This is a genomic window from Microbacterium sp. PI-1 (assembly GCF_004337555.1).
GTDB classification, from domain to species: Bacteria; Actinomycetota; Actinomycetes; order Actinomycetales; family Microbacteriaceae; genus Microbacterium; species Microbacterium aurugineum.
Genome location: NZ_SJYZ01000009.1, coordinates 1 through 112,298 on the forward strand (window position 1 = coordinate 1; position 112,298 = coordinate 112,298).

Annotated in this window: 103 protein-coding genes and 1 tRNA gene (1 of these 104 running past the window's edge); 49 read left to right on the forward strand and 55 right to left on the reverse strand. The window is 67.1% G+C overall.

Annotated features, from left to right (window positions below; all coding sequences use genetic code 11):
* Window positions 1-256 precede the first annotated feature (256 nt).
* The 5 genes from E0W80_RS09300 to E0W80_RS09320 all read left to right on the forward strand — a co-directional run bounded on the left by E0W80_RS09300 (window position 257) and on the right by E0W80_RS09320 (window position 5,848).
* The gene (locus E0W80_RS09300) at window positions 257-1,420 is read left to right on the forward strand and encodes a Gfo/Idh/MocA family oxidoreductase (protein WP_131492225.1); all 1,164 of its coding nucleotides are present in this window, start codon (window positions 257-259) and stop codon (window positions 1,418-1,420) included.
* A gap of 8 nt (window positions 1,421-1,428) precedes the next feature.
* A complete protein-coding gene (locus E0W80_RS09305) occupies window positions 1,429-2,610 on the forward strand; it encodes a dihydrodipicolinate synthase family protein (RefSeq protein ID WP_131492226.1) in 1,182 nt (393 codons plus the stop codon).
* Complete coding sequence (locus E0W80_RS09310; RefSeq protein WP_131492227.1) at window positions 2,607-3,485, forward strand: sugar phosphate isomerase/epimerase family protein; 879 nt, start codon at window positions 2,607-2,609, stop codon at window positions 3,483-3,485. Before E0W80_RS09305 ends, E0W80_RS09310 begins: the two co-directional genes overlap by 4 nt.
* 186 nt (window positions 3,486-3,671) lie before the next feature.
* Window positions 3,672-4,742, forward strand: coding sequence for a LacI family DNA-binding transcriptional regulator (locus tag E0W80_RS09315; RefSeq protein WP_081996904.1), 1,071 nt, complete (start codon window positions 3,672-3,674; stop codon window positions 4,740-4,742).
* Entirely contained in the window at window positions 4,739-5,848 is a 1,110-nt protein-coding gene (locus E0W80_RS09320; RefSeq protein ID WP_131492228.1) for a glycerate kinase, read from the forward strand. The genes E0W80_RS09315 and E0W80_RS09320 overlap by 4 nt, the downstream gene beginning before the upstream one ends.
* Before the next feature lie 17 nt (window positions 5,849-5,865).
* Here the strand turns inward: E0W80_RS09320 and pgm are convergent, their stop codons facing one another.
* A complete protein-coding gene (gene pgm, locus E0W80_RS09325) occupies window positions 5,866-7,509 on the reverse strand; it encodes a phosphoglucomutase (alpha-D-glucose-1,6-bisphosphate-dependent) (RefSeq protein ID WP_131492229.1) in 1,644 nt (547 codons plus the stop codon).
* 45 nt (window positions 7,510-7,554) lie between these two features.
* On the opposite strand from pgm, the gene pheA reads away from it, so the two are divergent.
* Window positions 7,555-8,538, forward strand: a complete 984-nt coding sequence (pheA, locus tag E0W80_RS09330; protein WP_052193296.1) for a prephenate dehydratase — start codon at window positions 7,555-7,557, stop codon at window positions 8,536-8,538.
* 113 nt (window positions 8,539-8,651) lie between these two features.
* Here the strand turns inward: pheA and E0W80_RS09335 are convergent, their stop codons facing one another.
* The 3 genes from E0W80_RS09335 to E0W80_RS09345 all read right to left on the reverse strand — a co-directional run bounded on the left by E0W80_RS09335 (window position 8,652) and on the right by E0W80_RS09345 (window position 11,177).
* Window positions 8,652-8,861 (reverse strand): hypothetical protein, encoded by a 210-nt coding sequence (locus E0W80_RS09335; RefSeq protein WP_047520283.1) that lies wholly within the window; start codon window positions 8,859-8,861, stop codon window positions 8,652-8,654.
* Window positions 8,862-9,012: 151 nt separating this feature from the next.
* A complete protein-coding gene (locus E0W80_RS09340; RefSeq protein ID WP_131492230.1) occupies window positions 9,013-9,933 on the reverse strand; it encodes a hypothetical protein in 921 nt (306 codons plus the stop codon).
* Between the two features lie 203 nt (window positions 9,934-10,136).
* Window positions 10,137-11,177 carry an LLM class flavin-dependent oxidoreductase gene (locus tag E0W80_RS09345; RefSeq protein WP_131492231.1) on the reverse strand — a complete coding sequence of 347 codons (1,041 nt, stop codon included), beginning with the start codon at window positions 11,175-11,177 and terminating at the stop codon, window positions 10,137-10,139.
* A gap of 54 nt (window positions 11,178-11,231) precedes the next feature.
* On the opposite strand from E0W80_RS09345, the gene E0W80_RS09350 reads away from it, so the two are divergent.
* Window positions 11,232-12,962 carry a sodium:proton antiporter gene (locus E0W80_RS09350; RefSeq protein ID WP_131492232.1) on the forward strand — a complete coding sequence of 577 codons (1,731 nt, stop codon included), beginning with the start codon at window positions 11,232-11,234 and terminating at the stop codon, window positions 12,960-12,962.
* A gap of 65 nt (window positions 12,963-13,027) precedes the next feature.
* On the opposite strand, the gene E0W80_RS09355 is transcribed toward E0W80_RS09350, so the two are convergent.
* The 4 genes from E0W80_RS09355 to E0W80_RS09370 form a co-directional block, all read right to left on the reverse strand.
* Window positions 13,028-14,455, reverse strand: a complete 1,428-nt coding sequence (locus E0W80_RS09355) for a dicarboxylate/amino acid:cation symporter (RefSeq protein WP_205802328.1) — start codon at window positions 14,453-14,455, stop codon at window positions 13,028-13,030.
* Between the two features lie 126 nt (window positions 14,456-14,581).
* Window positions 14,582-14,818, reverse strand: coding sequence for a helix-turn-helix transcriptional regulator (locus E0W80_RS09360; protein ID WP_131492233.1), 237 nt, complete (start codon window positions 14,816-14,818; stop codon window positions 14,582-14,584).
* Window positions 14,815-15,588, reverse strand: a complete 774-nt coding sequence (locus tag E0W80_RS09365; RefSeq protein ID WP_131492234.1) for a hypothetical protein — start codon at window positions 15,586-15,588, stop codon at window positions 14,815-14,817. Before E0W80_RS09365 ends, E0W80_RS09360 begins: the two co-directional genes overlap by 4 nt.
* Entirely contained in the window at window positions 15,588-16,211 is a 624-nt protein-coding gene (locus E0W80_RS09370) for a hypothetical protein (RefSeq protein WP_131492235.1), read from the reverse strand. The genes E0W80_RS09365 and E0W80_RS09370 overlap by 1 nt, the downstream gene beginning before the upstream one ends.
* 176 nt (window positions 16,212-16,387) lie before the next feature.
* Here E0W80_RS09370 and E0W80_RS09375 point away from each other — a divergent pair, with 176 nt between their 5' ends.
* From E0W80_RS09375 to E0W80_RS09390, 4 genes are all read left to right on the forward strand, one after another.
* Complete coding sequence (locus tag E0W80_RS09375) at window positions 16,388-18,919, forward strand: ATP-dependent Clp protease ATP-binding subunit (RefSeq protein WP_047520266.1); 2,532 nt, start codon at window positions 16,388-16,390, stop codon at window positions 18,917-18,919.
* Between the two features lie 174 nt (window positions 18,920-19,093).
* On the forward strand, window positions 19,094-19,594 hold the full coding sequence (locus E0W80_RS09380; protein ID WP_047520264.1) for an amino-acid N-acetyltransferase: 501 nt from the start codon (window positions 19,094-19,096) through the stop codon (window positions 19,592-19,594).
* 70 nt (window positions 19,595-19,664) lie between these two features.
* A complete protein-coding gene (locus E0W80_RS09385) occupies window positions 19,665-20,309 on the forward strand; it encodes a hypothetical protein (RefSeq protein ID WP_131492236.1) in 645 nt (214 codons plus the stop codon).
* A gap of 338 nt (window positions 20,310-20,647) precedes the next feature.
* A complete protein-coding gene (locus tag E0W80_RS09390) occupies window positions 20,648-21,058 on the forward strand; it encodes a hypothetical protein (RefSeq protein ID WP_047520260.1) in 411 nt (136 codons plus the stop codon).
* Window positions 21,059-21,115: 57 nt separating this feature from the next.
* Here E0W80_RS09390 and radA read toward each other — a convergent pair whose 3' ends face one another.
* Window positions 21,116-22,483 (reverse strand): DNA repair protein RadA, encoded by a 1,368-nt coding sequence (gene radA / locus E0W80_RS09395; RefSeq protein ID WP_131492237.1) that lies wholly within the window; start codon window positions 22,481-22,483, stop codon window positions 21,116-21,118.
* 101 nt (window positions 22,484-22,584) lie between these two features.
* Here radA and E0W80_RS09400 point away from each other — a divergent pair, with 101 nt between their 5' ends.
* The 5 genes from E0W80_RS09400 to cydC are packed head-to-tail and all read left to right on the forward strand — an operon-like array spanning window position 22,585 to window position 29,023.
* On the forward strand, window positions 22,585-23,259 hold the full coding sequence (locus tag E0W80_RS09400; RefSeq protein ID WP_047520253.1) for a helix-turn-helix domain-containing protein: 675 nt from the start codon (window positions 22,585-22,587) through the stop codon (window positions 23,257-23,259).
* Window positions 23,246-24,661: a cytochrome ubiquinol oxidase subunit I gene (locus tag E0W80_RS09405; RefSeq protein ID WP_131492238.1), complete on the forward strand. Its 1,416-nt coding sequence runs from the start codon at window positions 23,246-23,248 to the stop codon at window positions 24,659-24,661. Before E0W80_RS09400 ends, E0W80_RS09405 begins: the two co-directional genes overlap by 14 nt.
* Window positions 24,662-24,675: 14 nt before the next feature.
* A complete protein-coding gene (gene cydB / locus E0W80_RS09410; protein ID WP_131492239.1) occupies window positions 24,676-25,704 on the forward strand; it encodes a cytochrome d ubiquinol oxidase subunit II in 1,029 nt (342 codons plus the stop codon).
* A complete protein-coding gene (cydD, locus tag E0W80_RS09415; protein ID WP_131492240.1) occupies window positions 25,701-27,359 on the forward strand; it encodes a thiol reductant ABC exporter subunit CydD in 1,659 nt (552 codons plus the stop codon). Before cydB ends, cydD begins: the two co-directional genes overlap by 4 nt.
* On the forward strand, window positions 27,356-29,023 hold the full coding sequence (gene cydC, locus E0W80_RS09420; protein ID WP_131492241.1) for a thiol reductant ABC exporter subunit CydC: 1,668 nt from the start codon (window positions 27,356-27,358) through the stop codon (window positions 29,021-29,023). The genes cydD and cydC overlap by 4 nt, the downstream gene beginning before the upstream one ends.
* 18 nt (window positions 29,024-29,041) lie before the next feature.
* On the opposite strand, the gene E0W80_RS09425 is transcribed toward cydC, so the two are convergent.
* On the reverse strand, window positions 29,042-29,818 hold the full coding sequence (locus E0W80_RS09425; RefSeq protein WP_131492242.1) for a hypothetical protein: 777 nt from the start codon (window positions 29,816-29,818) through the stop codon (window positions 29,042-29,044).
* Window positions 29,819-29,948: 130 nt separating this feature from the next.
* Between E0W80_RS09425 and E0W80_RS09430 the strand changes: the two genes are divergently transcribed.
* From E0W80_RS09430 to E0W80_RS09445, 4 genes are all read left to right on the forward strand, one after another.
* Window positions 29,949-30,995 carry a hypothetical protein gene (locus E0W80_RS09430; protein ID WP_131492243.1) on the forward strand — a complete coding sequence of 349 codons (1,047 nt, stop codon included), beginning with the start codon at window positions 29,949-29,951 and terminating at the stop codon, window positions 30,993-30,995.
* Window positions 30,996-31,049: 54 nt separating this feature from the next.
* Window positions 31,050-31,140, forward strand: a tRNA-Ser gene (locus tag E0W80_RS09435).
* A 116-nt stretch (window positions 31,141-31,256) separates the two neighbouring features.
* Window positions 31,257-32,666 (forward strand): site-specific integrase, encoded by a 1,410-nt coding sequence (locus E0W80_RS09440; protein ID WP_131492244.1) that lies wholly within the window; start codon window positions 31,257-31,259, stop codon window positions 32,664-32,666.
* 165 nt (window positions 32,667-32,831) lie between these two features.
* Complete coding sequence (locus E0W80_RS09445) at window positions 32,832-34,634, forward strand: AIPR family protein (RefSeq protein ID WP_131492245.1); 1,803 nt, start codon at window positions 32,832-32,834, stop codon at window positions 34,632-34,634.
* A 66-nt stretch (window positions 34,635-34,700) separates the two neighbouring features.
* On the opposite strand, the gene E0W80_RS09450 is transcribed toward E0W80_RS09445, so the two are convergent.
* The 5 genes from E0W80_RS09450 to E0W80_RS09470 form a co-directional block, all read right to left on the reverse strand.
* On the reverse strand, window positions 34,701-35,489 hold the full coding sequence (locus E0W80_RS09450; protein WP_131492246.1) for a recombinase family protein: 789 nt from the start codon (window positions 35,487-35,489) through the stop codon (window positions 34,701-34,703).
* Window positions 35,490-35,775: 286 nt separating this feature from the next.
* Window positions 35,776-36,261: a hypothetical protein gene (locus tag E0W80_RS09455; protein ID WP_131492247.1), complete on the reverse strand. Its 486-nt coding sequence runs from the start codon at window positions 36,259-36,261 to the stop codon at window positions 35,776-35,778.
* A gap of 718 nt (window positions 36,262-36,979) precedes the next feature.
* Window positions 36,980-37,657: a hypothetical protein gene (locus tag E0W80_RS09460; protein ID WP_131492248.1), complete on the reverse strand. Its 678-nt coding sequence runs from the start codon at window positions 37,655-37,657 to the stop codon at window positions 36,980-36,982.
* Window positions 37,658-37,828: 171 nt separating this feature from the next.
* Window positions 37,829-38,869 (reverse strand): hypothetical protein, encoded by a 1,041-nt coding sequence (locus E0W80_RS09465; protein WP_131492249.1) that lies wholly within the window; start codon window positions 38,867-38,869, stop codon window positions 37,829-37,831.
* Between the two features lie 12 nt (window positions 38,870-38,881).
* Window positions 38,882-39,100 carry a hypothetical protein gene (locus E0W80_RS09470; RefSeq protein WP_131492250.1) on the reverse strand — a complete coding sequence of 73 codons (219 nt, stop codon included), beginning with the start codon at window positions 39,098-39,100 and terminating at the stop codon, window positions 38,882-38,884.
* Window positions 39,101-40,362: 1,262 nt separating this feature from the next.
* Between E0W80_RS09470 and E0W80_RS09475 the strand changes: the two genes are divergently transcribed.
* The 3 genes from E0W80_RS09475 (at window position 40,363) to E0W80_RS09485 (ending at window position 42,331) form a co-directional block, all read left to right on the forward strand.
* A complete protein-coding gene (locus tag E0W80_RS09475) occupies window positions 40,363-41,544 on the forward strand; it encodes a hypothetical protein (RefSeq protein WP_131492251.1) in 1,182 nt (393 codons plus the stop codon).
* Between the two features lie 365 nt (window positions 41,545-41,909).
* A complete protein-coding gene (locus E0W80_RS09480; protein WP_131492252.1) occupies window positions 41,910-42,149 on the forward strand; it encodes a hypothetical protein in 240 nt (79 codons plus the stop codon).
* The gene (locus E0W80_RS09485; RefSeq protein ID WP_131492253.1) at window positions 42,149-42,331 is read left to right on the forward strand and encodes a DUF4314 domain-containing protein; all 183 of its coding nucleotides are present in this window, start codon (window positions 42,149-42,151) and stop codon (window positions 42,329-42,331) included. The genes E0W80_RS09480 and E0W80_RS09485 overlap by 1 nt, the downstream gene beginning before the upstream one ends.
* A 145-nt stretch (window positions 42,332-42,476) precedes the next feature.
* Here the strand turns inward: E0W80_RS09485 and E0W80_RS09490 are convergent, their stop codons facing one another.
* Both E0W80_RS09490 and E0W80_RS09495 read right to left on the reverse strand, forming a co-directional pair.
* The gene (locus tag E0W80_RS09490) at window positions 42,477-42,839 is read right to left on the reverse strand and encodes a hypothetical protein (protein WP_131492254.1); all 363 of its coding nucleotides are present in this window, start codon (window positions 42,837-42,839) and stop codon (window positions 42,477-42,479) included.
* 543 nt (window positions 42,840-43,382) lie between these two features.
* Window positions 43,383-43,847, reverse strand: coding sequence for a hypothetical protein (locus E0W80_RS09495; RefSeq protein ID WP_131492255.1), 465 nt, complete (start codon window positions 43,845-43,847; stop codon window positions 43,383-43,385).
* Between the two features lie 843 nt (window positions 43,848-44,690).
* Here E0W80_RS09495 and E0W80_RS09500 point away from each other — a divergent pair.
* Window positions 44,691-46,019 carry a hypothetical protein gene (locus E0W80_RS09500; RefSeq protein WP_131492256.1) on the forward strand — a complete coding sequence of 443 codons (1,329 nt, stop codon included), beginning with the start codon at window positions 44,691-44,693 and terminating at the stop codon, window positions 46,017-46,019.
* Between the two features lie 523 nt (window positions 46,020-46,542).
* Window positions 46,543-47,448 carry a hypothetical protein gene (locus tag E0W80_RS09505; RefSeq protein ID WP_131492257.1) on the forward strand — a complete coding sequence of 302 codons (906 nt, stop codon included), beginning with the start codon at window positions 46,543-46,545 and terminating at the stop codon, window positions 47,446-47,448.
* Window positions 47,449-47,535: 87 nt separating this feature from the next.
* Here E0W80_RS09505 and E0W80_RS09510 read toward each other — a convergent pair whose 3' ends face one another.
* The 3 genes from E0W80_RS09510 to E0W80_RS09520 form a co-directional block, all read right to left on the reverse strand.
* A complete protein-coding gene (locus E0W80_RS09510; RefSeq protein WP_131492258.1) occupies window positions 47,536-47,910 on the reverse strand; it encodes a hypothetical protein in 375 nt (124 codons plus the stop codon).
* Window positions 47,911-48,035: 125 nt separating this feature from the next.
* Window positions 48,036-48,848: a GIY-YIG nuclease family protein gene (locus E0W80_RS09515; protein WP_131492259.1), complete on the reverse strand. Its 813-nt coding sequence runs from the start codon at window positions 48,846-48,848 to the stop codon at window positions 48,036-48,038.
* Between the two features lie 128 nt (window positions 48,849-48,976).
* The gene (locus tag E0W80_RS09520) at window positions 48,977-49,513 is read right to left on the reverse strand and encodes a DUF5067 domain-containing protein (RefSeq protein WP_131492260.1); all 537 of its coding nucleotides are present in this window, start codon (window positions 49,511-49,513) and stop codon (window positions 48,977-48,979) included.
* Between the two features lie 354 nt (window positions 49,514-49,867).
* On the opposite strand from E0W80_RS09520, the gene E0W80_RS19130 reads away from it, so the two are divergent.
* Window positions 49,868-50,029 (forward strand): hypothetical protein, encoded by a 162-nt coding sequence (locus E0W80_RS19130; protein WP_165875433.1) that lies wholly within the window; start codon window positions 49,868-49,870, stop codon window positions 50,027-50,029.
* Window positions 50,030-50,272: 243 nt separating this feature from the next.
* On the opposite strand, the gene E0W80_RS09525 is transcribed toward E0W80_RS19130, so the two are convergent.
* The gene (locus E0W80_RS09525; RefSeq protein ID WP_240740501.1) at window positions 50,273-51,058 is read right to left on the reverse strand and encodes a CPBP family intramembrane glutamic endopeptidase; all 786 of its coding nucleotides are present in this window, start codon (window positions 51,056-51,058) and stop codon (window positions 50,273-50,275) included.
* Between the two features lie 241 nt (window positions 51,059-51,299).
* Between E0W80_RS09525 and E0W80_RS09530 the strand changes: the two genes are divergently transcribed.
* Together E0W80_RS09530 and E0W80_RS09535 are read left to right on the forward strand one after the other, a co-directional pair.
* On the forward strand, window positions 51,300-51,785 hold the full coding sequence (locus E0W80_RS09530; protein WP_205802329.1) for a hypothetical protein: 486 nt from the start codon (window positions 51,300-51,302) through the stop codon (window positions 51,783-51,785).
* Window positions 51,786-51,921: 136 nt separating this feature from the next.
* Window positions 51,922-52,386 carry a hypothetical protein gene (locus E0W80_RS09535; protein ID WP_205802330.1) on the forward strand — a complete coding sequence of 155 codons (465 nt, stop codon included), beginning with the start codon at window positions 51,922-51,924 and terminating at the stop codon, window positions 52,384-52,386.
* Between the two features lie 195 nt (window positions 52,387-52,581).
* On the opposite strand, the gene E0W80_RS09540 is transcribed toward E0W80_RS09535, so the two are convergent.
* The 10 genes from E0W80_RS09540 to E0W80_RS09585 all read right to left on the reverse strand — a co-directional run bounded on the left by E0W80_RS09540 (window position 52,582) and on the right by E0W80_RS09585 (window position 59,437).
* Window positions 52,582-53,700 (reverse strand): hypothetical protein, encoded by a 1,119-nt coding sequence (locus E0W80_RS09540; protein WP_131492262.1) that lies wholly within the window; start codon window positions 53,698-53,700, stop codon window positions 52,582-52,584.
* A complete protein-coding gene (locus tag E0W80_RS09545; RefSeq protein ID WP_131492263.1) occupies window positions 53,682-54,287 on the reverse strand; it encodes a GIY-YIG nuclease family protein in 606 nt (201 codons plus the stop codon). The genes E0W80_RS09540 and E0W80_RS09545 overlap by 19 nt, the downstream gene beginning before the upstream one ends.
* Window positions 54,284-54,481 carry a hypothetical protein gene (locus E0W80_RS09550; RefSeq protein WP_131492264.1) on the reverse strand — a complete coding sequence of 66 codons (198 nt, stop codon included), beginning with the start codon at window positions 54,479-54,481 and terminating at the stop codon, window positions 54,284-54,286. Before E0W80_RS09550 ends, E0W80_RS09545 begins: the two co-directional genes overlap by 4 nt.
* 121 nt (window positions 54,482-54,602) lie before the next feature.
* Complete coding sequence (locus E0W80_RS09555; RefSeq protein ID WP_131492265.1) at window positions 54,603-56,033, reverse strand: type II toxin-antitoxin system HipA family toxin; 1,431 nt, start codon at window positions 56,031-56,033, stop codon at window positions 54,603-54,605.
* A complete protein-coding gene (locus E0W80_RS09560; RefSeq protein WP_240740502.1) occupies window positions 56,033-56,287 on the reverse strand; it encodes a helix-turn-helix transcriptional regulator in 255 nt (84 codons plus the stop codon). The genes E0W80_RS09555 and E0W80_RS09560 overlap by 1 nt, the downstream gene beginning before the upstream one ends.
* A 575-nt stretch (window positions 56,288-56,862) precedes the next feature.
* The gene (locus E0W80_RS09565; RefSeq protein ID WP_131492267.1) at window positions 56,863-57,312 is read right to left on the reverse strand and encodes a hypothetical protein; all 450 of its coding nucleotides are present in this window, start codon (window positions 57,310-57,312) and stop codon (window positions 56,863-56,865) included.
* Window positions 57,309-57,608 (reverse strand): hypothetical protein, encoded by a 300-nt coding sequence (locus tag E0W80_RS09570; RefSeq protein WP_131492268.1) that lies wholly within the window; start codon window positions 57,606-57,608, stop codon window positions 57,309-57,311. The genes E0W80_RS09565 and E0W80_RS09570 overlap by 4 nt, the downstream gene beginning before the upstream one ends.
* Before the next feature lie 21 nt (window positions 57,609-57,629).
* Window positions 57,630-58,331 (reverse strand): hypothetical protein, encoded by a 702-nt coding sequence (locus E0W80_RS09575; RefSeq protein WP_131492269.1) that lies wholly within the window; start codon window positions 58,329-58,331, stop codon window positions 57,630-57,632.
* Window positions 58,328-59,038, reverse strand: coding sequence for a hypothetical protein (locus tag E0W80_RS09580; RefSeq protein WP_131492270.1), 711 nt, complete (start codon window positions 59,036-59,038; stop codon window positions 58,328-58,330). The genes E0W80_RS09575 and E0W80_RS09580 overlap by 4 nt, the downstream gene beginning before the upstream one ends.
* 90 nt (window positions 59,039-59,128) lie before the next feature.
* Window positions 59,129-59,437: a helix-turn-helix transcriptional regulator gene (locus E0W80_RS09585; protein WP_131492271.1), complete on the reverse strand. Its 309-nt coding sequence runs from the start codon at window positions 59,435-59,437 to the stop codon at window positions 59,129-59,131.
* 1,080 nt (window positions 59,438-60,517) lie between these two features.
* On the opposite strand from E0W80_RS09585, the gene E0W80_RS09590 reads away from it, so the two are divergent.
* The gene (locus E0W80_RS09590; protein WP_131492272.1) at window positions 60,518-61,438 is read left to right on the forward strand and encodes a HipA domain-containing protein; all 921 of its coding nucleotides are present in this window, start codon (window positions 60,518-60,520) and stop codon (window positions 61,436-61,438) included.
* A 71-nt stretch (window positions 61,439-61,509) separates the two neighbouring features.
* Here E0W80_RS09590 and aztD read toward each other — a convergent pair whose 3' ends face one another.
* From aztD to aztB, 4 genes are read right to left on the reverse strand one after another with little or no spacing between them, the layout of a single operon-like run.
* The gene (gene aztD, locus E0W80_RS09595) at window positions 61,510-62,706 is read right to left on the reverse strand and encodes a zinc metallochaperone AztD (protein ID WP_131492273.1); all 1,197 of its coding nucleotides are present in this window, start codon (window positions 62,704-62,706) and stop codon (window positions 61,510-61,512) included.
* A gap of 50 nt (window positions 62,707-62,756) precedes the next feature.
* Complete coding sequence (aztC, locus tag E0W80_RS09600; protein ID WP_131492274.1) at window positions 62,757-63,677, reverse strand: zinc ABC transporter substrate-binding protein AztC; 921 nt, start codon at window positions 63,675-63,677, stop codon at window positions 62,757-62,759.
* Entirely contained in the window at window positions 63,674-64,873 is a 1,200-nt protein-coding gene (locus E0W80_RS09605) for an ABC transporter (protein ID WP_131492275.1), read from the reverse strand. The genes aztC and E0W80_RS09605 overlap by 4 nt, the downstream gene beginning before the upstream one ends.
* The gene (gene aztB, locus E0W80_RS09610) at window positions 64,870-65,784 is read right to left on the reverse strand and encodes a zinc ABC transporter permease AztB (protein WP_131492276.1); all 915 of its coding nucleotides are present in this window, start codon (window positions 65,782-65,784) and stop codon (window positions 64,870-64,872) included. Before aztB ends, E0W80_RS09605 begins: the two co-directional genes overlap by 4 nt.
* Before the next feature lie 54 nt (window positions 65,785-65,838).
* Between aztB and E0W80_RS09615 the strand changes: the two genes are divergently transcribed.
* Window positions 65,839-66,462, forward strand: coding sequence for a metal ABC transporter ATP-binding protein (locus E0W80_RS09615; protein WP_131492277.1), 624 nt, complete (start codon window positions 65,839-65,841; stop codon window positions 66,460-66,462).
* Window positions 66,463-66,467: 5 nt separating this feature from the next.
* Here the strand turns inward: E0W80_RS09615 and E0W80_RS09620 are convergent, their stop codons facing one another.
* The gene (locus E0W80_RS09620; protein ID WP_131492278.1) at window positions 66,468-67,175 is read right to left on the reverse strand and encodes an HAD-IA family hydrolase; all 708 of its coding nucleotides are present in this window, start codon (window positions 67,173-67,175) and stop codon (window positions 66,468-66,470) included.
* Here E0W80_RS09620 and E0W80_RS09625 point away from each other — a divergent pair.
* Entirely contained in the window at window positions 67,174-67,467 is a 294-nt protein-coding gene (locus E0W80_RS09625; RefSeq protein ID WP_131492279.1) for a hypothetical protein, read from the forward strand. The genes E0W80_RS09620 and E0W80_RS09625 overlap by 2 nt on opposite strands.
* Before the next feature lie 84 nt (window positions 67,468-67,551).
* Here the strand turns inward: E0W80_RS09625 and E0W80_RS09630 are convergent, their stop codons facing one another.
* The 3 genes from E0W80_RS09630 to E0W80_RS09640 all read right to left on the reverse strand — a co-directional run bounded on the left by E0W80_RS09630 (window position 67,552) and on the right by E0W80_RS09640 (window position 72,269).
* Window positions 67,552-69,675, reverse strand: a complete 2,124-nt coding sequence (locus E0W80_RS09630; protein ID WP_131492280.1) for a heavy metal translocating P-type ATPase — start codon at window positions 69,673-69,675, stop codon at window positions 67,552-67,554.
* Complete coding sequence (locus E0W80_RS09635; RefSeq protein WP_131492281.1) at window positions 69,672-71,990, reverse strand: heavy metal translocating P-type ATPase; 2,319 nt, start codon at window positions 71,988-71,990, stop codon at window positions 69,672-69,674. Before E0W80_RS09635 ends, E0W80_RS09630 begins: the two co-directional genes overlap by 4 nt.
* 66 nt (window positions 71,991-72,056) lie before the next feature.
* A complete protein-coding gene (locus E0W80_RS09640) occupies window positions 72,057-72,269 on the reverse strand; it encodes a heavy-metal-associated domain-containing protein (RefSeq protein WP_047522544.1) in 213 nt (70 codons plus the stop codon).
* Between the two features lie 221 nt (window positions 72,270-72,490).
* Between E0W80_RS09640 and E0W80_RS09645 the strand changes: the two genes are divergently transcribed.
* The 3 genes from E0W80_RS09645 to E0W80_RS09655 are packed head-to-tail and all read left to right on the forward strand — an operon-like array spanning window position 72,491 to window position 76,093.
* A complete protein-coding gene (locus E0W80_RS09645) occupies window positions 72,491-73,318 on the forward strand; it encodes a pyruvate, water dikinase regulatory protein (protein WP_131492328.1) in 828 nt (275 codons plus the stop codon).
* Between the two features lie 48 nt (window positions 73,319-73,366).
* On the forward strand, window positions 73,367-75,751 hold the full coding sequence (gene ppsA / locus E0W80_RS09650) for a phosphoenolpyruvate synthase (protein ID WP_131492282.1): 2,385 nt from the start codon (window positions 73,367-73,369) through the stop codon (window positions 75,749-75,751).
* A gap of 45 nt (window positions 75,752-75,796) precedes the next feature.
* A complete protein-coding gene (locus E0W80_RS09655) occupies window positions 75,797-76,093 on the forward strand; it encodes a hypothetical protein (RefSeq protein WP_047524272.1) in 297 nt (98 codons plus the stop codon).
* On the opposite strand, the gene E0W80_RS09660 is transcribed toward E0W80_RS09655, so the two are convergent.
* Complete coding sequence (locus tag E0W80_RS09660) at window positions 76,090-76,791, reverse strand: winged helix-turn-helix domain-containing protein (protein WP_131492283.1); 702 nt, start codon at window positions 76,789-76,791, stop codon at window positions 76,090-76,092. The two genes, E0W80_RS09655 and E0W80_RS09660, sit on opposite strands and share 4 nt — an antisense overlap.
* Window positions 76,792-76,857: 66 nt before the next feature.
* Between E0W80_RS09660 and E0W80_RS09665 the strand changes: the two genes are divergently transcribed.
* Window positions 76,858-77,463 carry a flavin reductase family protein gene (locus E0W80_RS09665; protein ID WP_131492284.1) on the forward strand — a complete coding sequence of 202 codons (606 nt, stop codon included), beginning with the start codon at window positions 76,858-76,860 and terminating at the stop codon, window positions 77,461-77,463.
* A 33-nt stretch (window positions 77,464-77,496) separates the two neighbouring features.
* On the opposite strand, the gene E0W80_RS09670 is transcribed toward E0W80_RS09665, so the two are convergent.
* The 5 genes from E0W80_RS09670 to E0W80_RS09690 form a co-directional block, all read right to left on the reverse strand.
* Entirely contained in the window at window positions 77,497-78,897 is a 1,401-nt protein-coding gene (locus tag E0W80_RS09670; RefSeq protein WP_131492285.1) for a threonine/serine exporter family protein, read from the reverse strand.
* Window positions 78,898-78,961: 64 nt separating this feature from the next.
* Window positions 78,962-81,289 carry a glycoside hydrolase family 3 N-terminal domain-containing protein gene (locus E0W80_RS09675; protein WP_131492329.1) on the reverse strand — a complete coding sequence of 776 codons (2,328 nt, stop codon included), beginning with the start codon at window positions 81,287-81,289 and terminating at the stop codon, window positions 78,962-78,964.
* Window positions 81,290-81,318: 29 nt separating this feature from the next.
* Window positions 81,319-82,191, reverse strand: a complete 873-nt coding sequence (locus tag E0W80_RS09680; RefSeq protein ID WP_047524276.1) for a carbohydrate ABC transporter permease — start codon at window positions 82,189-82,191, stop codon at window positions 81,319-81,321.
* The gene (locus tag E0W80_RS09685; protein WP_052193815.1) at window positions 82,188-83,126 is read right to left on the reverse strand and encodes a sugar ABC transporter permease; all 939 of its coding nucleotides are present in this window, start codon (window positions 83,124-83,126) and stop codon (window positions 82,188-82,190) included. Before E0W80_RS09685 ends, E0W80_RS09680 begins: the two co-directional genes overlap by 4 nt.
* Window positions 83,107-84,396, reverse strand: a complete 1,290-nt coding sequence (locus tag E0W80_RS09690) for an extracellular solute-binding protein (RefSeq protein WP_047524294.1) — start codon at window positions 84,394-84,396, stop codon at window positions 83,107-83,109. The genes E0W80_RS09685 and E0W80_RS09690 overlap by 20 nt, the downstream gene beginning before the upstream one ends.
* 166 nt (window positions 84,397-84,562) lie before the next feature.
* Here E0W80_RS09690 and E0W80_RS09695 point away from each other — a divergent pair, with 166 nt between their 5' ends.
* The gene (locus tag E0W80_RS09695; protein WP_047524277.1) at window positions 84,563-85,567 is read left to right on the forward strand and encodes a LacI family DNA-binding transcriptional regulator; all 1,005 of its coding nucleotides are present in this window, start codon (window positions 84,563-84,565) and stop codon (window positions 85,565-85,567) included.
* A 7-nt stretch (window positions 85,568-85,574) separates the two neighbouring features.
* On the opposite strand, the gene E0W80_RS09700 is transcribed toward E0W80_RS09695, so the two are convergent.
* The 5 genes from E0W80_RS09700 to E0W80_RS09720 form a co-directional block, all read right to left on the reverse strand.
* A complete protein-coding gene (locus E0W80_RS09700; RefSeq protein WP_131492286.1) occupies window positions 85,575-87,110 on the reverse strand; it encodes an alpha-N-arabinofuranosidase in 1,536 nt (511 codons plus the stop codon).
* A 51-nt stretch (window positions 87,111-87,161) separates the two neighbouring features.
* Window positions 87,162-88,088 carry a carbohydrate ABC transporter permease gene (locus E0W80_RS09705; RefSeq protein ID WP_131492287.1) on the reverse strand — a complete coding sequence of 309 codons (927 nt, stop codon included), beginning with the start codon at window positions 88,086-88,088 and terminating at the stop codon, window positions 87,162-87,164.
* The gene (locus E0W80_RS09710; RefSeq protein WP_047524280.1) at window positions 88,088-89,035 is read right to left on the reverse strand and encodes a sugar ABC transporter permease; all 948 of its coding nucleotides are present in this window, start codon (window positions 89,033-89,035) and stop codon (window positions 88,088-88,090) included. Before E0W80_RS09710 ends, E0W80_RS09705 begins: the two co-directional genes overlap by 1 nt.
* On the reverse strand, window positions 89,032-90,369 hold the full coding sequence (locus tag E0W80_RS09715; protein WP_131492288.1) for an extracellular solute-binding protein: 1,338 nt from the start codon (window positions 90,367-90,369) through the stop codon (window positions 89,032-89,034). The genes E0W80_RS09710 and E0W80_RS09715 overlap by 4 nt, the downstream gene beginning before the upstream one ends.
* 95 nt (window positions 90,370-90,464) lie before the next feature.
* Window positions 90,465-91,511: a LacI family DNA-binding transcriptional regulator gene (locus E0W80_RS09720; protein ID WP_047524282.1), complete on the reverse strand. Its 1,047-nt coding sequence runs from the start codon at window positions 91,509-91,511 to the stop codon at window positions 90,465-90,467.
* A 77-nt stretch (window positions 91,512-91,588) separates the two neighbouring features.
* On the opposite strand from E0W80_RS09720, the gene E0W80_RS09725 reads away from it, so the two are divergent.
* Window positions 91,589-92,848: an FAD-binding protein gene (locus E0W80_RS09725; RefSeq protein ID WP_131492289.1), complete on the forward strand. Its 1,260-nt coding sequence runs from the start codon at window positions 91,589-91,591 to the stop codon at window positions 92,846-92,848.
* Window positions 92,849-93,033: 185 nt separating this feature from the next.
* Here E0W80_RS09725 and E0W80_RS09730 read toward each other — a convergent pair whose 3' ends face one another.
* Window positions 93,034-93,879 (reverse strand): NAD(P)-dependent oxidoreductase, encoded by an 846-nt coding sequence (locus tag E0W80_RS09730; RefSeq protein WP_131492290.1) that lies wholly within the window; start codon window positions 93,877-93,879, stop codon window positions 93,034-93,036.
* Between the two features lie 57 nt (window positions 93,880-93,936).
* Between E0W80_RS09730 and E0W80_RS09735 the strand changes: the two genes are divergently transcribed.
* The 5 genes from E0W80_RS09735 to E0W80_RS09755 all read left to right on the forward strand — a co-directional run bounded on the left by E0W80_RS09735 (window position 93,937) and on the right by E0W80_RS09755 (window position 99,921).
* On the forward strand, window positions 93,937-94,947 hold the full coding sequence (locus tag E0W80_RS09735; RefSeq protein WP_131492291.1) for a LacI family DNA-binding transcriptional regulator: 1,011 nt from the start codon (window positions 93,937-93,939) through the stop codon (window positions 94,945-94,947).
* Between the two features lie 99 nt (window positions 94,948-95,046).
* Window positions 95,047-95,766: an L-ribulose-5-phosphate 4-epimerase gene (locus tag E0W80_RS09740; RefSeq protein WP_131492292.1), complete on the forward strand. Its 720-nt coding sequence runs from the start codon at window positions 95,047-95,049 to the stop codon at window positions 95,764-95,766.
* Window positions 95,763-97,346: an FGGY-family carbohydrate kinase gene (locus tag E0W80_RS09745; RefSeq protein WP_131492293.1), complete on the forward strand. Its 1,584-nt coding sequence runs from the start codon at window positions 95,763-95,765 to the stop codon at window positions 97,344-97,346. Before E0W80_RS09740 ends, E0W80_RS09745 begins: the two co-directional genes overlap by 4 nt.
* A 32-nt stretch (window positions 97,347-97,378) precedes the next feature.
* On the forward strand, window positions 97,379-98,893 hold the full coding sequence (araA, locus tag E0W80_RS09750) for an L-arabinose isomerase (RefSeq protein WP_047524425.1): 1,515 nt from the start codon (window positions 97,379-97,381) through the stop codon (window positions 98,891-98,893).
* A complete protein-coding gene (locus E0W80_RS09755; protein WP_131492294.1) occupies window positions 98,893-99,921 on the forward strand; it encodes an aldose 1-epimerase family protein in 1,029 nt (342 codons plus the stop codon). The genes araA and E0W80_RS09755 overlap by 1 nt, the downstream gene beginning before the upstream one ends.
* Here the strand turns inward: E0W80_RS09755 and E0W80_RS09760 are convergent.
* From E0W80_RS09760 to xylA, 3 genes are all read right to left on the reverse strand, one after another.
* Complete coding sequence (locus tag E0W80_RS09760) at window positions 99,852-100,844, reverse strand: DUF559 domain-containing protein (protein ID WP_131492295.1); 993 nt, start codon at window positions 100,842-100,844, stop codon at window positions 99,852-99,854. The genes E0W80_RS09755 and E0W80_RS09760 overlap by 70 nt on opposite strands.
* A 231-nt stretch (window positions 100,845-101,075) precedes the next feature.
* A complete protein-coding gene (gene xylB, locus E0W80_RS09765) occupies window positions 101,076-102,380 on the reverse strand; it encodes a xylulokinase (RefSeq protein WP_131492296.1) in 1,305 nt (434 codons plus the stop codon).
* 7 nt (window positions 102,381-102,387) lie between these two features.
* On the reverse strand, window positions 102,388-103,578 hold the full coding sequence (gene xylA, locus E0W80_RS09770) for a xylose isomerase (protein ID WP_131492297.1): 1,191 nt from the start codon (window positions 103,576-103,578) through the stop codon (window positions 102,388-102,390).
* Between the two features lie 123 nt (window positions 103,579-103,701).
* Here xylA and E0W80_RS09775 point away from each other — a divergent pair, with 123 nt between their 5' ends.
* The 3 genes from E0W80_RS09775 (at window position 103,702) to E0W80_RS09785 (ending at window position 107,415) form a co-directional block, all read left to right on the forward strand.
* The gene (locus E0W80_RS09775) at window positions 103,702-104,856 is read left to right on the forward strand and encodes an ROK family transcriptional regulator (RefSeq protein ID WP_131492298.1); all 1,155 of its coding nucleotides are present in this window, start codon (window positions 103,702-103,704) and stop codon (window positions 104,854-104,856) included.
* A 75-nt stretch (window positions 104,857-104,931) separates the two neighbouring features.
* Entirely contained in the window at window positions 104,932-105,825 is an 894-nt protein-coding gene (locus E0W80_RS09780; protein WP_131492330.1) for a formylglycine-generating enzyme family protein, read from the forward strand.
* An 87-nt stretch (window positions 105,826-105,912) separates the two neighbouring features.
* The gene (locus E0W80_RS09785) at window positions 105,913-107,415 is read left to right on the forward strand and encodes an arylsulfatase (protein WP_047524431.1); all 1,503 of its coding nucleotides are present in this window, start codon (window positions 105,913-105,915) and stop codon (window positions 107,413-107,415) included.
* A gap of 100 nt (window positions 107,416-107,515) precedes the next feature.
* On the opposite strand, the gene E0W80_RS09790 is transcribed toward E0W80_RS09785, so the two are convergent.
* Window positions 107,516-108,529 carry a LacI family DNA-binding transcriptional regulator gene (locus E0W80_RS09790; protein WP_131492299.1) on the reverse strand — a complete coding sequence of 338 codons (1,014 nt, stop codon included), beginning with the start codon at window positions 108,527-108,529 and terminating at the stop codon, window positions 107,516-107,518.
* A gap of 127 nt (window positions 108,530-108,656) precedes the next feature.
* Here E0W80_RS09790 and E0W80_RS09795 point away from each other — a divergent pair, with 127 nt between their 5' ends.
* The 4 genes in view from E0W80_RS09795 to E0W80_RS09810 are tightly spaced (at most 10 nt apart) and all read left to right on the forward strand, a layout consistent with a single transcriptional unit that may run on beyond the window.
* Complete coding sequence (locus tag E0W80_RS09795; RefSeq protein WP_197055682.1) at window positions 108,657-109,892, forward strand: amino acid ABC transporter substrate-binding protein; 1,236 nt, start codon at window positions 108,657-108,659, stop codon at window positions 109,890-109,892.
* Between the two features lie 10 nt (window positions 109,893-109,902).
* A complete protein-coding gene (locus tag E0W80_RS09800; protein WP_047524433.1) occupies window positions 109,903-110,787 on the forward strand; it encodes a branched-chain amino acid ABC transporter permease in 885 nt (294 codons plus the stop codon).
* Window positions 110,771-111,886, forward strand: a complete 1,116-nt coding sequence (locus E0W80_RS09805; protein WP_231555088.1) for a branched-chain amino acid ABC transporter permease — start codon at window positions 110,771-110,773, stop codon at window positions 111,884-111,886. The genes E0W80_RS09800 and E0W80_RS09805 overlap by 17 nt, the downstream gene beginning before the upstream one ends.
* On the forward strand, window positions 111,883-112,298 hold the 5' portion of the coding sequence (locus E0W80_RS09810; RefSeq protein WP_194239288.1) for an ABC transporter ATP-binding protein. The gene runs 349 nt beyond the window's last position; 416 of the gene's 765 nt are visible here — the first part of the coding sequence; its start codon is at window positions 111,883-111,885; the stop codon falls past the right edge of the window. The genes E0W80_RS09805 and E0W80_RS09810 overlap by 4 nt, the downstream gene beginning before the upstream one ends.

Below are 112,298 nucleotides of genomic sequence, written 5' to 3' on the forward strand. Positions count from 1 at the left end.
CCCCCTCCTGTCGTCGACGCCCCCTCCTGACGTCGTGCGCGCGAGGGGGTCTCGGCGCGCACGGGGGCGTCGACGGAAGTGGTGAGGCTGGATCGGGATCCTGGACCGGGGCGCCGGGTCGGAGCGGGGCGCGGGGCTGCCGGGTCGGATTGCGTGGTTGCACTCGGGCGGAAGCTCATGACATGATCTCGGAAAGCGCTTTCCGGTCCTGTGGATCGGAACCACAACCAGCCGCCCGAGACAGAAACGGAACACCATGGCACAGGCGAACACCCGCGAGATCGGGATCATCATGAACGGCGTCTCGGGGCGCATGGGCTATCGGCAGCACCTCGTGCGCTCGATCCTCGCGATCCGCGATCAGGGCGGCATCGAGTTGTCCGACGGCTCCCGCATCACCGTGAAGCCGATCCTCGTCGGCCGCAACGAGTCCAAGCTCGCCGAGCTCGCCGCGAAGCACGGCATCGAGGACTGGACGACCGACCTCGACGCCGCGCTCGCTGACCCCCGGTGGGAGATCTACGCCGACTTCCTGGTCACCAAGGCCCGTGCCACCGCGATCCGCAAGGCCATCGCCGCGGGCAAGGCGATCTACACCGAGAAGCCCACCGCCGAGTCGCTCGAGGAGGCACTCGAACTCGCGCGCCTCGCGAAGGAAGCCGGCGTGAAGACCGGGGTCGTGCATGACAAGCTCTACCTGCCGGGCCTGCAGAAGCTCAAGCGCCTGATCGACTCGGGCTTCTTCGGTCGCATCCTCTCGGTGCGCGGCGAGTTCGGGTACTGGGTCTTCGAGGGCGACTGGCAGCCCGCGCAGCGCCCGAGCTGGAACTACCGCACGGAAGACGGTGGCGGCATCATCACCGACATGTTCCCGCACTGGAACTACGTGCTGGAGAATCTCTTCGGCGAGGTCAAGAGCGTCTACGCGCAGGCGGCCGTGCACATCGCCGACCGCTGGGACGAGCAGGGCGAGCACTACACGGCGACGGCCGAGGACGCGGCCTACGGCATCTTCGAGATCGAGGGCGGCGTGATCGCCGAGATCAACTCCTCCTGGACCGTGCGCGTGAACCGGGACGAGCTCGTCGAGTTCCAGGTCGACGGCACCCACGGATCCGCGGTGGTCGGGCTGTTCGGCGCGAAGATCCAGCCCCGGAACGCCACCCCCAAGCCGGTGTGGAACCCTGATCTCGAAGACACCCGCGACTACGACGCGGACTGGCAACAGGTGCCGACCAACGATGTCTTCCTCAACGGCTTCCGCCAGCAGTGGGAGGAGTATCTGGTGTCGTACGTCGAGGGCACCGACTACCCGTTCGACCTGCTCGCGGGCGCCCGTGGAGTGCAGTTCGCCGAGGCCGGTCTGACCTCCAGCGCCGAGGGCCGCAAGATCGCCCTCGAGTCGTTGACCCTGGATTGAGGCGCACGATGGCCACGCTCCGACTCCTGCACCCGACAGGCGCGACCACCGACGTCGCTCTCAACGATGTCGGTGCCTGCACGCGTCCGACCGCACCGCTGCGGAGCCGCGTCGCATACGCCGCCGCACACGTCGTGCCCAAGGTGCACGCCGACAACACCCCCGGGCAGCCCGCCGACATCGACTGGGACGCCACGCTCGCGTTCCGCCGCAACGTGTTCTCCTGGGGGCTCGGCGTCGCCGATGCGATGGACACCGCGCAGCGCAACATGGGCTTGGATGCCGCGGCCACGCGGGAACTGATCGCTCGCAGCGCTGAAGTCGCCCGCGAGGAAGGCGGCTCGGTGGTGGTCGGCGTCAACACCGACCACATCGCCGAGTCGGAGATCTCCCTCGACCAGGTGATCACGGCCTACACCGAACAGCTGCACTTCGCAGAGGAGCACGGGGCCGGTCCTGTGCTGATGGCGTCCCGGCACCTCGCCCGCGCGGCGACGGATGCCGCGGACTACCGTCGCGTCTACCGCGAGGTGCTGTCCCGGGCGACGACCCCCGTCGTGCTGCATTGGCTCGGAACCGCCTTCGACCCTGCGCTCGCCGGCTACTTCGGGGCAGACGGCTGGCAGGAGGCATCCGAGGTGCTGCTGCAGATCATCGCCGAGAATCCGGGGAAGATCGCGGGAGTGAAGATGAGTCTGTTGAACGCCGAGTCCGAGATCTCGGTGCGCGCACGGCTTCCCGAAGGCGTGCGGATGTTCACGGGCGACGACTTCAACTACGTCCGTCTGATCGGGGGCACAGCGGAAGGGATGACGCCGGGCGATGACATGCACTCCGACGCCCTCCTCGGCGCGTTCGCGGCGATCACCCCGGTGGCTTCGGCGGCGATCCAGGCTCTGGACGCCGGTGACCAGGAGGAGTATCTGCGCATCCTGGGCCCGACCGAAGCGCTCAGCCGGCAGGTCTTCGCCGCCCCCACGTTCTATTACAAGACGGGCGTGGCCTTCCTCGCCTGGCTGAACGGGCATCAGCCCGCGTTCCAGATGGTCGGTGGTCTGCATTCCGCGCGCAGCCTGCCGCATCTGAGTCGCATCGTCGAGCTTGCGAACACCTCGCTCGCGCTGGAGCAGCCCGACCTCGCACAGCAACGGTGGCACCGCATGCTGCGCGTGAACGGAGTGGACGCATGAGCCCTTCTTCGCAGATCCCCGACCCGCGGCTGTCGATCAACCAGGCGACGATCAAGCATGCCGATCTCGCCACCGCGCTGCGGCTCACGGCAGACGCGGGAGTGCGATCGATCGGCCTCTGGCGGGAGCCCGTGCATGCGGTCGGCCTCGACGTCGCTGCGCGGATGCTGTCCGACTCGGGTCTGCGCTTCTCGACGCACTGCCGGGGCGGCTTCTTCACCCTGCCGGCCGGTGCGGACCGGGAAACGGCGTTGGATGACAACCGCAGGGCGATCGAGGAGACCGCGACGCTGGCCGCGGCCGGTGCGGAAGGCTCGACCGCCGTGCTCGTGCTCGTCGCGGGCGGATTGCCTGCGGGATCACGCGACCTGATCGGAGCGCGGGAGCGGGTGCGCGATGCGATCGGTGTCCTCGCTCCCGAGGCGGAGGCGGCGGGGGTGACGCTCGCGATCGAGCCGCTGCATCCGATGTACGCGTCGGACCGCGCCGTCATCTCGACGCTCGGGCACGCACTCGACATCGCCGCTGACTTCGCGCCCGAGGTGGTCGGGGCCGCCGTCGATACGTTCCACATCTGGTGGGATCCGCAGGTGCTCGAACAGATCGCGCGGGCGGGCAGGGAGAACCGGATCGCGACCTATCAGGTGTGCGACTGGAAGACACCCCTCGCCGCCGACGTGCTGCTCTCCCGGCACTACACAGGAGACGGGGTGATCGACTTCGGCTCACTCACCCGTGCGGTCGTCGCGACCGGGTACGACCGCGACATCGAGGTCGAGATCTTCAACGCCGAGATCTGGGCGGATGCCCCGGAGAGCGTCGTGCGCCGCACGGCGGAGACATTTGCGGCTGCCGTCTCTCCGCACCTCGCATGAGGTCCGATCCGGAGGTTCGGCGTACCATGTGTCGGGAGCGCGCACGGATGCAGGGCGCACGGGCGGCTTTCCGTCCGACATCCATGCATCGGCCCGACATCCGTGCATGGGGCGTCGCTGCGTCGGCGGGCCGCCCGTGACCCCCGAGGTCGGCGGGCCGCGGGGCGGGGAAGTAGGATCTGGGGCATGACAGAGCCCGCATCGTCGGCGGAGCGGCCGGCGCCGACCAGGGCCCAGCGTCACACGCGGGGACCCGCACCCACCCTGCACGACGTGGCTCGCGAGGCCGGTGTATCGCTTGCGACCGCCTCCCGTGTGCTCAACGGATCGGAGCGCAAGGTCGCCGAGTCGTTCCGTGAGCGTGTGGAAGCGGCGGCCGCGGAACTGGGCTACACCGCGAACGTCTCCGCCCAGGCGACCGCGCGTGGCACCTCGCCCGTCATCGCCCTGCTCGTCGCCGACATCGCCGACCCCTACTTCGGTCTGATCGCCTCGGGGGTGGCGCGCGGTGCCGACGAGCACGGGCTCGTCGTCACGGTCGCCATCACCGACCGTGATCCGGCCCGGAAGGCGCGCATCGTCCGAGCTCTGCGGGGTCAGCGGCCGCGGGGCCTGATCCTCGCCGCCTCCGGCACGCAGGACCCGATCGAGGCCGATGTCGCCCACGACCTCGCCGAGTTCTCGCGTCTGGGCGGCAGGGTGGTCGCCTTCGGGCCGGGCTCCGGCGTGGAGCGGAGTATCGAGATCGACAACCGCTCCGGAGCCGAGGCGCTGGGACGACGGATGGCCGAGCGGGGGTATCGCTCGGCGATCGCGCTCGGTGCCGCCGAGGGCGTGTGGACCTCGGATGATCGTCTGGCCGGGTTCCGCGCCGGATTTGAGGCTTCAGGAGGAGCTGTCGTGCGCACGCTGCGTGGCGGCTTCCTCCGTGAATCAGGCGCGGAGAGTATGGCCGCGGCGCTCGCCGACGGTGTGCCCACCGGCACCCTGGTCTTCGCGATCACCGATGTCGTCGCGATCGGCGCGATGTCCGCGATCCGCGATGCCGGTCGGGAGATCGGCGCCGACATCGCGGTCTGCGGCTTCGACGACGTGCCCGCGAGCAGCGACGTCTCCCCGGCACTGACGACGGTGCGTGTGCCGCTGAGCGAGGTCGGCTACCAGGCCTTCCGTGCGACGGTGGATGCGGACTGGGAGCAGGCGCCGCTGCCGCTCGACGTGGTCGTGCGCGCGAGCACCCCGGGGGTCCCGCGGTGACCCGGGTCGTGCTGGCACCGGACAGCTTCAAGGGCACGATCACGGCAGCCGATGCCGCGGCGGCGCTCGCCGAAGGATGGGCGTCCGTCGACCCCGCGGCGGAGTTCGTGCACCGGCCCATGGCGGACGGCGGCGAGGGCACCGTGTCGGCGTTCGAGGCCGCGGTTCCGGGGGCCGTGCGGATGCCGGTCACGGTCGACGGGCCTGCGGGGCACCGGATCGATACCTCCTGGCTGCTGCTTCCCCCGACCGAGGATGCTCCCGCAGGGACGGCTGTCGTCGACCTCGGCTCGACATCGGGCATCGAGTTGCTGACGGAGCTGCGCCCCTGGGACGCCGACACCGCCGGGTTCGGGCAGGCCATGGCCGCCGCACTCGATCACGGGGTCTCGCGCCTCGTCGTCGGGATCGGCTCGAGCGCATCGACCGACGGCGGCACCGGCATGCTGTCGGCACTGGGGGCGCGGTTCCTCGATGCCGCGGGCGCTCTTGTCGCTCCGGGCGCACGGGGACTCGGAGACATCGCCGCGGTCGACCTCTCCGGACTGCGCCCGGCTCCGGAGGTGCGCGTGCTCACCGACGTGACGAACCCGCTCGTCGGTCCGCGCGGGGCCGCCGCGGTGTTCGGCCCGCAGAAGGGACTGCGCACCCTCGACGACATCGCCCTCGTCGACGACGGGCTGCGCCGGCTCGCCGCACTGCTCGGCGTCGATCCGGACGGCGCGGGGAACGGCGCGGCCGGAGGGACCGGTGCCGCCCTGGTGGTGTGGGGCGGAATCCTCGCTCCCGGCGCATCCGAGGTCGCGGAACTCATCGGGTTGGCCGAGGCGATCGCCGATGCCGATGTGGTCATCACCGGGGAGGGGTCCTACGACGGGCAGTCCGGCGACGGCAAGGTGCCCTCCTACCTCGCGGGTCTCGCCGCTGAGGCCGGGACGCGCGCGATGGTCGCGGCCGGTCGCATCACCGAGGATGCGGATACCGCGCTGTTCGCGGCATCCGCCTCACTCACCGAGCTGGCAGGCTCCCCCGACGCGGCGCTCGCCGAACCGGCGCGCTGGCTGCGCGAGGCCGGCGCCGTGCTGGCCCGTTCCGCCGCAGCCTGAGACGTCGCCCGCGTGGGTCAGTCGCCGAGTGCGGCCGACACGACAGCGCGTGCCTCCGCCTGGACCTCCGCGAGGTGCTCGGGGCCGCGCAGGCTCTCGGCGTAGAGCTTGTAGACGTCTTCCGTGCCGGACGGGCGCGCCGCGAACCAGGCGTGCTCCGTCTGCACCTTGAGACCTCCGATCGCCGCACCGTTGCCGGGCGCGTGTGAGAGCTTCGCCGTGACCTCCTCGCCGGCGAGGGTGGTGGCCGTCACCGACTCGGGGGCGAGCTTTCCGAGCGTCGCCTTCTGCTCCGGTGTCGCGGGGGCATCGACCCGCTGGTAGGCCGAGGCGCCGAAGGCCTCCTCCAGCTCGGCGTACCGCTCCGAGGGCGTCTTGCCCGTGACGGCGATGATCTCGGCGGCCAGCAGGCACAGCAGGATGCCGTCCTTGTCGGTCGACCACACGGAGCCGTCCTTGCGGAGGAAGGACGCCCCGGCCGACTCCTCGCCGCCGAACGCGACCGAGCCGTCGAGGAGTCCGGGGACGAACCACTTGAACCCGACCGGGACTTCCAGCAGGCGGCGACCGAGCGATTCGGCGACGCGGTCGATGATCATCGACGACACGAGCGTCTTCCCGATCGCGGCATCGCGGGGCCAGTCCTGCCGATGCGAGAACAGGTAGTCGATCGCGACGGCCAGGTAGTGGTTCGGGTTCATCAGCCCGGCGTCCGGGGTGACGATGCCGTGCCGGTCGGCATCCGCGTCGTTCCCGGTCAGTACGTCGTAGTCGCCCTTCTTCGCGACCAGCGACGCCATGGCCGAGGGCGACGACGGATCCATCCGGATCTTCTCGTCCCAGTCCAGGGTCATGAAGCGCCAGGTCGGGTCGACCTCGGGGTTCACCACGTCCAGGTCGAGGTCGTGCATCTCGGCGATGAGTGCCCAGTACTCCACGGACGCTCCGCCCAGAGGGTCGGCGCCGATGCGCACCCCGGCCGTGCGGATCGCGTCGAGGTCGATGATGGACGGCAGATCCCGCACATACTCCTCGCGGAAGTCGTAGCCGGTGAGGGCATCCCAGTCGATGTCGGCGAAGCGCTCGAGCTTCACTCCCTCGAGCCCCGCGGCGATCAGGGCGTTCGCGCGGTCGGCGATCCATCCGGTGGCGTCGGTGTCGGCGGGTCCTCCGTGCGGCGGGTTGTACTTGAAGCCGCCGTCGCGGGGCGGGTTGTGCGACGGGGTCACGACGATGCCGTCCGCACGACCGGGGTCGTCGTCTGCGCGTCCACGGTTGTAGGTCAGGATCGCGTGGCTGAGCGCGGGGGTCGGCACCCACGAGTCGCGGGCATCGACCCTCACATCCACACCGTTCGCGAGCAGCACCTCGATGGCGCTGCGCTCGGCGGGCAGGGAGAGTGCGTGCGTGTCCCGACCGAGGAACAGCGGACCCGTGATGCCCTGGGCTGCGCGATAGTCCACGATCGCCTGCGTCGTGGCGAGGATGTGGTTCTCGTTGAAGCTGTTCGACAGGGAGGAACCGCGATGGCCGCTGGTCCCGAAGACGACCCGCTCGGCCGCGACCTCGGGGTTCGGTGTGCGGTCGTAGTAGGCGGCGATCAGTTCGTCGACGTCGATCAGGTCACTTTCCTCCGCAGGGAGGCCGGCACGGCTGGTCATCCTCTCAGTCTGCCCCCTGATGGGCGGGATCGCACCCGAGAAGTCATGCGTATCTCCGTCGTCGCGCCGAGGGCTAAGGTGAAACCCGTGACTGAACGCCGCACCTACAGCTATCTCGGCCCGGCCGGAACCTTCACGGAGGCGGCGCTCGATCAGGTGGCGGAGGCTCGCGGCCAGACGTGGCGCCCCGTGCACAACGTGGGTGAGGCGCTGGCCGACGTGCTCGAGGGCCGCAGCGATGCCGCCATGATCGCGATCGAGAACTCCATCGAGGGCGGTGTCTCCACCACGCAGGATGCACTGGCGACCCTGCCGGGCCTGCGCATCATCGGTGAGTACCTGGTGCGGGTGAACTTCGTGCTCGTCGCCCCGCGTGGCACGACGCTCGATCAGGTCGAGGTGATCGCGGCGCACCCCGTCGCCTATGCGCAGTGTCATGGCTGGCTCGGTGAGCATCTGCCCTCGCACTCGCACGTGCCGGCCTCGAGCAACGTGGCGTCGGCGATCGGCGTCCTCGACGGCACCCTCGCCGCGCAGGCGGCCATCGCCGCCCCGGGCATCGTGAGCCACTACGACGTCGACGTGCTCGCGGAGGGCATCGGCGACAATGCGCAGGCCGTGACCCGCTTCGTGCTGGTCACCCGGACGACCCGTTCCCCCGAGCCCACCGGCGCTGACAAGACCTCCCTGATCGTCGAGCTCCCGCACGATCACCCCGGTTCGCTCCTCGAGATGCTGGAGCAGTTCTCGACCCGCGGGATCAACCTCTCGCTCATCGAGTCGCGGCCGATCGGCGACGAACTCGGTCGCTACCGGTTCGTTATCGACGCGGACGGACACATCGAGCACGAGCGCATGGCCGACGCGCTGCTCGGCATCCGCCGCTTCAGCCCGCGCGTGGTGTTCCTCGGCTCCTACCCGCGTGCGGATCGCCAGATCGTGCAGTACCCCGACCGCTACTCGGACGACGTGTTCGTCGAGGCGCGCGACTGGCTGCGCGGCATCCTCTCCGGCGAGCCCGAGGTCTGACCCCCGCCCCCGCGGTGCGGGCGGCCGGTGCGGGCGGCCGGTGCGGGATCGAAAACGCGCCTCCGGGACGTCACGGAGGCGCGTTTTTCATCCCGCACGAGCGGGACTCGGGGTCAATGCTCCTGGAAGCGCGGCCAGTCGCTGCCGGGAGCCATGCGCGCGTGCAGGGCACCCTTCGCGGAAGCGAGGCTGGGATAGGTGCTGGCTTCGGCATCCGCTTCCGCCATCGTGACGTGGTATCCGTCGTCGTCGTGCCGGATGCTGCCGACCACTCCGTTGCGTCCGTAAGCGACCCAGAGTGCGAGCGTCTTGGTGGTGCTCATCTTCGGACCCCCTTTCTGCCGTCGAGGGTACGCCGATCTGTGTGTTGTCGACACCCCTTGACGGGATCCGCGGCGCGGTTGCGGGATCGACAACGCACCTCCGCTGGCCGGGCGAGGATCGTTTCTGATCCCGCACCGAAGGACGCAGGTGTCAGCGCGAGGAGATCACCCGGCGGATGAGGGAGACGAGGGCGGAGCCGCCGTCGCGCAGGTCGAGCTCGGTGACGCGGATCACGATCCATCCGGCGGCTTCGAGGTCGCGCTGTCGACGGATGTCGGTGCGCCACTGCTCGCGGCTCGTGCGGTGTCCGTCCCCTTCGTACTCGATCGCGATGCGCCACTGCGGATAGGCGAGGTCGACGCGGGCGATCGCCCGTCCGGCGGCCCGGACGACGTGCTGGATCTCCGGCTCGGGAAGCCCTGCGTCGACCAGCAGCATCCTGGTCTCGGTCTCCTTCGGTGACTCGACTCCTCCGCGCACTCGGGGGAGAGCCCTGCGGATGCGCCCGCACCCGGGGAAGCGCCCCCACTCGAGGAGCCGCTGTTCGATCCTCTCGACGTCCACCGAAGGTCTGCCCTCGTGGAGGCCGGGGTAGTTGTCGGCCGCGGTGATCAGGGCTTCCAGGGCGACGTTCATCGGCACACGGGTCAGCTCCGCGGCGCAGAGGAAGAACGCAGCCACGGGGTCGACCACCGGTACCCTTCCGATCTCCCAGGAGTGTGCTCGCCCCGACGCGATGCGACGACCACGGATGCCGACCGTGCGTGGGGGAGAGTGGCCCGTGTCCACTGCGACGTCCAAGGGTTCGGCCGTCGTCCAGTGAACCGGGAAGGGGATTCCCCAGAGCCGCAGCGCCGTCCGTCCGGCGAAACGCTGGCCCGGTCGCAACCGCGGCACGTAGCACTCCACGTGCTCGACGAAGCTGGCGGGCGCCTCCGCAGCGCGGACACCTGCATACGGCCGGATGAGATCGCGCGCGGAGTGCCGCTTGCGCCCGACTCCGGACGCTTCGGCATCGCGGACGGAGAAGTGCGCGCCGAGCTCGGCGGGGAGGGGGATCCGGTGTCGCATCCGCCCATGGTCGCTCGCGAGCTTCCGCTCCGTCCCGCCCTCCAGCCTTGCGCTCCGGCATCTGTGGACAACTGCCGCCTGTGGAGAACGCCCGCTCCGGCTGCGGGATCAAAAACGCGCCTCCGGGTGCCCGGGAAGGCGCGTTTTTGATCCCGCAACCGAGTGGGGGACGGGAGGGGACCGGGACGGGAGCGGGACCGGGGTCAGAGGGCGGCGGCGATGAGTTCCAGGGACTGGGCTCGGCCGAGGGGGGAGTCCTTCGGCTCGGACTCGTACGCACCGGCGACCGGGGACAGCATGACCTCGTCGACACCGTGGCGCTCGGCGAAGCCGCGGACCTCTGCGGCCACGCTCTCTCCGGTGCCGACGAACCAGCGGGAGCGGGCGGCCTGGACGACCTCATCCGTGGTGGCGTCCGTCTCCGCGGCGAGTGCCTCCTCGACGGTCTCGAGCGCTCCCAGCGGCTGGTTCAGCCGCAGCCGTGCCATCATCCGCAGTTGCGGGAGCGCACGAGCTTCCGCTTCCTCCGTGGTGGGCGCGGCGACCGCGTTCACCGTGAGGAAGGTTCGGGGCTCCGGGTGCTCCTCGCTCGGACGGTAACCCGTGCGGTACAGGTCGAGCGCGCGCTCGAGTCCCTGTCCTGAGAAGTGGTTCGCGAAGACGTAGGGGAGTCCGTGGGAGGCCGCGAGCTGGGCGGAGTAGTCGCTCGATCCGAGCAGCCACACCTCGGGGGACCCGGTCGCCGCCGGGGTCGCGCGCACGGTGTACTCGCCGCCCGAGGTGAACCGCACGGTGGCGCCGTCGCCCGAGAGGAGCGCGGCGATGTCCTGGACGTGACGGGGGAACTGCTCGACGTCACTCGTGGTGCCGGAGCCGCGGAGCAATTGCGTGATCACGGGGTCGCTGCCGGGGGCGCGACCGAGGCCGAGGTCGATGCGTCCCGGGGCGATGGCCTCGAGCGCCGCGAACTGCTCAGCCACGATGAGGGGCGCGTGGTTGGGCAGCATCACACCACCGGATCCGAGTCGCAGGCGCGTCGTGCGCGTCGCCGCAGCGGCGATCAGCACCGGGGGTGTGGTGGACGCGACGGCCGGCATGTTGTGGTGCTCGGCGAACCAGTAGCGGCGGTAGCCGAGGCGGTCGGCGGTCTCGGCGAGGGACAGGGAGGAGGCGATGGCCTCGGCGCTCGTCTGGCCGGTGCGCACCGGGACGAGATCGAGGACGGAGAGAGCTGTAGCGGACATCCTCTCCTGCAACGTCTCGCGGGGTGGCGTCATTCCCCCCGGTAGCGTTGCCGTATGGAAGCAGGCATCTTCTACGTCCTCGTCGGTTCCGTCGCCGTGGCCGCGTTCGCGCGTTGGAGAGGATGGCCGGCGCCGCTGCTCGTGACCGTCGTGGCGCTCGCCGCGTCGTTCCTGCCGTTCGTGCCCGAGCTGGACATCGACGGACACCTGCTGCTCAGCCTGGTGCTGCCGCCACTGCTGTACTCAGCCGCGCTCGACGTGTCGTTCGTCGGCTTCCGGCGCAGCCTGCCGCAGATCCGTCGGCTCGGGATCTGGCTCGTGCTGCTCACCGCGGTCGCCGTGGGGTTCGTGGCGTGGTGGCTCCTGCCCTCGCTCACCCTTCCCGGCGCGCTGCTGCTCGGTGCGATCGTGGCCCCGCCGGATGCGGTGTCGGCCGCGGCGATCGGCCGTCGCCTCGGACTGCCCCGGCGCATCATGACCGTGCTCTCCGGCGAGAGCCTGATCAACGACGCGACCTCCCTCACGCTCTACCGGGTGTTCGCGGCCATCCTCGCCGGTGCGACGCTGACGGTCTGGGACGGCATCTGGCAGTTCCTCCTGGCGGTCGGCGTCGGCGTCGGCGTCGGTCTGGTGTTCGGAGTCGTCCTGCACCAACTGCGCACCCGCATCAGCGACCCGGTGGTGATCGGCACATTCGGGCTCCTCGCCCCGTTCGGTGCCTACGCGATCGCCGAGCACCTGCTCGGATCCGGGGTGCTCGCGGTCGTGGCGATGGGGCTCTACGTCGGCTACAACTCGCCGCGCACCGACTACACCACGCGGCAGCAGGAGAAGCCGCTGTGGCTCTCGGCCGACCTGCTGCTGGAGAGCTTCGTGTTCGCCTACATCGGTCTGCAGTTCCCGCGTGTGCTCAACGACCTGGGCAGCGAGTCGGTCGGGCGGATCCTGCTCCTGTCGGGAGCGGTGTTGCTCGTGGTGCTGATCGTGCGACCGCTCTACATCTATCCGACCAGCGCATGGGCGAACTTCCAGGATCGCCGACGGCTCGAACGCTGGGATCGCGGCGTCGAGACCGAGCAGTTCGAGAAACGACACAAGAAGTCCCGGCGCTGGGGGGACTACTCCCCCGACGAGTTGCGCAGCCATATCGTGCGCGAGCGGATGGCAGGGCTGCAGCTCAGCTGGAAGGACAGCGCCGTCATCTCCTGGGCGGGGATGCGCGGTGTGGTGACCCTCGCGATCGCGGTCGCCGCCGCCGACCTCGCGACCCTCGACACCGAGGCGTCGCATGCCATCGTCGTCGTCGCCTTCATCGTGACCGTCGGCACGCTGCTGATCCAGGGGCTCACCCTCCCGCTGCTGATCCGCGGTCTCGGGATCGCGAGCGACGTCGACGAGGAAGAGGACCGGGAGGCGCTCGCCGCCGTCCGGGAGAAGAGTCGCGAGGCCGGCAAGGCCTACCTGGCGACGAAGCGTGTCGAATGGGAGGCGAAGTACGGCGAGGTCGACCTCGGGATCTTCGACGCGTTCACCAAGCGGATGACCCGGGTCGAGAAGGACACGGACGAGGTGCAGAAGGTGGAGGATGCCGCGAGCCGGCCCTCGTACGAGGACCTCGTCGCCCTGACGAAGGGCTGGTTGCAGGTGCGGCGCGAGATCCTGCTCGCCGAGCGGGATGCGGGCAACCTCGACGAGGAGGTCATGCGCGAGCTGATCGCCGCGATGGATGCCGAGGAGCTCGCGCTCGACACCCGGGGTGCCACGCGTTCGCAGAGCCGCGCCTGAGTGCCGGACGACGGAGCGCCCCGTCCCGGAGGGGACGGGGCGCTCTGCGTGAGGCGGAACCGCGGTCAGCGGGCGCCGACCGGCTCCTTGTCGGAGGAGGTGTCCGTTTCCGGGGCGCCCTCGTCGTCTCCGGAGTCGTCGGCGAAGGGGAGGCCTTCGCGCGGAGCGTTGTAGAGCTCCTCGTTCAGGATGCCTTCGCGCTTGGCGACGATCGTCGGGATCAGTGCCTGGCCGGCCACGTTGACCGCGGTGCGGCCCATGTCGAGGATCGGGTCGATCGCGAGCAGGAGTCCGACGCCCTCGAGCGGCAGGCCGAGAGTCGACAGTGTCAGGGTGAGCATCACGACGGCGCCCGTGGTGCCAGCGGTGGCTGCGGAGCCGACGACCGAGACGATCACGATCAGCAGGTACTGCACGAAGTTCAGCTCGATGCCGAAGAACTGGGCGACGAAGATCGCGGCGATGGCGGGGTAGATCGCCGCGCAGCCGTCCATCTTGGTGGTCGCACCGAGCGGGACGGCGAACGACGCGTACGAGCGGGGGACGCCGAGGTTGCGCTCGGTGACGCGCTCGGTGAGAGGCAGCGTGCCGATCGACGAGCGGCTGACGAAGGCGAGCTGCACGGCCGGCCAGACACCGGAGAAGTACTGCTTGATCGACAGGCCGTGCGTGCGCACCAGGACCGGGTAGACGACGAAGAGCACCAGCGCGAGGCCGATGTAGACCGCAGCCGCGAACCAGCCGAGGGAGGCCAGCTTCTCCCAGCCGTACTTGATCACGGCCGAGCCGATGAGGCCGAAGGTGCCGATCGGGGCGATGCGGATGATCCACCACAGCACGCGCTGGATGACCTTCAGCAGCGACTCGGTGAAGACCAGGAACGGCTCGGCCTTCTTGCCGGCCTTGAGAGCGGCGATGCCGACGACGGCCGCCACCACGATGACCTGCAGGATGTTGAAGCCGACGTTCGACGAGAAGGTGCCCTCGACAGCACCGGGCGAGGTGCTGACGGTGAGGCCGAGGAAGTTCTGCGGGATCAGGCCGAGGAGGAAGTTCCACCAGGTGCCGACCGTGTACGGGTCGCCGGGCTCGAGGCCGTCACCGGCGCGGTTGCCGGGCTGGATCACGAGGCCGAGGACGATACCGATGATGACGGCGATGAAGGCGGTGATCGCGAACCAGAGGATCGTCTGACCGGCCAGGCGGGCGGCGTTCTGCACCCGGCGCAGGTTCGAGATGCTGGCGACGATCGCCGTGAAGATCAGCGGGACGACGGCGGCACGCAGCAGCGTGACGTACGAGCTGCCGATCGTGTCGAGGGTCGCGGACAAGCCGGTCGGGTTCTCGGCGGTGGCGCCGAGTTGGCGGCCGATCAGACCGGCGGCGATGCCGAGGACGAGGGCGGCGAGGATCTGGAAGCCGAACGACGTCAGCAGCTTCCGGACCGGTCCGCGGGTGTCAGGCGCCTTCTGCGCGCGTGCGGTGGTGCTCATGGGGTGGGGACTCCAGGATCGCGGTGCGCCGGGTGCGCGCCATGAGGCTCAACGCTAGGACTCCCTGGGAATTCCCTGGGTGGATATGACGAAGGATGACGCGGTTTCCTCCCGACGGTGGTCGGGTCAGCGGGAGGCGAGCACCAACAGGTCGCCGACCTCGCAGTCGAGCGCTTCGCAGATCGCCCGCAGGGTCGAGTAGCGGATGGCGCGGGCGCGGTCGTTCTTGAGCACCGACAGGTTCACGATGCTCACCCCGACCGTGGCGCTGAGCTCCGTGAGGGTCATGCCTCTCTCTGCGAGCAGCTCGTCGAGTCGGCAGTGGATGCCGGTGAACTCGTCGTCGCTCTCGGCCGGGCTCACACCAGGCCCTCCGTCTCCTTCTGGAGCGCCGCCTTCTCCTGTTGGAGACGGATGCGTTCCTGCTCGAGGCGTGTGCCTTGACGGAACACAGCAGCGAGGGCCAGCAGCCCGAGCGCGCCGACGAACGGGAGCGGCGTGACGGTCAGCTGGTAGAACGATGGATACCACTCGCTGTCCGGTGAGAAGGCCTCGCGAAGGCCGGCCGTCGCCGCGATCCCGCTCAGGAGGTCGGCCGTCACGCCGAACACGAGCACGGCGATCGCTCCGCCGGTGAGGCCACGCGTCACGGAGCGCGAGAATGCCCGCCCCCGCAGCGTCTGGAAGCAGACGATCGCCACGATGACCGCGGGCATGGTGGTCAGAGCAAGGCTGCCCAGTTGTGCGGACATCGCGAGCAGCCGGAGCCCGAGCGACGCCTGGCCGACAGTGAAGTCCGAGAGCTGCTCACTGCCGCAGGTCAGCATCGTCGTGGCGCTGTCGCCGAACTCCGAGCAGGGGAGACCGGCCGGCCAATCGAGATACACCTGAGTCTGGCCGTCGAACTCCGCCCAGGGGACGGAGAATGCCTTGATGATGATGACCACAGCTCCCACCGCGGACATCAGGATCCACCATCCGGAGAGCGTGAGTGCGGCATCCAGAGCGATCGTGCGGCTGCCGCTTCGGCGTCCTTTCCACACGACGAAACCGAGGATGACCGCGATCACCGCGAGTGCGATCCCGATGTAGAGCAGGGAAGGCCATACCTCGGCCGAACCGAAACTGAGCATCAGACGAGTCCTTCCGTGTCACGTTCGAGGCGCCGACCGATCTCGAAGACACCGGCGATGAGGGCGAGGGCGAACGCCCAGCCGACCGGGGCGAGGTCGAACTGCACCAGCAGGGTCCACAGCACGTCCTCGACGCCGGGATCCGCGGCGGCCAGGTCTTGGACGACCATCGCCCGCCCGATCCCGCCGGCCAGCTGCCCGAGGAGCGCTCCGGCGAGCATCAGGCAGGCGGCGAGGCCGAAGATCCACCCGAGCGACGCACGGAAAGGTCGCGAGCGGATGAGGGACACGCCCAGCCACCAGACCCCCGCGCACAGCGCCATCGTGGCGAGTGCCGGGAGTGCGACCTCGAGGAGAAGCATCCAGCGGGCGCCGGTGGTCATCGTCGAGAACGTGACGAGGGCGGAGTCGACGGTTGCCGCGCTCACGCCGGAGACGTCATCGAGTGCGGTCAGGTCGACGTCGTGGATCGGCATGAGCACCGCAGGCGCCGCGCCGAACATCTCGAACGCGGCGGAGGCAACCGCGAAGATCGCGCCGATCCCGACGCTCACGGCGCCGGTGGCGATGAGTCCGAGGGCGATCCCGTCGGCGAGTGAGGGGCGTCCTTGTCTGGTGAGCATCGCTGTCTCCTTGACGTTGGTTGTTATCGACATTCGTTAACATAACGACTGTCGATAACTCGGTCAACCCCCGGTATGCCCACGGCGAACACGGGCATACGTGCCCGATGTGGTGGTTACTCTCGATGTACAAGCGCTTCACGCGTCTTCGCCCCGTGCGAATAAGGAGTCACAGCATGTTCGAGAGATTCACGGACCGAGCCCGTCGAGTGGTCGTCCTCGCCCAAGAAGAGGCGAAGATGCTCAACCACAACTACATCGGGACCGAGCACATCCTGCTCGGCCTCATCCACGAGGGTGAAGGCGTCGCCGCCAAGGCCCTCGAGAGCCTCGGCATCTCCCTCGACGCCGTGCGCGAGCAGGTGCAGGACATCATCGGCCAGGGTCAGCAGCAGCCGACCGGGCACATCCCGTTCACCCCCCGTGCCAAGAAGGTGCTCGAGCTCAGCCTCCGCGAGGCCCTGCAGCTCGGCCACAACTACATCGGCACGGAGCACATCCTGCTCGGTCTCATCCGCGAGGGCGAGGGCGTCGCCGCTCAGGTGCTCGTCAAGCTCGGTGCCGACCTCAACAAGGTCCGCCAGCAGGTCATCCAGCTGCTCTCCGGTGCCCCCGGGCGCGAGCCGGCCTCCGTCGGCGCGCAGACGAACGACTCGCCGGCCGGTGCCCAGGGCGGCTCCGCCGTGCTCGACCAGTTCGGACGCAACCTCACGCAGGCCGCACGCGACAACAAGCTCGACCCGGTCATCGGGCGCGAGAAGGAGGCGGAGCGGGTCATGCAGATCCTCTCCCGGCGCTCCAAGAACAACCCCGTCCTGATCGGTGAGCCCGGCGTCGGCAAGACCGCGGTCGTCGAGGGCCTGGCCCAGGCGATCGTCAAGGGCGATGTGCCCGAGACGCTGAAGGACAAGCAGCTCTACTCGCTCGACCTCGGCTCGCTCATCGCCGGTTCCCGCTACCGCGGTGACTTCGAGGAGCGCCTGAAGAAGGTCACCAAGGAGATCCGCACGCGTGGCGACATCATCGTCTTCATCGACGAGATCCACACCCTCGTGGGTGCGGGTGCCGCCGAAGGGGCGATCGACGCGGCCAGCATCCTGAAGCCGCTCCTCGCCCGTGGCGAGCTGCAGACGATCGGTGCCACGACGCTCGACGAGTACCGCAAGCACTTCGAGAAGGACGCCGCGCTCGAGCGTCGCTTCCAGCCGGTGCAGGTCAACGAGCCGACACTGCCGCACGCGATCAACATCCTCAAGGGGCTGCGCGACCGCTACGAGGCGCACCACAAGGTGCAGATCACCGACGGCGCCATCGTGGCCGCGGCGAACCTCGCCGACCGCTACGTCTCCGACCGCTTCCTCCCGGACAAGGCCATCGACCTGATCGACGAGGCCGGCGCACGCCTGCGTCTGTCGATCCTGTCGAGCCCGCCCGAGCTGCGGGAGTTCGACGAGAAGATCGCCGCCGTGCGCGAGCAGAAGGAGATCGCTTCCGAGGAGCAGGACTTCGAGAAGGCCGCCTCCCTGCGCGATGAGGAGAAGAGCCTCCTCGCGGAGCGTCTCCGCCTCGAGAAGCAGTGGCGTGCAGGCGACGTCGCGACCTCCGCGGTCGTCGACGAGGGTCTGATCGCCGAGGTGCTCGCTCAGGCCACCGGCATCCCCGTCTTCAAGCTCACGGAAGAGGAGTCCAGCCGACTCGTCTTCATGGAGAAGGCCCTGCACCAGCGCGTCATCGGTCAGGAGGAGGCGATCGCCGCTCTCTCCAAGACGATCCGCCGTCAGCGTGCCGGTCTCAAGGACCCGAAGCGTCCTTCGGGCTCGTTCATCTTCGCCGGCCCCACGGGTGTCGGAAAGACCGAGCTCGCCAAGGCCCTCGCCGAGTTCCTGTTCGACGACGAGGCCGCGCTGATCTCCCTCGACATGAGCGAGTTCGGCGAGAAGCACACCGTCTCGCGTCTGTTCGGTGCCCCTCCCGGGTTCGTCGGATTCGAAGAGGGCGGCCAGCTCACCGAGAAGGTGCGGCGCAAGCCGTTCAGCGTGGTGCTCTTCGATGAGATCGAGAAGGCCCACCCCGACATCTTCAACTCGCTGCTGCAGATCCTCGAAGAGGGTCGGCTCACCGACGGTCAGGGTCGGATCGTGGACTTCAAGAACACGGTCATCATCATGACCACCAACCTCGGTGCCCGTGACATCGCAGGCGGCCCCGTCGGCTTCCAGATCGAGGGCAACGACTCGACCAGCTACGACCGGATGAAGGGCAAGGTGAACGAAGAGCTCAAGCGGCACTTCAAGCCCGAGTTCCTGAACCGTGTCGACGACATCATCGTGTTCCCGCAGCTCTCGAAGGAGGAGCTGGTGCAGATCGTGGATCTGTTCACCAAGCGCCTCGGCGAGCGTCTGCTGGACCGCGACATGACGATCGAGCTGTCGCAGGCCGCCAAGGAGCGGCTGATCGAGATCGGCTTCGACCCGGCGCTCGGCGCCCGACCGCTGCGTCGCGCGATGCAGCACGAGGTCGAGGACCGTCTGTCCGAGAAGATCCTCCACGGCGAGCTCAACTCGGGTGACCACGTGAAGGTCGATGCGAAGGACGGGCAGTTCCTGTTCGAGCACGGCCCGCGCGGCGAGAAGGTCGCGGTCGGCGTCAACACCGGTGGCGGTGCGATCGCCGGCACTCCCGACCTGGCGGTCGCCAGCGGCGAGTAAGTCAGACAGAACCACGAAGGGGCGGATGCTGCGGCATCCGCCCCTTCTGTGTCCCGGTCCCTCCTGCGAAAACCCAGACGGGATGCGATCGCCCGGGCGCGTCATGCTCACGACGCGCCGCACGTGACCGGACGGTCTGGGTTTTCGCAGGGGCATGGGTCATAGGCTTGTGCCGTGAGCGAGTACATCGTCCGACCGGCGCGCAGCGCCGACGTCATCGGCATCCGCAACCTCCTGCAGCCCCTCGTGGAGCAGCGCATCCTGCTCGGCAAGGACCTCGCGGTACTCTACGGATCCGTGCAGGAGTTCGTCGTGGCGGAGGCGGACGGGGTGCTGATCGGCTGCGGTGCGCTGCACGTGATCTGGGAGGATCTGGGCGAGGTGCGCACCCTGCTCGTGCGCGACGACTGGCTGCATCACGGAGTCGGTCGGGCCATCGTCGACCGGCTGGAGGAGACGGCGCGGATGCTCGGGCTCTCCCGCCTGTTCTGCCTCACCTTCGAGGTCGAGTTCTTCAGCCGTCGGGGCTTCACACCCATCGGGGAGCAGGTCGTCGACCCCGACGTCTACTCCCAACTGCTGCGCAGCGGTGACGCCGGTGTCGAGGAGTTCCTCGACCTCGCCCACGTCAAGCCCAACACGCTCGGCAACACACGCATGCTCAAAGTGCTCTGAGGTGCCTCCTGCTCGACGACCGTCCGTCGGCCTCCCGGATTGCGCAGGTGCGATCGCTTAGCCTGGAGACATGCCCCGTCGTTCCGCCGCCGTCTACCGCCGTCGGCGACTGGTCGTCATCGGCGGGCTCGTCCTGCTCCTCGCGGCCATCGGTGTCGGGGTGTGGCTGCTGATCGCGAAGCCGTGGGCTTCCGCCGAGACCGGTCCGAAGCCGTCGGCGTCCTCATCGGAGACCTCCACGCCCTCACCGTCGCCCGGGACGGCGTCTCCTTCTCCGGATCCGTCGGCCTCGCAGACACCCGCGATCGTCGCCTGTGAGGCGAAGGATGTCGAAGTCGCCGCGGTGGCCGATGCGGAGACCTATGCCGCCGGAGTCCTGCCGAAGCTCTCGATCTCCTTGACCAACAAGAGCACGAAGGACTGCACGATCGACGTCGGATCGACGACGCAGGTGTTCACGGTCTCCAGCGGTTCGGATGTGTGGTGGCGCTCGACCGACTGCCAGAAGGACCCGAGCAGCATGATCGCGACGCTCACCGCCGGGACGACCGTCACGAGCAAGGACCCGGTGACGTGGGATCGGACGCGTTCGAGCGTCGAGACCTGCGACCAGGAGAATCGGCAGCGCGCGCCCGGTGGGGGAGCCTCGTACCATGTCGAGGTGTCGATCGGCGGGTTCACGAGCCCCAGCACGGTACAGATTCTGCTGTACTAGCGGCCTCCGTCTTCGAAGCGACGGTGACAGGAAGCATTCGAAATGCGTCGTCATCTGCCCTGCGGGGTGCGAATCACGGCGATGTGAGCATCGTTCGCCGCATCATGCTGACAGGTGCTCATCTTTGGGATACCATTGAGATGACTCTCCGCATCATGCGGCACAAGCCATCCCCAGTGGCGTCGAACTACAGCGTCCCCAGCGCTTCGACATCGCCGCTCGAGAGTCCGAGGGCCCTCTCGAGTACCCCAGTCCCCAATGTGGGACTCGAGAGGGCCCCAATCGTCTCCGCGGTCGATTCCGCGCGTCGCGCCCTCCTCCGTGAATAAGCTGGAGACATGGCAGCGAAGAAGTCGAAGACCTCGAAGAAGAAGCCCGCACCCGAGGACTTCCGCTCGGATGCCCTGGCTCAGGCTCTCGAGAAGCAGGATGTCGCTGCGGTCGCCCTCGCTCTGCGCCACGGCACCACGGTCGTGCCGCTGATCACCCCGGGCGCGCGCGACAACCCGCTCGACAGCGGCGAGGTATGGACGTACCGCGACCCGAAGACGGGTGATCTGGCCCTGCTGCTGTTCAGCGATGCGAAGAACAAGCCGGCCAACCTGCCGCCCGGCGTCGGGATCTACACCGCGGACTGGCTGCGCAAGTTCCTCTCCGCGCACCCGATCACGACGGTGTTCCTGGACATCGCCGGCCCGCACCCCATGCAGGCCGATCCCGCCGAGCTACTCAAGGCGCTCGACGCCTGAGACGGTCTGCGGCAGGCGCGTCGCCTCCCGGGCGGACCAGAACGGCTCCCGGGCGGATCAGAACGGCGGGATGTCGCGGTCGGATCGGCGTGAGGTGTTGCGCGCCCGCACATCGCCGAGCGCGGCACGGAGGGTCTTCGAGCGGTCGTCGACGACCTGCTCGTATCCGAGTCGCGCCGCCTCGGACCGCCGCTGCGCGGCCTGGGTCACCGGACGGATCTCGCCCGCGAGGCTGAGTTCACCGACCGCTGCGACGGTGCGCGGCACCGCGATCTGCTGGATGGAGCCGGCCACGGCGATCGCGATGGCGAGATCGGCCGCGGGCTCGGTGAAGCGCACGCCTCCGACGGTCGACACATAGACGTCGAGAGTCCCGGTGGGGATTCCGGCGCGGCGTTCGAGGATGGCCAGCACCATCGCCACGCGCGAGGAGTCGAGGCCGTGCACGATGCGGCGCGGGTTCGGAGCGTTGCTGGGCACGGTGAGGGCCTGCACCTCGACGGGGAGCGCGCGGCGGCCCTCGAGCGAGATCGCGACGCAGGTTCCGGGTTCGGTCGCGCCCTGAGAGAGGAAGAGCCCCGAGGGATCGGGAACCTCGGCGATGCCGTCGCCCGTCATCTCGAAGCAACCGACCTCGTCGGTCGGACCGAAGCGGTTCTTGAGAGCGCGGATGAAGCGCAGCGACGTCTGCCGATCCCCTTCGAAGTGGCAGACGACGTCGACCAGATGTTCGAGGACCCGGGGGCCGGCGACCTGGCCGTCTTTCGTGACGTGACCGACGATGATGATCGGCAGATCGCGGTCCTTCGCGACGCGGATCAGCGTCGCGGCGACCTCACGGACCTGGCTCGGCTGACCGGCCGCGCCGTCGGTCAGCGACGAGGAGACGGTCTGCACGGAGTCGACGATCACCAGCTGCGGCTTCACCTCGTCGATGTGCCCCAGGATTGTCGCCAGGTCGGTCTCGCTCGCCAGGTACAGTTCGTCGTGCAACGCTCCGGTGCGCTCGGCGCGCAGGCGGACCTGCCCCGGAGATTCCTCCGCACTCGCATACAGGACCCGTCGCCCGCCGCGGGCTGCTTGGGCGGCCACCTCCAGCAGCAGCGTGGACTTGCCCACACCGGGCTCACCGCTGAGCAGGATCGCGGCGCCGGGGACCACGCCACCGCCGAGCACGCGGTCGAACTCCCCGACCCCGCTCGAGCGCCGCGGTGCGTCCTGCGTCGTGATCTGCGTGATCGGTCGTGCCGTCCGCTCGGCGCTCGGTGCGACCGGACCCACGCGGCGGAGGATGCCGGTCTGCGCCGCCTGTTCCTGCACTGTGCCCCACTGCTGGCACTCCCCGCAGCGTCCGACCCACTTCGCGGTCGTCCAGCCGCATTCCGTGCAGACGTAGGCGGGAGGAGCGGGTTTTCGGGTGGCCATGCTCTCAGGCTATCGGCGGGATCGGACATCCCTATCGGCCAGGTGTTTATTCACGGCCCGTACCTCTGGGTAAACCCGCGATCTCACGGAATACTGGTGACATGGCCAACGGCGGGCCCGTCTGCGGGCCGATCTCGAGCTACTCCCGGGTGCAGATCCTGCACTTGCTCTTCGAAGCGGGAAGTTCGCAGACCCGAGCCGCCGTGTCGATCGCGGAGCTGTGCGAGGCGACCGGACTCCACGCGAACACGGTCCGTGAGCACCTGCAGCGCCTGATCGAAGGCGGGTATGTGATCCCGACGATCGAGCACCGCACCACCCGGGGGCGTCCGCGCACGCTGTACAGCGCGGCCACCGGAGCCCCGGGCGCCTCCAGCCCGGTCGCGCGCGACAAGGCCAAGGCGGCTGCTCGTCGGGGCGACCTGATGCGCAGCATGCTGCCGGACTCGGCGCCCGACCTCGGCCGTGAAGCCACCTATCAGCTCGACGCGCTCGTGGAGCACCTGGAGGAGAGCGGCTTCGAGCCCGTGGTCGACGACCGCCGGCTCACGGTCGACCTCAGCCCGTGCCCGCACGCGGCGGGCCGTTCCGAAGACCGCCCGATGCTCTGCCGTGTGCACCTCGAGCTCATGCAGAGCGTGTTGAACGAGGCCGGTGGACCCCTCGAAGCCGAGTGCGTCCGCGATGCCGTCCTCGCATCGGACTGCACCGTCCAGCTGCGTGACAGCACGAGGCAGCGGCAGCACAGAACAGGAGTCGTGCATGGAATGGCTTGATCCGCTCGCGCTCGCCCGATGGCAATTCGGGTTGACCACGGTCTATCACTACCTCTTCGTCCCCCTGACGATCGGCATGGCGCTGATCGCCGCGATCTTCCAGACCGCATGGGTGCGCACCGGCAAGGTCCAGTACCTGCACCTGACCCGCTTCTTCGGCAAGATCTTCCTCATCAACTTCGCGATGGGCGTCGTCACCGGCATCGTGCAGGAGTTCCAGTTCGGCATGAACTGGTCGGACTACTCCCGCTTCGTCGGCGACGTGTTCGGTGCTCCGCTCGCCTTCGAGGGCCTGCTGGCGTTCTTCTTCGAGGCGACCTTCATCGGTCTCTGGATCTTCGGCTGGGACAAGCTCCCGCAAAAGCTGCACCTAGCCACCATCTGGTGCGTGTCGATCGGCAGCATCCTGTCGGCGTACTTCATCATCGCGGCCAACGCGTTCATGCAGAACCCGGTCGGCTACACGTTCAACCCCGAGACCAACCGGGCCGAGCTCACCGACTTCTGGGCGCTGCTGACCAACCCGGTCGCGCTGGCCGCGTTCCCGCACACGATCTTCGGCGCGCTGATGTTCGCGGCCGGTGTCGTGATCTCGGTCTCCGCCTGGCACCTCGCTCGCGGACAGCACTTCGACACCATGCGCATCTCGCTGAAGTTCGGACTGTGGGCGATGATCGTCTCGACCGCGGGTGTCGTGCTCACGGGTGACCAGCTCGGCCTGGCGATGTACGCCGCGCAACCCATGAAGATGGCTGCGGCTGAAGCGACCTTCAACACGGTGTGCGGACCGGACGCGTCGTTCAGCCTGTTCACCCTCGGCACCCCGGACGGCAGCTCCGAACTGTTCTCGATCCGCGTCCCCTACCTGCTGTCCCTGCTGTCGACGCATACGCTCGACGCGTGTGTTCACGGCATCAACGACCTGAACGCCGAGTACGCCCAGACCTACGCCGCCACCGGTCTGACGGACTTCGCCCCGATCCTGTGGGTCACCTACTGGGCGTTCCGCTGGATGATCGGCCTGGGCATGGCCGCCGCGCTCGTGGCCGTCGCCGGCCTGTGGCTCACCCGCAAGGGCGCCAAGAAGCCCCCGGCGCCGTGGATGTGGAAGCTCGCGATCTGGTCGTTCCCGCTCGCGCTCGTCGCCAACATCATGGGATGGGTCTTCACGGAGATGGGCCGACAGCCCTGGATCGTGTTCGGGCTGATGACCACGCAGGACGGCGTCTCGCCGGGCGTCAGCGGACTCGAGGTGCTGATATCGCTCATCGCGTTCACCGCGATCTACGCGGCCCTCGCCGTGGTCGAGGTCCGACTCATCGTCAAGGCCGCGCAGAAGGGCCCGGACACCGAAGAACAACCGCATGACGAGACGGCCCAGCTGCCGTCGGTCGTCTACTGAGGGGGAGGAGCATCATGGATCTCGCAACACTCTGGTTCTTCATCGTCGCGTTCTTCTTCGTGGGCTACTTCGTACTCGACGGGTTCGACTTCGGCGTCGGCATGTCGCTGCCGTTCCTCGGCAAGAACGATGTCTCGCGCCGTCAGGTCATCAACACGATCGGTCCGGTCTGGGACCTCAACGAGACGTGGGTCATCGTCGCCGGTGCCGTGCTGTTCGCGTCGTTCCCCGAGTGGTACGCCACCCTGTTCAGCGGTTTCTACCTGCCGCTGCTGCTGATCCTGCTGGCGCTGATCCTGCGCGGGGTGTCCTTCGAGTACCGGCACCAGCGCGACAGCGTGAAGTGGAAGGCCGGATTCGACCGGATGATCGTGATCGGGTCGGCCGTTCCCGCTCTGCTCTGGGGCGTCGCCTTCGGCAACATCGTGCAGGGGGTGGCGATCGATGAGAACCACATCTACGTCGGCGGCTTCTTCTCGCTGCTGAACCCGTACGCGCTGCTGGTCGGCGTCACGACCTTGCTGCTGTTCTTCCTGCACGGTGTGCTGTTCGTCGCTCTCAAGACCGATGGACAGGTGCACGAGGATGCGCAGAAGCTGGCGAAGAAGGCTGCGCTGCCGACGGTCCTCGTCGCGGCCGGAACGGTGATCTGGACGGTGGCGATCGCGATGGGCCGCGAGGCTCCGCTGCTCTGGCTCGTCATCGGCGCCGGGGTGCTCGCGGCGGTCACCCTGATCGCGGCCGTCGGGTTCTCGCTCGTCCGACGTGACGGGTGGGCCTTCTTCTCCGGGATGCTCACGGTGATGTTCGCCGTGGTCATGCTCTTCTCGGCGCTGTTCCCGTTCGTGATGCCCTCGACGATCGACCCGGCGTACAGCCTGACGATCGCGAACGCATCCAGCACCCCGTACACGCTGCAGATCATGAGCTGGACGGCCCTGATCGCGATGCCGCTCGTGCTCGCGTACCAGGCCTGGACGTACTGGGTCTTCCGCAAGCGCGTCACCCGGAAATCCATCGAGGGGGCACCGGCGCACGCGTGAAACCCGTCGATCCGAGACTGCTGCGCTACGCGGGTGCCGCGAGGGGATTCCTCGCGGCATCCGCGTTGATCGGCGTGGTCCAGACGGCGGTCGTGATCGTGTTCGCTTGGCTGCTGACGGATGCGGTGACCGGGGCGATCGCCGGGCGCGACGTCACGGCGTCCCTGCTCTGGCTGCTGGTCACGGCACTGCTTCGCGGTGTGCTCATCGCCGCGTCCGATGCCGCGGGGACCCGCGCTGCGGCGAAGACCGGCATGCAGCTGCGGTCCGCGCTGATCGCGGCAGTGGGACGGCTGGGGCCGGGGTGGCTGGCGCAGCGGAACCAGACCGAGCTCGCGGTGACCGCCGGCCACGGCCTGGAAGCCCTGGACGCCTACTTCGCGCGCTACATCCCGCAGCTCGTGCTGACCGTGATCGCGACGCCCGTGCTGGTCGCGGTCATGTGGTGGCAGGACTGGCCGAGCGGTCTCACCGCTCTCATCACGCTGCCGCTGATCCCGCTGTTCCTCATCCTGATCGGGATGGCGACGCGCACGGTGCAGAAGCGGCAGTGGCAGACGTTGCAGCGGCTCGCGGCCCGGTTCGCCGACACGGTGCAGGGACTCTCGACGCTGCGGCTCTTCGGGCGCGACCGGCGCGCGGCGGACCGCATCGAGGTCACGGCAGACGAGTACCGGCGCGAGACCATGAAGGTGCTGCGGTTCTCGTTCCTGTCCGGGTTCGCGATGGAGCTGCTGGCCTCGATCGCGGTCGCCCTGATCGCCGTGTCGGTCGGATTCCGGCTGTTGTCGGGGGACCTCACGCTCGAGGTGGGGCTGTTCGTGCTGCTGCTCGCGCCCGAGGCGTTCCTGCCGATCCGACAGGTGGGGGTGCAGTTCCACGCCGCGGCCGAGGGCGTCGCCGCGACCGAGGACGTGTTCGAGGTGCTCGATGCGGCGCGGACAGGTGCACGGATGCAGGAGCTTCCGACGGATGCCGGACGAATCGCCGTCGAAGCTTCCCACATCCGTCCATCCGTCGTGCAGGTGGACCGACTGGAAGGCGCGGCGCTCGTGGTCGAGGGGGTGCAGGTGCGCGATCTGCCCCCGGTGTCCTTCACCGCGACGCCGGGGACGATCACGCTGATCGAGGGGCCCAGTGGCTCGGGCAAGTCCTCGCTTCTCGCGGCGTTGCGGGGCGCTGCCGACTATGAGGGGACGGCCGTGTTCGCCGGGCAGAGTCTTCGCGGGCTCGCTCCGGCCGGGTGGCTGGCCTGGGCAGGGCAAGCACCGGGGCTGATGCGCGGCACGGTCGCAGACAACGTCGCCCTCGGAGACCCGGCACCGGATGCCGGCCGCGTCCGTGCAGCGCTGGATGAGGCACGCGCCGAGAGCATCGACGCGGCACTCGAACTCGGTGTGCAGGGGAGTGGGCTCTCGGGCGGTCAGGCGCAGCGGGTGGCCGTGGCGCGCGCGCTGTACCGGCAGCAGACCGATCCCGGACGTGTGCTCGCCCTGGACGAGCCCTCGAGCGCGCTGGACCCGGAGACCGAGGAACGGTTGTGGCAGTCGTTGAGGGCGCGGGCGGATGCCGGAGCGACGATCCTGCTCGTGTCGCACCGGCGGTCGGCGCGCCGCATCGCGGATCAGGTCGTGGCGCTGGGGGTGGACGCATGACCGGACTGACGCGCGGACAGCGGGTCCGCGGCATCCTCCGGCTCGCGCAGCCGTCGGTCGGACGCTTCGTGCCCGGTCTCATCTGGGGTGTGCTGTCCGCGGCGGCCGCCGTGAGCCTGCTCGCGGTCAGTGGCTGGTTGATCGTGAGCGCCTCGATCGTCGACTCGCTGGTTCCGCTGTCGATCGCCGTGGTCGGCGTCCGGTTCTTCGCTGTGTCGCGCGCCGTCACCCGCTACCTCGAACGTCTGAGCGGGCATGATGCGGCACTGCGTCAGCTCGCCTCCACACGCGCCGACATGGTGCGTCGACTGATCCCGCTCTCGCCGGCCGGACTCGGCTCGACCGACCGCGGTCAAGTGCTCACGGCCCTCGTCGACGACGTCGAGAACCTGCAGAACCTCCCGCTGCGGGTGGTGCAGCCGCTGGGGGTCGCTGCGCTCGTCGCGGTGGGTGCCGTCGGTTTCATCGCGTTCGTCTCGCCGCCCGCCGCCCTCACTCTCGCCGTCTGCCTGCTGGTCGCCGCGGCCGCGGCGATCGGGCTCGGCTGGGTGTTCGGCTCCCGCGCCGAAGCACTCGTGTCCGCGCGTCGGGCTGAGCTCTCGGCGGCGCTCGTCGACTACTTCGCGAGCCTCGATGTCCTCCTCGCGTATGGGGCGGAGGAGCAGGCGCGGGCACGGATCACCGCCGCCGACGGGGAGCTGCGTCGGCTCGTCTCCCGCGCATCGCTGGCGCAGGCCATCGCTGCCGGGGTGGTCTCCGCGGTCGCCGGAGCAGCGTCGGTGTGGGCGCTCGCCGCCGCGGCGCCCGGCCTCGTCGACGGGGCGATCGACGGGCCGTGGTTGGCCGTGGCGGTGCTGGTGCCGATGGTGGTGTTCGAGATCTTCGGCGCCGTGCCGATCGCTGCGGCGTCGTGGCGGAGTGTCCGATCGAGTGCGGAGCGCATCGTCGACGTGCTCCCCGACCGGATGCCGCAGGAGCTGCGTTCCGACGCGGGTGAAGACGTCGAGGTCGACGGCACGCCCGTGGTGCGAATGCGCGACGTGCGCGCGTCCTGGCCGGGGGGAACCCCGGCGCTCTCCGGCGTCGACCTCGATCTCCGACCCGGTGAGCGGGTGCTGGTGACGGGATCGAGCGGCGCCGGGAAGAGCTCGTTGGCCGCGGCCCTCGTCGGTTTTCTCCGCGTGGAGGGCGAGTACCGGATCGGGGACCGCGACGCGTCGGAGTTGTCCGGTCCGACGCTGCGCCGGGTCATTGGCCTGTGTGAGCAGAGCCCTCAGCTGTTCGACGAGGACATCCGTCAGAACCTGCTCTTCGCGCGTGACACCGCGGATGATGAGGAACTCTTCGCCGTGCTCGACCGGGTGGGGCTCGGGGAGTGGGCGCGGGAGCGCGGTGGTCTCGATGCGCGGGTCGGCGACCGTGGCGCACTCGTGTCCGGCGGGCAGGCGCAGCGGATCGCGCTCGCCCGGGCCCTGTTGCGCGGTTTCCCGGTGCTGGTGCTCGACGAGCCCACGGCCGGGGTCGACCCCGAGGCGTCCGATGCGCTGCTGCGTGATCTGCTGGCTGCTGCGGGGTCGCAGTCCGTGCTGCTGATCTCGCACGTGGTGCCGCCCGCGGGCACCGTCGACCGTGTGGTGCGACTCGACGGCGGACGCACGCTCTGAGCGAGGAACCCGCGCGGGTCAGGCGTTCATGTCGACGGGCGGTTCCATCACGATGCCCTGCGCTTCGAAGGCACGGCGGCGCTCTTCGATGCGGCGGTGCAACTCGACCTGCGCCTCATCGACGAACTGCGGATCGAGGTCGACGGTGGGCGGATGCGGGTCGCCGTGGTTCGCCGCGATGTACGCGTCGAGTTCGGGGCCGCTGGTCCAGGAGGTGATGAGCGCGTAGCGGGGTGCGGTGCCGCGATGCCAGACCGCGTGCCAGAAGCGCTGGGTGTCGACGATGATGCGCGAGCCGGCGCGGAGCGGCAGCCGGACCTCGGTCGCCGGGTCGAAGCGGTCGGCGCGCAGTATGAGCATCGACTCGGTGTCGTCGGACAGATTGAAGAACCCGCGGACGACCCAGCCGGTGCCCTCTTCGTTGAGCCGGTTGTTGTCGTCCTGGTGCAGGTTGTAGATCGCATCGGCGTACTCGTTCGGTTGCAGCTCGATCACGCGGCACCGTCCGATGCCCGCGCCGGGCTCCAGCGCGCGACGCTGCAGGGTGGGCGCGATCGCCACCTGGGAGTCGATCCACACGCCGTCCTTGTCGGTGCGCGGCGGCGTGTGGTTCCAGAAGCCGTTGCAGTCCACGTCGCCCGCGTAGCTGGCGAGCGGGGCGAAGCGCGTGACGCCGGAGGAGCGCCAGCGGACGTATTCCAGGTCGAGCCATTCGGCGGGGTCGCCCGGTGCGGAGTGATCGTCGAGGACCACATAGCCGGTGTCGGCCAGCGCCTCCGAGGTGATGAAGCCCATACTGCGTACCCTTCCCGTCATCGCTGCCCCCACAGGCGGCGGGTTCTTAGGACATCCTAACTCTTCGGGCGTCACGGCGCCCGGTGGCCGGCCGGGGAAAAGCGCGGAATCCCGCCGATATCCTGGGGTGATGACTCAGCCGCAGGGCGCCCTCCTCGTGGGCAGTGTGAACTTCGACGATGCCGAGACGACGATCCGCACAGCCGTGGATGTGCTCGGCGCCCGCCTCCGGCGCATCCCGGACGGCGAGGTCGGCAAACGATTCCACTGGATCATGTTCCAGCCCGATGTGATCGGCCAGGCCGAGGGGATCGAGCGCATCGGCGACGAGCCCATCCCGTTCTCGGCCGGGATAGACGCCCGTGGCCTGCGCATCGGCGAGGGCGTGGACGCAGCGAGCATCGAACTTCCCGCGCTCGGATACGCGGCGGCCGCGATCGAGTCGTACGCGGTGTTCACGCGCCTCCGTGCGGAGGGTCTCGTGTCGGCCGAGGTGCGGTTCCAGGTGTCGCTGCCGACACCGCTCGCTGTGATCTCCTCCTTCTTCCGTGGGGACGACCGGGCGGCGATCGAGCCCGTCTACACCGCCGCGATCCTGCGTGAGCTCGATGCGATCCTCGCCGCGATCCCGCACGACGACCTTGCTGTGCAGTGGGATGTGGCCAGCGAGATGGGCATCATCGAGCGAGCAGCCGGTTACGGAGCGGTCATGGAGGCCTGGTGGCCCGGTGAGCCGTTCGACGGCCTCGTCGCGCGGCTGGCTCGCCTCATCGACGCGGTGCCGGCAGACGTGGAGGCCGGCGTGCACCTCTGCTACGGCGACGCGGGGGAGAAGCACTTCATCGAGCCGACCGATTCCGCGAACCTCGTCCGCTACGCGAACACGGTCCTGGCGGCGACGGCGCGTCCTCTCACCTGGCTGCACCTGCCGGTGCCGATCGAGCGCGACGATGAGGGCTACTTCGCCCCTCTCGCCGACCTCGCCCCCGTCGAAGAGCTGTACCTCGGGCTCGTCCACCGCGAAGACGGAGCCGAAGGGGCAGGGCGCCGTGTCGCCGCCGCCCGCCCGTTCGCGGAGCGGTTCGGGGTCGCCACCGAGTGCGGCATCGGTCGTGCACCGGCCGGATCGACGGAAGGCATCCTGCGCACGCACGCAGAGGTCGCCGCCGCCTGGTGAACGCTCCGAGCGCCCGATTCGCGCGCTCGCCCGCTCTCGCGTAAGCTATTCCGCGGTGACGTGTCCGAGCGGCCGAAGGTGCAACTCTCGAAAAGTTGTGTAGGGTAACCCCCTACCGTGGGTTCAAATCCCACCGTCACCGCCAGGTAACCGCGTAAAACCCGCCAGATGTCAAATCTGGCGGGTTTTCGTGTGTCTGGGGGTGGTGTCGCATGATGGTGTGAGTTGACTTTGCGAGTTGACCACGGCGATGATCGCCACATGCGCGAGTTCACCGACGACGACGCCGAGAGTCTGGCGGCGATCCTTCGAAAAAAGCACGGACCGAAAGGGCCGAGGCGACCGAAGAAGAGAGCCGCCGGCGAGGGATCAGTTTTCCCAGTCGAGCGAAAACGCAAAGACGGCAGCACAGTCATCTATTACCGGGCGGCCAAGACGATCGAACTCGGCCCAGTGCGGAAGAAGATCACGGCCCAAGCCCGCACCGAGCGCGAAGCGATCGAGAAGCGGGATCGCGCGATTCTCGTTGAGCGGGTGGAGTATGGCCTCGAATCACCGGATGCGATTCCCGTCGACCCGCGTATCGCCCGCCTCACCGTGGGCGACTGCCTCACTGACTGGCTCGACGAGCGCAAGCGTGAGGATCTGGCTCCCAACACGATCCACATGTATGACGCTCGGATCAGGAATCATCTGCTCCCGGCCTTTGGTGATCGCCCAGTCCGGACTCTGACCTACGCCGAACTCAAGAAGTTCATCAACATCGACCTGCCCGCGAAAGGTCTAGGCGGCGACTCGATCCGGCAAGTGTTCATCTGCCTCAAGAGCGCGCTCGACTACTACCAGCGAGACGGGATCATCCTGGGGCATCCGATGGTTGGGATCAAGCCGCCACCAAAGAAGAAGAAGACCAAGGAGGACGCCAAGAAGATCCGCCAGGCGTCGAAGTTCCTCGGCAAGTATCTGATCCCGGCAGCGAAGGCGGCAGACCAAGAGGCGCGCTGGTTCCTCGGGATGCTCGGGATGCGCCAGGGCGAAGTGCTCGGGATGACAGAAAAGAGACTCAAGAATGGCGGGCCAGGCAACCGGCGAATCGTCATCGACAAGCAGATCCAGCGGATCAGCGCTGAGCACGGATGCGAGCTCAATCACTCCACCGGCAAATGGAGCTGCGGGCGAACTACCTCGAACTGTCCTCAGCGAATCGGTGAGACCCGCTGGGAACTGACAGCAACCAAGAGCGACAGCGGAGAGCGAGAGATCGTCATCCCAGAGGATGCCTGGAAGATGCTCGTCGCCCACCGCAAGCGACAGATCGCTCGACGGAAGCTCCCAGGCTTCCAGCCCGACAAAGGCGAGGACATGGACACGCTGCTATTCACGCGGCCAGATGGAAAGCCGCTCTATGCACAGCGGGATCGTCAGGCTCTCGTGGATCTCGTCGCATCCATCAAGAACCTGCCCAAGGGGATGACCGTCCACACTCTGCGCCATGTGGCGACCACAGCGATGATCGAGGAAGGAGCCGACCGGGAGGCCCTGATCGCGATGATGGGTTGGTCCCCAAAGAACGCCGACGCGCAGATCGCTACCTACAGCAGCGCAGACAACGCGCGCCGCGCCTCCAAGGTCAGCCTGAGCTATGTGGGTAGCTTCTACGGAACGAAGTAGCTGCCCACCTAAGCCGCCGGAGATTGCAGGCGGTCAGGTTGTGGGTGATGATGACGATGCCGCCTGAGGCTGTCGCCTATCGCCGCTGAGCGTGACGGTCCACGTCTGGTCTGCGGTCCCGACGCTACTATCAGTGCTACGACGCGGTGAGGATCGCCGCCGTCGATGATCAGGGGGAACACTTTGCACACTCTCACAGGTAAACGTGTCGCGAAGTTTGCGCGCGACTTTGGCTTCGCTGTTTCGGAGGATAAGCAGTTCGAGCTCTACGTTGCGGCCAACTACCTCTATCCCTACCTGCGGGACGACGTGGAGAAGATCGAGCGGTCCGTTCGCGGAGGAGGGTCGGACGAGGGGATCGACATCGCCGCCGTGGTCGTCAACGGGCAGCTTGTGTTCGAACCTTCGGAGATCGAGGATCTAATCTCGGAGCAGGCATCGAACACCGCGCGGGTCGTGTTCATCCAGGCCAAGACGAGTGAGTCTTACGATGCGAAGCTGATCTCGAAGTTCCTCCATGGGATCGAGTCAGTTACAAAGTATGCGATCAACCCGCAGAATATTGCTCTTCCTGCTGCGCTAGTCGATCTGGCAGCGCTGATCGACAAGATCGCCGAGAACGGTGACAAGTTCCAGGAAACGCGAATCCCGTGCGAAGTGTTCTACGTCACGACCAGCGGACACGACGGGGCTGATGCTCGCAAGGAACTGCAGGTCACCGAGGCGGTTCGCCGGATCAACGAACTAGGGGTGTATTCGGAGCCGTTCGAGTTGAAGACTCACGGACACGATGCGCTCGCCGCGAAGCTGAAGGAACGGCACGGACCACAAAACATCCGGTTTGACTTCACCAAGCGGCAGACCATCCCCGCAACTGAGCGCGTGAGTGAGGCCTACATCGGGCTGTTGTCTGGCACGGAAGCTCTGAAGCTGTTGACGGACGAGACCGGTTCCATCAGGCCCGGTATCTTCGATGACAACGTGCGGCTCGATCTTGGTGCGCACAACACCGTCAATACGCGCATCACTCGAACCCTTCAGAGCGGGGAGCGCGAACAGTTTCCGTTCTTGAACAACGGTCTCACGATCATCGCTAGCTCACTAAGGGGAGCCGGAGACAAGTTCTTCATATCTGGCTATCAGATCGTGAACGGCGGACAGACGAGCCACCAGCTGGTGAGGTGGGCGGCGAGCGAGGCTGTCAAAGAAAAGCCGGAACTGTTGTCCGATCTTTGGATTCCGGTGAAGATCGTCAGTTCAGACGATGCAAGAGTGAGGACGAGCGTCGCGATCGCCACCAACCTCCAAACTCCAATCGGTTCGACGGACATCCAGGCGAGTTCACAGACCGCGAAGGATGTGGAGGAGTATTTCACTCAGTCAGGTGCCGACGGCCTGCGATACCTGCGTCAGATTCAGCACGCGGCGCTCGACTTCCCGAGGACGCGCGTCGTCACTACCCCTGAGCTCAACCGAGCCGTCGCCGCCACCCTCTTCGGAGAATCCTTCCGGGCGATTGGCTCCCCCAAGGAACTCGAAGCCGAGGACTCGTTCGTCTGGGGTAGTTACTCAGTCGAGGCGTATTACTACGCAGCCTGGATCCTCTACCGGGTGGATCGATACTTCGCTCGGACTCCCGACTCCACAACTCTGAAGGCGGCGAAGTATCACATTGCGATGATGGTCTCTGTCATCATCAACCCGCAGATAGCTCCGGTGTTCGAAGCGTCCGATCTCGAGGCCGCGAGGCGCCGGCTTGTCGCCGTCAAGAGGACTCAGTTCAAGGTCACCGATTCTGACCGGATCGAGTTCGCTATCTCCAAGGCGATGGAACTTGCCACGGAGCAGTTCCAGACCGTTCTCTCCGAGGGACGAAGCCTCCGGAAGGACGATGTGCGAAACCGACGCCATCAGGAGGCTCTTCTGCAGAAGGCGAAAACGGTGAAGCCGAAGGCCCAGTCGCGCTGATGGCACAAAGAAGGCCGGGGATGGACCCTCGTTAACATCCCCGGCCTTCTTTGCATTGCTCAACGCTCACATATCAGAGTCCTCCCTCTCGCGATCGATCTGCTTGATCCGCCGCATCGCGTCCGCGACCTTGAACATGTCTTGGCGGGCTTTATCGTTGGTCGCTTGCCACTCCTCGACCGTCATCTCGTAGCGACCACTCAGAACCTTCTGAACAGTGGTCGGACTGATCGGCATTTCCTTGCCGTGCTTCTTGCTGTAGACCTTGACGGCTCCGGCGATGTGCTTGATCCCATAGCCCTCGGCGCGCAGGGTTTGGATATAGACGACGTGGCTCCGCGATAGCTTCGGCTTCTGGCCCAGCTTCATCCCTGCCGCAGTCCTAAGCCCGAGCGCTGTCTTCGTCCTGGCTCGTGTCTTGAGCACCTCCGAAGTGCCGGAAAATGACTTGATGTTGAGGTTGAGAATCTGCGTCTCGTTGTTGATGTCGTCATAGATCAGGTTGTCGTCGAGTGTCCAGACAGCGACCCCTCGCTTGTTGAGCTGGCCGACTGCGTAGATCAGCTCGTGGTTCTCCCTGCCCAGACGAGAGAGCGAGATCACCACCACTCGATCTCCCGGCTGCACCAGGCCCGAAAGCTCGTGCCAGGCGGTCCCCTCGTCGGTCATGTTGCTCATCCCTGACTGATCATCGTCTACCAAGACACGGACGCAGCCATTCGATTCAAGCTCTTCCCTCTGGGTGAGTAGCGTCCCGCGCTGCTCTTCGGTCGATGCTCGGATGTAGCCCCAATCGATGGGATCCCGCTTCTCTTCGGTCTGCTGGAATGCAGATCCTCGCTTCTCTTCGGTCATCTTCTTGCTCCTTGCTCTGGGACTAAATGGCACCCGTTTAGTGGTTGCGCATACCCATATCAACTAAGGGGTGACAACTAACGCTCGTTAGTTGTCACACAGACCGAGTTCCAGCGGTAGTCGCTACCTGCCCGCCTCAGCGCACAGAATCGAGCAGACGAACAACCTGACCGCTTCGACCTTCGAGCGCCAGGCTCAGCCGCCTACTGTCAGCCAGTGGCCAACCTGAACGCGAAAGGGCGGCGACCTCCGAAGAGATCGCCGCCCAGCGGTATCGCACTACAGCTCAGAGCACATGAGCGCTGCTGACGATGTCCACGACATTCTGATCGCCTCTCGCGACCGAGGGCACCACGAAGCCCCGATCAAACTGCCCACTGACTTGAACCGACGCGGCATTGGACGAGCCAGTGTGCACCGCCTGGGTGTTGGTGATCGTGAAGCTGTTGAGATCCTGAGCCTCGATCCTCCAAGGACCGCCGACCACCTGCGCAGAATCGATCACGCCCGGATACTCCACCCGGAAAGCGAGCGAACCAGCCGGAGCCGTGATGGCGTGCCCCCAGCGAGTGCCGGTGCCGAAGCCATGGGTTCCGCTCCAGGCGCGCAGATTGGACTTATGCCACGCGTAGGCAGCCCCATCGGGCGAGCGGTCGGGCACAGCAGTCTTGACAGCGGGCGCAGCAGCAACAGCCGGTTCCGGCAGAGTAGCGACAGCACCAGCAGCGAGGACGAGAGCGAGAGCCAGAGTGGCCGAGAGAGTTCTGATCATGAGATGCCTCCAGGGTTGATCGGCACTCCATATCAGGGACCAGACCCAAGCAGTGGCGCGACACAACCACGGGAAGACCAGACGAGGCAGAGGTATGCGCACACGAGTGCGAGAGGGAGGCCCGTGCAGGCAGGCATGCACTCAAGAGGACACAGCTATCCCTTTCCCCACCTGATAACTTTCAACGCTGAAAGTCATCTCTTTGGTGAGATGCGAGAGTTCGGCCACCGCCTGCCGAAACCCGAGCGATCCCGCTCGGCCACCATTCCTTTGGTATCTCTCGGAGGCGGGTTCGCCCATCCGGATCGACTCCTTAGATCGCAGCTGCAGTCCGTGATCCGTATGTCTGTATCCCCATCTCGCATAGTGGGAATCTTCAAGAGCCTGGGACGGGGGACACCCCTCTTCTGATTCGCTGCCCCGAATCGAGTTTCAGTGTTTCGCCCAGAAGGCAGAGGAAGGAGTTCCGTCGCCGTCTTACGGGCTTCTGTAGTTTCCTGTCTGCCTCACCGTTTTCGCCCTGTCATGGGTTCGAGGTGGCATATCGAAAGCTCCAGCAGACAGAAAGGAAGCCCCGGAGGATCGAAGATCAACTCCGGGGCTTCTTCCCACTGTGCGAGTGGAACTGTCATATCAAAACTCCAGGGGGCAAGAAGAAACCCCCCGAGGAAAAGTGTGAGACTCTCGGGGGGGTTTCTGTTGGAGGTAGAGCCATATATCAGTCCGCGATCTCGCTCTCCACGATGCTGCGGTGAGACTTGGCGTTTGCGCCGGTGCCCTGCGTGACTTCTACGAAGATGATCCTGAGCTTTACAGACTCCCTGACGAGCTTGCCCTCATGGTAGAACTTGCCGTGCACTGCGAAGAATCCCTGCGTGCTCGTAGTGTTGGCGTTGAGTCGCTGAACAGTCCGGGGATCGACAGACACCTGCGCCCACGGCATCAGCACCTTCGATCCAGCAGCGAACGGCTTCTCGTTGGTGTATCCCGTGCGGTCAGCGGTGGCCTCTTCGACGAACCATTCGACTGTGTAGCCCGCAGGAAGATCCCGGGGCTCGTAGTCGGTAGGCTCGCCCTCTGGTCGTGCTGTCGTCGCGTAGTTGATCCCGTCGACGCCGCTTTCTCTAATGTTGATGCTGTATCCGTCGAGCGCTGACGAATCGACCGGACCAGCCTCGGCCTGGGCTTCGCAGAGCTTGCCACCGTGTTTGGCTGTGAAATCCTCATCGCCATACTGCGAACCAACGCAGAACATTAGCGGTTCGCTTGAAGCGTCAGCGGGCACCGTGACAAGCGAGCCAGCGAATGCGACGGCGAGGCCGAGAGCTGCCGCGATGAGTGCGGGCTGTCGGTTCTTCTTGGTGGTGGTGGTGGTGCTTGCGTGTGATGTGTGCATGATCGACCTCCGTGGTTGTAGTGATCGCAGTTGTATATCAATGCGCGACCACCAGCGCAGTTAGGTCAACACCAGGCGCAAAGAAAAGCCGGGGTGATGAAAGCGAAAGGGAGCTTTCATGACCCCGGCTGATCACCCGGAGGAGTGCCATCGAGAACACAAGAATAGATATCACACGGGACCAAGTCCGAGCTTCTTGCGCACTCCGGTCTGATGGGCGATCGATCCGAAGAGCGATGCAAATACCGATGCGAAAAGGCCAAGAACCTCCATGGGCGAGTTGAGCCGAGCCGCGTAGCCCGGGAGCATGTAGTTCGATCGTGCCGTGCGGTTCTTCGGCGCATCGAACAGCCTCCCAGGTCTGAGCTCCGACCAGCCAGCGAATCTAGCGCCGAGCTTAAAGAGCCTGGCGGCCTCATCGAACGCCGCAGCTAGGAGCGTGCGACGCGCAGGGACCGACTTCCTAGCCCAGCGCTTTGCTGGCATGTAGGCGAGCTGCCGATAGCTCGGCATCTTGGCGACCTGCTGCTGGAACACCCCATCGGCATCCATCCGCGCGCAGGCTTCGAGTTCCGCCGCGTCCCGCATGTCCTCGTATCGGTGTCCCAGCTCCTCGTGGGCCGCATCCCGGTAGCGCTTCGCATCCTTGTCGGCGCTTGTAGCGAGCTGTTCCAGAGTGTCGGTAGAAGTGGCGGGATTGCGAGCGACCAACAGCCGCACGTTCCAGTCGGGAGAGTGCGCGAGCTGGGATAGGATCCCGGGATCCTTGCTTCCCTCAGCCAGGGCGTAGTTCTTGGCATTGGTGAAGCGCGAGGTTGGCTTCGCCCTTGGCGGCTGAGCTGGCTGGCTACCCATTTCCTCAGCTGAAGGCTCGGGAGCGTCGTGGTCGATCTCTTCGGCTTCGATCTCTTGTATGGCCGCGACTGCCTCACGCCATCTCGCCGCCTCCTTCGGAGTGAGCTTCGCTCCGTCCTCGCGGAAGGTTCTAGTTCGAGCGTCAGATCCCACCGAGAAGATCCCGCCGATGATGGGACTAATAGAGAGCACCTGGCTATGGCCGCCGGTCGAAAGATCTGCACCACCCTCCCTGGCGATGTCGAGGACGGTAGTGTGCGCATCACCATAGGGGCAGCTCGTTGTGGCCATACACCGCGCGAATCTACCGAGAACGGGGCTGTAGTGGAGGCGAGTGCCTAGAGTCGTAGATTCCATGATTGTTGCTCCTTAGAACTTGAAAGGTGAGACGCCGGTCCGTGCCCATTCGTCGAGCATGGGGAGGTCGTCTTTGTTGAAAGTGGGAATCGCGCCGCCTTCTTGCAGAAGCCGATGGCGCAGCGCGATACCGGCTTCGAATGATTCGACGTGGCGATTTGCGAGCAGTCCACACGCCTCTGGTTGGGGGCAGAGAACGGGTGCGTCCGCATGATAGGCGAGGTGATACATGGCTCTCCTTGGGTAGTTGGGCGGTTATGGCAGAAAGCCATATCGACCATTGGCGCAGTTAGACCTCAGACAGAGCGCAGAACGTCGAGGACTCGTTGCGCTTCGGCCTCATCGTCGTAGCGGGTCATCCCAGCGAGGCAGTAGCTGCAGGGCTGCCAACAGGGATCAGGTCGCTCGAAGATAGGCAGCGCGTGATAGCTGACCCACTCACCGAGGGGTTGCTTCGATTCCATGGTCATCACCTCGCCAGCCGGATATCAGGGCAGCGCGAATGACCATTGGCGCAGTTAGAGCACCTGCCCGCTTTGCACCTGCTGCCGATGGGCTGAGTGCTTCCATCAACTTCTGTTGACTCCTGCTCAGGTCGACGCAGGACAGCAAAACCAAAAAAGATAGCCGGAGCTATCCCGCTGCGCTGCTCCCGCTTTGGGAACTCAGATTCTCGTTAGTCGGCTCATCGTCTGGAGCTGGGTAGGGCTGTTCGGTAAAGCTGTCAGTCCTTGATGGCAGGCTTTCAGCATCCAACTGCTGGCAGTTTGGTTCTCGTCCAGGGAGAAGGGATAGCAGTGGTGCGACACCGATGCGCAGTGCATCCGGCGTATGGCTACCTGGGCGGGTCGGCAGGTAGGCAGGATCCAACTGATGCAGCAGTTTGGTTCTCGTCCAGGGAGAAGGGTCAGCAGTGGTGCGACACCATCACGCAGTGGGATGGCGTATGGCTACCTGGGCGGGTTCGCAGGTAGTCAGTGGGAGAAGACTGCTGACACAGGCTTCAGCGGGGTCTCGGAGTGCTGACGCACTGAGGACAGGTTGGAAGGGTGTCAACACCTTCCAGCGGGATACCAAAGAGGCTTCGGTCTTTGGCTGGGAGCACCGCGCCCAGGGCACCGGCCACGCCGGGGTCGCGGGATACCGAAGAGCGCACTAGCGGCCTTCGGCTGGGAGCATCGCTCCCAGGGCACTGCCCACGGCAGGGCCTGATGACGAGCTTGCTCGGCATCTTCTTTTCCCCCCCTGGCGGCAAGGCCGCCTCTTTTGGTGCTACGAGGCAATGCCAGCAGCACGACCCCAAGGCGAGATCACGCGGGAGCCTGTTGCCAGCAGTTGTGCAGCAGCACGCGAAAGCGCGTTCGCGCCCCCTGCGACACCCCCTGCGATATGTGCTCCTGACCGGAAGCCAAGTCGCGAAACGGTCAAGGATTGTGCCTCCTAAGCCCAGGAGAACAGATCTAAGCGACTAACTCACCAGGGAGACGGGAACTATGACTAACAAACCAGCAACGCCTTACAGCGACGAGCAGAGCTACGACGATGAAGCTCCTGTCATGGACTTCTTCGAAGAAGAGAGCTACGAGGACGAGGAGGTGGAGATCTCAGCGCCTACTCAGACCGCAAAGCGTGCCACCATTGGCGCAGTTAGAACCACCGAGAACGACGCTCGACAGCCAATGAAGACGACCGCGAGCCAGCGAGAACCAGCCGCTACGAAGTATGGGAGGAAGGTTTTCACCGACAAGGATCGGCTTGGCCTCTGGTTCCTTCTGAAGTTCCCACTCGCCACTTCCAAACAGCTCGGCATCGTCTGGAAGATCAAGAGGAACAGTGCTCACAAACGGCTGTTGGCGTTGCGAGAGCTTGGTCTCGTCGGCTCAGAGGAAGTCATTGGAATGACTCAGCTCTGGTTCACGACTAAGAAGGGGAAGGATTTACTCGCCTTCTACGGCACTGAAGACGAGCGAATCTCGCGGCTCTACAAGCTGGGAAGCCTGAACCTAGGCAAGCTCGCGCATCGTCTCGCGACCACCCAGGTTGCAGCTCAGCTCGTCGCCGGCGCGTCAGCAATCGCGAAGACGACAGAGATTGCACTCCCTACCGGCCTCGATCTCATGCCGCTTCTCATCCCCGAGCAATACATGAACAGCACCTATGGGACGATGGCGAGCCGCTTCGATGAGACGTCCGGCCGAACAGTCGTGGACGCGCAGCAAGCCTGGAGGACTCAGGAACGTGTCGCGCAGGAAGTCGAGTCCGGCAGGCTACCGGTCTCGCAAGCTCTCGCTCAGAACCCCGGGCTCTGGACCCTTACTACCGACTACGCGAGCCGCAGCTACGCCAATCAGAACCACCCGTTTGACCTCGTTGTCGACTTGGAAGCACACAGACAGACTCTCGACGCTCCCGTGTCTATCGGTATTGAGATAGAGCTAACGCCGAAAGATCCGGTCGACCTACTGCGCATCGTCCACACGATGGTGCGCCAACGCGAGCGAGGGTCCGTGCCCGTCGTCCGTCGAGTCATCTATGTCAGCCATGTGGAGCGAATCTTTAAGGCGGTCAAGGAACTGCGGGACAGACTGGGTGGGCATGCGCGGTATTTGCTCGGAGCGACCCGGCTCAATGACGCAGAGGGTGAGAGATACACCGGGGAGGCCTGGCGCTTCTAGCCCACGTTCGACAGAGAACGGCGGAGGGGACTACCACCCCTTCCGCCGTTTTTCTGTTGGTAGCCACTCGTCATGTTTCGCCAGGAATAGACGACTCTCGCATCATGACCACAAAAGGGCCCAATCTTCGAATGGTTGGAGCTAACGGCAGAAAGCGCACGCTGGAGGCGCGGTTAGATCGACGCTCTAGGCTGCGCGCTCAGAACAGCATTTCGTGCCCCAGCAAATGGTCGGCAGGAACCGCTTTCGAGGGGTGGAAGGAACACGCTAAGAAATGGACACGCCGAAAGAGTTGACAGACCTAGGAATCCATTTACATTTGTGCCATCCAAACCGAACGCCACTCCTCGAAAGGCTCGATCATCATGGCAAACGCAACCACCACCCCCAACGCTCCCAAGGTTCCCGCGTTCGACCGCTCCAGCGTGACGCGCACCTTCGCTCGCCTCAAGCACGAGGTCAGTGGCCTGGTCGATGACGCCGGACGCCAGCGCCCGTTCTACGCCGCCAGCAAGGAGGAGGCAATCGCCAAGCGCGACGCTGCGATCAAGGTTCTCTCCGAGCTGGCCGACCGGATCGACCTTCTCAAGAAGGAAGGCAACTGATGCTCGGTCCCGGCTCTCGGGTTCGACTCATCGAGAGCCGGGACCCCATCAGCCCGATCCCCACAGGCACCGAGGGAAGCGTCGATCTCATCGATGATCTCGGAACCATCTTCGTGGACTGGGACAACGGTCGGAGCCTGGGGGTGATCCCCGGCGAGGATCGGTTCGAAAGGATCCAGTGATCTGCGGCTGACTCCCCTCAGCGGCTCGCGGATCTCTGACGCCACTGGGGAGGCACAGATCCGCCCGGCAAACGAAGCAGCGCCCGGCACTCGATTGAGTGCCGGGCGCTTGCCTGTTCGGGAATCTACATCGCAGGCTTCGTCATCATGCTGTCTCTGCGAACTGGGGAATGAGAGTGAAGATTTCGCGCGGACCATCCGCGCTGCTGGAGCCAGAGATGAACCGCAGATCGCCGGAGGCTTCGAACCATTCGCGAACACGATCGCCGAAGTCAACGGTGTCGTCCTCCAGGCTGATGAGCTCTGTGCCTCTGTTGCCGAAGCCGTATTCGCGCATACGCTCGACCTCTGCATCATCCATGAGCACGTAGATCTTGTGGCTTCCATCCCAGCAGATTCCAGCGGATTCAGCCAAAGCTGAGTCAACAGAATCCCATAGGTCTCGATTCGCGACGCGCCCTGCGTCAACGGGGAGGCCGGTCTTGTGATCGAAAATCATCTCGGACATAGTGAACTGCTTTCTACCCGTTTCAATGGGTCATTGTTGATGAGTGGCTCGGTTGAGCCGATTCTGTGGGTCGGTCGGATCGCGCGCTCCGCCGAGGTCTGGGGAAATAGAGCGCGATGCTCTATTTGGGTGATGCACTCTCGATTCAGTTTTCACTATTCAGAAGCGCTGCCTTGGATCTTTGTTTCCTCCCCGCGGCGGCTTGTGTTAATAACCATATGAGGCGCCAAATAGGGTGCGCAAGCCACTCTTGGCGACCAAATAGTCGCACGGGGATTAGGCTCGTTTTGCCGCTGAATCATTGGGGTCGTCCAACGAATCCGCAAAAACTTTAAAAAAACCGTCTTTCTCGGACGTCCATCCCGGGCGTGTCGCCACAGGCTGGCCGTAGGAGGCGATCTAAGCGCCTCGGGGAGTCCCGATGGCGTCATTGCGCGTCTCGGAGGCTCCTGGCTCAGGTGCGGGCAGCCACGATAAAGGCCGGGGCGTCCATGCCCCGGCCTCATGTGGTTGGTGCTGGCTCTTAGGCCAGTCGGTGGTTTGCTAGAGCTTTCTGTTCCAGTCCTCGAGCACGAAATCAGAGCAACCTGGACGCGACTCCTTCTCGTAGCAGTAGGAGAAAATGAAGTCAGACTTGATGTCCTCCGTGCTTATCGATTCAACATCGAGGAGTCCCCAGTCTGCGTCGTCCCGATGGGCGAAGGCTCCTGCGTAGAGATCTTGGACTCCTGTGCAAGCGTCATAGACGGGATCGATCAGGGCCGTGAACTGTGCCTCCTCGTCAGCCAACATTGCGTCCAAGGTTGCCTGCTCTTCGTCTGAGACAGCGCCATCCGCGTAAATTGCGTCATACTCTGCGCCGAAGAGTGGATGAGTGGCGTAGTGCTGGTTCATTGCGATGCTGGAAGCGGCGAAGGCGGCATCACAGGCGGGGCTTGCCTCTTCGGAAACTGGCTCGCGTTCCAGATTCACAATGACTATGATTCCCCCGACGACGGCCACCGCCACGAAGAGAGCGATGATTCCGCCCCAGCCCGACTTCTTGGGCTTGGACGCCGGAACTTGGCCATGCGCGCTCGTCGCCGGGGCTGCCTGTGGAATCGGTTGAGCTGCAGGACGCTCGCTATATGGTCGCTCGGTGGACACTAAATCGTCTCCACTACAGCAGTCAGCGAGTATCCGTGAATAAGACCGCTGCCGCTGATCGACACGATGCGGCACGGAGGGAACGACTCAAGCCGAGAGCGCAGCAGCTGGGCGGCTGCGTCCTCAGTGCTCTGCCCCGATGAAAGCTTGTAGGGGCCGTTGATGACGACGACGCTTTGTTGGGGTATCAGCGGCACGGTTCACGCTCCTTGAATGAGATCCTCTCCATCTAACACCAGCACAAAATCGGCACGGGTATGTGACCTGAACGACGTCAGGCTGGTCGTAGCTGTCCGCCTGACGAAGTCGCAGCGCGAAACCGAATGATGACACCAGAGATCGATAGTCGACGCTCAGATCGCGAGCTATGACCTCGATACGTTCGTGAGTTGACCGGGTGAGTTGACCGCGAAAGTCAAGCGATGCGACGAGCCGCGAGAAATCAAACTCTCAGAAAGAATGGTTCAAATCCCACCGTCACCGCCACCACGAAGGCCCCGACTCCCTTGGAAACAGTGGGATACGGGGCCTTCTTCTGGTCTGGAGCGGCGGTTGCGGTAACGCAGCGGTAACGGTCTTGCAGTTCGACCAGAAGTCAGAAGCCGGCGGCTGTCGAGCCTCCTGGTCAGGTGCAGGTTCTGGAACGTCACAGGTTCGTTGGGTCGGGCACCACGTCTCGCATCCGCCCCTCGACAGGAGGCCTCGATGAACGATGTCGCCGAGAAATTGCAGACTGCGTTGGCCGCGGTCCGGACATCGACAGATTCCGCACTAGCTGGATGGGCCTGGGCGGAACCAAGTTATCGTGCATCTCCCGTACGAGCTTTCTTGGGGGAGAGTGCTCCGCTCACTATCGCCGATGAAGGCATGCCCGCGATGGAAAGCGCGATGGGGACGCTCCTGAGAGATCAGCGAGTGACGAGAAACTGGCGCGAAGAAGATCTCTGGACCGCGGTCTTGTCCTTGCTCGCGGCCGCATCAGTGGGTCATGCGCCCGATTTCGCTGAGGCGGTCGAGCGAATCGTAAAGCCCCGCCCAGTTCGCATTGCTGCCGCGCTGGCCAATGTGGCCTGGACGAGCGAGCCAAGCGCGTTCGGAAGCCTAGCCATAGCAAAGGTTCAGGACGAGGCGGGTGCGCGCCAGTTAGCGGCTTCCCTGAGCCTCACAGACTCCGCCGAAACAGCATTCGTTTCTTATGCTCAACAGCTGCTCCGAGAGTTTGGCGACTTCGTTTTGGCGACATCCACCACTCCTCGACAGGGTCAACTCGCGATGGAGGACTTCGAACGAACGCTTGAAGACCTCATTGGGCTCTCGTTGATGTTGTCGGGTGACCTTGCCGACTACGGGATCTTCTCACTTCGGGGAGCGACAAATAGGCCGGGAATTCGCGGCACCACTCTGGACCGCTCTGCTGTAAGCACGTTGCTGGCGACCAGCGGTGCCGGTGAACTCGCCGACCGAGTTCTTACGATCACCGGATGGAGCGCCGGCAACAATTTCCGATGGCATAGCGCAGATCCGTTACCCCTGGACCGCATCCTCTCAGCTGACCGGTGTTCCCGCATTGGAGATCTATTGGTTGCGCCGGACGCGATCGCACAAAGGCTGCGTGTGGCTGGGCGCTGGTACGCTCGTGCGTTCTGGGCCGAGGCGCAGGACGACGCGGCCCTCGCAGTGAGCGTCGCCTTGGATTCGATGCTCACGGGGAAAGACGCGGTGCCTGGAGCAGTTAGTAAAGGCCGGTTCGCGCTGCTCGAACGTGACCCAGCTGCTCGAGCTGCTCGGTTTGATCGCTACGAAGAGGTATATCGTGTTCGATCGGCGGTCGCACACGGTGGGGACGCGAGTCGCGGACTTGCGCGAATCGGTGGTGCGCGATCGATTCTTGAAGATGCCCAGTGGGTCGCGATGCAGCTGCTGGAACTACGAGAAATTTCAGCACCGGATGACGACAAACAGTTCCGTGAACTCTGGTCCGCCATACAGTGGGGAACTGTCAGTTGGGCCCACCCGCCTAGCAGTTCCATCTAGTAGCCGCGCTTGAGGAAGAACGGACGCCGATAGTTCGGATAACTGTGAATATCGACGGTTAGAAACACGCCCCGTGAAGTGAGATGAGGCTGAGCACGAGCTTAACGCGTCATGCGCTCGATTACGAGTGAATCTGTCGTTTCTGCTCGTTTCTGGACACCAGCCGGACCGGAGGCTCGCCCGGCTGTAGATGCCGGCGTCGCAGCACTACTCGTGAGGATGGCGCATAGGTCGACCGTCGCCGAGACGCCTCGGAGCACCATGTTGGGTCCCGTCTCGGCTTCCAGGGAGATCGAAGCCGTACCGGCGGTTGAGAGAACCACACGTCCGCTTTGCAGCACGCGGTCCACGAGACTGCCGAGACGCGTGTAACGACGCCCCTCGAATCGCTCCGCATCGTTGCCGCGCGCGGTGTGGATGAACAGCAGGTCGGAGTCCGGGTCGGAGTGGGGGATCACCAGGCGCGCGAACGCAGCGTCCTCGCCGAGGTGCGGGTGTCTGGCTGGCCGATAGAATTCGGCTCATGAACGAGCCATCCGAGGCGGACGCACAGGTCCCTGCGCGGAACCGCAAGCGGAATCTGATCATCGGGGCAGTAGCGGTCGTCGTCCTTATCGCCGCCGGGATCACGACGGGGGTGGTGGTGTCGGATGCGAACGCTCGAGCGGAAGCCCAAGCTCAGGCTGAAGCGCAGGCGGAGGCCGATCGTGTTCAGGAGGAGAAGGATCTCGCGGAGGCGCTCGAGGACGCGCAGACAGCGCTCGACGCCGGTGAATCTCGGTACAGCGAGTCTGAGTCCTACGGCGATGTGGCGAAGCGGGAGGAGCTTCGTGCAGAGCTTGATGCTCTCGCAGAGCTTCTCGATTCATCGAAGCCGTCAACGGGCGACCTTAAGGAGGCTGCGACGTCGGTCGACGTCGCAGTTCTGTTGGTTGGCTCGAAGGAGCAGCGTGATGCGGAGCTGGCCGCCGCGGCCGATCAGGCGCTCGATGACCAGTACGACACTCTGGCAGCGTCGCTCGAGGGGAACCGGATGATCCCGCCGTACGACGGTCGCGAGTACTGCGAGTACCTGCACGAGTTCTACACCCCGGACAACGTCTACCCGTTGCTGTGGGGCGACCAGACCGAGTCCCGTCAGATCGACATCGCCGCGGTGCGCGTCTACTGCCCGGAGTTCGCGCCGAAGATGGATATGGTGCTCACCGGCTTCTACGATGGCGACCATGTCGTCGGCCAGACCATTCAGCCCGGGACGTACCGCACAGCTGCGGGCGTGAAGGACTGCTACTGGGAGCGCAACAACGGCTCCGGCGACATCCTCGACAACAACTTCGTCGGCGCAGCCCACAACGGTGTGACCGTGACCGTGAACGCCGGCGAGGGCTTCACGACGAGCGGTTGTGGCCTGTGGGTGCCGGCGGGCTGACCTGAGAGTATGGATCTCACGGGTCATGATCTGTCCGCTCGGCGGATCAGGCTCGGGCGGCATGTCAAGTGGCGGGATGTGCCCCAACTACCGAGCGGCCTTACGCTCCTTGCGAAGAGCCTTCTTGTCATCCTTCGAAGCCCAGCCGAGCAGCTTCTTGTACTCCTGTGCCGAGCCATGGCAGACCGCGGACTTGCCGTCGCGAAACTTGATCTCGAAGAGGATCGTCGCCTGCCCCGGGTTACCGAAACTCGTCACGGTGAGATCGGCGAGCGTCTTTCCCACCTCGAAGAGCGCCGACGTTGCCGTGACGCTGTTGAGGAACCGATCCGACTTCATCTCGATCGACTCCACGGTTTGACGACTGATCGACCATCGTTTCATGCCCCATCGCGTCGAGATCTCACGCGACATCACCTGATAGTCCTTCTTCAGAGGAAGATCCCCAGCTACCACCTGCATGCGATCAGCATAGGGGTGTCTCGGCTATGGAGCGTGGTGCCGGTGCTCAGTCGCACGCCATGCCCCGATGTTCCCGAAGGAGATCCGGCCGGCGTCGGTGATCTCCAGTGCGCGGAGAGAGCGTGTCAGACGCGGTTGAGTCCGTGGTTGATACTGTCCAGCGCCCGCTTGAAGTGACTCTCAGCGGCGTTGATATCCCGAAGTGGCGTTGAGGGATCGAAGACCCGCAGTAGCGAGTATCGGAAGGTCGACGGATCCCGCCCCTTGAGCGCCACGTTACCTCCGTGCCCGTTGGCGGCATAGGTGCGCCAGCGCTGCAGGATGTTCTCGGCCCCGTCGGCCTTGCCTACGTAGTGGCGACCGTCGCGGGTGTCAGTGATCAGATAGATCCCGACAACCGACGAGAGCGCTGTCTGCCAGGCGGCGTAGCGACGCTCCTTCACGACCGCCTTCAGCACGTCATACGAGACGACCAGTTGATCGAATCCCGGGAATCGCGGAGGCTGAGCATCGGCGACCTCGAGCACCGGGTACGTCGCGGCGGTCGGGCCGTAGACGCGCCACACCCGTCCTGCCTTCCAGCCGATCACGAGTCGGCCGAGCAGGTCATGGAGGTGATCGGTCTCGACGAGGTCGAACTCACGGAGCTCACCGTCGTTCGAGAGCTCTCCCCGGTTCTCGACGACGCGCCAGAGGCGCCCACGATCGCCGCCCTCCGGCATGAAAACGATCCAGAATCGCGCCGGGGTGACGGGGAAGATCTGCGACTTCGCAGACTGGCGGCGTGTGTACGCGAGGATGTCGTCGTCCGTCGAGCCTGCGTGCACGCCAGCAAGGCGGCTCGACGCAGGCTCCGCGTTGTAGGCATGCCGGATGACCAACACGTCCTGGATGGACAGCGACTCCGAGTCGAGGATCGTTCCGAGCATCAACGGCATGGGACTGAGACTATCGACCAAGAGGATGCGCGACGTCGGCGAGGGTGAACTGCTCGCGAGACCGGAGGCTTCGACTCCAACGGCCCCCAGCGAAGTCGCCAGGGGCCGTTTGAGTCATCCTCAGCAGATCACTGGAGGGTGAACGTCGCGCGCCCGATCTCGGTCATGCCGAGGTCGTTGGAGGCGACCAGCTCGACGGGGGTGGTCTCGTCGTCCAGCTCGTAGGCGACGGCGTTGGCGACCGTGCCGCCGTTCTTGATGTCCTGAAGCTGCGAGTCGAGGAACTGAGCGTCCGGGAGGGAGGCGACGTTGAGCTCGTTCACAGCGTTCGGGTCGTTGTCCTGAATCGCAGTGAAAGTGCCGACCCAGGCGGTCGTCGGATCGATCGCGTCGTCGGAGGTGTTCGTGACCTCGTACCAGAACGCGATGACGGGCTTCTCGCCGTACTCGTTCCCGGGCTGGCCGACCGCGATCTTCTTCGTGTCGGTGATGGTGACCGTGTACTCAGGCAGGGTCAGCACGTTGTCGGCGAACGATGCATCGCTGCTCGCCTCCTCGACGGTGGCCGTGTCCTCGGAGACAGCCGTGGTGGTCTCCGGCTTCGGCTCGGTGGCCGGAGCCGAGCATCCGCTGAGCAGCAGGGCGACGACCCCAAGAGCGAGCATGGCAGAGTTGTTTGTCGATAGGCGCATGAGCGCATCCCCCAAGAGCGTGTGTGAACGCCGACGATAAGTCAGCGAATCTCAAGCTAGCGCCTCACGGTCACCGCACAGCCCGCTGAAAGAACTGGACGAGGCGATCGTTATCAGCCCGTCATCGGATGGCGCGCTAGCAGGTTTGCACTGGTGAGCGAGCAGTTGCTCGGCGTCCATTCTAGGTGTGTCCGGGTGTGCAAGTCGCAGGAGTCCGCCGACCCTTCACTGGATGCCGGCCGGTACGGAGGCTCGCCCCGCTGTAGATGCCGGCGTCGCAGCACTACTCTCGGCATTGCAGAGACGCCTCAAGGAGTGGAGCACGTGATGAGCGATCCGAAGCTGGGCCCGGAAACGGAAGCGGCGATTGAGCGAGCACTCGACTCCGCACAACTTCGTGGAGGTGACGCGACGTCGACCGCCTCGGTGATTCATCACGAGCCAGGTGAGTCAGCGGTGGACGATGGCGCAGCGGGGGACGGCGACTAGCGGATCAGCCCCGTAGTCATACCGACATCTCGGTCTTGTGCTCAGAAGGGTCCACAGGGGATCCCGATGGGGTCAGAGGGCGGTAGGGGCTGCCTGTTGCTCTGATTCTGGGGACGAGGCTGGGGAGGCCTCACGCGGGATGCCCCATTGGCGGTGCCCCTCCGTCGCACACGCGGCATCCCGCACACCAGGCACGGCGATCGCGCTTTCAGCGCAGCCAGGCTCCTCGGATCATGCCAGGCGCTACGCGGTCGGCGCAGCGGGGACGTTCTTCTTGGCGCCGCGGATGGCGAAGGCGACGAAGATGACCCCAAGGATGCCGACTGTGGGTTCAATAACGTTCGCGACGTAGACGATATCGCTCGGTGTCCCCACTCCCGCGGCGAAGACGGAGAAGTCCCACAGTCCGTGCAGGAGCATCGCCCACAACAGCGAGCCCGTGACGCGGCGCAGGATGTAGAAGACCGTACCCGCAAGGAAAGCCGTGAGCACCTGCGACGCGGTTCCAGCGACAGGGGCGCCGAGGGCGATGTTCACCAGGTGGCTGAGACCGAACAGAAGGGAGGTGAGGAACCAGACCCAGCCCTCGCCGAGACGACTCCGGAACCCGACCACGAGAAGGCCGCGGTTGACGATCTCTTCGGTGAATCCGACGAGCGCGAGAGTCAGCGAGGCCGCGAGAAACGCGCCACTGTATGCCGACCAGTCGGTTCCTGCGAGGTTCATGATGGCCGCGATGGTCATCAGGATCGGAATGAAAAGCAGCCACCGGTGGCGGCTTCGCGTCTGCTCGACCATCACGGGGCGCCACCAGCCCAGCAGGCTCGTGGTGATCGCCAGCAAGATGGACGCGATGATCAGCGACAGACCGGCGCCGGAGAAGAGGTTGCCCGCGCTGTCGCCCCAGCTGTCGTAGGGAACACCGCCGAGAGACTGGATCGCGAAGACGAGGATCAGATATCCGGCCCAGATGGCCAGCCCGATCCACGCGCGCGGGCGCACCCGCAGGCCATCAGTTGTCGAATCCATCGCTCTGCTCCCTACCTCGGGCGGGCACGCCTTCTTCGGATCACGGCATCCATTCCTGGAACTCTCGCCCCAACGCTGAGGGGTGACAGTTAGTCCACGCCGGATTCTCGCCACGTGAGTGATGATGACCGTCCGGTAACGATGACCATCAGCGCCTTTCGCGTCTCGCACTGCGACCCGAAGGTGTCAGTAGGCGCTGATACGGTCAGCGTCGACATCAACCTGCTCGGAGAGGCACCCCTTGAACATCACAGCACCCAAGCTCGGCGCGACCATCGCAGTTCTCGCACTCCTCGGCATCAGCGCCGTGGGGTGCTCGTCGCCGGAGTCGTCCGGCTCGTCCTCGAACGAGGGTTCGAAGCCGGGAACCGAGCAGGTCCAGGAGGAGGAAGCTCCGGAGCCGGTGAGCCTGGAAGGCTCCTGGAAGCAGAACAACTCCAACTCCGAGGACGCCTGGCAGCAGGCCACGATCACCGGCGACACGATCGAGGTCTACTGGGTCGCAGACGGCGGCGACACGAAGTCCCTGTACTGGGCCGGCACCGTCGCGGTCCCCGCAGAGGGTGACTCGTTCACCTTCGACTCGACCAACGACACGACCAAGACCGAGTCCTCGATCATGGCTTCCAGCGACGCGACCAAGACGTTCACGTACGAGAACAACGAGCTCAGCTACGAGGTCACCGCGATGGGCACGACGATGACGGTGCGCCTAAGCCGCGAGTGATCTCTGCGCCTTGACGTAACACGGCCCCCGCGCGCTCGGAGAGAGTGGTGGGGGCTGTGTCGCGCCGGCTGTGGATGTAGAGGTGCTCAAAGTGCCGGCAAGTGGGTACGCGAGTTTGCTCCAGGCGAGGGATGGAATGCAATCGGACTTCGAGCGTGTCCAGCGCTACGATCAGGGTGTGAAACGCACGATGACGCTGCTGGGTCTGCTTGCACTTGTCCTCACCGGCTGCGCCTCACCCGCCCCCATCGAAACTCCGGCGTTTGAAATACCGAAAGGTTTCGACTTCGAGAACCTTTACACGTCTGGGATCTGGGTCAGTACCCCTGAGCACGGCGGTAGCGAGTGCGGAGAAGGTGCACTCTTTGATTGCTGGAACGTCGTGATCCAGGCGAATGAACGGTGCGAAGGCTACTTCGAGATCTCGATGCGCGAACTAAATGCCTCTGGTGGCGCGCTCTCGAGCTACATCGAGTACGCGAAAGCGAGAGTCGCTGCAGATCAGCGTCAGAGCTTCTCCTGGGACTCGCAGTGGTGGGCCGAAGAAGTCATCGACACAATCGAAGTCGAGAACGTAAAGTGCGTCGACGTGAACTTGTGAGCGATGATGTTGCGGTTCACAGCGTGCGGCGCAACGATACGTGACGAAACGCCCCTCACTCCGCGACGCCTTCGTTCTCGCTGATGCCGAGTTCGAGACGAACAATGCAGGCGTTCCCGCAGGCATCCGAACTGATCAGTGTTGTACCAGCAGACGCGGATGGTGCTGACTCGGATGGCTGACGCCGATGCGTGGCTAGGTCTGTGAGTCTGTCGGCTGCGCCGCGAAGTCCCGGCGCTTCATCAGTGCATCTACACCGAGAATGTCGGCGAGCTTTGCGACGTCGCGGCCGCCAGGGACGCGGTTGAGCATGTACTCGGGCGGGAACTTTTCGAGCAGCGGGTTCTCCCCGGCGAACGAGCGGGTCGTCTTCAGAGAGAAGATGCGAGTGGTGTCGAGCGCGCGGAAACTGTCGATCGAGATGATCGAGGTCTGAGGGTTTCCCCAAATGAGCCGGTCGAGGGACTTGGTGCCGGTCCAGTGTTGCTTGATGCGCTTCTGGATGCCGACCGAGGCGTCCGTGGCGCCGACGTAGGCCTGGCGGGACTCGTCGAGCACCATGATGTAGAGCCCAGCGACACCGTCCCATTTCGTGAGGTCGGTGACTTCGACCATGCGGCGCTGGCTCTTCACAGCGCGCTGCAGCGCGGCGTCGAACGCAGCGTGGTTGAGGGAGGCGAAGTGCGCCATGTTGAGGTCATAGTTCGCCAGCGCCTGGATCTGCATCTCCTCGCACCAGGCGTCCGTGTAGACCCGGTGCTCGGCGTCCTCGTATCGGTAGCCGACTGAGTCCCACAAATCCGGGTCCATCTCGCGATGCCAGCGCGGCAGGGACGAGCGCCTGTTGATCCGGGCGTAGGTGTCGCGCGTCATCCGCAGGCTCAGCCCGCGAGTTGCACGGATGGGGATACCGAAGTGCACCGCGGACTCGGACGTGGACGCGCTGGATCGCCGGCGGCCGCGGGGCGGGATCTTGACCGAGACTCCCCAGACCTTCCTGGCGAGATACGTCTGCCAGCGGTGCCAGATGAGCGTGTGCCCGCCGTCCACGAGCGCCTGCAGGCTCGCGTTGGCGTCGGCGCCGATCTCGACGTTGAAGATGCGAGACGGGTCGAACTCGTGATGCTCACCCTCGGGGATCCGCCCGAGGGTGTCCAGCTCCCACGGGTCGGCATCGATCACCAGGAAGCCTGTGTCGGTCAGCTCGCGACGCAACTGGGCTGCGTCCTGTGTCGTTGGCGCCCACACGAGGGTCTCGCGCGGGGTGCTGGTGACCTCGAGTTCCATCGGCGCTGTCAGCTCGCAGGGCGCCATGCGGCGGCCTCGGCGGCCATCTTTGCGCGCGCGCGGCTCAGTCGTGCGAGCTTGCCGGGGTTCTTGTCCAGGTTGATCGGCGGGGCGAAGTGCATGATGACGGCGGTCTCGACCTCGCCGAGCGGCACGGTCATGCCGGCTGGTGTCGGCCAGACGGCCAGTTGGAGGCGTGCGTGCATCCACTCGTTCAGGCGGGCGTCTCCACCCTCGGCGAGGGCGTAGTTCGCGAAGCGCTCGGGGCGCGCGAGGTTACGAGGTACGGCATGCAGGTCGAGCCCATCGCGCAGGAGAGCAGCGAAGGATCGCCGGACGGTCGAGCCGCCGGTGCGGGGCTTGGACCTCGGGTTGATGGCGAAGTGGCCGTTCAGGTCGCGGGAGACCAGGCTCGCCTCCGCCTTGCCGACGTAGAGAGGCACAGCGGGTGTCGGCTCGAGCTGCAGATCTCGCCAAGCCTGGTCGTCGCCGTAGATCGCGTACAGGCCCGGGCGCGACGGCACGTGTGCTGCAGCGTCCGTGATCGCCCAACGCTCTCCGGTGAGCGCTGCGACGGCGGCCGTGGCAAGATCCCGTACGGCGCCAGCGCTCACGCGGACTTCCTGCTGAAGTGCGCGCGCACATCGTCGACCTGCTCCGGGGTCAGCTCCCAGCGTTGGTTCTTGAGGTGGTCGGGGTAGCGCTCGCGCAGGTAGCGACGCACGGTGATCCCGGGCCGGTCTCCGTCGTTATGGCCGAGTTCTCGGCCGAGCTCGGCCGGAGTGATGACGTCGTGGGAAGAGGTCATGAGGTCATCATGCACGATGCCCTCGGTGACCGCATTCCCACGGATCTGAGACTGAAGGTCACGGAGCAGCGCTATCCATTCCGCACGGATCGTCCTAGCGTCCGCCTGTGGGCCAGATTCATTACCGCGACCGATACCGCCCGGTGACCCATCGACCGTTCTGCCAGCTGCCTGGGATCCACGTCCTCCCGATGTCCAACTGGCCGATCGCATGAGAGCCCACGAATCGGGGAAGCGCCTTGAGCCCGATGTCCGCGTCACTCATGCGGATCACGAACTCGCTGGCGAACCGGTCGATGCGCCCGGGCATGGCCCGGAGCAGGTCGGTGACCATCTCACCGGGCGTTTCCGCTATCGCCGATTCGAAAGCATCAGGCACCTGCTCCGCCATCTCCTTGAGCATCGCGAAAAACATCCCGCGGGGCACGCCGAGGACGTCCGCTGCGCGGGCGAGGTTGCGCCCGCTGATCTGACGGTATGGCCGCTCTTTGCCGTATTTCACAGCGGCAGCGGATTTGAACCAGACGCGGTCTTCGGGCCAGAGGCCGTGGGCGGAGATGAGATCATAGGCCGGCGCGAGACGGGTACTTCCGCTCACGTGCAGCAGGCTGTGATTCTTCGCATGTGCATCCACACCGGCGGTCAGAAGGTTGAAGACGAACAGCTGCGTGAGGGCCACACCATCGCGTACCCAGTACGCAGGCGATGACTCCCGCGACACGAGGGCCTCCATGTCAGCCATTGTCGGCCCACCGTCCTGCTCATACTTGCGTGAGGGGAGGACGCTGAGCGCCTGACAGAAGTCTTCTTGGTGGAATCGGCGGACGCTGCCGTCCTCTCGGACCTGACGGTCGTATCTCGTCGTGACGAAGGCTCTGATCCCATCGAATTCGAGGAGCTCGACCTTGGCCGTGCGAACGCCCATGGCGCGCGCGGCACGCATCGTCACGAACTCGACCGCTTGAACGTGGTCGTCGGTGTGACCGGTGGCGAGCACCATCCCAGGCTTGACGATGTGAGTGCTCGGCGCGCGCCCGTTCGGCTCGAACCATTTGCCGTCGATACGTGCCAGGGCGAACTTGCCCTGATTGCCGCCGAGCGAGAAGCGGCTCGCGTCGTCATCTCGGTCATCCACCCAGTGCTCGGGGTCGGCGAGGATGTCGCGCACCCGACGGGCGATGTCCCTCTCGGTCATCTCGGACAGCTCTCCCGCTTCTGCGGGCACCACATCTTCCGGGACGATCTGAACGGAGCCAGGTGCGTCTTCGCCCATGTGAGCAAGGAGGGTGAATGGGTCGGTGCGTCGCTCGCCGAATTTCGCGGCCCATCGGCTGCGGACTTCCTCGGCGTCGGGAAGCAGATTCGACAGCCACGGCATGACGACGTCGGGTCCGTGACCCAGCACGCTCTTGGGCATACTCGCCGATAGAGGAGTCGCTTCGGCGTCCCCGCGGTACTGGTCGTCGTAAAGGAACTCAACCAGGTCCTGTTCCCCGCGCATGAGCTTGCCGGCGAAGCGACCATCGAGCCAGACGTCGAGTGCGTCAGTCATTACAGATCCTCGAAGAGCTGATCGAGGTCGCCGGAGGGCTGGTCCAGCTCGAGCGAGACCGTGTACTCAAGGGCTGCGGCTACAGACACGGCGGCGCTGAGCGAGGGATCGACCTTGCCGTTCTCGAGGTCATGCACCCAACGGCGGCTCTTGCCGACCGCCTGGGCGAGTTCATCCTGGGTGATGTTCCTGGCTAGTCTGGTTCTCCGGACGAACTGCGCGAAGGCCCGTACGGAGGGCATCAGGGTTCCCATGTCTCTCCTTGAGTGAAGAATACTTCTCATCGACTTCTATGAGAAGTATACTGCACAACTCTCGAAAAGAGAAGTATTCTGCACATGCCTATGCTCAGGCGGGGCGGGGGCATCGGCCCGGAGCCTAGCCTGAGGACTACTTCTCGGGCACCGTGGGGTCGTCCGGGATCGCGACGCCCAGAACCTTGCATGTCTTCTTGAGGTCCAGATCGACCATCACGAACTGCAGGCGCTCTGCCTCGGACGTATCCGCCAGCCATGCGACCTCAAGTCGTACCGGTGCTGGGTGTGGGGCAACGCGGTCGAGGTCGCGGATACCTACGGCTCAGGCTAGCCGAGCGATCGCGGCTGATACTCTCATCGCAATAACCACGCGGCAGCGGGACGGGCCGAGGCCAAGCGAATAGAAGGCTCAAGGGAGCCGGGATCAGCATCCGGGTAGCCGAGGAGAAAGCTGAGGACGCCAGGCGCGCGGGACGAGCGCGCGGTCAGCGGCGAGGCGGTTGATCCTCGGCCGACGGCGCCGCTGAAGAAGAAGTTTCGCCGCGAGCGCCGCGAGCTGCAGTAGGCGGATCTCAGCGGTACTGCCGCGCCTGCGCAGCGAGAATCGACTGCCGCGTCGCGTCATCGAGTCCAGCGACGACGACTTCGATGCCGGCGTCCCGGATAGCCGCAGTCAGCCAAGCACCGGGACGACGCAGGTAGCCGGCTGCCGTCTCGTCGGCCACGGCGAGGATGAGCCGGGTCGCGCCGCGCTTCCGACCGGCCCAGGCGAGCTTGAAAGCGTCGGTGGCGAGCTTGCGGGGTTGGGCGCCCTTGAGCGCGCCGATGCGGGCGTAGGCCTCCACCAGCACGGTACGGTCCGAGCTTGCACCGTCGATCTCCACATGCGCGTCGTCGATCGCGATCCTGGCGGGTGCGAGCGCGACCCCCAGCTGCTCGGCGACGGCCGCGACGATGGCGCGCTCTGCAGCGCGTTGCTCGGCCGAGTCGGAGGCATGCGGGGCGGTGGGCGAACCGGTCATTCAGCAGCCACCAGGTCCGCGCATCCGATGGCGAACTTCGACGTGTAGTCGACGTGCCCGCAGGCTCTGGTCTCGGCCGCCTCGAGGGCGTCGACCGAGACGGGCGGCTTGCCTGCCGCGGAGCGGAGAGCGTTCACGGCCGTGAGCATCTGCGCGCGCTCGTACATGACCCACCCGAGCTCAGTGCTGCCGTTCTCGAGCTGGACGAACTCCTGACGCTGCGAACGCTCTTCCTGAGCACGGGTGAGCGTCGCACGAAGGGATTCGAGGTCCTGAGACCAGGTGCGAGTGGACACGATGTCTCCCTCCTTGGGGGTCTACGCCAGGCCGAGGCCGAGGGTCTTCGCGAACGCCTCGAGCGTCACGGTGAGTCCGGGCGAGCTGAGTTCGATGTCCGCGGTCGGGCTCACCGGCAGGGCGTCCTCTGCGCGCTCCCACAGCGCCACTGCACGAGTCTCGGGGAGCTGCGGACGCTGCGCGATGGTGCGGGGGCGGTAGAAGACGCCGTCGACGTCGGGATAGGTCTGGTGGATGGCGCGGGCCCATGGGCGGGACAGTGCCCGGTCTCCGGTGTTGATCTGGTCGTTCCCGCCGGCGTCCGTGGCCCAAGTGCTGTCGACGAGGTCCAGGAGTGTGATGTCTCGGGTGGACGCGAACAGCACGAACCGCGGCTGCGAACCCCCAGCTGCACCGTCGCCGCGCTCTATGACACCTCGGTCGCTGAAGCACTCGGACAGGCAGACGAACAGGACGCTCTGAGTTGCTGTCGCCGGCGGAACCGCGATCTGGGGCGTGACGTAGGTCACGGCGTGGTCGGGATGATGGCCTGCGGGATCGGGGTGGTGATCGAATCGGCTCCCCGTGGGCCCGAAGTGGCGGAGCTCGTGCCACCGAGACGGGTGAGCGCCGCCTGCGTCGTAGATGCGGCCGAAGATCGTGCCGGCCGGCAGCGTGCGGACAGCGCTCTGGGGGAGCGGATGCGGGAACTTCAATGCGTCGGGGGCAGGAAGCGCACTCATCGGATCGAGAACGCCTGCTCGGCCAGCGCCGCGACGGGTTCTGCGGGCTTGCCGGCGGCGAGCCACTGGGCAGGAGTCAGCTCGCCGTCTCCCAGGTCGGGGTGAGCGTGGGTGAGGAAGTACTCCACGGCCACGGGGTTCGCACCTTCGGGCAGCGCTCGGCTCACCGTTCCCCAGCCGGGAAGCTCACCGTGGTCGGTGAACTGGAAGCTCGGGAACCGCAGGCCGCGGCCAGGGCCCGGGATCGCGAAGAGAGTCCCATCGCCGTGGCGCTGGCGCACGCGGCTTGTCGTGACGCGGAGCAGACGAGCGACCTCATCGGTCGTCAGGGCCTCTGCGAGGATGTCCTGCTGACGCAGCGCCGTGCGCACGCTCGGGCGCTCTTCGATGCGCAGCGCATTCTGAGGCTCGACGAGCGAGCCGGCTGCGCGCAGTGCGTCCAGCTCAGCCTCCGTCAGCGACGAGTGCCCAGGCTCTTCCTCATGCCGGAGCGCCTTGTTCACGCCCTTCAAGATGGTGACCAAATGCGTGTGACGGAGACTGGAACCCAGCACATTCAGCTCGTGCGCGAGTTCTTCGGCGTCGTGACTCGTGAGAGCAATACCACGGTCGAACACGATGGTGATCTCTCGGATTTCGTCCGATCGTGTGGCCGGGAGATGCGCACGTCGATCGCTGCGGAGGGGATGGGCAGTTGCGTTCGACATCTTCAGCTCCTAACGCTTACTAACGAGTATAGCTTGCGCAAGTATCAATTGGGCGGCGATCTCCGCTTCGGGCCTGAACGAGTCACCCGCTCATGGTTTGGCGCGGCGCAGCATCTCTTCTGCCAACTCGACATCGCTGTAGTCGGCCAGGGTGTGTGCGACGACCGACACATCCTCGGAGAGGTCCTCAGCGGTGAGGTATCCGGCCGCGACGAGACCTTCGAGTGGGCTCCGTCCGAAGGTGCGCGCGATGTGGGCAGCCTCTCGAGGTGTCGGTGGCCGCTCGCCCCGGCGCCAGTAGCTGACCTTGGAGCCTGAGACGCCCAGACGCTGCGCGATCGATGAGCCAGTGGCGTGCTCGGTGATCCCGTTGAAGTAGGTCGACCAACTGTGAGCCATTGAACTATTCAATCAGTCGCTACATACCCGGCAGGCGAGCGTGCTTCGATGGGGGAATGGAAGGCGGCAGTGCCGGCGGCGATATCGACGAGCAATACAGGACGTGTCCGGAGTGCGGACGTGACTGCGAGCCGGTTTCGCTCGAGACCAACAAGGGCATGCGGATCTCGTTCACCTGCCCGCTGCACGGAGGTGGATGGGCAGCTGCTCGCCAGTCAGCTCAGAAGGCAGACGAGGGGCGGGCGTACCGTTTTTCTGTTGCAAATTCGGTACGCTAGTAGCTCCTGCTTTCGCCTGGTCAGACGCTATTTATCTCGGTCCGCTCGACCCATCGGCGTACCGTTTTTCGAGAGCTCAGGGGCAGAAACGGTACGGGCGGAATGGTGGATTTTCCTTGATTTCTCAACGAAATAGAGAGAGATGAAGCGGGAATGTACCGGATGTACCGCGGATGTGAAGAAACTCCACACATGCGCGCATGCGCACACGCACACATGTTAGTTCTCTCGGAATCGCGGTACATCCGGTACATGCGCGCTTGGACGCTGGCTTTCCCCAGTTCGGCAGCGATTTCAGGGCGTACCGATTTCGTTAGTCGCCGCGGTACGCGGCGACTTTCGATGTTCCACCCCCGCGGGGGGTATTTACCCCTGAACTGGTCATTCTCGGGTTCGAGAAGCGTACCGGTTATTCGGTACGCTCAACCCCATCTGACCAGTCACGGCGTAGAACCGTTTCTATTTTATTTACTTTCGGGTCGGCCGAACCGGGGGCAACCCGTTTCTTCGTAGTACGCCTCGATGGCAGCTCTAGGTGCTAGCGCTCGCTTTGCGGGGCATCGCTTTTTAGCCGTGGAGGGCCTGGGTCTCCGCCCATTCGCGGTACTCGCGGTCGGAACCAGGAGCGCGGTCGTCGTGTGCGGCCGCGAACGCTTCGATCTTCGCGTAGTGTTCCCGCCACGCTGCTTCATAATCCTCGGATGCCTGGACGACAGTGAGCAGCTTGATGGCGTTCCATGGGAAGAGGTAACCGGGAGCGCGCGCGGCGAAGCAATCGCGGTCATCTTCGAAACCGACAGTGATGGCATCCCCGCTGGACGCGAGGTATACGCCGATTTCGTCGACGTGCAGGACCCGTCCTTGCAGGATCGTTCGGTCGTCAGATTACGTGACGATGCGCGCGGCGCGCGCGCTCGACCTGCGAGTCGCAAGGGTGGAGATCCTCGATTTCGCCGGCGTCCGCGCTTTCGTCACGACGCGGTTCGATCGCCGCCTCACCGCCGAGGGCGCCGTCGCCAGGATCCACCAGGAGGACTTCTGCCAGGCGCTCGGCGTCTATCCGTCGCGCAAGTATGAGGAGGACGGCGGTCCGACGATGGCCGACATGGTGCAGTTGGTCGACCGCGCTTCGTCACCGTTCTACCGAGGCAAGGATCACGTCGAGCTCGCCGATCTGTTCGTCTTCAATCTGCTCGTGGCAGGCGTCGACGCTCACGCGAAGAACCACAGCATGCTGCACGTCGGGAACGCGACGCGGCTCGCGCCGGCCTACGATCTCATCTCGGCGCACGGGTTCTGGGAGGAAGACCGGGTCATGTTCAGATCCAGCGCGGCGGTGAAGTACGGCAAGGAGCGCCGGTATCGTCAGATCTCCGGCCGCAACATCGCGCGCGCCGCCGACGTCCTGGGCGTACGACGTGAACTCATGCGAGAAACCATCAACGCGATGGCGCCCCGCCTCCACGGAGCGTTCGAAGCCGCGGTCGCCGAAGTCCCGGCCGACATGGTCACTCCGCGGCTGCGGGAAATGCCCGCGCGTATCCAGACCTTCGCCGACGAGTTCGTGCGCCGCGCGAACGGCGAGGACCTGAGTCTGAGCGCGCTGCCTCGCTTCACGGAGGCGAACGCGGTCGATCTTCCTGTCAGGCGGATCTGGGAACCGGGCGAGTGGCGCGGTGACCGATGGGTCACGGGTCGCTATCTCGGCCGAAGCGCGCGCTGATCGTACGGCACGAAAGCGGGCAGGGCGTCCGATGAGGACGCCCTGCCCGCCGGTGCGCGCGAACGCGGGGGTCAGCCGATGGCCACCGCGATCTCGTTCGGGGTGTGGTCGAGCTCGACCGAGGCGATGATCTCCCCGGTGGTGAGGTCCACGGCGTGCACACTGTTCGCGGCGGGCTCGGTGATGTACGCGATGTCGCCGTCGACCTTGATCGCCGGGTGTGCGTCCTGCCACTGGGCCGGACCCTCCCACGCCTCGATCACGGGGTAGGACTCCGTGAGCTCGCCCGTCTCGGGGTCGAGGACGTGGATCTGCCCGTCGGTCGACAGGATGTAGGCGAGGTCGCCGGGGCCGCGTGCGATGTCGCGGAAGGTGTACTGCACCTCGGCAGGCAGCTCGACGACATCGAGCGTCTCGGCGGCGGTGTCGATCAGCGTGACGGCATTCAGCAGGTAGCCCTCCGCGTCCGGGTCGTTCTTGTAGTCGCCGACGACGATCGGGCTGGTCTCCGAGACGAAGGCGTTGCCCATGCGGCCGTACGCGTCCGGTGCCGCGAGCTTCGTGAAGGCCTCGTCCTTGAACAGCAGTGCACCGTTCTCGCAACCGAAGATCACGGCTTCCTCGGCCGCGGTGCCTTCCCCGTGGATGCCGGGGCACTCGGCGTTGACGGCGGCCTCGTCCCAGTGGTCGTCGTGTGCGTGCAAGGCCTTGGCCCCGGTGCGCGACGTCTCGTCGCCGACCGTGGTGAGCAGCGAACCGTCCTCGAGCACGATCGAGACACCGTGGTGCGGGGCATCGGCGGTGTACGTCGTGGTCTCGGGGAGAGCGTCGTAGCCGTCGGCGAAGCCGTCGGTCGGCACGATCGTGGTCGTTCCGGTGCCGTCGTCGAAGAGCACGGTGTCCTCGCCGTGGATGACGACGTGCCCGGCCGCGGTCGCCTCGAACAGTGCGTCGGTCAGGGCGGGCTCGGCGGTGTCGAGCATCTGGAACCCTGCGGAGGTGGTGACGGCGATGGTGCGGCCGTCGCCGAACGGGTTCAGGCGGGTGAACTCCTCGGTCTCGAACTCGTCGACGACCTCGAGCGTCTCGGGGTCGAGCACCGCGATCCCTCCGGGGTACGAGATCGCGACGCGTCCCGTCTCGCCCGCGGTGGTGCCTGACTTCTCGTCCGTGGGCGCGGTGTCGCCTGCTCCGCCCGCACCGCCGGCGCAGGCGGTGGCGAGCAGCGAGACGCCTGCCAGCGCCGCGACAGCGGCACTCATCCTCATGTGTCGCTTCATTGTGTTTCCTCTCGTATCGGGCCCCGGTCGGGGTCCATTCATGGGGTCAGTCCGTCGGCGATGCGGTCCGTGTTGGCGCGCATCATCGTCAGGTAGGTGTCGGCGCCCTCGCCGGGCTCGGTGAGGGACTCGGTGAACAGCTCGATGACCTCGACCTGGACGTCGGCCTCGGAGGCCAGCACCTGGATGAGTCGGTCCGGCTGCGAGGATTCGGCGAAGATCGTGCGGACTCCTGCCTCGTCGATCGCGTCGGTGAGATCGCGCAGGTCGGCAGCGCTCGGCGCGGCGAGGGTCGTGCCCCCGGGGATCACGGCACCGATGAGGCGGAAGTCGAAGCGGTCCGCGAGGTAGCCGAAGACGTGGTGGTTCGTCACGAGTGCTCGTCGTTCCACGGGGATCGCGGCGAAGGCGGCCGACATCTCCTCGTCGAGCTCGGCGAGTTCGCCGCGATACGTCTCGGCATTGCTGCGGACCTGCGCGACGTCGATCCCGTCCACTTCGGCCAGCGCTTCCTCCACCGCGTCCACGACATCGACCATGCGCGCCGGATCGGTCCAGAAATGCGGATCGTCCGCCCCGTTCGCGTCTTCGGAGCTGTAGGGCAGCACGTCGATCACGTCGCCGGCCACGACCGTCGGGACTCCCGCGGCTGCGGTGCGATCGATGTGCTGCTGGAGCCCCTCCTCGAGGCCCAGTCCGTTCGTCACGAGCAGGTCGGTGCCATCCATCCGTGCGGCCTCCTGGGCGGAGATCTCGAACGAGTGCGGGTCCGCGTTCGGTTTCATCAGGATGGTGACCTCGGCCGCATCGCCGGTGAGGTTCTCGACGACGTCGCCGAGGATGTTCGTGGTGACCACGATCTGCGGTCGATCCGATGCCGCCGTGCCGGTGCACCCCGCGAGGCCGGCAAGGACCACGGTCGTCGCGATCAGCAGGGAGGACGCACGCAGCGGCCTCATCGCCCGACCTCCGCGACGAATGCGGGAGCCGTGGGCGTCTCGAGGGAACGAGCGACGCGGGCGGCATCGGCGTAGTCGACCTCGTGTACGACGCCGGCGGCCGGGTCGCTGACGTAGGCCCGCTGCTCGTCGACGGTGAGCGAGGAAGCGGCGCCGCCGTCGGCGAGCAGAGGATCAGTGGCGCCGACGAGCGCACCGCCGTCGGCGAGATGCACGACGATCCGCCCGTCGATGTCGATGGCGACCACATGCCCCTCGGCGTCGTCCACGGCGACGACGTGCGTCAGCGGACGTTCGGTGGGCACCAGGGTCCAGGTGCGCTCCCGGGAATCGAGCAGCCAGAAGCCGGTCGTGCCCGCGACGGCGGCGACCGTCGGACGACCCTTCCGGCCGTCGAACGACAGGGCGCGCTCGACGGCGCCTGACGGGTAGGGGATGCGCTCGACGGTGAGGCCCGCGTCCTGCCAGGCCGCCAGGACCGCACCGTCTGCGCAGCCGACGACGAGTCCGACGCGGGTGGTGATCGCTCCCGAGGGGTCGGCGCAGTCGACCGGGGACTCCGCGGGCTCGCCGTCGCTGTCGTGATAGATGAGCGTGTCGTCGACGGCCACGAGTGCGCCCTCTCCGATCGGGGCGACCAGGCCGGTGTCCGCGTTCATCTCGATGCGGAACAGCTCATCGAGCCGTCCTTCGGAGAGTGCCTTGTTGTCGAGCAGCACCGCCTCGCGGCTGCCGCCGAAGAACACGCCGGTGGCCCCGGCCGTCGACAGCGGGCCCGTCACGACGGTGGCGACGCCCTCGCCGGCGACCGTGCCCAGAAGCGCGAGCTCGGCGAGGTAGTAGTGGAAGTGGTCGCCGTGATCCCAGCTCCATCGGCCCGAGTCGAGCACCTCCACGCCCTCTTCCGTGGTCACGAACCCGTAGCGTCCATCGCTCGCGAGCGCCGACGGAGCTGCCGTGCGGTCGAGGGTGATCGCTTCCTCGGTCCGCAGGTCGAGCACGGCGGCGTTCCCCGCGGCATCGATGGACAGCAGGCCGAGAGGCGGCTCGGCGACCTCCTCAGCGCCGGCGATCGCGCCGTGGCCGTCTCCGGACGCCGGGGTCGCAGGCGCTGAGCTCTCCGGAGCAGAGGCGCACGCACTGAGCGCGACGATCGTCAGGGCGGCGGGGAGGAGCCGGAGGGGGCGGGGAATCATCGGGTCCTTTCGGGGAGCGCGACGGCAGGAGCATCGGGCGATGCGGGTCGCGGGGATGCGGATTCGGGGTGCTCGACGGGATGGTGCCGACGAACGGCGCGGGTCAGAAGCGAACGTGCCGTTGCGGAGAGAGCGGCCAGCAGCACGGCCGCGGTGGCGATCGAGGCCCCCGCCGCCACCGCGAAGTGCCAGGAGGCGAACAGCCCGATCAGGACGGCTGCGGCGCCCACGAGGGAGGCCCCGAGCATGGTCGTGGGGATCCGCGTCGTCCACGCCCGGGCGGCGACGGCGGGGGCGAGGAGCAGACCGACGACGAGGAGCGTGCCCACGGCCTGGAATGACGCGACGACGGCGAGCGTCACGAGGGCGACGAGCACCACGTGCGCGAGCTGGGGGCGCAACCCGAGCGTGCGGGCGATGCGCGGATCGAAGGCCGTCGCCACGAAGGAGCGATGGAATGCGGACGCGACGCCGACCGTGACGACGGCGGCGACGAGGAGCATCGCGATGTCGTCGGGGCGGATGGCGAGGATGTCGCCGAACAGCAGAGCGGTCGCGTCCGTGGCGAAGCTGCGGGAGTGGGAGACGATGATCACGCCGAGCGAGAGCATGGCGACGAACAGCAGACCGATGCTCGTGTCGTACGAGAGCCGGCCCCGTCGCTGAAGGAGGCCGATCGCAGCGCTCATGGCGGCAGCACTCAGAGCCGCGCCGAGCAGGACCGGGGCGCCGACCACGGTGGCGAGCGCGACGCCGGGCAGCATTCCGTGGCCGATCGCCTCGCCGAGGAAAGCCATGCCGCGGATCACGACCCACGTGCCCACGACCCCGCAGATCACGGCCACGAGCATTCCGCCGCACAGGGCACGGACGAAGAACTCCACGGCGAACGGTTCGAGCAGGAAGGGCACGGGAGGAGACTCTATATGAGAATGAGAATGATTATCAATTGCTAGGCTGAGACTATGGATGAGAGCTCTGCGCTGTCCGCGCGTGACGTGTGCTTCGGGTACTCCGACGATGACGTGCTGCACTCCGTCACGGTCGATGTCCGGTCCGGGGAGGTCGTCGCTCTGGCCGGGCACAACGGGTCGGGCAAGTCGACACTGATCGAGATCCTCGCCGGTGTGAAGGTCCCTCGGCGGGGTGCGGTGCGCCGCCGGGGGACCCTCGCGCTCGTCGTGCAGCGTCCTGCCGTGCCGGATGCGTTGCCCGTGTCAGCGGCGGATGTGGTGCGCATCGGGACGTGGAAGCGAGGGCGACGCCTCTCCCGCGCCACCGCGCGTCGAGCGGTGGAGCAGGCTCTCGATCGTGTCGGGATGTCGGAGTTCGCGGGCCGCCCGTTGGCGGAGCTGTCCGGCGGGCAGCGGCAGCGGGTGTTCCTCGCGCAGGGGATCGTGTGTGAGCCCGACGTCCTGCTGCTGGACGAAGCGGCTGCCGGTCTCGATCGCGAGAGTGCTGCCCGGATGCAGGAGATCCTTCGGGAAGAGGCCGCTCGCGGCGTCGCGGTGTGCACCGTCACCCACGACGACGCTGCCGTGCTCGCCGCCGACCGTGTCATCCGGCTGGAGCGCGGGCGAGTGGTCTGAGCGACCTACTCCGTCTCCGCCCGCAGGCGCCTCTCGAGGTCCGCGAGGCTGGTGGCGTGGATGTCGAACCGCTCGCCCGGGGAAGGGGGTTCGGCGTCGGGCCGAGGCACGTAGGCCGTGCGCAGGCCCGCATCCCGCGCCGCTCTGAGGTCCCACGCATGGGCCGCGACCATGAACGGGGGACGACCGCTCGCCGGGACGCTCGCCATCGCCAACTCGTACATCTCCGCGGCCGGCTTGTAGGTGCCGGCGTCCTCCGCCGAGAGCACCTGGTGCCAGCGGAAACCTGCATGGACGCTCAAGCCGGTCAGTACCCGACGACTCGCGTTCGACAATCCCACGACGGTGGCGACCTCGGCGAGGGAGCGCAGACCCGCGGCGGAGTCCTCCCAGGGCGGGCTGAAAGCGGAGGCGCCGACGAGCGCGGGGACGGCTGTGACGGGAAGGACGCTTCGGGAGGCGAGCCGCTCCAGCACTTCGGCGTCGAGCTGGTCGCTGGTCGCAAAAACGCGTTCACCACGGACGATGGCCTGCTCCTGTTCGGCCACTCCGCTCAGCCACTCGTCGACGATCGCGGTCGTCTCTTCGCGGTCGAGGCCTGTCGTCGCCTCCACTCGGCGTCGGAGACCTTCCGCCTGATTCACCAGAGTGCCCAACACATCGAACACGGCCACGACGCGCTCCGGCGCCACTTCACGGGATCCGTCGGTCATGCAGAAGAGAACACGTTCGGGGCGCGGACTGTTCCGCCGCGCTCCAGCGGAGCTGCGCCGAGACATGGAGGGGTTGCTTCCCGCATGGGAGCATCCCGCCGAGCAGGATGTCCTCGATATCCAGCAGGCACTGTGGAAGAGGGGGCTCGTGCGCGCCGCAGCAGTGTTCGACTGTCTCATCGCCGCGTACGCCGTCGCCAACGACGCCGTCATCCTCAACTCCGACCATGACTTCGGATACATCGAGCTGGCGACCGAAGGCAGAGTCCGCCAGGAGTACGTGGAGGGCTGACCCCGCGGCGAACGCCGGGGCGGGGTGCATGATCCGCCCGCGGGTTGCCTTCGTCAGACGCTTCGTGGCGTCCCCTCGGACGGATCAGCGGTCGCCGACGGACCGGGTGTGCGCGTCGGGGGCGAGGTCGATCCGACGCAGCAGCTGGGCGTTCAGCGCGACGACGACCGTCGACAACGACATCAGGATCGCTCCGACCGACATCGGCAGGACGAATCCGATCGGCGCCAGGACTCCGGCGGCGAGGGGCACCGACACGAGGTTGTAGCCCGCCGCCCACCACAGGTTCTGCTTCATCTTGCGGTACGTGGCGCGCGACAGCTCGATCACGGAGATCACCGAGCGGGGGTCGGAGCTCGCGAGGATCACGCCGGCCGAGGCGATGGCGACGTCGGTCCCCGCCCCGATCGCGATGCCCACGTCGGCCTGCGAAAGTGCGGGCGCATCGTTCACGCCGTCGCCGACCATCGCCACCTTCTTGCCCTCGCATTGCAGCTCCGCGACTTTGGCGGACTTGTCCTCGGGGCGCACCCCGGCGAAGACCCGGTCGATGCCGAGCTCGGCAGCCACCGATTCGGCCACAGCCTGCGCATCCCCGGTGATCATGACGACCTCGACGCCCCGACGGTGGAGAGCGTCCACGGCCTCGCGGGATTCGGGGCGGATCTCGTCGGCGAGTCGCAGTCCGCCGACCACGCGGCCGTCGAGCACGACATGGAGGATGATGGCTCCCTCTTCGCGCCACACGTCCGCGGCGGCGATCTCCTGCGCGCCGATCTCATCGAGGAGCTTCGGGCCGCCGACACGCACCTCTGCACCGTCGACGGACGCCGTGACACCCACCGCCGGGGACGAGGTGAACCCGGATGCAGGAGCGAGCGTGAGGCTCTTCTCCTCGGCTGCCCGTACGATCGCCCGGGCCAGGGGGTGCTCGCTGTCCGCTTCGGCGGAGGCGGCGAGGACGAGCAGCCGATCGGCGTCCACCTCACCGGTCGGCTCGATCGCCGTGACCGTCGGAGCGCCCTTGGTCAGAGTGCCCGTTTTGTCGAACAGGACGGCGTCGACCGTGCGCATGCTCTCCAACGCGAGTCGGTCCTTGATCAGCACGCCGCCACGTGCGGCCCGCTCGGTGGCGATCGACACCACCAGCGGGATCGCGAGCCCGAGGGCGTGGGGGCAGGCGATGACCAGCACGGTGATGCTGCGGACCACGGCCGCGTCCGGATTTCCCACCACCGTCCACACCACGGCGGTGAGCGCGGCGGACAGCAGCGCGAACCAGAACAGCAGCGCGGCGGCGCGGTCGGCGATGCGCTGCGCACGGGACGAGGAGTTCTGTGCCTCCGTCACCAGCCGTTGGATGCCGGCGAGGGCGGTGTCGTCGCCCGTGGCGGTGATCTCCACCCGAAGGCCCGAGTCGGTGGCGACGGTGCCCGCGGTGACGGTGTCGCCGGTGGACCGCGTGACGGGACGTGATTCGCCGGTCACCATCGACTCGTCCATCGCGGCGGTCCCGTCGATGATGCGGCCGTCGGCCGGGACGCTCCCGCCGGGACGGACGACGACGACATCGCCGACGGCGAGCTCCGCGGGGGAGACCGTGACGGTCGTGTCCCCTTCGACCCGCTCGGCCTCGTCGGGCAGCAGGGCGGCGAGCGAGTCGAGGGCCGACGTCGTCTGCGCGAGCGACCGCATCTCGATCCAGTGTCCGAGGAGCATGATGACGATCAGGAGCGCCAGCTCCCACCAGAACTCGAGCTCGTGGTGGAGCAGTCCAAGCGTCGCGCCCCAGGATGCGAAGAAGGCCACGGTGATGGCGAGTCCGATGAGCAGCATCATGCCCGGCGTGCGGGTCCGGAGCTCGCTGACGGCGCCGGTCAGGAACGGCCAGCCGCCCCAGACGTACATGACGGTGCCCAGCACCGGAGCGACGAACTGCGCCCAGCCTGGGACGTCGTACCCGAAGAGCATCGCGAACATCGGAGAGAACGCCACCACGGGCACCGCGATGACGAGGTTGATCCAGAACAGGCGCCGGAACTGCCCGACGTGATCACCGTGCCCTGCGTGACCACCGTGACCCGCGTGACCGCCGTGTCCTCCGTGTCCGCCGTGCCCTCCGTGTCCCTCGGGGGCCTCGTGCCCCGTGTGCCCGGAGTCGACAGCGGTGGGGGCCTGTGCGTCCTGGTGCGCGTGCGGCTCGTTCATGCGTGATCCTTCCTCAGAGCGGGGCGGGTGGCTCGACGGGAGCGTCCTCGTCGCGTGACGCTCGTGAACCCGCGCAGGCGCAGGCTGTTGCCGACCACGAACACGCTCGACAGTGCCATCGCTGCACCGGCGAGCATGGGGTTGAGCATGCCGAGCGCCGCGACCGGGATGGCGGCGACGTTGTAGGCGAAGGCCCAGAACAGGTTGGTCTTGATCGTTCCGAGCGTCTTGCGCGACAGGCGGATCGCGTCGACCGCGCTGCGGAGGTCACCGCGGACGAGCGTGATGTCCGATGCCTCGATCGCCACGTCCGCGCCGGTGCCCATCGCGAGTCCGAGGTCGGCCTGGGCGAGGGCGGGGGCGTCGTTGACACCGTCGCCGATCATCGCCACCGTCTTGCCCTCGCGCTGGAGCCGGACGACCACGTCGACCTTGTCCTTCGGGAGGACTTCCGCGATCACCTCCGTGATCCCCACTTCCGCCGCGATCTGCCGTGCCACGGTCTCGTTGTCCCCGGTGAGCAGGATGGGGGTCAGCCCCATCGCCTGGAAGTGGTCGATCGCCTCGGCGCTGCTCGGCTTGATCGTGTCCGCAACGACGAGGATGCCGCGTGCGTGTCCGTCCCAGCCGACCGCGACGACGGTCTTGCCCTCGCCCTCGGCCTTGACCTTCGCCGAGGAGAGGCCCGGACTCAGTGTCTGCGACCACTCGGCGAGGAGCGACTCGCGTCCCACGAGCACGGCATGGCCTTCGACGACGCCCTGCACGCCCCTTCCCTCGAGGTTCGTGAACTCCTCCGGCGTGGCCAGCGCCCCGACCTCCCTGGTGGCACTCGCGGCGATCGCCTGCGCGATCGGATGCTCCGAGGCATCCTCCACCGCCCCGGCCAGCCGCAGCAGCGTCGCGTGGTCGGTGCCGGGCTCCACGATGACATCGACCAGGGTCATCCTGCCGGTGGTGACCGTTCCCGTCTTGTCGAGCACCACGGTGTCGACCCGGCGGGTGGATTCCAGGACTTCCGGGCCCTTGATGAGCACGCCCATCTGCGCCCCTCGACCGGTCCCGACCAGCAGGGCCGTGGGCGTGGCGAGTCCCAGTGCGCACGGGCACGCGATCACGAGGACGGCCACCGCCGCCGTGAATGCCGCGGCGACGGGGAACCCCGCGACGAGCCAGCCACCGAGCGTCACGAGGGCGATCACGATCACGATCGGGACGAACACCCCGGAGATCCTGTCGGCGAGACGCTGCACCTCCGCCTTCCCGGTCTGCGCGTCCTCGACGAGTCTGGCCATCTGTGCCAACTGTGTGTCCGCGCCGATCCGGGTCGCGCGGACCACGAGCCGCCCCCCGACGTTCGTGGTCGCGCCGGTGACGCTGTCGCCCGGGGCCACCTCGACCGGTACGGATTCACCGGTCAGCATCGAGGCGTCGACGGCCGACGTCCCGGAGACCACGAGGCCGTCGGTCGCGATCTTCTCGCCCGGTCGCACGACGAACTCGTCGCCCACCTGGAGGTCTTCGACCGGGATCCTCGTCTCTGCACCGCCGCGCAGCACGGCGACCTCTTTCGCGCCGAGTTCGAGGAGCGCGCGCAGAGCCGCGCCGGCCTGCTTCTTCGACCGCTTCTCGAAGTAGCGCCCCGCGAGGACGAACATCGTCACGCCGGCACCCACCTCGAGGTAGATGTTCGCCGCCCCATCGGAGGGAGCCAGTGCGAACTCGAACGGGTGCGTCATCCCCGGCATGCCTGCGGTGCCGAAGAAGAGCGCGTACAGCGACCAGAGGAAGGCGGCCGAGGTTCCCATCGAGATGAGCGTGTCCATCGTGGCCGTTCCGTGGCGCAGGTTCGTCCACGCGGCCTTGTGGAACGGCCAGCCCGCCCACGTGATCACCGGGGCGGCCAGCGCGAGCGAGGCCCACTGCCAGTACGTGAACTGCAGCGCGGGGATCATGGCCATCGCGATCACGGGCACCGTCAGCACGATCGCGCCGATCAGTCGGTTGCGCAGCGAGAGCAGCTCAGGATCGGTGTCGTCGGTGTCGCCGCCTGTGGCCGCGTCCTTCCTCTTCCCCCGTGGGGCAGCGACGACCGCGGAATACCCGGTCTTCTCCACCTCGGCGATCAGGAGCGCTGCGTCGTAGTCGTCCGGGACCGAGACGCTCGCCTTCTCCGTCGCGTAGTTGACGGTCGCCACGACGCCGTCGAGCTTGTTCAGCTTCTTCTCGATGCGCATGGCGCAAGAGGCGCAGGTCATCCCGCCGATCTCGAGCTCGACGCCCGATCCCATGCTCGGAAGTGCTGATGTGCTCATGGTCCTATCCTTCTCCTGATCGTCGTCGGTGGGCTCAGCGAGAGGCTGTGCCCGTGGTGTCGGCCTTCACGCCGTGCGCACGGCCGCGTACCCCGCCTCCGTCACAGCGGCGAGGATCTGAGCGTCGTCCACGCCGTCGGTGCTCGTGACGACGAGCTTGCCCGTCTGTGCGCTGACCTGGATCCCGTCGACGCCGGGAACCTCGGCGACTTCTTCGCGGACCGACATCTCGCAGTGCCCGCACGTCATCCCGGTGACCTGGTACTCGTTGGTCGTCATTGCCTCTCCCATTCTCTCGCGTACCCCTATGGGGTATTGGATCACCACAACCATATACCCATCCGGGGTATTCCGCATCCCTGGATCCGGCTTGCCCTCCGAGTAAATTCGCTCATTCTTTCTCGGGAAGACCTCATGATGAAGGTGGTTACTTTCCTAGGCTCAGGAACGTGTCCGACCCTTCGACCCGCCAGCCCTCATCGCCCGGGCTTCCGGCCGGCGTGCTCGGAGATGACTCCGGTGCCGAGGTCCGGGACGCGTACTTCGTCTCGGACAGCACCGGTATCACCGCCGAGACCCTGGGGAACGCCCTTCTGGCGAACTTCCCCGGCGCGCGCTTCCGCCGCCACACCGTGCCCTTCGTCGACTCGGTGGACGGCGCCCGCGCCGTGATCGGCGATCTCCGGGTCAGCCCGGCGGGTGCTGCTCCGATCGTCTTCACGACCGTGAAGTCCGCGCAGATCCTCGCGGAGTTCCATGTGTCGGGCGCGGTCGTGATCGACCTCCTCGGCGGGCATCTGCGGGAGCTCGAAGCCTCCCTCGGCAGTGCGGCCTCCGAGCAACTGGGCCAGTATCACGGCGTCGGCGACATGGAGCGCTACTTCGCCCGGATGCGGGCGGTCGAGTACGCGATCGAGCACGACGACGGCCAGAGCATGCGGGCGCTCGACATCGCCGACGTGATCATCATCGCGCCCTCTCGGTGCGGGAAGACCCCGACGACCATGTACCTGGCCCTGCAGTACGGACTGCTGGTGGCGAACTACCCGCTCACCGACGACGACTTCCCGTCCGACGGGCTGCCCGCGACGGTCGAACGGTTCGCGAGCAAGTGCTTCGGGCTGACGACGACCCCGCTCCGGCTGAGTCAGGTGCGTCACGAGCGGCGGCCGGACACGGTGTACTCCAGCCTCGCTCAATGCACGCTCGAGATCCGCCGCGCGGAAGACCTCTATCGGCGCAACCGCGTCCCCTTCCTCAACTCCTCCACGAAATCCGTGGAGGAGATGTCCGCCGTGATCATGCAGTCCATGCGCCTGCGCAGCTGATCACGGTCTCCACCCCTCGCACACGACGCCCCACTCTCTGGAGATCACATGACGAACATCCTCTGGTTCACGCAGATCGGCATGGCCGACGTCGCCCAGGTCGGAGGCAAGAACGCCTCCCTCGGCGAGATGGTCTCGAACCTCTCCGGAGCCGGGGTGAGCGTGCCCGGCGGCTTCGCGACCACGGCCGACGCCTACCGGGACTTCCTCGCCGAGGGAGGACTCTACGAGCGCATCCGATCCACCGTGGAAGCGCTCGACGTCACGGATGTCGCCGAACTCGCGCGGGTCGGCGCCACCGTCCGCGAGTGGATCGAGCAGCAGCCGCTCCCGGCCGCCTTCGAGCAGGACATCCGTGCGGCCTACGCCACGCTCGTCGACTCCGATCCCGAGCCCGCGTCGGTCTCCTGGGCCGTGCGATCCAGTGCCACGGCGGAGGACCTGCCGGATGCCTCCTTCGCCGGCCAGCAGGAGACGTTCCTCAACATCAGCGGCATCGACAACATCCTCGCCGCGATCCGCAGCGTGTTCGCGTCGCTCTACAACGACCGGGCGATCGCCTACCGCGTGCATCACGGATTCGACCACCACGACGTGGCGCTGTCGGCGGGGATCCAGCGCATGGTCCGCTCCGATGTCGGGGCCTCCGGCGTGCTCTTCACGGTCGACACCGAATCCGGATTTGATCGTGCGGTGTTCATCACCAGCTCCTACGGTCTGGGCGAGGCGGTCGTGCAGGGCGCGGTGAACCCCGATGAGTTCTACGCCTACAAGCCCGCCCTGCGTGAGGGACGGCCGGCGATTCTCAAGCGTTCGGTCGGTGAGAAGGCCGTGAAGATGGTCTACGCCGACGGCACGCACGCGGGCGCCAGCACCGTCTTCACCGATGTCCCCGCCGCCGAGCGCGTCCGCTTCAGCATCACCGATGCCGAGGTGGAAGAGCTCGGACGGCAGGCCCTGGTCATCGAGGAGCACTACGGGCGTCCGATGGACATCGAGTGGGGCAAGGACGGCATCGACGGGCGGCTGTACATCCTCCAGGCCCGCCCGGAGACGGTGGTCTCCCGCGCCGACGGCAAGGAGATGCGGCGGTTCGTGCTCGAGGAATCGGGCACGGTGATCACCGTCGGGCGCGCGATCGGGCAGAAGATCGGAGCCGGACCGGTGCGGGTCATGACCTCGCTCGCGCAGATGGACGCCTTCCGGCCCGGGGACGTGCTGGTCGCCGACATGACGGATCCCGACTGGGAGCCGATCATGAAGCTCGCCTCCGCCATCGTCACGAATCGCGGTGGTCGTACCTGTCACGCCGCGATCATCGCGCGCGAGCTGGGCATCCCCGCCGTCGTGGGCACGGGTGACGCGACCACCGTTCTGAGCGACGGACAGCGGGTCACGGTGTCGTGCGCCGAGGGGGACAACGGCTTCGTCTACGAGGGCATGCTCGGGTTCGAGGAGATCATCACGCGTCTCGACGCGATGCCCGAGAGCCCGACGAAGATCATGCTCAACGTCGGCACTCCCGATCAGGCGTTCGCCTTCGCGAAACTGCCCAACCGCGGCGTCGGGCTCGCGCGACTCGAGTTCGTCATCAACCGGCAGATCGGCATCCACCCGCGCGCGCTCCTGGACCATGAATCGCTGCCGACGTCCCTGCGTGCCGACATCTCCGAGCGCATCGCGGCCTACGCGTCTCCTCGGGTGTACTTCGTACGTCGCGTCGCGGAAGGGGTGTCGATGATCGCCGCGGCATTCGCGCCGGAACCCGTCATCGTGCGCCTGAGCGACTTCAAATCCAACGAGTACGCCAACCTCATCGGCGGGGAGCTCTACGAGCCGCAGGAGGAGAATCCGATGCTCGGCTACCGCGGCGCCTCCCGCTACATCTCTCCGGACTTCCGTGCGTGCTTCGACATGGAGTGCGAGGCGCTGCGGTTCGTGCGGGACGAGATGGGTCTCACCAACGTCGAGATCATGGTCCCGTTCGTGCGAACCCTCGGTGAAGCGGCGGCCGTGACGGAACTGCTGAGCGAGAACGGCCTGCGGCGGGGCGAGAACGGACTGCGCGTGATCATGATGTGCGAGCTCCCCTCCAACGCCGTGCTCGCCGAGGAGTTCCTCGAGTACTTCGACGGCTTCTCGATCGGCTCGAACGACATGACCCAGCTCACGCTCGGACTCGACCGCGACTCCGGACTGGTGGCCTCGACCTTCGACGAACGCGACCCGGCCGTGCTCCGGATGCTCTCGATGGCCATCGAGGCGTGCCGCCGTGCGGAGAAGTACGTCGGGATCTGCGGTCAGGGCCCGAGTGACCATCCCGATCTCGCCGAGTGGCTGGTCTCGCAGGGGATCGAGTCGATGTCACTCAACCCCGACACCGTCGTGGAGACCTGGCTGCGGCTCGCCGCGCAGACCGTGCCGGTTCCCTGACCGCGCCGGGGCGTCTCTGTCGGCCGACACGAGTAGTCTCAGGTCATGGGAACCCTCGAGTACAACAGCTCTCGTCCTCCGATCGAGGTCGATGACGAGACGCTGGCGCATCTGAAGATCGTCATCGGGACGAAGCTTCGCCGTCATGAGAGCTTCATGATGACCTGGTTGCCGGAGGAGAAGAACCCGGCCGGCCGGCTCACGATCTGGATGCACCCCAGCATCCCTCTGAGCCTCGCGTTCGACCACGCGGAGATGCCGGCGATCGACTCGAAGCGGATCGAACGCATGATGGAGAACCTGAACGCCCGGGGCGAGCTCGTCCTCGATCAGCTCGGCTAGGGAACGCGGCGGAAGGGGGCTCCCGGAAGCAGGTCTGCGAGACCTTCGCTCCCCGCTGCGGTGAGACGCACGGCGCGGGGGTTGGAGGGAACGCGCTCGATCCAGGCGTTCTCCGTGAACGTCGCGAGCAGCATGTCCGCGGCCAGCCCCGCGAGGTGCTCGCGTCGTTCCGTCCAATCGAGGCACGGGCGGGTGAGAGCGCGCCTCGGATTCGTCGGCAGTTCGATCCCGAGGGACGCCACCCAGGTCCGTCCGGCCGGGGTGAGTGAGAAATCGGACTCGATGTAGCCTGTCGCGCGCATGCCGTCAGCGAGTGCGACACCGAGCTTGCCCGCGAGATGGCGGTAGCAGGTACGAGCCTCCTTGATGGCGCGGTCACGGTGCTGGGCGTCGAGCGACGGCGTGGCGGGCGGGACACGACCGGAGAATGCGGCGAGTGCCTCGACCAGGTCAGCGGCTCGGGTGTCGGCGAGTCTGAGGTAGCGGTGTCGTCCCTGGCGCACTTCTTCGACGAGACCGGCATCGAGCAGTCTGTCGGCATGCTCGCTCGCGGATGACCGAGCGATGTCGGCGGCCCTGGACAGTTCCGTGAGCGTCCATGCTCTTCCATCGAGCAGGAGCAACAGCATCGACGCGCGAGCCTCGTTGGCGAAGACGGCGGCCGTCGCCGCCAACTCCGGGCTGCTCGTCCCCTCCATGTCGAGGATTTTATCGCCCGCACCGTTCGGTCCAGCCCGAACGTTTCGAGCCACAGACTTGCCCTCATGAACTCGACTCTGGCGATCGAACCCTCCGTGTTCTACTTCGGCACCCCTGTGGCCCTGCTCACCACGGCGAAGGCCGGCGACGAAACCGCGAACATCACGCCCATCTCGTCCGCATGGGCATTGGGCGACACTTACGTCCTGGGACTGAGCAACGGGGGCAAGGCGATGCGCAATCTCCGCGACAACGGCGAACTCGTGATCAACCTTCCCGACGCTCGGTTGTGCGAGTCGGTCGAGAGGATCGCCGACACCACGGGGGTTGCGGACGTCCCGGCACCCAAGCGGGACAAATACCGATTCGAGCCGGACAAGTGGACGCTCGGCGGGTTCACTCCACGGCCGAGTGGGATCGTCGGGCCGCCGCGGATCGCCGAGTGCCCCGTGCAGATGGAGGCTCGTGTCACGAACCTGACGCCGCTGGATGAGGAAGGCGACGCCACCATCGTCCATGCGAAAGTCCTGCGCACACACGTGCATCAGGCGCTGGCGGTGCCGGGGACCTCCTACGTCGACGTCGATGCCTGGAAGCCGATGTACTACACGTTCCGGCACTACTTCGCGCAGGGCGAGCGGGTCGGGGTCAACTTCCGCGCGGAGCGGTGAGCCGTTCGGCTCGGGTTCCCAGACGGGTGGGGATCAGCGGCGGACGCGGGCGCGCGTCTTCGCGACGCTGGCGAGGGTCGCGCGCAACGGAGTGCCCAGGTACAACCCGAGGGAGGCTCCGGAGGCGAGACCGATGCCGATCACCGCAGCATCGATGAGCGAACCTCCGGCGTACAGCATCCCGGTCGAGGTACCGGCCGCGTGCACCATCTCGAGCAGACCCTGGAACACGGCCACACCGGGGACGAGGGGAACGATCGCCGCGGTCGTCACCGCGACGGACGGCACGTGCAGGTTGCGGGCGATCAGCATGCCGAGGAAACTCGCCAGCAGTGCGCCGACCGCGCTCGCCGCCGCGGGATGCAGGTTCAGGGCGATGGATGCCGAATACCCCGCGAGCGTGACGGCACTGAGCAGTGCGCTCACCAGGATGATCCGGATCCCGGCGCCGTTGAACACGGCGACCGCGATGGCGACGATGATCGCACCGGCGAACTGGTTCAGCAGCGGGCCGAACGGCGCGGGGTCGTCGGGGAGGTCCATCGTGAAGCCCAGGACACTGCCCAGCTCGAGGCCCACGAGGATCCCGATCACGACCCCGAGCGTCTGCATCGTGAGGTCGAGGATGCGTCCGCCGGCGGTGAGCGCGAACCCGTCGATCGCGTCCTGCGCCGCCCCGACCACGGTGAGTCCGGCGAGCATCAGCACGATACCCGAGGCCACGATGATGGACGGGCGGATGCCGACGAAGGGTTCGACCCCCGCGGCGCCGAGAGCCGACACGACGACCGCCACCCCGGTCGTCACGAAGCCACCGGCGATCTGGCTGAAGAACAACGGGACCCGGATCCTGGCGAGAGCCGCCTGGGTCAGCGCCGCGCAGAGCGCCGCGACGAAGGTGAGGGCGACGATGATCGGGGAGGCGCCGAGCATGATGCTCACCCCGACGGCGAGCAGAGCCCGCGCGACGATGACCACCGGCTGCTGATAGCGGAAGGGCACCCGTCGGATCGCCCGGAAGGTCGCGCGCGCGGATTCGAGGTCGAGTCCGTCGTCGATGTCCGCCACCAGGGCCTGCACCCGCTGGAGCTTCGCATGGTCCGGAGCCGTCACCCGCACCACGCGGACCAGCGTCTCCGGCCAGACCTCGCCGCTCAGGTGGAACGACACCGTGATCGAGTTGTAGGTGACGTCGACCTGGACGCCCTTCATCCCATAGGCGTCGCACACGCGGATGATCGCGAGCGTCACCTCGTGCGCGGAGGCCCCGACCGCGAACATCGACTCGCCGATACGGGTCGCAAGGTCCAGCACCCGCGGTACCGTGCGTTCGTCGATGACGGGCATCGCCTCGGTGGCCGCGACGGCCGAGGGATCGGTGTGCAGCAGGCGGCGCACCGACGTGAGCAGCGGCCGGCGGGATCTCGCGGACATGTCTCCATTCTCCCGTCCGGGAGGCGATCCGTCACGGGCGCGCCGCGATCGGACCGCCCGCCCGTCAGGGAGCAGGGGTGATGTCGATCGTGGCGGAGGTCTCGACGTCGTCGCAGGCCGACCCCACCCAGAGTCGGATGCTCCCCGGCTCCACGCGGCGCACGCCGTCCAGGCCGGTGAAGGCGAGGCGCTCGGTGGGGACCGCGAACTCGATGACCTGTTCCGCACCCGGTGCCAGGGACACCCGGCGGAAGTCGACCAGCTGCGCGACGGGGCGGGCCACGCTTGCGACCTCGTCGTGCGCATACAGCTGCACGACGTCGGTGCCCTCGCGGGAGCCCACGTTGCGCACGCGCACGGTGACCTGGAACGTCTGCCCCGCGGTCACGGTCTCGTCAGCTGTCAGGTCCCGGTGCTCGAACGTCGTGTAGGCGAGCCCGAATCCGAAGGGACGCACGGGCGTCGGATCGACGCTCGTCACATCGGTGCGTCCTCCGAGGGCGGCGTGCAGGTAAGAGTACGGCTGCGCGCCGGCGGATCTCGGCAGGGACACCGGCAGGCGACCGGACGGGGACACGCGTCCGCTCAGCACGGCGGCGATCGCCGCGCCTCCTTCCTCCCCGGGGAAGAACCCGTGCAGGACGGCGGCCGGCAGGGGAGGCTGCTCTGTCGGCGATGTCCGGCCGGCCGGCGCGGGGGAATTGACCGATCCGAGACCCGCGTTCGTCCCGGCAGCGGTCGCCCGTGGCGGGAGCGCCCAGCCCAGAGCATAGGGGCGGCCGGTGAGAGCGACGACCACCACCGGGGTGCCGGTGGCGACGATCGACTCGACGAGTGCGCGCTGCACGCCGGGGAGGTCGAGGGAGTCGACGTCGTTGCCCTCGCCGACCGTGCCGCGTCCGAACAGCCCGGCACGGTCACCGATCACGACGATCGCGACATCGGCCTCGGTGGCCTGCGCGATCGCCGAGGGGAAACCGCTGCGGTCCTCGCCGTCGACCTCGCAGCCGACGGCGTGGGTGATCGTCGCCGAGGGGAGCTCCGCCCGGAGCGCGTCGAGCACGCTCGGCAGCGCGATGCCGGCGGGTACGTCGGGGTGGTGGGCGAGCACGTGGTTGACGAAGGAGTAGCACCCCATCAACGCCTCGGCGCTGTCGGCATTCGGTCCGATGACCGCGATACGCGGCGACGCGGACGGGTCGAGCGGGAGGATGTCGTCATTGCTCAGGAGGACGAGCGACTCCTCGGCCAGACGGCGGGCGAGTCCACGATGCTCGGGCGAATCCAGGTCGACCTCGCGCGGCGGATCGGTGAAGTCCGCGTCCAGCAAGCCCAGCTCCTCCTTCTGCGTGAGCACGCGCCCGACGGCCCGATCCAGGATGCTCTCCGGCAGAGACCCGTCGCGCACCTGTGCGGCGAGCGTCGTGTACGCGTCGGGGGAAGGCAGCTCCACATCGATTCCCGCGGTGAGCGCGAGCGCGGCCGCCTGGGCGGAGTCGGCGGCGACATGATGCATGGTGCGCAGGAAATCGACGGCGAAGTAGTCGGACACCACGACTCCGTCGAACCCCCAGCGTTCGCGCAGCACCTCATCGAGGTAGTACGGATCCGCGGCGACCGGCACGCCGTCGATATCGCTGTAGGAGTTCATGACGCTGCGCACACCGCCTTCCCGTACCGCCATCTCGAACGGCGGAAGGAGCACGTCCTCCACCTCGCGACGACCGGCGGACACCGGAGCGTGGTTGCGGCCGGCGCGAGAGGCGGAGTACCCCACGAAGTGCTTGAGCGTGGCGTGCACACCTTCCGCCTGCATGCCGCGCACATAGGCGGTTCCGACGGTTCCGACCAGCAGCGGGTCCTCGGCGATGCACTCGTCGACGCGTCCCCACCGCGGGTCGCGGATCACATCCAGCACCGGCGCGAGACCCTGATGGATCCCGAGGGTACGCATCGACGATCCGATCGCTCGCCCGACCTGTTCGACCAGATCCGGGTCGAAGGACGCTCCCCACGCGAGCGGCGTCGGGAAGGTCGCGGCCTTCCACGCGGCGAGCCCGGTCAGGCACTCCTCGTGCACGAGAGCGGGGATCCCCAGCCGGGTCTCCCGCTGCAGCCGCGCCTGCTCGCCCCACAACCAGCTCGCGCGCTCGATAGGCTCGACGGGGCGCGTGCCGTAGACGCGGGTCAGGTGACCGATCCCGTGAGCGGTCGCCTCCTCGTAGCGGGTGGACGTCCGCTTCTCGCCGGCCATCGGGGCGACGAGTTCGTTGCCCTGGTCGACCCAGAAGCCGACGAGTTGTGCCTGCTTCTCCTCCAGCGTCATCTGGTCCAGGAGGCTCGCCACGCGTGCGGAGAGCTGAGGGCGGGGGGTGGGGGAGAGCACATCCATCTCTTTCTGTGGAACTTCGGTCGACATCGTCAACCCTTGACGGCGCCGGTCAGTCCGCCCACGATCCGGCGCTCGAACAAGCTGAAGAAGATCAGGGCGGGGATCATCGACAGCGAGGTGAATGCCAGCACCTTCGCGGTGTCGACGGAGTACTGGGAGGCGAACGACTGCACGCCGAGGGGGAGCGTGAACGAGGCCGCATCGTTGAGGATGAACAACGGGAGGAGGTACCCGTTCCAGCTGCCGATGAACGCGAGGATGCCGGTGGTGATCACGCCGGGGATCGACAGCGGCAGCACCATGCGCCAGAAGAAGCCGATCCTGCTGCATCCGTCGATGAACGCGGCTTCCTGGATCTCGTCGGGGATCGCCCGGAGGAACGGCACCAGGATGATGATCGTCGTCGGCAGGGCGAAGGCGATCTGCGGCAGGATGACCCCACCGAGGGAGTTCATCAGGCCGAGGTTCCGCACCACGATGTACAGCGGCGTGATGGCCACGGTCAGCGGGAACATGAGGCCGGCGGCGAAGAACGCGTAGAGCACTCCGCGTCCGGCGAACCGATAGCGGGCGAGCACGTAGGCCGCCATCAGCCCCAGGGCGACCACGCCGATGGTGGTGGCGAGGGCGACGATGGTCGAGTTGAGCACCTGGCGCCAGAAGATGCCGCCCGTGATCACGTCGAGGTAGTTCTGGATGAGCCACGGACTCGGCAGCCCTGACGGGTCGGTCGTGATCTGGGCGTTCGTGCGGAAACCGCCGATGATGATGTACGCGATCGGAGCGAGCATCAATCCGACGACGATCAGTGCGACGAAGTAGACGGTCGGGTTGGCCCACGGCAGCCGCGCGCGCGGGGCGCGCCCCGGCCGCTGGGTGACGAGTAGCGAGGTGGCGGTCATCGCGTCGTCCTCTTCTTCCGTGCAGGGGCGCCGGTCAGGGCGCCGTCGGTGTCGCGTCGTAGCACCGCGCGCTGGTAGACGAGCGCCACGACGAGCGAGATCAGGAACAGCACGACCGCGACGGCGTTGCCGTACCCGAAGTTGCCGGCGTTGCGTCCTTCGGAGACCATGTAGGTCGCCATCGTCGAGGTCCCGGCGGTGGAGGCGATGTACTGCCCCCAGATGATGTAGACCAGGTCGAACAGCTGCAGCGAGCCGATGATCGACAGGAATGCCCAGATGCGCAGCGTCGGAGCCAGCAGGGGCAGCGTGATGCGCCACTGGATCTGCCAGTACGAGGCGCCGTCGATCGCGGCGGCTTCGTGCAGCTCCTCGGGAATGCCCTGGAGCCCGGCGAGGAACAGGATCACCGCGAATCCGACGTACTTCCAGGTGATGATCACCATCAGCGTCCAGATCGCGATGTCCGGATTCGAGAGCCAGTCGTTCGCGAGGAATCCGAGGCCCATCTTCTCCAGCAGGTCGTTGAACGCACCGCTGGTCTGCAGCATCAGGCTCCATCCCGTTCCCACGACGACCTCGGAGATCACGTAGGGGATGAAGATGAGGACGCGGATCAGCGACTGACCGCGCATCCGCCGGTTGAGCAGGAGGGCGAGCAGGATCGCCGCCGGCCCCTGGAAGACGAGCGAGAAGACCAGGATGAACCCGTTGTGCGCGAGCGCGTCGTGGAACAGCGGATCCTGCAGGATCGTGAGGTAGTTCTTGAGCCCGACGAAGTCGGTCGGAGGGCCGTAGCCCTGCCAGCTGAAGAACCCGTAGTAGCCCGCCATCAGCACCGGGAAGATGACGAAGGCGAGGAAGACGAGGAGGGCCGGCCCGGCCAGAAGGATCACTTCCAGCCGGGCGGAGACCCTATGCCTTTGCTGCGGCATCCTGGACGGCCTTGACGATGTCCTCCGGGGTTCCCTGACCGGCGAGCATGTTGACGACGGCGACGTTGAGGGCGTTGCCGACGTTCTGTCCGTAGACGGTATCCAGCCACTGCGTGGCGTACGGTGCGGCGTTGTAGGCCTCGAGGATGGCCTGCAGGTACGGCTCGGTCACGGCCTCCTGCGCGACGGTGTTCACCGGCGGAGCGTTGAACGCCTTGTAGTAGGCGGTCTGCACCTCGGAGGTGCCCAGGTAGTTGAGGAAGTCGACGCAGGCATCCGGCGCATCGACCGAGCACGAGTACCCGTCGACGCCACCCATCATCGAGCCCGGCTCGCCTTCGCCGCCCTCCACCTCGGGGAAGGGGAACCACGAGAGGTCGGGAAGCGGCTTCTGGTCGGGCGTCAGGGAGCCGATCACGCCCGGGTTCCAAGCGCCCATGAGCTCCATGGCCGCCTTGTGGTTGGCGATCAGTCCGGCCGAGCTGGCGGCGCCCTGCTGCGCGGTCGTGGTCAGGAAGCCGGAGTTGAACGGTTCGGTGGCTGCGAAGGCCTGCAGGTCTTCACCGGCGCGCACCCAGCAGTCGTCGTCGAAGTTCATCTCATCGGCAGCCTGGGCGAGCGTGTCCGAGCTGCATTCGCGCAGGGCCAGCCAGTAGTACCAGTGCGCTGCGGGCCAGGCATCCTTCGCGCCGAGGGCGACGGGATCGATCCCCGCACTCTTGAGCTTCTCGGTCGCGGCCTCGAGCTCGTCGAGCGTGGTCGGGTTCTCGGCGATGCCCGCCTCGTCGAACAGGTCCTGGCTGTAGAAGAGTCCTCCGGGGAGGACGGCCACGGGAAGGGCGTAGATCTTGCCGTCGAGGCTGCTCGCCGAGTAGGCGGCATCGGAGATCTCCTCCGCAGCGGCACCCGTGATCGAGTCGGTCAGGTCCTTGAGCTGTCCTGCTTTGACCATCGCGGCCATCTTGCCGCCGCCGCGCTGCAGGAAGATGTCGGGGGCATCGCCGGAGTTCAGAGCGGTCTGGAGCTTGCCGTCGAGATCCTCGTTCTGGATCGACTGGATGTCGATGGTGACGCCGGGATTCGCCTCTTCAAAGTCGGCGACGGTCTGCTCCCAGAATTCCACCCCCGGTCCCGTCGTGGAGTTGTGCCAGAGGGTCATCGCCGAGTCTCCGCCGTCGTCGGTCGAGCCGGCCGTGCACCCGCTGAGCGCGAGAGCTCCGACCGTGGCGATCGTGGCGAGGGACACGAGGGAGCGCCGTGTGCTGTTCATGTGATCGTTCTCCTCATCGAGAGTTGCGCCGCGCGTCTCTGCGGGCGCCGCGGTGGCAGGAGGTGCGACCGCGTCGCGTTGCAGTCTGCTGTCGTCGAGAACTTTCGTCAAACGTTTTCGAAAACAGTTTCCATGGCGGGCGCGCAGCCGGATACGCTGGGCGATCATGAGCGGGAGAACGACGATCCACGATGTCGCGAAGGCGGCGGGCGTCTCGGTGTCGACGGTGTCGAAAGCCGTCAACGGACGCTACGGGATCGCGGATGAGACGGTCCGACGTGTGCTCGACGTCGTGCAGGAGCTCGGCTACGAATCGAGCCTGGTGGCCAGCAGCATGCGCGCCAGACGCACCGGCGTGATCGGGGTGCTCCTCGCCGACTTCGAGCCGTTCAGTGCCGAGATCCTCAAGGGCGTCGGCGCAGCGGTGCACGGCACCGGTTTCGATCTGCTCGCGTACAGCGGGTCGCGGCACGGACAGGGCGAGGGGTGGGAGCGCCGATCACTCAGCCGCCTCTCCGGAACGCTCATCGATGCCGCGATCATGGTCACGCCCACCGTCGTGGGGGCCTCGGCCGAGATTCCCGTGGTCGCGATCGACCCGCACACGGGCCGGGCCGACCTGCCGACGGTCGAGTCGGACAGCTTCGGCGGGGCTCTCACCGCGACCCGCCACCTCCTCGAGCTCGGCCATCGCCGGATCAGCTTCCTGGGCGGTCGTCCCGACCTCCGCTCCGCGGGACTGCGTGACGCCGGCTATCGGCGTGCGCTCGCCGACGCCGGCATCCCGGTGGATCCCGACCTGATCCGCGCGGGGCGCTACGAGCTGGAGACGACGCGGGATTCGGCGAGGATCCTCCTGGCGGGTCCGGAGAGGCCGACGGCTGTGTTCGCCGCGAACGACCTCTCCGCCATCGCCGTGATCGAGGTCGCGCACGAGCTCGGGCTCCGGGTGCCGCAGGACCTCTCGGTGGTCGGGTTCGACGATGTGCCGGAGGCCACCCGACGAGCCCTGCCGCTCACCACCATCCAGCAGCCGATGCGTCGCCTCGGGGCGGTGGCCGCGGAGATGGTCTTCGCGCTGCTCGCCGGCGAGCCCATCGAGGAGATGAACGTGACCCTGCCGACGAGGCTGGTCGTGCGGGCGACCACGGCGGCGATCGCCCGCACGTAGGCCGGGGTCAGGCGCGAGCGACCTCGAGCTGGATGACCGACCAGGACAGCGGGGGCAGGGTCGCGCGCACCGCACCGTCCACGACCTCGACCGCACCCAGCGGCACCATGTGGACGCTGTCGGGAGCCGTCTCGAGGTTCGACGTGTGGCGGTCGCCGCCCTCGGGGATCGTGAGGGTCTCGGCCTCCACCACGCGCAGGTCGCCGAGCCCGTGCAGGTCGATCGTCAGGTCGCTGGATTCGTCCAGCGAGCGGTTCGCGACGAACACGGCCACCCGACCGGTCGCCTCGTCCCATGTGGCGGCGGCGTCCACCGCGTCGACGCCGCCGTAGCGCTTCGTCTCGATCTGCGCCGCCGAGACGGCGAGTCGGAGGATGCGGCCCTTCGCGAGACGCGCCATGCGCTCGAAAGGCCAGAAGCTCGTCTGGCGCCAGGCCGCTCCGCCCTCTTCGGATCGGATCGGTGCGATCACGTTCACGAGCTGCGCCTGGTTGGCGATCTTCACACGGTCGCCGTGCCGCAGCAGGCTGTTGAGCAGCGTCCCGACGACGACGGCATCCGTCACGTTGTAGGTGTCCTCGATCAGCCGAGGGTGCTGCCTCCACCCGGCCTTCTCGATCTCCTTCGCCTCGACGTCGTTGTACTTCACCTGATCCCACACGTTCCACTCGTCGAACGAGATGTCGATCTGCTTCGTGTGCTTGCCCGCGGCCTTCACCGCGTCCACCGTCGCGATGACGCCCTCGATGAAGGCGTCCATGTCGGTGGATTCGGCGAGGAACGACTCGGCGTCTCCGTCGTGCTCCTGGTAGTAGGCGTGCATCGAGACGAAGTCGACCTCGTCGTAGGCGTGCGAGAGCACCGTGTGCTCCCAGGTGCCGAACGTCGGCATCGAGCGGCCGGACGACCCGACCGCGACGAGCTCGATGGAAGGATCGACCAGTCGCATCGCCTTGGCGGACTCCTGCGCGAGCCGCCCGTATTCGGCCGCGGTCTTGCCTCCGATCTGCCAGGGGCCGTCGAGCTCGTTGCCGAGGCACCACAGCCTGATGTCGAACGGCTGCTCGGCCCCGTTCCTGCGACGCAGATCCGACCAGTACGTGCCGCCGGGGTGGTTCGCGTACTCGACGAGGGCGCGGGCCTCCTCGACACCGCGGGTGCCGAGGTTCACGGCCTCCATGACCTCGACGTCGGCCTCTTTCGCCCAGGCCATGAACTCGTGCAGGCCGAACGCGTTCGTCTCGACGGTGTGCCAGGCGCCGTCGAGACGCACCGGCCGGTCCTCTGCGGGGCCGACACCGTCTTCCCAGCGGTATCCGGACACGAAGTTGCCGCCGGGGTAGCGGACCACGGTCGGTCCCATCTCCTTCACCAGAGCCAGGACGTCGCGGCGGAAGCCGCGCTCATCGGCCTGAGGATGACCGGGCTCGTAGATGCCGGTGTAGACGCAGCGACCCATGTGCTCGACGAACGAACCGAAGAGTCTCCGGGGGACGTCGGCGATCGTGAAGTCGCGGTCGATGGTGATGCGGGCCTGAGACATTGTTCTCCTCGGGTCTGGCTCTGCGGGTGGGGTGGTGCGGGAGGGCAGGGATCACTGACCGCCGAAGCCGCTGGTCGCGACTCCCTTGACGATCTGCTTCTGGAAGATGATGAAGACCACGATCAGGGGCAGCGCCGCGAGCACGGCTTGCGCCATGGCCTGTGCGTACTGCACGCCGTAGGCGCTGATCACGGTCTGCAGGCCGACCGGCAGCGTCATGAGCGTCGTGTCGTTGATGACCAGGAACGGCCAGAGGAAGTTGTTCCAGGCGCTGATGAACACGAAGATCGCCACCGACGCCATGATCGGACGGGACAGGGGGAGCACGATCGACCAGAAGATCCGGAACCGTCCGGCGCCGTCGACCCGTGCCGCATCTTCCAGCTCGATCGGGATGGCATCGAAGAACCGCTTCAGGATGAATACCATCGCGGGGGCCACGACCTGCGGCAGGATCAGCCCCGCGTAGGTGTCGACCAGGTTGAACGCGAGCATCTCGTAGAACAGCGGGATGATCAGCACCTGGGGCGGGACGACGATGGAGGCGATGATCGCCACGAACAACCACCTGCGGCCGGTGAAGTCCAGGCGGGAGAAGGCATAGGCCGCGAGGGCGGAGATGGCCAGCGTGATCACCGTGATCGCGACGGACGTGAGCAGGCTGTTGAGAGCCCACACGTAGACGTTGCCCTGCGAGAGGATCGCCGTGAACGCCTCGATCGTGGGTCCGCTGGCGCCGATCCAGCCCGGATCGCCGGAGGCGGCATCCGTCTCGGTCTTGAATGCGGTCGCGACCGCCCAGAGGAAGGGCAGCAGCCAGCCGACCGCGAGGAGCAGCAGCACGACGAAAGCGGCGATGCGGAGTGGGCCGAAGGGGTTCTGGCCGGGAAGACGTGGCCGCCGGGGACGACGGGACGATGCCGTCGTGATCGTCTCGGTGGCAGTGGGGACGACGGGGGATGCGGTGGCGGTGGACATCAGAGCTGCTCCTTCCGGCGGCGCGTGATCAGGGCCTGCGCGACGCCGAGGATGACGATGAGGGCGAAGAACACGTAGGAGATGGCGGCCGAATAGCCGAACCGGTAGCTGACGAAACCGGCCTCGTAGATGTACTGCACGATGGAGCGGGTGGTGTCGCTCGCGACCCCGCCGAGCATCTGATACGCCTGGTCGAACAGCTTGAGCGAGGCGAGGATCTGCAGGATCAGGATGAGGACGGTCGCCGGGCCGAGCTGGGGGAGGGTGATCGACCAGAACTGTCGCCAGGCGCCGGCGCCGTCGAGGGAAGCGGCCTCGTACTGCTGCGGCGGGATGTTCTGCATCGCGGCGAGGTACAGCAGGAAGTTGAAGCCCACGGTCCACCACACGGTGGCGATCACGATCGACAGCATGTTCGTGTCGGGATTCTGCAGCCAGGCGAGCGGTTCGAGACCGAAGAACTCGAGGATGTTGTTGGCCGCGCCCACCTGGGGGTTGAAGATCCAGACCCAGATCTGCGAGATCACGGTCGAGGCGAGCAGGAACGGCATGAAGAACGAGAGGCGCCACAACCATTGTCCCGGGATGCCGCGGTCGACGAGAGCCGCCATCGCGAGGGCGACCACGACGAGAGGCACCGTGGAGAGCAGCGTGAACCAGACGGTGTTGCCCATCGACTGCCACATCTTCGGGTCGCCGAACGCCTCGGCGTAGTTGGCGAAGCCGATGAACGCGCCGCCGGCCCCGGTGAGGGACTGGTCGGTGAAGCTGAGGATGATGCCGTGGATGATGGGCCAGACGAGGAACAGGACGAAGGCCACGAGGAACGGCGCGAGGAAGGCCCAGCTGATGAGCTGTTCGCGGTTGCGCGAGCCGGCGCGGCGACCCCGCGGGGTGGTGCGGGACCCGGTGACGATGGTGCGCGTGGAATCGGTGAGCGCGGTCATGATTCGAACGTCCCCTCGGGGTCTGCCGGGTTCGGCTGTCGGAGCAGGGTGTTGACCCGCGCCTCGAAGCGGTCGATCGCGGTCGCCGGGTCGTCGCCCGAGAGCAGCACACCCTGGACGGCCGCGCCGAACTCGGACTGGAAGTTCGAACCGGACCCGGTGAACCATGCGGTCGGGTCGTACACGACGTGCTGGGCCGCGTCGGCGTAGTTCGCCTGGGGGATCAGGTCCGCGTACTCCGGGGATTCGGTCACGGGGAGGAATGCGGGGATGTGCCCGGCCTCGGCCCACCCGAAGGAGTTCTTGAGCATGTCGGCCACGAACTCGTAGGTGAGATCGCGTCGGACCGGGTCGGCGTGGGACTGATGCGGGAGCACGAACGAGTGGGAGTCGGCGTAGACCGCCGGTGTGCCGAACAGCGTGGGGATCATCGTCGCGTCGAACGGGATCCCGGCGGCCTGCATGGTGCGGAGTTCCCAGACACCGGTGAACAGCATGCCGCTCTTGCCGGTGGCGAACTCGGCGATGGCGCTGCCGTAGTCGGCCTGTGCCAGGGCGATCTCCCCGTCGAGCAGGGTGCGCATCAGAGACAGTGATTCGACGGCGACGTCTTTGTCGATCGTCGCGGGCCCGCCCGGAGGGAGTTCCATGGCCGCGCCGTGCTGCGAGTAGAAGGTGTAGAACAGGCGCCACATCTGGGCGCCGTCGCCGAGGTAGCCGTAGGACAGCGCATGCCCCTCGGCAGAGCCCCCGATTGCGCGCAACTGGTCGAGGAACTCCTCGGGAGAAGACGTCTCTGCCAATGCCCCGTCGCTGTCCAGGACGCCTGCGGCATCACAGATGTCGGTGTTGAACATCATCACGAAGGGGTGGGCGTCGAGGGCGACGCTGTACATGTCCCTGCCCACGAAGCCCTTCTCCCAGATCGGAGCGGGGAAGGTCGCGCTGTCGACGCCGAGCTCGGCGAGGCGGTCGAGGTCCCAGGGGTCGAGGAGTCCGCCCGGGGCCCAGCCGACGGTGCGGGTCGCATGCATGATCGCGACATCGGGGGCGCGACCACCGGCACCCGCCATCGCGAGTTTCGTGTAGTACGGAGTGCCCCACGCGAGCACGGTCGGGCGGATGCGGAAGGCGCTCTGTGCACCGTTCACCTCATCCAACAGCTGCGACATGGTGACACCGTCGCCTCCGCTGAGCAGGTGCCAGAACTGCAGGGTCTGCGGGCCGGTGGCGGATGCCGCACCGGGAGCGCACCCGCTGAGCAGGGCCGCGCCGGCGGCGAGGGAGGTGGCAGCGAGGAACTGCCTTCTGGACAGATCGAGCGGGGGCGTCATCGTCACTCCTTCGTGACAGGGCGGGTGGACGACTCATCATTACATCGATGTAATCGGATCTGCAAGCATCGATCGTGCTCCGATGCCGGCGGAGGTCAGGGGCGGTAGCCGGCCGGGCGGCCCTCCGTGCTCGCGCGTTCCAGGAGGTGGTGCGAGAGGGTGAGTGCCCGCGGCGGAGCCGTGCGGTCGTCCATGCGGGACTCCAACAGGCCGAGTGCCGCGATCGCGAACGCCTGTCGATCGAACGCGATCGAGGTCAGTGCCGGGGAGGTGAACCGCGAGAACTCGACATCGTCGAAGCCGGTCACGATGACGTCGTGCGGCACTCGGATGCCGTTGTCGTGCAGGGTGTGCAGGGCCCCGAGCGCGAGCGAATCCGTGAATGCCACGATCGCGTCGAAGGGCACACGGCGATCGAGCAGGACACGCACCGCCTCCGCGCCACCGGCCATCGACCAGGGCAGACGATTGATCTCGAGGGCAGTATCCCGGGCGATGCCCGCTTCGCGGAGCGCATCGTGCACGCCCTCGAGGCGCAGCCGGCTCGTGGCCGTCGCGATCGACGGATCGTCGTCGGCGCCGACCACCGCGACCCGTGTCGCGCCGCGGGCCAGCACATGCCGCGTCGCGTCGGCGGCAGCCTGTCGGCTGTCGATGCGCACATGGTCGGCACGGTTCTGCTCCACCTCGCCGATCACCACCAGCGGCGGAAGGCGGTCGGCGTACTTCAGCACGCTGTCCTCGAGGCGGATGGGGTTGAGGATGAGGCCGTCGACCAGGTGCGCGCGGGCGCGGGAGACCAACTCCTTCTCACGCTCGGGCTCTGATGCCGTCTCCTCGATCTGCACGGCGAGGCCTTTGCCGTGCGCAGCCTCGACGATGCGATGCACGAGCTCTGCCGAGAATGCGGTCGCGAGATCGGGGAGGGCGACGGCGATGATCCCGGAGCGCCCCTTGCGCAGTCCCCGCGCGCTGAGGTTGGGAACGAAGTCGAGCTGCGCCATCGCGGACTCGACCTTGGCCCGAGTGCTCTCATTGACGGGAACCGTGCCGGTCACGACGTTCGACACCGTCTTGGGGGAGACCCCGGCGAGGGCCGCGACGTCCTTCATGGTGGCGCGGGGCGGCGGCAGCGCTGTCATCCGGTCAGCCTAGCGCCGAGACTGGCATGCGCGGAGTACATCGATGTAGTCGATCGATGGGTGGCTATCATGGCGCAATGAGCAGCGAGCGCAACTGGGCAGGCAACCTGACGTACCGGGCCTCGGCGGTCGCGCACCCCGAGTCCGTCGACGAACTCGGCGCCCTGCTCGGGCAGGGCGGGCCAGTGCGCGTGCTCGGCTCACGGCACTGCTTCAACGACATCGCCGACACCGAAGGCGTGCTCCTCGCGCTCGACCGTCTGCCCTCGGTGTTCGAGGTGAACGCCGACCGGACGGCCGTGCGGGTCTCCGGTGCCGCGCGCTACGGCGACATCGCGCCCCTGCTCGACGCGGAGGGACTCGCGCTCGCCAATCTGGCCTCACTCCCGCACATTTCCGTCGCCGGAGCGGTGGCCACCGGCACGCACGGTTCGGGCGACGCCATCGGTTCGCTCGCGAGCGCGGTCCGAGGCCTCACGATCCTCACGCCCTCCGGCGAGACCCGCAGACTGGAGCGGGGGGACGCCGACTTCGACGGCGCGGTCGTGAGCCTCGGAGCTCTCGGTGCAGTCCTCGATGTGACCCTCGACGTCGAGCCGACCTACGAGATCGCTCAGCACGTCTTCGAGCATCCGGACTGGGACGCGGTGCTCGCCGACTTCGACGAGGTCACCTCGATCGGCACCAGTGTGAGCCTGTTCTCGACGTGGGAGCGCACCGATGTGATCGACCAGATCTGGGTCAAGCAGCGTCTGCCCGAAGCGCGCGAGGCCGCCCGGGTGTCCCTGTTCGAACGGCTCGGAGCGGTCGCTGCCGTGAGCAAGCGGCACCCCATCCTGGGCGTCGACCCCATCGCCTGCACCGAACAGCTCGGGGTCGCCGGGCCGTGGTTCGAGCGGCTGCCGCATTTCCGGCTCGACTTCACCCCCTCGGCCGGCGCCGAGATCCAGAGCGAGTACCTCGTGCCGCGTGAGGATGCGGTGGCCGCGATCCAGGCCGTGCGGACCCTCGCGGGGCAGATCGCGCCCCTGCTGCTGGTGAACGAGATACGCACCGTGCGCGCAGACAGTCTGTGGCTCAGCCCGTCGTACGGGACGGATGCGGTCGGTCTCCACTTCACCTGGAAGCCGGATGAGGAGGCCGTGCGCGCTCTGCTGCCGACGATCGAGGCAGCGCTTCCCGCAACGGCGCGTCCGCACTGGGGCAAGGTGTTCACCCTCGACGGCGCCGAGACGCGCTCGCGATACACGCGCGGAGACGACTTCGCCGCACTCGCCGCCCGCTACGACCCGGACCGCCGCCTGGTGAACCCCTACCTGGAGCGGCTCGGCCTCTAGTCCGCTCGCGTCCCGCCCCTGCGCGCTCCGGTCCGTCCGGTCCCAGCACGGTCCCCGTGGCTTCCGGTCGCGATATGGCAGCCGAAACAGCGTTTCTCGCTGCCATATCGCGACCGCAGCACCGGGCGTCGATCGGAGCACAGGCGTCGGCCGGAGCACAGGCATCGGCCGGACGGGCGGGGGGCTCACACGTGGTCGCGCCAGGAGTGCTGCGGGGCGTAGCCCAGGACGCGGCGGGCCTTGTCGATCGACAGCAGGGTCTCGTTCGGAGCCACCGCGCGGGTGACGGGCACGTCGGGGAAGACCTCGGCGAGCAGCTCGGCGTTGGGCCGCGACATCACGGTGTCGGCCGCCGCGATGATGAACCGATCGAAGCCCACCGGCGCGTTCTCGAGCGCCCGCTCGATCGCCTGGGCCCCGTCGCGGGCATCGATGTAGCCCCACAGGTTCCACTTGCGGCGCAGCGCGTCGGTGTCGAAGTCGGGGAACTCCGCGTAGTCCTCCGGCACCATCACGTTGGAGAACCGCAGGGCCGTGATCGACAGTTCCGGCTGCCACCGCACCAGTTCGGTCGCCAGCTGCTCCTCGAGCGTCTTCACGAGCGAGTACACGGATTCCGGACGTGGCGGATACTCCTCGTCGACCGGCACGTAGGGAGGCGGCGCGTCGAACGGCAACCCCAGGACGGTCTCGCTCGAGGCGTAGACGATGCGACGGATCCCGAGCCGCACGGCGGCCCAGAACACGTTGAACGTCGCCGGCATGTTGTTGTGGAACGTGGCGACGTCGGTGCGGATGCCGGGGGCCGGGATCGCTCCGAGGTGCACCACCGCGTCGATGCCGGCGTGCGTGTCGTTCACCCCCGCGAACGCGTCGACGACCTGGCCGTAGTCCGTCAGATCGACCTGTACGAAGTCCGGCTCTCGGGCCCCCACCACGTCCATGCCGATGACCTCGTGGCCGCTCGCACGGAGTTCCCGTGCCACGACGCGTCCGAGCTTGCCCGTTGAACCGGTGAGAGCGATGCGCATGTCACCAGGGTGCCATGCCGACGGAGTGGCGGACGCCCACGCCGTACACTCGTCGGCGTGAGTGACACGAGCAACGGCCGCGGCCGATCCATCGGCGTCCGTGACGTCGCCGCCCGGGCCGGGGTGTCCCGTCAGACCGTGTCGCGAGTCTTGAACGACCACCCGGACGTCGCTCCCGAGACGCAGGAGCGCGTGCGAGCGGCCATGACGGAGCTCGGGTACCGCATGAACAACGCCGCCCGGGCGCTGGGCACCCGACGGTCCCGGACTCTCGGGGTGCTGGCGTCGGACGCCCTGCAGTACGGTCCGTCGCGGAGTCTTGCCGCGCTCGAGGCGTCGGCGCGGGAGGCCGGCTACTGGGTGAGTGCCGCGTTCGCCGACGCGGCGGATGCGGAGGCCGTGGTCGCTGCGGTCGATCACCTCGTCGTGCAGGGTGTGGAGGGGATCGTCGTCGTCGCCCCGCACGCGCAGACGCTCGAGGCACTCGCCGCACTCCGGATCGGGGTGCCCGTCGTGACCCTGCACTCGGCCGGGCTCGGTGAGACCGGGCTGTCGGTGGATCAGGTCGCGGGTGCGCGACTGGCGGTGGCCGCGCTCGCGGACGCCGGGCACACGCGGATCGCGCACCTCGCCGGGCCGACCGACTGGCTGGAGGCGGAGTCGCGCGCCGACGGATTCGCCGCGGAGCTCGCCGCCCGTGGCCTGACGCCCGGCCCCGTGATCGCGGGGGACTGGTCGGCCGGGTCGGGGCACGCCGCGGTCGAAGCGGTGCGACGGTCCGGCGTGACCGCGGTGTTCGCCGCGAACGACCAGATGGCACTGGGGCTGCTGAGCGCCTTGCACGAGGCGGGGCTCGACGTCCCGGACGACGTGAGTGTCGTCGGGTTCGACGACACTCCTGACGCCGCCTACTACTGGCCCGCTCTCACGACCGTGCGCCAGGACTTCGACGAGTTGGCCCGGAGGGCTGTCGCTGCGGTGATCGGGGACGGAGCCGCGGCCCCCTCCGATCTCGCCGCCGTGGCGCCGGTGCTGGTCTCGCGCGCCTCCATCGCTCCTCCGCGCTGAGAGCTGCGCTCGCCGGGGCGGCGGGTTGACGGGTGCCGAGCAGCCGTGACAGACTTCCGTGACCGGTCACAGTGACCGGTCACGACGATCGAGGTAGCCGTGAGCGACGACGCCCCCACCTTCGCCCCCGACATCGAGAGGGCGATCGCCACCGTCCGCGCGGATGTGTCCCGCCTGCACGGCGAACTGGTCCGTTACGGGCTGGTCGTCTGGACCGGAGGCAACGTCTCCGGGCGTGTCCCCGGTGCCGATCTCTTCGTGATCAAGCCGTCCGGGGTGAGCTATGACGACCTCGCGCCCGAGAACATGATCCTGTGCGATCTCGACGGGAACGTGATCGCCGGCACCGAGGGCAGTGAACGCTCACCCTCGAGCGACACCGCCGCGCACGCCTACGTCTATCGGCACATGCCGGAGGTCGGCGGAGTCGTGCACACGCACTCGCCCTATGCGGTCGCCTGGGCGGCGCGCGGCGAGGAGATCCCCTGCGTCATCACCGCCATGGCCGATGAGTTCGGCGGTCCGGTGCCGCTCGGGCCGTTCGCGATCATCGGCGACGACTCGATCGGTCGTGGCATCGTCGAGACCCTCAGCGGCCATCGTTCGCGGGCGGTGCTCATGCAGAACCATGGGCCGTTCACCATCGGCGCCGACGCGAAGGATGCGGTGAAGGCGGCGGTCATGGTGGAAGATGTCGCTCGCACCGTGCATCTCGCCCGGGAGGCGGGGCCCCTGATCCCGATTCCGCAGGCAGCGATCGACAGCCTCTACGAGCGTTACCAGCACGTCTACGGCCAGAGCACGGACTCCCGGCGATGAGCGCGCGCGACGACATCGCCGCCGGCCGCACGAGTCTCGGCATCGAACTGGGGTCGACGCGGATCAAAGCCTGCCTGGTCGGCTCGGACCCGGCCGAGGTGCTCGCCACCGGAACCTTCTCCTGGGAGAACCGCCTCGAAGACGGCCTGTGGACCTACGCGCTCGACGACGTCTGGACCGGGCTGCGAGCCGCATATGCCGGGCTCGTGGACGACGTCGAGCGGCGGCACGGCATCCGCCCTGAGACGTTCGGGGCGATCGGCATCTCGGCGATGATGCACGGCTACCTCGCCCTCGACGCCGACGGTGGGCTGCTCGTCCCGTTCCGCACCTGGCGCAACACGAACACGGGGCCCGCCGCCGCCGAGCTCCGCGCGGCTCTCGGGGTGAACATCCCGCTGCGCTGGTCGATCGCGCACCTGCATCAGGCCGTGATCGATGCGGAACCGCACCTGCCCCGCCTCGACTTCGTCACGACGCTCGCGGGGTACGTGCATCACGCACTGACCGGCGAGCGGGTCCTGGGGGTGGGCGACGCCTCGGGCATGTTCCCGATCGACGCGGCCACGGCCGACTACGACGCGGGGATGCTGCGGTCCTACACCGAGCTCGCGGGCGATCGGCTTCCCACCCCGCTGACCGCGCTGCTCCCGGCGGTGCGGGTGGCGGGGGCGGCGGCAGGGACGCTCACCGACGACGGTGCCGCCCTCCTCGACCCCACCGGAGCGCTGCGGCCGGGCATCCCCCTCTGCCCGCCCGAGGGGGACGCCGGAACCGGGATGGTGGCGACGAACGCCGTGGCTCCGCGCACCGGAAACGTGAGTGCCGGCACGAGCATCTTCGCGATGGTCGTGCTGGAGCGGCCGCTGGCGGAGCAGCACGACGAACTCGACCTCGTCACCACCCCGGCGGGAGACGCCGTGGCGATGGTGCACTGCAACAACGGGGCCAGTGAGCTCGCCGCGTGGGCGGGCCTGTTCGGACGCTTCGCCGCAGCGGCGGGGCAGCCTCTCGACGAGGACGCCGTGTTCGACGTGCTGTTCCGTGAGGCACTGGTAGGAGAAGCTGACGCCGGCGGGCTGCTCGCCTACAACCACCTGGCCGGAGAGCCGATCGCCGGGCTCGCCGCCGGGCGACCGCTGTTCGTCCGCACGCCCGACAGCGACTTCCACCTCGCCAACTTCGTGCGTGCGCAGGTGTACGGCGTGTTCGGCACCCTCGCCCTCGGTATGCAGGTTCTCACCGCGGAGGGCGTGGAGCTGGACAGGATGCTCGCCCACGGAGGCATGTTCCGCACCGCCGGGGTCGCCCAGCGGTTCCTCGCCGGGGCGCTCGCGGCTCCGGTCGCGGTCGGCGACCTCGCCTCGGAAGGCGGGGCATGGGGCATCGCGGTGCTCGCTTCCTACCTCGCCGCGGCCGACGAGTTCACGCTGGGGGACTACCTCGACCAGCGGGTCTTCGCCTCGGCATCCGTCGCTGTCGTCGACCCTGATCCGGCGGACGTCGCCGGCTTCTCGTCCTACCTCGATCGCTACCGCGCGGGTCTGGCCGTCGAGGCTGCGGCCGTCGCATCCCTCTGACGCATCTGCGCTTCACTCGAAAGGCACGCCCCATGGCTCTCACCACCTCGCTCGACGGCTACGAAGTCTGGTTCCTCACCGGCAGTCAGCACCTCTACGGCCCCGAGACGCTCGCGCAGGTCGCGGCGCAGTCCCAGGAGATCGCCCGGCTGCTGGATGAGTCCGCCGAGATCCCGGTGCGCATCGTCTGGAAGCCGGTGCTCACGGATGCGGCGGCCATCAAGCGGACGGCGCTCGAAGCCAACGCCGATGATCGGGTGATCGGTCTCGTCGCCTGGATGCATACCTTCAGCCCTGCGAAGATGTGGATCGCCGGCCTCGACGCCCTGCGCAAGCCCCTCGCCCATCTGCACACGCAGGCGAACGTCGAGCTGCCCTGGGCCGACATCGACTTCGACTTCATGAACCTGAACCAGGCCGCGCACGGCGACCGTGAGTTCGGATACATCCAGACGCGCCTGGGCGTGCCGCGCAAGACCATCGTGGGGCATGCTTCCGACCCGCGTGTGCGCCGGGAGCTCGGCACCTGGCAGCGTGCGGCCGCCGGGCTGGCGGCATCCCGCGATCTGAAGCTCGCCCGTTTCGGGGACAACATGCGATTCGTCGCCGTGACCGAGGGTGACAAGACCGAGGCGGAACTGCGCTTCGGCGTGCAGGTCAACACCTGGGGTGTGAACGAGCTAGCGGATGCCGTCGCGGCAGCATCCGACGGTGAGATCGACGCGCTGGTCGCCGAGTACGAGGAACTGTACGAGGTCGCCCCCGAGCTCCGCCGCGGCGGCGACCGGCACTCCTCGCTGCGCGACGGTGCCGCGATCGAGCTCGGGCTCCGGTCCTTCTTGGAGGAGGGCGGCTTCAGCGCCTTCACGACCTCGTTCGAAGATCTGGGCGCCCTGACGCAGCTGCCGGGTCTCGCAGTGCAGAGACTGATGGCGGAGGGCTATGGCTTCGGCGCCGAGGGAGACTGGAAGACCGCGGTGCTCGTGCGCATCGCCAACGTCATGGGCTCCGGTCTCCCCGGTGGCGCGAGCCTGATGGAGGACTACACCTACGACATGACGCCCGGCGACGAGCTGATCCTCGGCGCCCACATGCTCGAGGTCTCGCCGTCGCTGACCACCGCGAAGCCCACGCTCGAGATCCATCCGCTCGGCATCGGCGGCAAGGACGACCCGGTGCGACTCGTCTTCACGGCGGACCCGGGGCCCGCGGTCGTCGTCGCCCTCAGCGACATGCGCGACCGTTTCCGTCTCACCGCGAACGTGGTCGAGAACGTGCCACCGCGCGCCGCGCTGCCCAAGCTCCCGGTCGGGCGTGCTGTCTGGAAGCCGCAACCGGACTTCACCACGAGTGCCGCCGCGTGGCTGACGGCGGGGGCCGCACACCACACCGTCATGTCGACCGCGGTCGGCATCGAGGCGTTCCGCGACTTCGCCGAGATGGCAGAGGTCGAGCTGCTGGTGATCGACGACAGCACGACGCTGCCGGAGTTCCAGAAGCAGGTGCGCTGGAATCAGGCGTACTACCGCCTGGCGCAGGGGCTCTGATGGTGGCGCCTCGCTCCGGTCGACAGCGGCGTCTCACCGGCCACGGCTATGCGGCGGAGATCGCGAGCGTCGGCGCTACTCTCCGGACGCTGACGTTCGACGGGCGCGACCTGGTGGTCCCCTTCGATGCGGATGAGGTGCGCCCGGCCTATCGTGGGGCGACACTCGCTCCCTGGCCCAACCGCATCGTCGACGGACGCTACCGGTTCGCCGGTGCCGAGCACCAGCTGGCACTGACCGAACCGGAGCGCGGCCAAGCCCTCCATGGACTCCTCGTCTGGGTGGAGTTCGAAGATCGCCTCGTAAGCGAGGATCGCGTCTCACTGGCCGCTGTGATCGAGCCTCAGGCCGGCTACCCGTTCCGCATCGAGGTCGAGGTCGACTATCGCCTCGATGCCGATGGACTGCACCAGACCGTCACGGCGCGCAACCTCGGTGCGGATACGGCGCCGTGGGGTACCGGACCGCATCCTTACCTCGTGGCCGGGCCCGGACGCGTGGACGACTGGACGCTCACCCTTCCGGCATCCGAGGTGCTGACGGTGACCCCGAAGCGGCTGAGCCCGGTCACCGTGGAGTCCGTGACGGAGCACCCGGAATGGGACTTCCGCGAGGGGAGGCGGATCGGCGATGTGTTCATCGACCACGCGTTCACCTCGCTCGCTCGTGCGGACGAGATCGCGGAGGTCCGCGTCGTCGCGGCTACGGGGGAGGGCGTCGGGATCGCGTGGGACCGGCGGTGCCCATGGGTGCAGGTGCATACCGCCGACACCCCCGCCGTTGCGTCGACCCATCGCATCGGGCTCGCGGTCGAACCGATGACGTGTCCTCCCGATGCCTTCAACTCCGGCGTCGACCTGGTGACCCTGGCGCCGGGTGAGGCGCACGCCGCCTCGTGGCGGATCTTCGGGATCTCACGTCCAGCGGCCTCCGGTCGCGAAAACGCATGGCTCCCGGCTCAATTCGGTGCCATTCCGCGACCGGAGCGAAGGGCGGCACGTACGCGGCGCACGAGCACCTCGGGCTGAGCGAGCAGAGGCGCCGTCACCTCGATCACCGTCCACCCCGCCGCACGCAGCGCCGCGGCACGCTCGACGTCCGCCGCCCACTGCGCGCCGTGCATCATGCCGTGGTACTCGATGAGCACCCGGTGTCGGCGGTAGACGAGGTCACCGCAGGCCAGGAAGACACCATCCTCGAAGATGTCGACGTTGAGCTCGGGCTCCGGCAGTCCGGCCTGGACCAGGAGGCAGCGCACCCGACTCTCACGCGGCGACCAGGAGTCCTCGCGGATCAGCGGGAGCGCTTCCCTCAGGTTGCGGATTCCGACGCGGCGGCCTGTGCTCAGGGCAGCTTCGAGCTCAGCGATCGTCGTTAGCGGTGCCCGTCCCGGTGTAGGGCGACCATGACCGGAGCGCCAGGCGCGGCAGAAGTAGTCGCCGAGTGCGACGAGATCGAAGATGGGCAGTCGGCCGAGAGCGGCCCAGGTGGTCGCGGGATCCGAGAGACGGATGCCCTCGAGGTGCGTCGTGGCCGTGCGATCCTCCTTCCCGCGATGCCTGACCACGCCGCGGACCCGGGATAGTGGGCCCGTGCCGATCGTGGTGACATGCACGCCGAGCGCGTCCGCCTCCGCGATAGCCCCCTCCAGGGTGCGGGTCAGGGGCAAGGGAGCACCCCAGAGCGCAGCCGCCGATTCATGGCTGATGTGCTGCCGCTCGTGCATGCGGTGGGCGTAGGCCCGGGCGGCGGTGACACGCGCATCCCGTTGGCGTCGGTACGGGTCCGGCTGTTCTGAGCGGTCTGGAGGGAGTCGCCGCCGTACGGCCGGGAACGGGCGCTCCAGATCGTCGGCGCTGAGTCGGCCTCGTCCGACCCCCGCGCGATATGCGGCTCGCAGACTGAAACTGTCGCCGAGGTTCGGAGGAAGGGGGTCTCGTGTGCGTCCCATCCCTCGACGCTGGCACCGGACGCGTGCCGCGTGGACGGCTCTCCCCAGGGTTGCTCCTCCTCCGGTCGCGATATGTCAGCTCTGGGAGGCGAATTGGCTGCCAGATCGCGACCGGAGCGTGGGGTGCGTGCGCCGACAAAACCGGCTGTGGAGGACGGGATGCGGATCGGCTGTGGAGGACGGGATGCGGAACCGGATGTGGGGGACGGGGCGCGGACGTGAAAGGGCGGGTCAGAGCAGCGCGGCGGCCTGACGGGCAGCGCCCAGGGCGACGTACTCACCCGCGGCCGGCACCTCGACGGGGATGCCGAACACCTGCGGCGCGATCTCCCGCACGGCCTCCGACTGCGCCCCGCCGCCGATCAACAGCGCTCGCCGCAGCGGCACTCCCGCCTCCCGCAGGGCGTCGAGTCCTGCGCGGAGCCCCGACAGCATGCCCTCCACCGCGGCGCGCGCCAGGTTCTCGCGCGTGGTCGAGGCGAGGGTCATACCGCTGAGGGTCGCCGTGGCATCGGGCAGGTTCGGGGTGCGCTCACCCTCGAAGTAGGGGACGAGCGAGAGCCCTGCCGCTCCGGCCGACGCCGACAGAGCCAACCTGCTGAGCTCGTCATGGTCGACTCCGAGCAGGGCCGCCGTCACGTCGAGCACCCGCGCCGCATTGAGCGTGCAGACCAGGGGGAGGAAGTGGCCGTCGGCCGACGCGAACCCCGAGATGATGCCGGACGGGTCGGCGGAGGGCTCCGCGCTCACCGCGAAGACCGTGCCGCTGGTGCCGATCGAGACCACGACGTCGCCGGGGCCCGCGCCGAGTCCGAGTGCGGCCGCCGCGTTGTCGCCTGCCCCCGGCCCGACCCGGCGGCCGCTCGCATCCTCCACGGATTCGTCCGCACCGAGCACGCGCGGCAGCACGACGTCGTGTCCGAGGGCTGCGATCAGCAGCTCGCGATCGTAGCGTCCGGTCGTGGGGCTCCAGTATCCGGTGCCGGACGCATCGGAGCGGTCGGTCACGAGCTGATCCAACGCGGGTCCGAGGGGCGCGCTTTCGGCCCCTGCCGGTCCGTAGCCGCGGAGTCGCCACGTCAGCCAGTCGTGGGGGAGGGCGACCGCCGCCACACGAGCCGCGTTCTCGGGTTCGTGGTCGCGCAGCCAGCGCAGCTTCGAGATCGTGAACGACGCCACCGGCACCACGTTCGTGCGCTCGGCCAGCTCCTGCGCACCGAACTCGGCGACGAGGTCGGCCGCTGCCTCCGCGGAGCGCGTGTCGTTCCAGAGCAGCGCATCGCGGATGACGGCGCCCGAGGCGTCGAGCGCCACCATCCCATGCTGTTGCCCGCCGATGGCCCACGCCGTGACGTCGTCGAGACCCCCGGAAGCCTCGATCGCGGCGGTCAGCGCGGACCACCACGCTTCAGGATCGACCGAGGTGCCGTCGGGATGAGGGGCGCGACCGCTGCGCACCACCGCTCCCGTCTCGGCGTCGACGACGACGACCTTGCATGCCTGCGTCGACGAATCGACGCCGAGGACGAGCGCCATCAGCCGATCACCGGGCGCCCAGCAGGTGCTCGGTCGCGAGCTGCTGGAGGCGGACGAACCCGAAGCCCTTGCCGCCGAGGTAGGCGTCGGCATCGAACTCCTCGTAGGCGCTGCGGTCGGCCAGGAAGGCGTCGTAGGACTCGCCCTCGTCGAGCGTCGGCGTCGAGAGTTCGGCGACCTTCGCGGCGGCCAGCGCCTCCTGCACCTCGGGATCGGCGCGGAAGGCCGCAGCACGCTCCTTCAGCAGCAGGTAGGTCCGCATGTTGGCGGCAGCCGAGTCCCAGACCCCCGTCTCGTCCTCCGTGCGAGAGGGCTTGTAGTCGAAGTGACGGGGTCCCTCGTAGGCGGGCACGCCGTTCGGGCCGCCGTTCTCGAGCAGGTCCACCAGGGAGAAGGCGTTGTGCAGGTCGCCGTGGCCGAACACGAGGTCCTGGTCGTACTTGATGCCGCGCTGGCCGTTGAGGTCGATGTGGAAGAGCTTGCCGTGGTACAGAGCCTGGGCGATGCCGGCCGTGAAGTTGAGACCCGCCATCTGCTCGTGTCCGACCTCGGGGTTGACGCCGACGAGTTCGGGGCGCTCCAGGGAGTCGATGAACGCGATCGCGTGGCCGAGGGTGGGGAGCAGGATGTCGCCGCGCGGCTCGTTCGGCTTCGGCTCGATCGCGAACCGGATGTCGTAGCCCTTGTCGGTCACGTAGTCGCCGAGCAGGTTGACGGCCTCCCGGTAGCGCTCCAGCGCGGCACGCACGTCTTTCGCCGAGTCGTACTCCGCGCCCTCGCGACCACCCCACATGACGAACGTGCGCGCACCGAGCTCTGCGCCCAGGTCGAGCTGACGGAACACCTTGCGCAGCGCGAAGCGGCGCACCTGGCGGTCGTTCGAGGTGAAGCCGCCGTCCTTGAAGACCGGGGCGCTGAACAGGTTCGTGGTGACCATCGGCACGACGAGACCCGTGTCGGCGAGCGCACCCTTGAGGCGGTCGATCTGCGTCTGGCGCTCGGCATCCGTCGACCCGAAGGCGAACAGGTCGTCATCGTGGAAGGTGAGACCGTAGGCGCCGAGTTCCGCCAGCTTCTCGACGGCGTGCACGACGTCGAGGGCCGGACGCGTCGGACCGCCGAAGGGGTCGGAGCCGTTGTATCCGACGGTCCAGAGACCGAACGAGAACTTGTCGGCGCGGGTCGGGGTGAGGCTCATGATGCTCCTTCGCACGGGCGCACGGCGGCGTGCGCGTATATGTTGTTGACAGCAACTTATACGGAGAAGAGCAGGATGTCCAGCCTCCTAGACTGAGACACCGAGCGGGAATGCGAGGACCACGTGACCGAACCCGGGGAGGGCGCCGCCGCCAAGGACGCGAACGGCGGGGTGCGTGCCGGCAACCTCGCCCGTGTGCTCCGTCTCGTCCATCTGGGCGGCGAGCAGTCGCGCGCCCAGCTGACCGCCGCGACCGGACTGAACCGCTCGACCATCGCGGACCTCGTCGCAGAACTCGCCGGTGACGGCTGGGTCGTCGAGCGCGAGCCGGGACCGGTGGGCCGGGTGGGGCGCCCGTCGCCCGTGGTCGCCGCAGCTCCGACGACGGTCGTGATCGCCGTGAACCCCGAGGTCGACGCGGTCGAGATCGCAGCGATCGACCTCGCGCGCACGATCGCGGTGCGGGAACGGATCGAGTCGACCTCACTGCTCGGTGCGGACGAGGTGGCGCCCCTCGTCGCCGGAGTGATCGACCGCTGGACACGCGGTGCGCTCGCAGGGATGCGCGTGATCGCGGTGGGGGTGGCGGTGCCCGGTCTGGTGCGTGCCGCGGACGGACTCGTGCGCAATGCGCCGCACCTGGGATGGACCGATCTGCCGTTGCGTGCATCCATCGCCGCGGCGACCGGGCTCCCGGTGGCGGTGGGCAACGATGCGAGTCTCGGTGCGCTCGCCGAGCACCTCTTCGGCGCCGCCCAGGGCGTGGACGATCTCGTCTACCTCAACGGCGGCCCCTCCGGCATCGGCGGGGGGATCATCGTGCACGGGGCGCCGGTGGGCGGTGTGGGCGGATTCGCCGGTGAGTTCGGCCAGAACCGCGTCGACGTCTCCTCCGATGCGGTCCTGGAAGACGTCGTCAGCAGGGCGCGGTTGCTGGCGGCGCTCGGTCTCGCGGTGGCAGACGAGGCGACGCTCGCCAGCGCGCTCGCCGCGGCTGCCGATGAGGACGCCGTCCGCGCCGAGTGCTCCCGCCAGCGGGCCTTCCTCGCGCAGGCGATCGCCGACGCCGTCAACATCCTGAACCCCTCCGTCGTCGTCCTCGGCGGATTCCTCGCCCTCCTCGAGAGCGTCGACGTGGAGGGCTTCGCCGCGGACGTGGCAGCTCGAGCGATGACCGAGAACGCGGAAGGTCTGCGCATCCTCCCCGCCTCCCTCGCGGCAGACCGCCTGCTGTTGGGTGCCGCCGAACTCGCGTGGACGACCGCCCGCGTCATCTGACACCCCCTCCGAGAACACCCCTGCAGCCGCGGAGAGTCGGACACTACGCTGAGTCACGTGACGAACTCGCGCGACATGGTCCACATCCCGGGCGGCACGTTCCTGATGGGGTCCGAGGACTTCTACCCCGATGAACGCCCGGTGCACGAGCGTGAGGTCGCCTCGTTCTTCATCGACCGCTATCAGGTGACCAACGCGCAGTACGCCGAGTTCGTGGACGCGACGGGGTACGTGACCGTCGCCGAACGGGAGCTCGATCCGGCCGCGTTTCCGGGCGCCGACCCTGCCGACCTCGTCCCCGGAGCGATGGTCTTCACTCCGACGTCCGGACCGACGAATCTCGGGGACTGGCGCAACTGGTGGCGTTGGCAGCCCGGAGCCTTCTGGCGTCGACCCTTCGGACCGGACTCCTCGATCGACGACCGGATGCAGCATCCGGTCGTGCACGTCGCGTTCGAGGACGCGGTGGCCTACGCGGACTGGGTCGGGATGCGGCTGCCCACGGAAGCCGAGCACGAGTACGCGGCGCGCGGCGGCCTGGAAGGCGCGCCGTTCGCGTGGGGGGACGAGCCGTACCCGGGCGGCGTCGCCCAAGCGAACTCCTGGCTCGGTCGTTTCCCCTATGACAACCAGGGTGTCGGCGGCACAGCGCCCGTCGGCTCCTATCCGCCGAACGGCTACGGCCTGTACGACATGATCGCCAACGTCTGGGAGTGGACGACCGACTTCTACACCCCGCGGCACCTGCGTCTCTCCGACACCCCGGTCGATGCGGGGAAGCGGACGAACCTCCTCGCCGCAGCGAGCGCGCAGGAAGGCTTCCCCGGCATCCCCCGTCGCGTGCTCAAAGGCGGATCCCACCTGTGCTCGCCGGACTACTGCCTGCGGTTCCGGCCTGCCGCGCGCTCGCCGCAAGCGGAGGACACGGGGATGTCGCACATCGGGTTCCGCCTCACCCGCTCCGAGTGAGGCGTCCTGGGTTTCGGCCCGTGGACCTGTTTGGCTTCGACCGAGGGCATCCGCCCCCCTCTCACCGGTTGAAGCAAGGAGTCACCCATGGCCGAGAAGCCCAATATCCTCATCATCTGGGGCGATGACATCGGCATCAGCAACCTGAGCACGTACTCCGACGGTCTGATGGGCTATCGGACGCCGAACATCGATCGGATCGCCGATGAGGGCGTGAAGTTCACCGACTACTACGGCGAGCAGAGCTGCACGGCGGGACGTGCGGCCTTCATCACCGGCCAGAACCCCTATCGGACCGGACTCACCAAGGTGGGGATGCCCGGCGCGAAGCTGGGCCTCCAGCCCGAAGACCCCACGATCGCGGACGCGCTCAAGCATCACGGCTACGCCACGGGGCAGTTCGGCAAGAACCACCTCGGAGATCGAGACGAGCACCTGCCCACCGCGCACGGCTTCGACGAGTTCTTCGGCAACCTCTACCACCTCAACGCGGAGGAGGAGCCCGAGCATCCGGACTACCCGACCGACGAGGAGTTCCCCGGCTTCAGCGAGAAGTTCCGCCCGCGTGGTGTGCTCCACAGCTGGGCGAACGCCGACGGAACGCAACGGATCGAAGACACCGGACCGCTGACCAAGAAGCGCATGGAGACGGTCGACGAGGAGTTCCGCGATGCGGCGGCGGACTTCATCCGCACGCAGGCAGACGACGACACCCCCTTCTTCGTCTGGTTCAACTCCACCCACATGCACTTCCGCACCCACACCAAGGAAGAGAGCAAGGGGCAGGCCGGACGCTGGCAGTCGGAGTACCACGACACGATGATCGATCACGACGGCGTCGTGGGCAGTCTGCTCGACCTCCTCGACGAGCTGGGACTGGCCGAGAACACGATCGTCATGTATTCCACCGACAACGGTCCGCACATGAACAGCTGGCCGGACGCCGGCATGACGCCGTTCCGCAACGAGAAGAACTCGAACTGGGAGGGCGCCTACCGCGTGCCCGCGATGGTCCGCTGGCCGGGTCACATCCCCGCCGGGACGACGCTCAACGGGATCGTGAGCCACAACGACTGGTTCGTGACCCTGCTCGCGGCTGTCGGCGATACGGACATCGCGGAGCGGCTGAAGTCGGGCACGGACTTGCACGGGACCGAGTTCACGGTGCACCTCGACGGCAACAACCAGCTCGACTACATCACCGGTGCCGTCGATCAGAGTCCGCGCCGACACTTCTTCTACGTCTCGGATGACGGCGACCTCACCGCACTGCGCTTCGACAACTGGAAGCTCGTGTTCCTCGAGCAGCGCGCCTCCGGGACCCTGCAGATCTGGCAGGAACCGTACATCGAGCTGCGATTCCCGAAGCTGTTCAACCTCCGCACGGATCCCTACGAGCGGGCGGACATCACGTCGAACACCTACTGGGACTGGGTGCTCGACCGGATCTTCCTGTTCGTGCCGGCGCAGGCATATGTGGCGCGCATGCTGCAGACCCTCGCGGAATTCCCGGCCCGGCAGGAATCGGCGTCGTTCACGATCAACCAGGTCATGGAGAAGCTGGAGGCGTCGACCGCCGGCAGCTCCTAAGCCCCCCTCCCGCGAGGCTCCGGTCGCGATATGGCAGCCAGAAATGGCCCGGAGGCTGTCATATCGCGACCGGAGCGACCGGAGCGGGGCGGAGCGGGGGTCAGCTCCGGGGCGGGCCGGAGGACTGACGGATGATGAGCTCGTGCGCGGTCGTGATCGTACGGGCCTCATCGCTCGCCGGGCGAAGGATGAGCGAGACCGCATGCTGCCCCATCTCGAACATCGGGATCCGCGCGGTGGTGAGCGCGGGGGCGACATCCGGTGCGACGGCGATGTCGTCGAAGCCGACCACCGACATCTCTTCCGGCACGCGGATGCCGTGCTGGCGCAGTTCGCTGAGAATGCCGATGGCCATGGCGTCGTTGAGACCCACGATGGCCGTCACGTCCCGATCGAGCAGGTCTCTGGCCCCCGCGATGCCGCCCTCCCGGGTGAACTCCTGCGAGACCACGGTGAGTTCGACGTCGGTGTCGGCGGTGCCTTCGCGCAGACCCGCGATGCGGTCGGCGACCGTGTTGAGGTCGAGGGGCCCGGCGACGACGCCGATGCGGCGGTGTCCCAGCGCGGCGAGGTGACGGCCGACGGAGATACCGGCGCGGTGGTTGTCGGGGAGCACGGCGTCGACCGGAAGGTGGTGTCGACCGATGACGGCGGCGCGGCCACCGGCGAGGGTGAAGTCCAACAGGGCTTCGGACATGCCCAGCTCGCGGCGGTGGTCGGCGTAGCCGGAGCCGGCGATGATGATGGATCCCACGCGCTGGCGCAGCAGGGATTTGACCTGAGCGAGCTCGCTGTCGGGCGTGCGGTCGGCTTGTGCGATCTGCACGGAGCGGTTCTCGAGCGTCGCGCTGCGGATCACACCGCTCGCGATGTCCGAGAAGTAGGGGTCGCCGATCTCGTGCACGACGAGGCCGATCGTCGGGACGAGGCCGCCGGCGAGTCCTCGCGCGTGCATGTTCGGTTCGTAGCCGAGCCGATTGGCGACCGTTCTCACGTGTTCGGCGACCTCGGGCGATATCCCCGGTCCGCCCGTCATCGCCCGCGACGCACTCGCGAGGGAGACCCCTGCGGCTTCGGCCACATCAATGAGTCGTGGCGCGCCTTCACGCTTCACGAAACCTCCCCCTGTGGAGCAAGATCAACGCTGATTGCGAGGTAGGTTGCTCTTCGTTCTTCGATCCCACTATAGTGGCGGAAGCGCTTACGAAAGCGCTTTCGCTACGATGACGTAGGAGACTCGGATGACTGCACCCAGACACGGTCGACGGATCGCTGCGGCGATCGGGACGCTGTCGATCGCCGCGCTCACGGTTTCGGCCTGCTCGGCCCCCGGCGATGAGGCGGAGGGAGGTGGCTCGGACGATCCCATCGTCATCGGCATCTCGCTGCCGCTCACCGGCGACTTCTCCGAACCGGGCAAGGGTGTCGAGCGAGGCTACGAGGCCTGGCGCGACATCGTGAACGAGAGCGGGGGTCTCCTCGGCCGTCAGGTCGAGTTGAAGATCCTCGACGATCAGTCCAATGCCGACCGGGTGGTCTCGGACTACGAGTCGCTGATCGCCCAGGACGGCGTCGACCTGGTGTTCGGTCCGTTCTCGACACGACTGGTCGTGCCCTCGGCGCGCGTCGCGCAGGAGTACGGGATGTTGTTCGTCGAACCGGCCGGCGCTGCCGAGGAGGTCTTCGAGCAGGGCTTCGACAATCTCTTCTACGCGGCACCGGCCATCGCCAACGACCACTACAACAACCTCGCGGACTATCTGCTGGCCCTTCCTGAGGACCAGAGGCCGGAGACGGCCGCGGTCGCGGCGATGGACGACCCCTTCGCCCAGGGCACCGCCTACGGACTCCGGGACAAGCTCGAAGAGGCCGGCGTCGAGATCCTCGTGAACGAGGTCTACCCGCCGAACACCACGGACTTCTCCACGATCGCCGCGAAGATCGCGCAGTCGGATGCCGACATCGTGATCGGCGGCACGCAGTATCAGGATGCCGTCAACCTCATCATCGCGCTGCAGCAGCTGAACTATCAGCCGGAGCTCGCGGCGTTCTCGACCGCTCCGACGAATCCGGAGTTCGCCGCCGCGATCGGTGGTGCGACCGAAGGCATCCTCGCCCCCACGGGGTACTCGCCGAAGTCCCAGTTCCCCAGCAACATCGAGTTCGTCGAGAAGTACACCGAGATGCACGGCAACCCGCCGTCCGAGGACGAAGCCAATGCCTACACGACCGGTCAGGTCGTCGCGGCCGCGGTCGAGGCCGTCGGCTGCGCCGAGCAGGGGGACTGCCAGCAGGAGCTCATCGATTGGCTGCGGGACAACTCCGTCGACACGGTCGTCGGAGAACTCAGCTGGGATGAGACCGGCAAGCCCACGGGTGCGCACCTGATCCAGCAGTGGATCGACGGCGAGATCCTGATCGTCCTCCCCGAGGACGTCAAGGAAGCCGAGTTCCTGTACCCGAAGCCGACGTGGTGATCCGCACATCGTGAGTGGAGCACTGCTGCTGCAAAGCCTGATCCTCGGTGTCCTGCTGGGAGGGCTCTACGCCCTCCTGGCGGCCGGGCTCACGCTGTACTTCGGGATCATGCGCGTGGTCATGATCGCGCACTCGGCCTTCCTCATCCTGGCCGCCTACCTCGCGTGGTGGTTCAACAGGGAGACCGGGATCGATCCGCTCGTGTCGCTCGTCGTCACGGTGCCCCTGTTCTTCGTGACCGGTGTGGTGATGCAGCGGCTGCTGGTGTCGAGGCTCAAGCCCTTGACGCTGACCATGATGTCGGTGCTGCTCACGTTCGCGGTGGCGCTGATCATCGAGGGAGCGCTCGGGTTCTTCTTCACCGGTACCCAGCGGCGCATCCCGCTGCCGTACGCCAGCGCCAGCCTCGAGGTGTTCGGCGCGCAGGTGCCGGTGGTCAAGCTCATCGCCTTCGGGCTGGCGGCCGTGGCCCTCGCTCTCCTCTTCGTCCTGCTCAAGTACACGAAGTTCGGTCAGGCGCTGCGAGCGACCATCCAGCATCCGGAAGCCGCACGGCTGGTCGGCATCAACACCGATCGTGTCGCCGGCTACGGGTTCGGTCTCGGACTCGCGACGGCGGCGATCGGCGGCACCGCGCTCTCACTCGATGCCACGATCTACCCCTCGCTCCACTGGCACTGGATCGGACCGCTCATGGCGATCATCGTCGTCGGAGGGCTCGGCAGCATCCCCGGTGCCGCGATCGCGGCGCTCATCCTCGGCGTCGCGCAGAGTCTGCTCCAGCTTCCGCTGGGGCCGACCTGGGCGCAGACGGTCTTCTACGTCGCGCTCTTCGCCACGCTCATGTTCCGTCCGCAAGGTTTCTTCGGAGGTCGTCTTGCCCAGCGTTTCTAGCAGAGAGCCGATCGCCACCGAGACGGTCGTGATCGCGCCACCCGCTCCCGTGCGGAGAAGGTCGACGACGTGGGTGAAACTCGTGCTCCTCGTCGTCGGAGCCGCGCTCGTCCTCTCTTTCCCCACGATCGCCCCGAACCCGTACATCCTCTCGGCGGGCGTGGTGATCCTCAACTACGCCGTGCTGTCGACGGGGTGGAACTTCATGGGCGGGTTCACGGGATACATCTCCCTCGGACACGCCGCGTACTTCGGGCTCGGCGCCTACGGCACCGGCCTGCTGATCAAGTTCCTCGACCTTCCCGGATTCCTCGCCTGGATCGTGGCAGCCGTGGTCGTCGCGATCATCGCGATCCCGATCGGCATCGCCGCCCTTCGCGTCCGCGGCGCCTCCTTCGTGATCGTCTCGATCGCCTTCGTGCTGATCATGCTGCTGGTGTTCCAGAGCTGGCGCGACGTGACCGGTGGATCCGAGGGCCTGAACGTCCCGCGTCCGTTCGACGTTCTGCGGCCGGAGCACCACCGCATCTTCTACTACCTGTTCGCGGGACTCTTGGCGTTCGCGCTGGTGGTGTGGTGGATCATCGATCGGTCCAAGTTCGGCACGGCGCTCAAGTCGGTCCGCGAGGACGAGGACAAGGCACAGTCGCTCGGTGTTCCGACCACGCGGTACAAGCTGATCGCCTACGTCCTGTCCGCGCTCTTCGTGGCGCTCGGAGGTGGTCTGTACGCGCTGTGGTTCGGCGACCTGGATCCGATCTTCCAGTTCTCGATCCTCATCGGCTCCTACATGGTGCTCATGGCGCTGCTCGGCGGGGTGCGGAACCTCTTCGGCCCGCTGCTCGGCGCTGTCGTGGTCGGGGTCGCCCTCGAGTACTTCAAGCTCGAGTTCGGAGACACGCAGTTCCACCTCATCGCCACCGGCATCCTGCTCGGCATCGTCGTGCTCTTCATGCCGGACGGCATCATCCCGGCCGTGAAGGGGCTCTTCACCCGCTCGTCGAACGCGGCCTCGATCCGTGAGGTCACCGCCGGCGAGCTGCTCGAGCAGAACAAGACGCGAACAGCGGACGCCTCGACGAAGGAGACGTCGTCATGAACGCCCCCACGGCACAGCCCATGACCACACTCGAAAGCCTGAGCACGGTCTCGATGACGAAGTCGTTCGGCGGCGTCACCGCGGTCGACGGCGCCACGGTCACTTTCCAGGAAGGCAAGGTCAACGGTCTGATCGGGCCGAACGGCTCGGGCAAGACCACCTTCTTCAACTGCGTGACCGGGATGATCAAACCCGACTCCGGAGAGGTGCGCTACCGAGGGCAGGCGATCACGCGCAAGTCGCCCGACCGCATCGCGCGCGCCGGCATCGGGCGCAGCTTCCAGCTGTGCCGGGTGTTCCCGCGCATGACGGTGATGGAGAACCTGCTCGTCGCGGTGCGCAGCACGAACATCCGTCAGCAGCTCCGTTCGGCGCACGATCCGGAGGAGCTCGAGCGGGCGCGCAACTGGCT

Excerpts from the sequence above, each read along its gene's own strand:
- E0W80_RS09300 (WP_131492225.1), top strand. The coding sequence starts at position 257 with ATGGCACAGGCGAACACCCGCGAGATCGGGATCATCATGAACGGCGTC.
- E0W80_RS09305 (WP_131492226.1), top strand. The coding sequence starts at position 1,429 with ATGGCCACGCTCCGACTCCTGCACCCGACAGGCGCGACCACCGACGTC.
- E0W80_RS09310 (WP_131492227.1), top strand. The coding sequence starts at position 2,607 with ATGAGCCCTTCTTCGCAGATCCCCGACCCGCGGCTGTCGATCAACCAG.
- E0W80_RS09315 (WP_081996904.1), top strand. The coding sequence starts at position 3,672 with ATGACAGAGCCCGCATCGTCGGCGGAGCGGCCGGCGCCGACCAGGGCC.
- pgm (WP_131492229.1), bottom strand. The coding sequence starts at position 7,509 with ATGACCAGCCGTGCCGGCCTCCCTGCGGAGGAAAGTGACCTGATCGAC.
- pheA (WP_052193296.1), top strand. The coding sequence starts at position 7,555 with ATGCGTATCTCCGTCGTCGCGCCGAGGGCTAAGGTGAAACCCGTGACT.
- E0W80_RS09335 (WP_047520283.1), bottom strand. The coding sequence starts at position 8,861 with ATGAGCACCACCAAGACGCTCGCACTCTGGGTCGCTTACGGACGCAAC.
- E0W80_RS09340 (WP_131492230.1), bottom strand. The coding sequence starts at position 9,933 with ATGCGACACCGGATCCCCCTCCCCGCCGAGCTCGGCGCGCACTTCTCC.
- E0W80_RS09345 (WP_131492231.1), bottom strand. The coding sequence starts at position 11,177 with ATGTCCGCTACAGCTCTCTCCGTCCTCGATCTCGTCCCGGTGCGCACC.
- E0W80_RS09350 (WP_131492232.1), top strand. The coding sequence starts at position 11,232 with ATGGAAGCAGGCATCTTCTACGTCCTCGTCGGTTCCGTCGCCGTGGCC.
- E0W80_RS09355 (WP_205802328.1), bottom strand. The coding sequence starts at position 14,455 with ATGAGCACCACCGCACGCGCGCAGAAGGCGCCTGACACCCGCGGACCG.
- E0W80_RS09365 (WP_131492234.1), bottom strand. The coding sequence starts at position 15,588 with ATGCTCAGTTTCGGTTCGGCCGAGGTATGGCCTTCCCTGCTCTACATC.
- E0W80_RS09370 (WP_131492235.1), bottom strand. The coding sequence starts at position 16,211 with ATGCTCACCAGACAAGGACGCCCCTCACTCGCCGACGGGATCGCCCTC.
- E0W80_RS09375 (WP_047520266.1), top strand. The coding sequence starts at position 16,388 with ATGTTCGAGAGATTCACGGACCGAGCCCGTCGAGTGGTCGTCCTCGCC.
- E0W80_RS09385 (WP_131492236.1), top strand. The coding sequence starts at position 19,665 with ATGCCCCGTCGTTCCGCCGCCGTCTACCGCCGTCGGCGACTGGTCGTC.
- E0W80_RS09390 (WP_047520260.1), top strand. The coding sequence starts at position 20,648 with ATGGCAGCGAAGAAGTCGAAGACCTCGAAGAAGAAGCCCGCACCCGAG.
- radA (WP_131492237.1), bottom strand. The coding sequence starts at position 22,483 with ATGGCCACCCGAAAACCCGCTCCTCCCGCCTACGTCTGCACGGAATGC.
- E0W80_RS09400 (WP_047520253.1), top strand. The coding sequence starts at position 22,585 with ATGGCCAACGGCGGGCCCGTCTGCGGGCCGATCTCGAGCTACTCCCGG.
- E0W80_RS09405 (WP_131492238.1), top strand. The coding sequence starts at position 23,246 with ATGGAATGGCTTGATCCGCTCGCGCTCGCCCGATGGCAATTCGGGTTG.
- cydB (WP_131492239.1), top strand. The coding sequence starts at position 24,676 with ATGGATCTCGCAACACTCTGGTTCTTCATCGTCGCGTTCTTCTTCGTG.
- cydC (WP_131492241.1), top strand. The coding sequence starts at position 27,356 with ATGACCGGACTGACGCGCGGACAGCGGGTCCGCGGCATCCTCCGGCTC.
- E0W80_RS09425 (WP_131492242.1), bottom strand. The coding sequence starts at position 29,818 with ATGGGCTTCATCACCTCGGAGGCGCTGGCCGACACCGGCTATGTGGTC.
- E0W80_RS09430 (WP_131492243.1), top strand. The coding sequence starts at position 29,949 with ATGACTCAGCCGCAGGGCGCCCTCCTCGTGGGCAGTGTGAACTTCGAC.
- E0W80_RS09440 (WP_131492244.1), top strand. The coding sequence starts at position 31,257 with ATGCGCGAGTTCACCGACGACGACGCCGAGAGTCTGGCGGCGATCCTT.
- E0W80_RS09445 (WP_131492245.1), top strand. The coding sequence starts at position 32,832 with ATGATCAGGGGGAACACTTTGCACACTCTCACAGGTAAACGTGTCGCG.
- E0W80_RS09450 (WP_131492246.1), bottom strand. The coding sequence starts at position 35,489 with ATGACCGAAGAGAAGCGAGGATCTGCATTCCAGCAGACCGAAGAGAAG.
- E0W80_RS09455 (WP_131492247.1), bottom strand. The coding sequence starts at position 36,261 with ATGATCAGAACTCTCTCGGCCACTCTGGCTCTCGCTCTCGTCCTCGCT.
- E0W80_RS09460 (WP_131492248.1), bottom strand. The coding sequence starts at position 37,657 with ATGCACACATCACACGCAAGCACCACCACCACCACCAAGAAGAACCGA.
- E0W80_RS09465 (WP_131492249.1), bottom strand. The coding sequence starts at position 38,869 with ATGGAATCTACGACTCTAGGCACTCGCCTCCACTACAGCCCCGTTCTC.
- E0W80_RS09470 (WP_131492250.1), bottom strand. The coding sequence starts at position 39,100 with ATGTATCACCTCGCCTATCATGCGGACGCACCCGTTCTCTGCCCCCAA.
- E0W80_RS09475 (WP_131492251.1), top strand. The coding sequence starts at position 40,363 with ATGACTAACAAACCAGCAACGCCTTACAGCGACGAGCAGAGCTACGAC.
- E0W80_RS09480 (WP_131492252.1), top strand. The coding sequence starts at position 41,910 with ATGGCAAACGCAACCACCACCCCCAACGCTCCCAAGGTTCCCGCGTTC.
- E0W80_RS09485 (WP_131492253.1), top strand. The coding sequence starts at position 42,149 with ATGCTCGGTCCCGGCTCTCGGGTTCGACTCATCGAGAGCCGGGACCCC.
- E0W80_RS09490 (WP_131492254.1), bottom strand. The coding sequence starts at position 42,839 with ATGTCCGAGATGATTTTCGATCACAAGACCGGCCTCCCCGTTGACGCA.
- E0W80_RS09500 (WP_131492256.1), top strand. The coding sequence starts at position 44,691 with ATGAACGATGTCGCCGAGAAATTGCAGACTGCGTTGGCCGCGGTCCGG.
- E0W80_RS09505 (WP_131492257.1), top strand. The coding sequence starts at position 46,543 with ATGAACGAGCCATCCGAGGCGGACGCACAGGTCCCTGCGCGGAACCGC.
- E0W80_RS09510 (WP_131492258.1), bottom strand. The coding sequence starts at position 47,910 with ATGCAGGTGGTAGCTGGGGATCTTCCTCTGAAGAAGGACTATCAGGTG.
- E0W80_RS09515 (WP_131492259.1), bottom strand. The coding sequence starts at position 48,848 with ATGCCGTTGATGCTCGGAACGATCCTCGACTCGGAGTCGCTGTCCATC.
- E0W80_RS09520 (WP_131492260.1), bottom strand. The coding sequence starts at position 49,513 with ATGCTCGCTCTTGGGGTCGTCGCCCTGCTGCTCAGCGGATGCTCGGCT.
- E0W80_RS19130 (WP_165875433.1), top strand. The coding sequence starts at position 49,868 with ATGAGCGATCCGAAGCTGGGCCCGGAAACGGAAGCGGCGATTGAGCGA.
- E0W80_RS09525 (WP_240740501.1), bottom strand. The coding sequence starts at position 51,058 with ATGGATTCGACAACTGATGGCCTGCGGGTGCGCCCGCGCGCGTGGATC.
- E0W80_RS09535 (WP_205802330.1), top strand. The coding sequence starts at position 51,922 with ATGCAATCGGACTTCGAGCGTGTCCAGCGCTACGATCAGGGTGTGAAA.
- E0W80_RS09540 (WP_131492262.1), bottom strand. The coding sequence starts at position 53,700 with ATGGCGCCCTGCGAGCTGACAGCGCCGATGGAACTCGAGGTCACCAGC.
- E0W80_RS09550 (WP_131492264.1), bottom strand. The coding sequence starts at position 54,481 with ATGACCTCTTCCCACGACGTCATCACTCCGGCCGAGCTCGGCCGAGAA.
- E0W80_RS09555 (WP_131492265.1), bottom strand. The coding sequence starts at position 56,033 with ATGACTGACGCACTCGACGTCTGGCTCGATGGTCGCTTCGCCGGCAAG.
- E0W80_RS09560 (WP_240740502.1), bottom strand. The coding sequence starts at position 56,287 with ATGGGAACCCTGATGCCCTCCGTACGGGCCTTCGCGCAGTTCGTCCGG.
- E0W80_RS09565 (WP_131492267.1), bottom strand. The coding sequence starts at position 57,312 with ATGACCGGTTCGCCCACCGCCCCGCATGCCTCCGACTCGGCCGAGCAA.
- E0W80_RS09575 (WP_131492269.1), bottom strand. The coding sequence starts at position 58,331 with ATGAGTGCGCTTCCTGCCCCCGACGCATTGAAGTTCCCGCATCCGCTC.
- E0W80_RS09580 (WP_131492270.1), bottom strand. The coding sequence starts at position 59,038 with ATGTCGAACGCAACTGCCCATCCCCTCCGCAGCGATCGACGTGCGCAT.
- E0W80_RS09585 (WP_131492271.1), bottom strand. The coding sequence starts at position 59,437 with ATGGCTCACAGTTGGTCGACCTACTTCAACGGGATCACCGAGCACGCC.
- E0W80_RS09590 (WP_131492272.1), top strand. The coding sequence starts at position 60,518 with ATGGCATCCCCGCTGGACGCGAGGTATACGCCGATTTCGTCGACGTGC.
- aztD (WP_131492273.1), bottom strand. The coding sequence starts at position 62,706 with ATGAGGATGAGTGCCGCTGTCGCGGCGCTGGCAGGCGTCTCGCTGCTC.
- aztC (WP_131492274.1), bottom strand. The coding sequence starts at position 63,677 with ATGAGGCCGCTGCGTGCGTCCTCCCTGCTGATCGCGACGACCGTGGTC.
- E0W80_RS09605 (WP_131492275.1), bottom strand. The coding sequence starts at position 64,873 with ATGATTCCCCGCCCCCTCCGGCTCCTCCCCGCCGCCCTGACGATCGTC.
- E0W80_RS09615 (WP_131492277.1), top strand. The coding sequence starts at position 65,839 with ATGGATGAGAGCTCTGCGCTGTCCGCGCGTGACGTGTGCTTCGGGTAC.
- E0W80_RS09625 (WP_131492279.1), top strand. The coding sequence starts at position 67,174 with ATGCAGAAGAGAACACGTTCGGGGCGCGGACTGTTCCGCCGCGCTCCA.
- E0W80_RS09620 (WP_131492278.1), bottom strand. The coding sequence starts at position 67,175 with ATGACCGACGGATCCCGTGAAGTGGCGCCGGAGCGCGTCGTGGCCGTG.
- E0W80_RS09630 (WP_131492280.1), bottom strand. The coding sequence starts at position 69,675 with ATGAACGAGCCGCACGCGCACCAGGACGCACAGGCCCCCACCGCTGTC.
- E0W80_RS09635 (WP_131492281.1), bottom strand. The coding sequence starts at position 71,990 with ATGAGCACATCAGCACTTCCGAGCATGGGATCGGGCGTCGAGCTCGAG.
- E0W80_RS09640 (WP_047522544.1), bottom strand. The coding sequence starts at position 72,269 with ATGACGACCAACGAGTACCAGGTCACCGGGATGACGTGCGGGCACTGC.
- ppsA (WP_131492282.1), top strand. The coding sequence starts at position 73,367 with ATGACGAACATCCTCTGGTTCACGCAGATCGGCATGGCCGACGTCGCC.
- E0W80_RS09655 (WP_047524272.1), top strand. The coding sequence starts at position 75,797 with ATGGGAACCCTCGAGTACAACAGCTCTCGTCCTCCGATCGAGGTCGAT.
- E0W80_RS09660 (WP_131492283.1), bottom strand. The coding sequence starts at position 76,791 with ATGGAGGGGACGAGCAGCCCGGAGTTGGCGGCGACGGCCGCCGTCTTC.
- E0W80_RS09665 (WP_131492284.1), top strand. The coding sequence starts at position 76,858 with ATGAACTCGACTCTGGCGATCGAACCCTCCGTGTTCTACTTCGGCACC.
- E0W80_RS09670 (WP_131492285.1), bottom strand. The coding sequence starts at position 78,897 with ATGTCCGCGAGATCCCGCCGGCCGCTGCTCACGTCGGTGCGCCGCCTG.
- E0W80_RS09675 (WP_131492329.1), bottom strand. The coding sequence starts at position 81,289 with ATGGATGTGCTCTCCCCCACCCCCCGCCCTCAGCTCTCCGCACGCGTG.
- E0W80_RS09680 (WP_047524276.1), bottom strand. The coding sequence starts at position 82,191 with ATGACCGCCACCTCGCTACTCGTCACCCAGCGGCCGGGGCGCGCCCCG.
- E0W80_RS09685 (WP_052193815.1), bottom strand. The coding sequence starts at position 83,126 with ATGCCGCAGCAAAGGCATAGGGTCTCCGCCCGGCTGGAAGTGATCCTT.
- E0W80_RS09690 (WP_047524294.1), bottom strand. The coding sequence starts at position 84,396 with ATGAACAGCACACGGCGCTCCCTCGTGTCCCTCGCCACGATCGCCACG.
- E0W80_RS09695 (WP_047524277.1), top strand. The coding sequence starts at position 84,563 with ATGAGCGGGAGAACGACGATCCACGATGTCGCGAAGGCGGCGGGCGTC.
- E0W80_RS09700 (WP_131492286.1), bottom strand. The coding sequence starts at position 87,110 with ATGTCTCAGGCCCGCATCACCATCGACCGCGACTTCACGATCGCCGAC.
- E0W80_RS09705 (WP_131492287.1), bottom strand. The coding sequence starts at position 88,088 with ATGTCCACCGCCACCGCATCCCCCGTCGTCCCCACTGCCACCGAGACG.
- E0W80_RS09710 (WP_047524280.1), bottom strand. The coding sequence starts at position 89,035 with ATGACCGCGCTCACCGATTCCACGCGCACCATCGTCACCGGGTCCCGC.
- E0W80_RS09715 (WP_131492288.1), bottom strand. The coding sequence starts at position 90,369 with ATGACGCCCCCGCTCGATCTGTCCAGAAGGCAGTTCCTCGCTGCCACC.
- E0W80_RS09720 (WP_047524282.1), bottom strand. The coding sequence starts at position 91,511 with ATGACAGCGCTGCCGCCGCCCCGCGCCACCATGAAGGACGTCGCGGCC.
- E0W80_RS09725 (WP_131492289.1), top strand. The coding sequence starts at position 91,589 with ATGAGCAGCGAGCGCAACTGGGCAGGCAACCTGACGTACCGGGCCTCG.
- E0W80_RS09730 (WP_131492290.1), bottom strand. The coding sequence starts at position 93,879 with ATGCGCATCGCTCTCACCGGTTCAACGGGCAAGCTCGGACGCGTCGTG.
- E0W80_RS09745 (WP_131492293.1), top strand. The coding sequence starts at position 95,763 with ATGAGCGCGCGCGACGACATCGCCGCCGGCCGCACGAGTCTCGGCATC.
- araA (WP_047524425.1), top strand. The coding sequence starts at position 97,379 with ATGGCTCTCACCACCTCGCTCGACGGCTACGAAGTCTGGTTCCTCACC.
- E0W80_RS09755 (WP_131492294.1), top strand. The coding sequence starts at position 98,893 with ATGGTGGCGCCTCGCTCCGGTCGACAGCGGCGTCTCACCGGCCACGGC.
- E0W80_RS09760 (WP_131492295.1), bottom strand. The coding sequence starts at position 100,844 with ATGGGACGCACACGAGACCCCCTTCCTCCGAACCTCGGCGACAGTTTC.
- xylB (WP_131492296.1), bottom strand. The coding sequence starts at position 102,380 with ATGGCGCTCGTCCTCGGCGTCGATTCGTCGACGCAGGCATGCAAGGTC.
- xylA (WP_131492297.1), bottom strand. The coding sequence starts at position 103,578 with ATGAGCCTCACCCCGACCCGCGCCGACAAGTTCTCGTTCGGTCTCTGG.
- E0W80_RS09780 (WP_131492330.1), top strand. The coding sequence starts at position 104,932 with ATGGTCCACATCCCGGGCGGCACGTTCCTGATGGGGTCCGAGGACTTC.
- E0W80_RS09785 (WP_047524431.1), top strand. The coding sequence starts at position 105,913 with ATGGCCGAGAAGCCCAATATCCTCATCATCTGGGGCGATGACATCGGC.
- E0W80_RS09795 (WP_197055682.1), top strand. The coding sequence starts at position 108,657 with ATGACTGCACCCAGACACGGTCGACGGATCGCTGCGGCGATCGGGACG.